This window comes from Staphylococcus simulans, from assembly GCF_002994445.1.
GTDB lineage: Bacteria > Bacillota > Bacilli > Staphylococcales > Staphylococcaceae > Staphylococcus > Staphylococcus simulans_B.
Map to the genome: position 1 here is coordinate 57,672 of NZ_MRZJ01000003.1, position 115,343 is coordinate 173,014.

Annotated in this window: 107 protein-coding genes, 2 pseudogenes and 1 riboswitch (2 of these 110 cut by a window edge); of the genes and pseudogenes, 79 read left to right on the forward strand and 30 right to left on the reverse strand. The window is 37.1% G+C overall.

Translation table 11 applies throughout. The features are described from left to right. Nucleotides 1-551, forward strand: partial view of a cation:proton antiporter gene (locus C7N65_RS05330; protein ID WP_105993441.1) — the final stretch only. Its footprint begins 1,498 nt before the window's first position; only the last 551 of its 2,049 coding nucleotides appear in the window; its start codon lies beyond the left edge, outside the window; the stop codon is at nt 549-551. Nucleotides 552-812: 261 nt separating this feature from the next. Here the strand turns inward: C7N65_RS05330 and mntC are convergent, their stop codons facing one another. Genes mntC through C7N65_RS05345 form a run of 3 tightly spaced genes read right to left on the reverse strand, consistent with a single transcriptional unit; the run spans nt 813 to nt 3,314 of the window. Next, nucleotides 813-1,742, reverse strand: coding sequence for a manganese ABC transporter substrate-binding lipoprotein MntC (gene mntC, locus C7N65_RS05335; RefSeq protein WP_105993442.1), 930 nt, complete (start codon nt 1,740-1,742; stop codon nt 813-815). Further along, on the reverse strand, nt 1,739-2,575 hold the full coding sequence (locus C7N65_RS05340; RefSeq protein WP_105993443.1) for a metal ABC transporter permease: 837 nt from the start codon (nt 2,573-2,575) through the stop codon (nt 1,739-1,741). The genes mntC and C7N65_RS05340 overlap by 4 nt, the downstream gene beginning before the upstream one ends. A gap of 22 nt (nt 2,576-2,597) precedes the next feature. After that, nucleotides 2,598-3,314 (reverse strand): metal ABC transporter ATP-binding protein, encoded by a 717-nt coding sequence (locus C7N65_RS05345; protein ID WP_105993444.1) that lies wholly within the window; start codon nt 3,312-3,314, stop codon nt 2,598-2,600. 125 nt (nt 3,315-3,439) lie between these two features. Between C7N65_RS05345 and C7N65_RS05350 the strand changes: the two genes are divergently transcribed. Continuing rightward, nucleotides 3,440-4,093 (forward strand): metal-dependent transcriptional regulator, encoded by a 654-nt coding sequence (locus C7N65_RS05350; protein WP_105993445.1) that lies wholly within the window; start codon nt 3,440-3,442, stop codon nt 4,091-4,093. Nucleotides 4,094-4,218: 125 nt separating this feature from the next. Then, nucleotides 4,219-4,929, forward strand: a complete 711-nt coding sequence (locus C7N65_RS05355; protein ID WP_105993446.1) for a phosphatase PAP2 family protein — start codon at nt 4,219-4,221, stop codon at nt 4,927-4,929. An 81-nt stretch (nt 4,930-5,010) separates the two neighbouring features. Here C7N65_RS05355 and C7N65_RS05360 read toward each other — a convergent pair whose 3' ends face one another. From C7N65_RS05360 to C7N65_RS05370, 3 genes are all read right to left on the reverse strand, one after another. Continuing rightward, nucleotides 5,011-5,505, reverse strand: coding sequence for a GNAT family N-acetyltransferase (locus C7N65_RS05360; RefSeq protein ID WP_105993447.1), 495 nt, complete (start codon nt 5,503-5,505; stop codon nt 5,011-5,013). Nucleotides 5,506-5,515: 10 nt separating this feature from the next. Next, nucleotides 5,516-6,265 (reverse strand): M50 family metallopeptidase, encoded by a 750-nt coding sequence (locus C7N65_RS05365; RefSeq protein ID WP_105993448.1) that lies wholly within the window; start codon nt 6,263-6,265, stop codon nt 5,516-5,518. A gap of 114 nt (nt 6,266-6,379) precedes the next feature. Continuing rightward, complete coding sequence (locus tag C7N65_RS05370) at nt 6,380-6,937, reverse strand: sugar O-acetyltransferase (RefSeq protein WP_105993449.1); 558 nt, start codon at nt 6,935-6,937, stop codon at nt 6,380-6,382. A gap of 135 nt (nt 6,938-7,072) precedes the next feature. Here C7N65_RS05370 and tarA point away from each other — a divergent pair, with 135 nt between their 5' ends. From tarA to C7N65_RS05395, 5 genes are all read left to right on the forward strand, one after another. Then, entirely contained in the window at nt 7,073-7,822 is a 750-nt protein-coding gene (tarA, locus tag C7N65_RS05375; RefSeq protein ID WP_105993450.1) for an N-acetylglucosaminyldiphosphoundecaprenol N-acetyl-beta-D-mannosaminyltransferase TarA, read from the forward strand. 226 nt (nt 7,823-8,048) lie between these two features. Continuing rightward, nucleotides 8,049-8,378, forward strand: coding sequence for a DUF2200 domain-containing protein (locus tag C7N65_RS05380; protein ID WP_105993656.1), 330 nt, complete (start codon nt 8,049-8,051; stop codon nt 8,376-8,378). A 420-nt stretch (nt 8,379-8,798) separates the two neighbouring features. Continuing rightward, on the forward strand, nt 8,799-10,706 hold the full coding sequence (thrS, locus tag C7N65_RS05385; protein ID WP_105993451.1) for a threonine--tRNA ligase: 1,908 nt from the start codon (nt 8,799-8,801) through the stop codon (nt 10,704-10,706). Nucleotides 10,707-10,927: 221 nt separating this feature from the next. Then, complete coding sequence (locus C7N65_RS05390; protein ID WP_105993452.1) at nt 10,928-12,265, forward strand: aspartate aminotransferase family protein; 1,338 nt, start codon at nt 10,928-10,930, stop codon at nt 12,263-12,265. A gap of 13 nt (nt 12,266-12,278) precedes the next feature. Next, nucleotides 12,279-13,370, forward strand: a complete 1,092-nt coding sequence (locus tag C7N65_RS05395) for a hypothetical protein (RefSeq protein ID WP_105993453.1) — start codon at nt 12,279-12,281, stop codon at nt 13,368-13,370. An 856-nt stretch (nt 13,371-14,226) separates the two neighbouring features. Here C7N65_RS05395 and C7N65_RS05400 read toward each other — a convergent pair. Both C7N65_RS05400 and tagH read right to left on the reverse strand, forming a co-directional pair. Then, nucleotides 14,227-14,595: a DUF2294 domain-containing protein gene (locus C7N65_RS05400; RefSeq protein WP_415918790.1), complete on the reverse strand. Its 369-nt coding sequence runs from the start codon at nt 14,593-14,595 to the stop codon at nt 14,227-14,229. Nucleotides 14,596-14,866: 271 nt separating this feature from the next. Next, nucleotides 14,867-15,664, reverse strand: a complete 798-nt coding sequence (gene tagH, locus C7N65_RS05405; protein WP_105993455.1) for a teichoic acids export ABC transporter ATP-binding subunit TagH — start codon at nt 15,662-15,664, stop codon at nt 14,867-14,869. A 291-nt stretch (nt 15,665-15,955) separates the two neighbouring features. Between tagH and C7N65_RS05410 the strand changes: the two genes are divergently transcribed. The 4 genes from C7N65_RS05410 (at nt 15,956) to tagD (ending at nt 19,463) form a co-directional block, all read left to right on the forward strand. Next, nucleotides 15,956-16,759 carry an ABC transporter permease gene (locus C7N65_RS05410; RefSeq protein ID WP_105993456.1) on the forward strand — a complete coding sequence of 268 codons (804 nt, stop codon included), beginning with the start codon at nt 15,956-15,958 and terminating at the stop codon, nt 16,757-16,759. 74 nt (nt 16,760-16,833) lie between these two features. After that, entirely contained in the window at nt 16,834-17,928 is a 1,095-nt protein-coding gene (tarB, locus tag C7N65_RS05415; RefSeq protein WP_105993457.1) for a teichoic acid glycerol-phosphate primase TarB, read from the forward strand. After that, nucleotides 17,925-18,983: a glycosyltransferase family 2 protein gene (locus tag C7N65_RS05420; protein ID WP_105993458.1), complete on the forward strand. Its 1,059-nt coding sequence runs from the start codon at nt 17,925-17,927 to the stop codon at nt 18,981-18,983. Before tarB ends, C7N65_RS05420 begins: the two co-directional genes overlap by 4 nt. Nucleotides 18,984-19,064: 81 nt before the next feature. Then, on the forward strand, nt 19,065-19,463 hold the full coding sequence (gene tagD, locus C7N65_RS05425; RefSeq protein WP_105993459.1) for a glycerol-3-phosphate cytidylyltransferase: 399 nt from the start codon (nt 19,065-19,067) through the stop codon (nt 19,461-19,463). 86 nt (nt 19,464-19,549) lie between these two features. On the opposite strand, the gene pbp4 is transcribed toward tagD, so the two are convergent. Beyond that, on the reverse strand, nt 19,550-20,839 hold the full coding sequence (gene pbp4 / locus C7N65_RS05430) for a penicillin-binding protein PBP4 (RefSeq protein ID WP_105993460.1): 1,290 nt from the start codon (nt 20,837-20,839) through the stop codon (nt 19,550-19,552). Between the two features lie 240 nt (nt 20,840-21,079). On the opposite strand from pbp4, the gene C7N65_RS05435 reads away from it, so the two are divergent. The 9 genes from C7N65_RS05435 (at nt 21,080) to C7N65_RS05475 (ending at nt 31,985) form a co-directional block, all read left to right on the forward strand. After that, a complete protein-coding gene (locus tag C7N65_RS05435; protein WP_105993461.1) occupies nt 21,080-22,810 on the forward strand; it encodes an ABC transporter ATP-binding protein in 1,731 nt (576 codons plus the stop codon). 314 nt (nt 22,811-23,124) lie between these two features. After that, nucleotides 23,125-24,354, forward strand: a complete 1,230-nt coding sequence (locus tag C7N65_RS05440; protein ID WP_105993462.1) for a NupC/NupG family nucleoside CNT transporter — start codon at nt 23,125-23,127, stop codon at nt 24,352-24,354. A gap of 411 nt (nt 24,355-24,765) precedes the next feature. Then, nucleotides 24,766-25,602: a YitT family protein gene (locus C7N65_RS05445; RefSeq protein ID WP_105993463.1), complete on the forward strand. Its 837-nt coding sequence runs from the start codon at nt 24,766-24,768 to the stop codon at nt 25,600-25,602. A 299-nt stretch (nt 25,603-25,901) separates the two neighbouring features. After that, entirely contained in the window at nt 25,902-26,708 is an 807-nt protein-coding gene (locus tag C7N65_RS05450) for an ABC transporter ATP-binding protein (protein WP_105993464.1), read from the forward strand. A gap of 11 nt (nt 26,709-26,719) precedes the next feature. Then, nucleotides 26,720-27,727, forward strand: coding sequence for a FecCD family ABC transporter permease (locus C7N65_RS05455; RefSeq protein ID WP_105993465.1), 1,008 nt, complete (start codon nt 26,720-26,722; stop codon nt 27,725-27,727). Beyond that, the gene (locus C7N65_RS05460; protein ID WP_105993466.1) at nt 27,724-28,740 is read left to right on the forward strand and encodes a FecCD family ABC transporter permease; all 1,017 of its coding nucleotides are present in this window, start codon (nt 27,724-27,726) and stop codon (nt 28,738-28,740) included. The genes C7N65_RS05455 and C7N65_RS05460 overlap by 4 nt, the downstream gene beginning before the upstream one ends. Before the next feature lie 120 nt (nt 28,741-28,860). Next, entirely contained in the window at nt 28,861-29,361 is a 501-nt protein-coding gene (locus C7N65_RS05465) for a hypothetical protein (RefSeq protein ID WP_105993467.1), read from the forward strand. A 309-nt stretch (nt 29,362-29,670) separates the two neighbouring features. Beyond that, the gene (locus C7N65_RS05470) at nt 29,671-30,738 is read left to right on the forward strand and encodes a hypothetical protein (RefSeq protein ID WP_105993468.1); all 1,068 of its coding nucleotides are present in this window, start codon (nt 29,671-29,673) and stop codon (nt 30,736-30,738) included. Between the two features lie 224 nt (nt 30,739-30,962). Next, nucleotides 30,963-31,985: an alpha/beta hydrolase gene (locus C7N65_RS05475; RefSeq protein ID WP_105993469.1), complete on the forward strand. Its 1,023-nt coding sequence runs from the start codon at nt 30,963-30,965 to the stop codon at nt 31,983-31,985. Nucleotides 31,986-32,134: 149 nt separating this feature from the next. Here C7N65_RS05475 and C7N65_RS05480 read toward each other — a convergent pair whose 3' ends face one another. Beyond that, nucleotides 32,135-32,641, reverse strand: a complete 507-nt coding sequence (locus tag C7N65_RS05480; RefSeq protein ID WP_105993470.1) for a GNAT family N-acetyltransferase — start codon at nt 32,639-32,641, stop codon at nt 32,135-32,137. Nucleotides 32,642-32,847: 206 nt separating this feature from the next. On the opposite strand from C7N65_RS05480, the gene C7N65_RS05485 reads away from it, so the two are divergent. From C7N65_RS05485 to C7N65_RS05510, 6 genes are all read left to right on the forward strand, one after another. After that, on the forward strand, nt 32,848-33,528 hold the full coding sequence (locus C7N65_RS05485) for a response regulator transcription factor (protein WP_105993471.1): 681 nt from the start codon (nt 32,848-32,850) through the stop codon (nt 33,526-33,528). After that, complete coding sequence (locus tag C7N65_RS05490; RefSeq protein WP_105993472.1) at nt 33,515-34,558, forward strand: sensor histidine kinase; 1,044 nt, start codon at nt 33,515-33,517, stop codon at nt 34,556-34,558. The genes C7N65_RS05485 and C7N65_RS05490 overlap by 14 nt, the downstream gene beginning before the upstream one ends. A 91-nt stretch (nt 34,559-34,649) precedes the next feature. Continuing rightward, nucleotides 34,650-35,411 (forward strand): ABC transporter ATP-binding protein, encoded by a 762-nt coding sequence (locus tag C7N65_RS05495; RefSeq protein WP_105993473.1) that lies wholly within the window; start codon nt 34,650-34,652, stop codon nt 35,409-35,411. Beyond that, nucleotides 35,401-37,299: an FtsX-like permease family protein gene (locus C7N65_RS05500; RefSeq protein ID WP_105993474.1), complete on the forward strand. Its 1,899-nt coding sequence runs from the start codon at nt 35,401-35,403 to the stop codon at nt 37,297-37,299. The genes C7N65_RS05495 and C7N65_RS05500 overlap by 11 nt, the downstream gene beginning before the upstream one ends. A 397-nt stretch (nt 37,300-37,696) precedes the next feature. Further along, nucleotides 37,697-38,314 (forward strand): DUF47 domain-containing protein, encoded by a 618-nt coding sequence (locus C7N65_RS05505; RefSeq protein ID WP_105993475.1) that lies wholly within the window; start codon nt 37,697-37,699, stop codon nt 38,312-38,314. A 12-nt stretch (nt 38,315-38,326) separates the two neighbouring features. Then, nucleotides 38,327-39,334: an inorganic phosphate transporter gene (locus tag C7N65_RS05510; RefSeq protein WP_105993476.1), complete on the forward strand. Its 1,008-nt coding sequence runs from the start codon at nt 38,327-38,329 to the stop codon at nt 39,332-39,334. 167 nt (nt 39,335-39,501) lie between these two features. Here C7N65_RS05510 and C7N65_RS05515 read toward each other — a convergent pair whose 3' ends face one another. Next, nucleotides 39,502-40,308 carry a LysM peptidoglycan-binding domain-containing protein gene (locus C7N65_RS05515; RefSeq protein ID WP_105993477.1) on the reverse strand — a complete coding sequence of 269 codons (807 nt, stop codon included), beginning with the start codon at nt 40,306-40,308 and terminating at the stop codon, nt 39,502-39,504. A gap of 366 nt (nt 40,309-40,674) precedes the next feature. Between C7N65_RS05515 and C7N65_RS05520 the strand changes: the two genes are divergently transcribed. The 9 genes from C7N65_RS05520 (at nt 40,675) to C7N65_RS05560 (ending at nt 50,120) form a co-directional block, all read left to right on the forward strand. Continuing rightward, nucleotides 40,675-41,304, forward strand: a complete 630-nt coding sequence (locus tag C7N65_RS05520; RefSeq protein ID WP_105993478.1) for a Bax inhibitor-1 family protein — start codon at nt 40,675-40,677, stop codon at nt 41,302-41,304. A 278-nt stretch (nt 41,305-41,582) separates the two neighbouring features. Continuing rightward, nucleotides 41,583-43,757, forward strand: a complete 2,175-nt coding sequence (locus C7N65_RS05525; protein WP_105993479.1) for a helix-turn-helix domain-containing protein — start codon at nt 41,583-41,585, stop codon at nt 43,755-43,757. Between the two features lie 155 nt (nt 43,758-43,912). Beyond that, nucleotides 43,913-44,269: a transcriptional regulator, SarA/Rot family gene (locus C7N65_RS05530; protein WP_105993480.1), complete on the forward strand. Its 357-nt coding sequence runs from the start codon at nt 43,913-43,915 to the stop codon at nt 44,267-44,269. Between the two features lie 205 nt (nt 44,270-44,474). After that, complete coding sequence (locus C7N65_RS05535) at nt 44,475-45,191, forward strand: YebC/PmpR family DNA-binding transcriptional regulator (protein WP_105993481.1); 717 nt, start codon at nt 44,475-44,477, stop codon at nt 45,189-45,191. A 3-nt stretch (nt 45,192-45,194) separates the two neighbouring features. After that, nucleotides 45,195-45,689, forward strand: coding sequence for a cupin domain-containing protein (locus C7N65_RS05540; protein WP_105993657.1), 495 nt, complete (start codon nt 45,195-45,197; stop codon nt 45,687-45,689). Between the two features lie 986 nt (nt 45,690-46,675). After that, on the forward strand, nt 46,676-47,254 hold the full coding sequence (locus C7N65_RS05545; protein WP_162912158.1) for a DUF402 domain-containing protein: 579 nt from the start codon (nt 46,676-46,678) through the stop codon (nt 47,252-47,254). 123 nt (nt 47,255-47,377) lie between these two features. Continuing rightward, nucleotides 47,378-48,247 carry a LysR family transcriptional regulator gene (locus tag C7N65_RS05550; RefSeq protein WP_105993483.1) on the forward strand — a complete coding sequence of 290 codons (870 nt, stop codon included), beginning with the start codon at nt 47,378-47,380 and terminating at the stop codon, nt 48,245-48,247. Between the two features lie 173 nt (nt 48,248-48,420). Then, nucleotides 48,421-49,629, forward strand: a complete 1,209-nt coding sequence (locus C7N65_RS05555) for a sugar efflux transporter (protein WP_105993484.1) — start codon at nt 48,421-48,423, stop codon at nt 49,627-49,629. A gap of 2 nt (nt 49,630-49,631) precedes the next feature. Further along, entirely contained in the window at nt 49,632-50,120 is a 489-nt protein-coding gene (locus C7N65_RS05560; protein ID WP_105993485.1) for a DUF456 domain-containing protein, read from the forward strand. Between the two features lie 68 nt (nt 50,121-50,188). Here C7N65_RS05560 and C7N65_RS05565 read toward each other — a convergent pair whose 3' ends face one another. Beyond that, nucleotides 50,189-50,875 carry a DUF1129 family protein gene (locus C7N65_RS05565; RefSeq protein WP_105993486.1) on the reverse strand — a complete coding sequence of 229 codons (687 nt, stop codon included), beginning with the start codon at nt 50,873-50,875 and terminating at the stop codon, nt 50,189-50,191. A gap of 203 nt (nt 50,876-51,078) precedes the next feature. Between C7N65_RS05565 and C7N65_RS05570 the strand changes: the two genes are divergently transcribed. From C7N65_RS05570 to C7N65_RS05580, 3 genes are all read left to right on the forward strand, one after another. Then, nucleotides 51,079-51,456, forward strand: a complete 378-nt coding sequence (locus C7N65_RS05570) for an SA0632 family lipoprotein (protein ID WP_105993487.1) — start codon at nt 51,079-51,081, stop codon at nt 51,454-51,456. A gap of 71 nt (nt 51,457-51,527) precedes the next feature. Further along, nucleotides 51,528-51,839, forward strand: a complete 312-nt coding sequence (locus tag C7N65_RS05575) for a hypothetical protein (RefSeq protein ID WP_105993488.1) — start codon at nt 51,528-51,530, stop codon at nt 51,837-51,839. Nucleotides 51,840-52,030: 191 nt separating this feature from the next. Next, nucleotides 52,031-52,576 carry a GNAT family N-acetyltransferase gene (locus tag C7N65_RS05580; RefSeq protein WP_105993489.1) on the forward strand — a complete coding sequence of 182 codons (546 nt, stop codon included), beginning with the start codon at nt 52,031-52,033 and terminating at the stop codon, nt 52,574-52,576. A 48-nt stretch (nt 52,577-52,624) separates the two neighbouring features. Here the strand turns inward: C7N65_RS05580 and C7N65_RS05585 are convergent, their stop codons facing one another. The 4 genes from C7N65_RS05585 to C7N65_RS05600 form a co-directional block, all read right to left on the reverse strand. Continuing rightward, entirely contained in the window at nt 52,625-53,191 is a 567-nt protein-coding gene (locus C7N65_RS05585) for a TIGR00730 family Rossman fold protein (RefSeq protein ID WP_199790659.1), read from the reverse strand. A gap of 21 nt (nt 53,192-53,212) precedes the next feature. Then, entirely contained in the window at nt 53,213-53,665 is a 453-nt protein-coding gene (locus C7N65_RS05590) for a YaiI/YqxD family protein (protein ID WP_105993491.1), read from the reverse strand. After that, entirely contained in the window at nt 53,666-54,367 is a 702-nt protein-coding gene (locus tag C7N65_RS05595; protein WP_105993492.1) for a hypothetical protein, read from the reverse strand. Between the two features lie 169 nt (nt 54,368-54,536). Further along, a complete protein-coding gene (locus tag C7N65_RS05600; protein ID WP_105993493.1) occupies nt 54,537-55,436 on the reverse strand; it encodes an undecaprenyl-diphosphate phosphatase in 900 nt (299 codons plus the stop codon). 413 nt (nt 55,437-55,849) lie between these two features. Between C7N65_RS05600 and C7N65_RS05605 the strand changes: the two genes are divergently transcribed. Next, nucleotides 55,850-57,490, forward strand: coding sequence for an ABC transporter ATP-binding protein/permease (locus tag C7N65_RS05605; protein WP_105993494.1), 1,641 nt, complete (start codon nt 55,850-55,852; stop codon nt 57,488-57,490). Next, nucleotides 57,487-59,154 (forward strand): thiol reductant ABC exporter subunit CydC, encoded by a 1,668-nt coding sequence (cydC, locus tag C7N65_RS05610; RefSeq protein ID WP_105993495.1) that lies wholly within the window; start codon nt 57,487-57,489, stop codon nt 59,152-59,154. Before C7N65_RS05605 ends, cydC begins: the two co-directional genes overlap by 4 nt. A 365-nt stretch (nt 59,155-59,519) precedes the next feature. Here the strand turns inward: cydC and C7N65_RS05615 are convergent, their stop codons facing one another. After that, nucleotides 59,520-59,960 (reverse strand): MarR family winged helix-turn-helix transcriptional regulator, encoded by a 441-nt coding sequence (locus tag C7N65_RS05615; protein ID WP_105993496.1) that lies wholly within the window; start codon nt 59,958-59,960, stop codon nt 59,520-59,522. A gap of 250 nt (nt 59,961-60,210) precedes the next feature. Here C7N65_RS05615 and C7N65_RS05620 point away from each other — a divergent pair, with 250 nt between their 5' ends. The 5 genes from C7N65_RS05620 (at nt 60,211) to C7N65_RS05640 (ending at nt 65,526) form a co-directional block, all read left to right on the forward strand. Further along, nucleotides 60,211-61,140, forward strand: a complete 930-nt coding sequence (locus tag C7N65_RS05620; protein ID WP_105993497.1) for a CobW family GTP-binding protein — start codon at nt 60,211-60,213, stop codon at nt 61,138-61,140. A 196-nt stretch (nt 61,141-61,336) separates the two neighbouring features. Further along, on the forward strand, nt 61,337-62,245 hold the full coding sequence (locus tag C7N65_RS05625) for an aldo/keto reductase (RefSeq protein WP_105993498.1): 909 nt from the start codon (nt 61,337-61,339) through the stop codon (nt 62,243-62,245). A 27-nt stretch (nt 62,246-62,272) separates the two neighbouring features. Next, on the forward strand, nt 62,273-62,560 hold the full coding sequence (locus C7N65_RS05630; RefSeq protein ID WP_105993499.1) for a hypothetical protein: 288 nt from the start codon (nt 62,273-62,275) through the stop codon (nt 62,558-62,560). 164 nt (nt 62,561-62,724) lie between these two features. Continuing rightward, nucleotides 62,725-63,663 (forward strand): malate dehydrogenase, encoded by a 939-nt coding sequence (mdh, locus tag C7N65_RS05635; RefSeq protein WP_105993500.1) that lies wholly within the window; start codon nt 62,725-62,727, stop codon nt 63,661-63,663. A gap of 321 nt (nt 63,664-63,984) precedes the next feature. Further along, nucleotides 63,985-65,526: an SLC13 family permease gene (locus tag C7N65_RS05640; RefSeq protein WP_105993501.1), complete on the forward strand. Its 1,542-nt coding sequence runs from the start codon at nt 63,985-63,987 to the stop codon at nt 65,524-65,526. A gap of 89 nt (nt 65,527-65,615) precedes the next feature. Here the strand turns inward: C7N65_RS05640 and C7N65_RS05645 are convergent, their stop codons facing one another. Continuing rightward, the gene (locus tag C7N65_RS05645) at nt 65,616-65,891 is read right to left on the reverse strand and encodes a hypothetical protein (protein WP_105993502.1); all 276 of its coding nucleotides are present in this window, start codon (nt 65,889-65,891) and stop codon (nt 65,616-65,618) included. Next, entirely contained in the window at nt 65,888-66,505 is a 618-nt protein-coding gene (locus C7N65_RS05650; RefSeq protein WP_105993503.1) for a DUF1361 domain-containing protein, read from the reverse strand. The genes C7N65_RS05645 and C7N65_RS05650 overlap by 4 nt, the downstream gene beginning before the upstream one ends. Nucleotides 66,506-66,807: 302 nt before the next feature. Between C7N65_RS05650 and norA the strand changes: the two genes are divergently transcribed. From norA to C7N65_RS05715, 13 genes and pseudogenes are all read left to right on the forward strand, one after another. Then, the gene (gene norA / locus C7N65_RS05655; RefSeq protein WP_105993504.1) at nt 66,808-67,974 is read left to right on the forward strand and encodes a multidrug efflux MFS transporter NorA; all 1,167 of its coding nucleotides are present in this window, start codon (nt 66,808-66,810) and stop codon (nt 67,972-67,974) included. Between the two features lie 140 nt (nt 67,975-68,114). Beyond that, a riboswitch (SAM riboswitch) is annotated at nt 68,115-68,220 on the forward strand. A 97-nt stretch (nt 68,221-68,317) separates the two neighbouring features. Further along, complete coding sequence (locus tag C7N65_RS05660) at nt 68,318-69,136, forward strand: MetQ/NlpA family ABC transporter substrate-binding protein (RefSeq protein ID WP_105993505.1); 819 nt, start codon at nt 68,318-68,320, stop codon at nt 69,134-69,136. Nucleotides 69,137-69,155: 19 nt separating this feature from the next. Continuing rightward, complete coding sequence (locus C7N65_RS05665; RefSeq protein WP_105993506.1) at nt 69,156-70,109, forward strand: lactate/malate family dehydrogenase; 954 nt, start codon at nt 69,156-69,158, stop codon at nt 70,107-70,109. A gap of 349 nt (nt 70,110-70,458) precedes the next feature. Further along, nucleotides 70,459-70,800, forward strand: a complete 342-nt coding sequence (locus tag C7N65_RS05670; protein WP_105993507.1) for a hypothetical protein — start codon at nt 70,459-70,461, stop codon at nt 70,798-70,800. A gap of 110 nt (nt 70,801-70,910) precedes the next feature. After that, nucleotides 70,911-71,396: a Cys-tRNA(Pro) deacylase gene (gene ybaK, locus C7N65_RS05675; protein ID WP_105993508.1), complete on the forward strand. Its 486-nt coding sequence runs from the start codon at nt 70,911-70,913 to the stop codon at nt 71,394-71,396. 113 nt (nt 71,397-71,509) lie between these two features. Then, nucleotides 71,510-72,271 (forward strand): DeoR/GlpR family DNA-binding transcription regulator, encoded by a 762-nt coding sequence (locus tag C7N65_RS05680; protein ID WP_105993509.1) that lies wholly within the window; start codon nt 71,510-71,512, stop codon nt 72,269-72,271. A 1-nt stretch (nt 72,272) separates the two neighbouring features. Beyond that, nucleotides 72,273-73,187 carry a 1-phosphofructokinase gene (pfkB, locus tag C7N65_RS05685; protein WP_105993510.1) on the forward strand — a complete coding sequence of 305 codons (915 nt, stop codon included), beginning with the start codon at nt 72,273-72,275 and terminating at the stop codon, nt 73,185-73,187. A gap of 13 nt (nt 73,188-73,200) precedes the next feature. Further along, complete coding sequence (locus C7N65_RS05690) at nt 73,201-75,144, forward strand: fructose-specific PTS transporter subunit EIIC (protein ID WP_105993511.1); 1,944 nt, start codon at nt 73,201-73,203, stop codon at nt 75,142-75,144. Nucleotides 75,145-75,557: 413 nt separating this feature from the next. Then, on the forward strand, nt 75,558-76,946 hold the full coding sequence (locus C7N65_RS05695) for a hemolysin family protein (protein ID WP_105993512.1): 1,389 nt from the start codon (nt 75,558-75,560) through the stop codon (nt 76,944-76,946). 187 nt (nt 76,947-77,133) lie between these two features. Further along, a pseudogene (locus C7N65_RS05700) lies at nt 77,134-77,556 on the forward strand (DM13 domain-containing protein). Nucleotides 77,557-77,586: 30 nt separating this feature from the next. Next, nucleotides 77,587-78,063 carry a DoxX family membrane protein gene (locus C7N65_RS05705; RefSeq protein ID WP_105993514.1) on the forward strand — a complete coding sequence of 159 codons (477 nt, stop codon included), beginning with the start codon at nt 77,587-77,589 and terminating at the stop codon, nt 78,061-78,063. After that, nucleotides 78,038-78,721 carry a response regulator transcription factor gene (locus tag C7N65_RS05710; RefSeq protein WP_105993515.1) on the forward strand — a complete coding sequence of 228 codons (684 nt, stop codon included), beginning with the start codon at nt 78,038-78,040 and terminating at the stop codon, nt 78,719-78,721. The genes C7N65_RS05705 and C7N65_RS05710 overlap by 26 nt, the downstream gene beginning before the upstream one ends. 2 nt (nt 78,722-78,723) lie before the next feature. Then, nucleotides 78,724-79,758 (forward strand): sensor histidine kinase, encoded by a 1,035-nt coding sequence (locus C7N65_RS05715; RefSeq protein WP_105993516.1) that lies wholly within the window; start codon nt 78,724-78,726, stop codon nt 79,756-79,758. Between the two features lie 71 nt (nt 79,759-79,829). Here the strand turns inward: C7N65_RS05715 and scdA are convergent, their stop codons facing one another. Continuing rightward, entirely contained in the window at nt 79,830-80,525 is a 696-nt protein-coding gene (scdA, locus tag C7N65_RS05720; protein ID WP_105993517.1) for an iron-sulfur cluster repair di-iron protein ScdA, read from the reverse strand. 449 nt (nt 80,526-80,974) lie between these two features. Between scdA and C7N65_RS05725 the strand changes: the two are divergent. Then, nucleotides 80,975-83,271 (forward strand): annotated as a pseudogene (locus C7N65_RS05725) (nitric-oxide reductase large subunit). Nucleotides 83,272-83,370: 99 nt separating this feature from the next. Here the strand turns inward: C7N65_RS05725 and C7N65_RS05730 are convergent. The 6 genes from C7N65_RS05730 to queC form a co-directional block, all read right to left on the reverse strand. Continuing rightward, nucleotides 83,371-84,207: an aldo/keto reductase gene (locus tag C7N65_RS05730; protein ID WP_105993518.1), complete on the reverse strand. Its 837-nt coding sequence runs from the start codon at nt 84,205-84,207 to the stop codon at nt 83,371-83,373. A gap of 173 nt (nt 84,208-84,380) precedes the next feature. Next, nucleotides 84,381-84,641 (reverse strand): GlsB/YeaQ/YmgE family stress response membrane protein, encoded by a 261-nt coding sequence (locus tag C7N65_RS05735; protein ID WP_105993519.1) that lies wholly within the window; start codon nt 84,639-84,641, stop codon nt 84,381-84,383. A gap of 85 nt (nt 84,642-84,726) precedes the next feature. Next, on the reverse strand, nt 84,727-85,329 hold the full coding sequence (locus tag C7N65_RS05740) for a hypothetical protein (RefSeq protein ID WP_105993520.1): 603 nt from the start codon (nt 85,327-85,329) through the stop codon (nt 84,727-84,729). 112 nt (nt 85,330-85,441) lie between these two features. Continuing rightward, entirely contained in the window at nt 85,442-86,155 is a 714-nt protein-coding gene (gene queE / locus C7N65_RS05745) for a 7-carboxy-7-deazaguanine synthase QueE (RefSeq protein WP_105993521.1), read from the reverse strand. After that, nucleotides 86,148-86,573 (reverse strand): 6-carboxytetrahydropterin synthase QueD, encoded by a 426-nt coding sequence (gene queD, locus C7N65_RS05750; protein ID WP_105993522.1) that lies wholly within the window; start codon nt 86,571-86,573, stop codon nt 86,148-86,150. Before queD ends, queE begins: the two co-directional genes overlap by 8 nt. A gap of 1 nt (nt 86,574) precedes the next feature. Then, the gene (gene queC / locus C7N65_RS05755) at nt 86,575-87,246 is read right to left on the reverse strand and encodes a 7-cyano-7-deazaguanine synthase QueC (protein WP_105993523.1); all 672 of its coding nucleotides are present in this window, start codon (nt 87,244-87,246) and stop codon (nt 86,575-86,577) included. A 347-nt stretch (nt 87,247-87,593) separates the two neighbouring features. Here queC and C7N65_RS05760 point away from each other — a divergent pair, with 347 nt between their 5' ends. From C7N65_RS05760 to C7N65_RS05820, 12 genes are all read left to right on the forward strand, one after another. After that, a complete protein-coding gene (locus C7N65_RS05760) occupies nt 87,594-88,187 on the forward strand; it encodes an anthranilate synthase component II (RefSeq protein WP_105993524.1) in 594 nt (197 codons plus the stop codon). Further along, on the forward strand, nt 88,171-89,310 hold the full coding sequence (locus tag C7N65_RS05765) for a chorismate-binding protein (protein WP_199790657.1): 1,140 nt from the start codon (nt 88,171-88,173) through the stop codon (nt 89,308-89,310). Before C7N65_RS05760 ends, C7N65_RS05765 begins: the two co-directional genes overlap by 17 nt. Nucleotides 89,311-89,312: 2 nt before the next feature. Next, nucleotides 89,313-89,921, forward strand: a complete 609-nt coding sequence (locus C7N65_RS05770) for an aminotransferase class IV (RefSeq protein ID WP_105993526.1) — start codon at nt 89,313-89,315, stop codon at nt 89,919-89,921. 280 nt (nt 89,922-90,201) lie between these two features. Then, on the forward strand, nt 90,202-90,912 hold the full coding sequence (gene pxpB / locus C7N65_RS05780) for a 5-oxoprolinase subunit PxpB (protein WP_105993528.1): 711 nt from the start codon (nt 90,202-90,204) through the stop codon (nt 90,910-90,912). Next, on the forward strand, nt 90,896-91,900 hold the full coding sequence (locus C7N65_RS05785; protein ID WP_105993529.1) for a biotin-dependent carboxyltransferase family protein: 1,005 nt from the start codon (nt 90,896-90,898) through the stop codon (nt 91,898-91,900). The genes pxpB and C7N65_RS05785 overlap by 17 nt, the downstream gene beginning before the upstream one ends. 561 nt (nt 91,901-92,461) lie before the next feature. Beyond that, complete coding sequence (gene ltaS / locus C7N65_RS05790; RefSeq protein ID WP_105993530.1) at nt 92,462-94,408, forward strand: polyglycerol-phosphate lipoteichoic acid synthase LtaS; 1,947 nt, start codon at nt 92,462-92,464, stop codon at nt 94,406-94,408. Nucleotides 94,409-94,639: 231 nt separating this feature from the next. Continuing rightward, the gene (locus C7N65_RS05795; RefSeq protein ID WP_105993531.1) at nt 94,640-96,511 is read left to right on the forward strand and encodes an ABC-F family ATP-binding cassette domain-containing protein; all 1,872 of its coding nucleotides are present in this window, start codon (nt 94,640-94,642) and stop codon (nt 96,509-96,511) included. 9 nt (nt 96,512-96,520) lie between these two features. Continuing rightward, on the forward strand, nt 96,521-98,302 hold the full coding sequence (recQ, locus tag C7N65_RS05800; protein ID WP_199790660.1) for a DNA helicase RecQ: 1,782 nt from the start codon (nt 96,521-96,523) through the stop codon (nt 98,300-98,302). 92 nt (nt 98,303-98,394) lie between these two features. Beyond that, nucleotides 98,395-99,351 carry an ABC transporter ATP-binding protein gene (locus C7N65_RS05805; RefSeq protein WP_105993533.1) on the forward strand — a complete coding sequence of 319 codons (957 nt, stop codon included), beginning with the start codon at nt 98,395-98,397 and terminating at the stop codon, nt 99,349-99,351. Then, nucleotides 99,348-100,865, forward strand: coding sequence for an ABC transporter permease/substrate-binding protein (locus C7N65_RS05810; protein ID WP_105993534.1), 1,518 nt, complete (start codon nt 99,348-99,350; stop codon nt 100,863-100,865). Before C7N65_RS05805 ends, C7N65_RS05810 begins: the two co-directional genes overlap by 4 nt. Before the next feature lie 165 nt (nt 100,866-101,030). Next, nucleotides 101,031-102,095: a histidinol-phosphate transaminase gene (gene hisC / locus C7N65_RS05815; protein ID WP_105993535.1), complete on the forward strand. Its 1,065-nt coding sequence runs from the start codon at nt 101,031-101,033 to the stop codon at nt 102,093-102,095. A 137-nt stretch (nt 102,096-102,232) separates the two neighbouring features. Then, nucleotides 102,233-102,769: a 5' nucleotidase, NT5C type gene (locus C7N65_RS05820; protein ID WP_105993536.1), complete on the forward strand. Its 537-nt coding sequence runs from the start codon at nt 102,233-102,235 to the stop codon at nt 102,767-102,769. A 109-nt stretch (nt 102,770-102,878) separates the two neighbouring features. Here C7N65_RS05820 and C7N65_RS05825 read toward each other — a convergent pair whose 3' ends face one another. From C7N65_RS05825 to C7N65_RS05840, 4 genes are all read right to left on the reverse strand, one after another. Next, the gene (locus C7N65_RS05825) at nt 102,879-104,381 is read right to left on the reverse strand and encodes a peptide MFS transporter (RefSeq protein WP_105993537.1); all 1,503 of its coding nucleotides are present in this window, start codon (nt 104,379-104,381) and stop codon (nt 102,879-102,881) included. A 285-nt stretch (nt 104,382-104,666) separates the two neighbouring features. Then, complete coding sequence (locus tag C7N65_RS05830; protein ID WP_105993538.1) at nt 104,667-106,190, reverse strand: peptide MFS transporter; 1,524 nt, start codon at nt 106,188-106,190, stop codon at nt 104,667-104,669. 185 nt (nt 106,191-106,375) lie between these two features. Continuing rightward, complete coding sequence (queF, locus tag C7N65_RS05835; RefSeq protein WP_105993539.1) at nt 106,376-106,879, reverse strand: preQ(1) synthase; 504 nt, start codon at nt 106,877-106,879, stop codon at nt 106,376-106,378. A 2-nt stretch (nt 106,880-106,881) separates the two neighbouring features. Continuing rightward, nucleotides 106,882-107,769, reverse strand: coding sequence for a DMT family transporter (locus C7N65_RS05840; protein WP_105993540.1), 888 nt, complete (start codon nt 107,767-107,769; stop codon nt 106,882-106,884). Between the two features lie 888 nt (nt 107,770-108,657). Here C7N65_RS05840 and nrdI point away from each other — a divergent pair. From nrdI to C7N65_RS05875, 7 genes are all read left to right on the forward strand, one after another. Then, nucleotides 108,658-109,059, forward strand: a complete 402-nt coding sequence (gene nrdI / locus C7N65_RS05845) for a class Ib ribonucleoside-diphosphate reductase assembly flavoprotein NrdI (RefSeq protein WP_105993541.1) — start codon at nt 108,658-108,660, stop codon at nt 109,057-109,059. Then, nucleotides 109,022-111,127 carry a class 1b ribonucleoside-diphosphate reductase subunit alpha gene (gene nrdE, locus C7N65_RS05850; protein ID WP_105993542.1) on the forward strand — a complete coding sequence of 702 codons (2,106 nt, stop codon included), beginning with the start codon at nt 109,022-109,024 and terminating at the stop codon, nt 111,125-111,127. The genes nrdI and nrdE overlap by 38 nt, the downstream gene beginning before the upstream one ends. 114 nt (nt 111,128-111,241) lie before the next feature. Further along, on the forward strand, nt 111,242-112,216 hold the full coding sequence (gene nrdF / locus C7N65_RS05855) for a class 1b ribonucleoside-diphosphate reductase subunit beta (protein ID WP_105993543.1): 975 nt from the start codon (nt 111,242-111,244) through the stop codon (nt 112,214-112,216). Between the two features lie 298 nt (nt 112,217-112,514). Beyond that, a complete protein-coding gene (locus tag C7N65_RS05860) occupies nt 112,515-113,471 on the forward strand; it encodes an ABC transporter permease (protein ID WP_199790661.1) in 957 nt (318 codons plus the stop codon). Next, entirely contained in the window at nt 113,461-114,423 is a 963-nt protein-coding gene (locus C7N65_RS05865; RefSeq protein ID WP_105993545.1) for an iron chelate uptake ABC transporter family permease subunit, read from the forward strand. The genes C7N65_RS05860 and C7N65_RS05865 overlap by 11 nt, the downstream gene beginning before the upstream one ends. Next, nucleotides 114,420-115,178: an ABC transporter ATP-binding protein gene (locus tag C7N65_RS05870; RefSeq protein ID WP_105993546.1), complete on the forward strand. Its 759-nt coding sequence runs from the start codon at nt 114,420-114,422 to the stop codon at nt 115,176-115,178. The genes C7N65_RS05865 and C7N65_RS05870 overlap by 4 nt, the downstream gene beginning before the upstream one ends. Before the next feature lie 84 nt (nt 115,179-115,262). Continuing rightward, on the forward strand, nt 115,263-115,343 hold the beginning of the coding sequence (locus C7N65_RS05875) for a ferrated catecholamine ABC transporter substrate-binding lipoprotein SstD (RefSeq protein WP_105993547.1). It continues 948 nt past the right edge of the window; the window shows 81 of its 1,029 coding nt (coding positions 1-81); it begins with the start codon at nt 115,263-115,265; its stop codon lies off the right edge, out of view.

Below are 115,343 nucleotides of genomic sequence, written 5' to 3' on the forward strand. Positions count from 1 at the left end.
TTGCGATTGATACAGAAACGAAGACTTTAAATGAATTAGTTAAAGAAGGCAAAATTACGCAAAGTGATTTTGATAACTATATGCGTTATGCAGAACGTACACAAGTATATCGTCAAGCTTCTTTAATCCGAAGAATGATTATGCGTATTAAAGTAGCTATCTTAAGACGCCGTGTCCGCGTTCAAACTAACGCTGCATCTTCATTAGATGTACAACAAAACTTAAAAGAAATCTCTAAAATTATGCGTATTGTGCATTATAACGTCGTTAAACGCTTAACCAAAGAAGCCAATGCTGACAACAAATTAGAAATCAGTACCATTTGCGACAGTTACTTAATGCGTACGGATAATTTAACATCATCGAATCTCTTCAATTACAAGAAGTTCAATCCGAACAATATTACAAAAATCAAACTAAATGCGTTGCGTGAACAACGCCATATCCTCAATGAATTAGTAGAAGACGGAGAAGTAAGTGAAAAAACTGCACTAAAAATCCGACAAGCCATCAACTATGATGAAATGGTGTTAGTAGATCGATTGACGTAATTTAAAACAGCAGCAGTGTGCCGTAAACCAACGAGTACACTGCTGCTCTTTTTATGCAAAAAATAAAAAAAGCGACAGCACTTCTGCACTGTCGCTTCGAAAATCGATGTCATCGCAAAGCACCGATTTTCTTAAGGAATTGTGGTCCAGTGGGAGGAAAGACCACAGCTATTTATGTTTAGGATAGATTATTTATGGACCATCAGAAATGGTATGGACATACTAGGAGGTCTTTTCTGATGGTTGAAAGGATAAATTAGTTTACTTCATACTTTTATGGACAGTTTCAATATTAGATTCCATCATTTTGTAATAAGAATCGCCTTTACTGCCTTTTTTTCCAATAGAGTCTGTATAGACTTCTCCTGAAATAGGAATGCCTGTTTCTTCGCTCAAGCTTTTCATGCTTTTATGATCGACGCTTGTTTCGACTAATAGATTTTTCAATTTGTGATCTTTAACGAATTGAATAGCTTGTTTCATTTGTTCAGGTGTACCTTGTTTTTCAGTGTTGATTTCCCAAATATAGCCGGGAGTAATGCCGTATTGTTTTGAGAAATATTTAAATGCGCCTTCGCTTGTAATCATCGCACGCTGTTCTTTAGGAATGTCATTAAATTTATTGTTGCTTTCTTTATTTAATTGTTTAAGTTTCGAGATATAGGCATCACCTCGTTTGTCGTAATCTGCTTTGTGTGCTTTATCGTGCTGACTTACAGCTTGTTGAATATTTTCGACGTATTTGATGCCGTTGTTAAGACTTAACCAAGCATGCGGATCTTGTTTAGATGCATCACCTTTTGCACCGTTCAGATAAATCGGTTGAACGCCTTTAGAAACGCGTACGACACTGTCATCTTTTGTTGTTTTGCCAGCTTGTTCTAAAGCTTTGTTGAACCAGCCGTTGCCTGTTTCAAGATTAAGTCCGTTGTAGAGGATAATATCGGCATCTGTTAAGGCTTTGATATCTTTAGGTTTGACCTCATATTCATGGGGGTCTTGGCCGATAGGAACAATGCTATGTATCTCTGCATGGTCCCCAACTACATTGTCTGCCATGTCATATAGTATTGAATTGGTTGTGACGATTTTTAATTTATGATCAGAATCTGCTGATTTTGAATCTTTGCCTGTGCCGCAAGCTGCTAAGAGTAAGAGCATTATTGCTAACAAGGGTACTAATTTTTTCATGATGTAACTCCTTTTTTGATTTTGAGAGCGCATTTAGAATAGATAAATGTACCGATATAAATCGCAAATGCACACAAAACAATAGTTGCACCGCTTGGAATGTTATAAATATAGCTGAAATACATTCCGACGATTGCACTGATGACACTGAAAAGGCTGGCGACAATCATCATAGACCATAATTTCTTGGTAACGAGAAAGGCGCTGGATGCCGGTGTAATCAAGAGTGCAACGACTAAAATGATTCCTACTGTTTGAATACTTGCGACTGTCACAAGTGACAAGAGCAACATGACAAAATAGTGGATGAAAGTTGTGTTTAAACCGCTCATTCTACTAAACGTCGGATCAAAAGTAGAAATCATCAATGGGCGGTAGAAAATGATGATAAGCAAGAGGACAATAACGCTGACAATAATGGTTGACCAGTATGCTGTTTTGGTAATCGCTAGCAAATTACCGAAAAGAATATGGTACAAGTTCGTTGTACTATTGATCAGACTGATAATAATGACCCCGACCGCTAAAAATGCTGTAAAGCTGATACCAATCGCTGCATCTTGTTTTGTCTTGCTTCTATCAGAGATAAATCCGATAAAAAGACTGGCTAACATTCCTGTGACTAAAGCTCCGACAAACATTGGAATGTTGAAAAGGAATGAAAGTGCAACGCCAGGCAATACAGCATGGCTCATCGCATCACCCATGAGCGACAATCCTCTTAATACAATCAGACTGCCGACTGTTCCGCACACAATGCCGACACATATGGAGATGATTAAAGCACGGTTTAAGAATTGATATTGTGTGAGTTGTTGTATAAATTCGAACATTGATCTAGCTCTCTTTCTGTTTCTATAGTGTCTTAGGTGCCTGATTCATGAATGTCTCATTTAAACGTTCTGTGGTCATTGCATCTTTACTTGGTCCGAAGTAGCGCAATGTTTGGTTTAATAAAATAATGCGGTCAAAGTAGGTTGTCGCCTTTGATAAGTCATGATGTACGATTAAGATTAATTTGCCTTTTGCTTTTAATGCTTCAATCTTCTCCATAATCAATTGTTCGCTAGTGAAGTCGATGCCGACAAAAGGTTCATCTAATAAGTATAGGCTGCTTGTTGTCATTAAAGCACGAGCGACTAAGACACGCTGCAATTGACCGCCGCTGAGTTGGGAAATCTGACGTTTTCTTAAATGCGTCAGCTGCATGTCTTCTAAAAGTGCTGTTAAACGTTGTTTGATGGTTGAAGAAGGGCGTTTAAACCATCCGATATCCTTATAGGCACCAGATAAGACAACACCTTCAACATCGATAGGAAAATCTAAATCTAAGTAAGCTTTTTGCGGTATGTATGTAATATTCTTCAGTTGTGTCTCGATGGGTCGGTTATCCAGCAAACGCTGACCTTGTGATTTGAATTCTCCGATTAACGCTTTAATAAGTGATGATTTACCTGCACCGTTCGGACCGATAATGCCGATAATCTCACCATGAGTCGGAATAGATAAGCTGATGTTGTGAAGTACATGCTTATTTCCTAAGTGTAAATCTAAATTTTTAATTTCTAACAATACCACACCTCCTAAAATAATTTTTAGGCTAACCTAATTTATTTCATAATAAGTCATGAATTTTCGCTTGTCAAGTCTTTTCGTGATACAATAAAGTGAATCTGGATGGAAGGAACGGTGACAAGATGTTAACGGAAGAAAAGGAAGATTACCTAAAAGCGATTTTGAATAATGGCGGCGCAACTTCATTCGTTACAAACAAACAACTCTCTCGGTATTTAAATATTAAACCCCCATCCGTGAGTGAGATGGTCAATCGTTTGGAAAAAGCGGGCTATGTGACTACGAAACCTTATAAAGGTGTTAAATTATCTGAAGAAGGTTTTAATCATACATTAGAGATTATTAAACGCCATCGCTTATTGGAACTTTTCTTAATCGAAATATTGAAGTACAACTGGGAAGAAGTGCATCAAGAAGCAGAGGTATTAGAACATCGTGTATCGGATTTATTTGTAGAACGTTTAGATGCACTGTTGAATTATCCGACAACCTGTCCGCATGGCGGTGTGATTCCGCGCGACGGCAATTTCGAGGAGATTTATAATCTTTCATTGAAGGAATTTGAAGCTGGAGATCGTGTAACTATCAGACGTGTCCGAGACCGTACTAAATTATTGATTTATCTCTCAAGCAAATCTATTTCTATCGGTGATGAAGTCACAGTAGCATCACGTGATGACACTAACCAAGTCATTGCGATTCAAAAAGGTGAAGATCCGTTGATTATCTTAAGTTATGAAAATGCTGATCACATTTTTGGTGAGAAAATAGATTAAATGACTACAGAGGCGTAATCTTAGATTGCGTCTTTTTTATGCGCAAATTGAATCAGACTTAAAGCGGATTTAAATGGTTGTATGATGCGTTATAATCTATGAAAAGAGAAATGGAGCAATAGATTATGGATATAAAAAGAAAGCGCTCATTAGAAACATGGGCAATGATTATAAGTTTCATTGTGTTGGTGTTTACGATGCTTGGTGTATGTCTGCATATTGGATTTGCACATAAAATAGATTTAGCCGCATTTAATTGGTTTGATCGTATGTTTGAGGAGCCTGCAATGAATTATAACGGCGGTTGGTTTAATGATATCATGACAATAGTAGCCTCTTACGGGGATGTTTTAACTTTTGTTTTGCTGTCAATTGCAGGTGCGATTATATTAATTGTAAAACGGTATTATTTACTGAGCTTATGGATACTTGCGACAGTAGGATTCGGTGGGATTTTAGGGGTTATCTTAAAAGCGGTTTTTCATCGCAGTCGTCCCTACGATCACTTATTAGTAGATACCGGCTTTTCATTCCCTAGCGGCCACTCTCTATCAAGCACTTTGATTGCGATGATTTTATTAAGTGTGGTGATGCCTAAATTCAGTAATAAAGCGCTGCGTTATACAGCCTATGTGATGATAGCAGTGTTATGGGGCAGTATCTTATTTTCAAGATTATATTTCCATGCACATTTTTTAACCGATGTCCTTGGAGGTACAGCATTGGGTATATTATGGGTGTTAGGAATGAAACGCATAGGTCATCTCATCACACCTTTCTTACAAAAGCTGCCTATACTAAAGAAAAGCAAAATTTATACGCTTTGTACAAAATAAATATGTGAAGTACAAGCTCAAAGATACAAAAAAGCAACTGCCGGATGATTATCAGTCTGGCAGTTGCTTTATGTTGCACAGTTATTTAATTTGTTTGCCCCAAATATTCAAATCTAAGCGCTTGTTATCAATGTGTGCAATTTGCGGTAATTCTCCCCATAGTGCATAACCCAGTTTTTTAAATAAATGGTTGCACGGTTGATTTTGCGCAAAGACATATCCGGTTAAGAAGCGGATACCTAATGCTTTTGCTTCTTGTTCTAAACGTTCCATCACTTTGGTGCCGACCCCTTTGCCGCGCAAGTCTTCATCTAAATAGATGCTGAGCTCTGCTGTTTCATCATAAGCAGGGCGGCCGTAAAAGTGATTCAGACTCGCATAACCGATAGGGCGGTCTTCTTCATCGATGACAGTGAATAACGGACGTGCGGCATCATGTTGATCAAAAATCTTAGCCATTTCCTCTTCAGTCACTTGATTGATATCAGCTGTAATATTTCTTTCTGCTATTGCTTGGTTGTATACCTTGGTAAATAAGGGTAATTCGATTTCTGTTGCTGGACGTAGCTTTACCATTTTCATCACCTTAATTTTGGAATATTAAAATGTTTACAATAGAATACACGATATAGATGTTAAAGGCAATCCATAACAAACTGAACACAAATACAGGGATGCCTGTTAACCTGCGCAATGCCAAACCGTCCCAATCTATGTGACGGGCGAACGTTAATATTGCAATAGTCCAAGTCGATTGCAGTACTTCTCCGAATAGGACACCTAATATAAAGTGATACACAATCGACAATACAATGACGATAAATTCTGGCTGTCCATTTTGAATTAAACCATAAATCATGAGTGCTAACAATAATGTTAATAAAATCGGAATCCCTTTACGTGAAGTGATGATGACGAAATATATGAATAAAGCTGTATAACTTAAGACAAAGAGCGATGGGTAATGATAGTAGCCTGCAAATAATCCGACAGCCAGCATAATCGGTGGCATCATATAACCGCCGAGTGTGGTAATAATCATTGTACTTTTGTGTCTGGCTCTGGTTATTGCGAACCCTTGTCGCGATGTTTCGATTCTTTCTCTTCTTGAGGTTACAATCACTAAATCTTCTGTGTGTCCGCCGCTGATTTTATTAAATAAGATATGTCCGAATTCATGTGTCAAAACAGGAATATAATTTAAAATAATATCCAACATCGCAAAACTTGAGCTGTGACGTTTTTGATGGGTAACGATATAAGCTATCGCTATTAACACAACCCAATATAAATGGAGTGTCATGGATGTACTGAGAATATCTTTGATAAGCTGCATAATCTAACCTCTTAAATGTAATAGAAAAAAGTTGAGATAGCGTGACCTCAACTTTAAATTCATGTCTATTGTATTAAAAATCTCATAAGATTGTCTTGCGTCTTCGGACCTATTTTAGTCTAACGGTACATCTTTGATATAACGTGCAGGATTGCCGGCATAAACTTTATTTGCAGGTACATCTTTAGTCACAACACTGCCGGCACCGATAATCGCATTGTCGCCGATAGTAATACCTGACAAGATAATGGCACCTGCGCCGATCCAAACGTGATTGCCGATTGTAATAGGATAACCTAATTCTAAGCCTGTTGCACGTTCTCTTGGATTCAGGGGGTGTGTAGCAGTGATTAATTGGACGTTCGGACCTAGCAAGACATGGTCTCTGATTTTGATTTTAGCAACATCTAACATTATCGGGTTGCAGTTAGCATAAAAGTGATCTCCGATTTCAATGTTATAACCGTAATCAAAATGAATATCTGGTTCAATGAAAGGATTTTCTCCGCATTTGCCTATACTTTGTTTGAATTGCTGCATACGTTCTTTAATAGAGAACGCATTATTGATTGCTTTGTTCGCATGACGTGCTTTATGCCGTTCTTTTACAAGTTCAGGGTCTCTTGAATCATACAGTTCGCCATTTAACATTTTTTGTTTTTCAGTCATCATTTGTATCTTACCTCATAAATTCTATAGTGCATTAAGAATAGCACTTTTTGTTGTGAATGCAATCAATTCATCTGAAGTGTATAATGATAGAAATAAAGAAATTCAACCAGAGGCGTAAGATAGGAGTTTGAAGCGATGAGAAATCATATACATAAACATAATAAAGTAGATATTTTATCCGTGCCATTTGATGATGTGACAATGCAGGAAATGAGAGAAGCGGTACATGATTTTATAGAAAATGATACGACAGATAATATGTTTGTAGTGACTGCGAATCCGGAAATCGTTGATTATGCATTAGAAGATCATAACTACCATGCACTCATCAGCGAAGCAGATTATATCATTCCAGACGGAACAGGTATTATTCAAGCCGGCCGTATTTTAGGTACACCATTAAAAGAACGTGTGCCTGGAATTGAATTTATGGCTGCTTGTTTAGAGATTGCAGAACGTTATCATCAACGTGTCTTCTTGTTAGGTGCAGCTGAAAATGTAGTACATGCGGCGGTGCGTGAATTGCAGAATAAATATCCGAATATTACTTTTGATGCACATCACGGCTATATCGATTTAGATGATGAAGCGGTGATACGCCAAGTCAGCCGTTTTAATCCAGATTATGTCTTTGTAGGAATGGGTTACCCTAAACAAGAACAATGGATTAAACAACATCGCCATCGTTTGCAGCACACATTGCTTATGGGTGTGGGCGGTTCGATCGAAATTTACAGCGGTACTAAAAAACGTGCACCGTATCTCTTCCGCAAAACCAATCTTGAATGGTTCTATCGTTTGATAACGGATTGGAAACGTATGGCTAGAATGCGACGTTTGCCTAGTTTTGTGACCAAAGTCTTTCGCAAACGATTGAAAAAGTAAATAGAAACTGTGCATGTTTAAGTTGTTCATTTTAGACATTGCAGTGACAGGGAGTGTGACCTATCATCACACTCCCTGTTTTAATATGTAAGATGCGTCTTGCTTATCAAGACAAAGTGCAGACTTGCTTTGTTAAATATTTGCACATAACATTAAACAAACCGCTATAATGTAAACAACAATAATAGAAGGAGTGACATGCGTGGCTAGAAGAACAATCAATGAGATGAAAGTTTCAAGTGTATATCCGCACTATGTAACTAAAGTAGAGAAAAAAGGGCGTACAAAGGCCGAGTTGGATGAAGTGATCACTTGGTTAACCGGTTATGATCAAACGGGTATCGAAAAAGTTTTGGAAAACGGGACTACGTTTGAGATTTTCTTTGAACAAGCACCGCAGTTGAATCCGAATCGTAAAATGATAACAGGTGTGATTTGCGGCGTACGTGTGGAAGAAATCGAAGAACCTTTAATGCAGGAAGTCCGCTATTTGGATAAATTAGTGGATGAATTGGCAAGAGGCAAAAAGATGGAGAATATATTGAGGAAGCCTTGATGTGAAGCGGTTTCAATTTTTACAGAATCATGAACATGTTCGTATGTCGATTGTCAAATCGAAATTGTTACGATATAATGAACATAATTTAAAAAACAATTTCTATGAGAAAGATACAAGATACAAAATTTAAGTCAGAGAGAGAAAGTCATAGGCTGGAAACTTTCTTATTACTTAAACTGTGTCTTACTACTTTCGAGATGTATATGAAAATATACCGATTTATGACATGTTACGTCATACCAATGAGGAAACAAGCAAACAAACACGTATGCTGTTATACGGCAGGTTGTATCCAGCTTGTTTCGAATGTGGGTGGTACCACGAGCATAAACTGCACTCGTCCCTTTTATCTAGGGGATAAGTGCAGTTTTTTTATTTCAAAAATATGGATTATAAGAATTTAAGGAGGCAATTATTATGTCAGAACAAGTCATCGTTACTTTACCAGATCAACGCAAATTGGAGGTGGAACAAGGCACAACACTTTACCAAGCAGCTCAGCAAATCGGTAGTTCATTTGCGAAAAAAGCCGCAGTTGCGAATGTAGATGGTACATTATATGGTTTAAATGAATACATCAACGAAGATTGCCAAGTTGAATTCTTCACATACGAAGATGAACAAGGCTTAGAAGCCATTCGTTACACATTAGGTTATTTAGCAGGAGAAGTTTTAGCAAAACAAGGCGCAAAAGTAGCTGGTTTCGGTGCGAATAAAGAACAATTCTTTGTGGATTTCAAACCAGAAACTAATTTAAAAGCAGCTGACTTAGAAGATGTCGCAAAAGCAGTGAAAAAAGCAATCAGTGCCAATCATCCGATTGAAATCCGTGAATTATCTAAACTCGAAGCATTAGATCAATTCAGTGATAATGCATTTATGCAGCACCATATTGAACAAGCACAAGAGCCTGTTAAAGTGGCAGTACACGGCGATTATAAAGCAGTGATTGATCAACCATTAGTCAGCAACTTATCAAAAGTGAAACACTTCAGCTTGCAATCTATCTCAGCAACTAACTGGTTGCGCGATGTTAATAATGAATCGTTGCAACGTGCGGCAGGTTTTGCATTCGCAGATGCTAAAGCTTTAGAAGAACACTTAGCATTCATTGATAAATATGAACAAATCAACCACCGTCGTTTAGGTAAAGAATTAGATATCTTCTCATTCTCTGAATATGCACCAGGTATGCCATTCTATGCACATAACGGACAAGTGATTCGTTTAGAGTTGCAAAATATGTTGAGACAATTGCAGTTTGAATCAGATTACGAAGAAGTTTATACTCCATTCATTATGGATGAAACTTTATGGAAAAACAGCGGACACTGGGATCACTATCAAGACAATATGTACTTCACTGAAGTAGACGAACAAACATATGCCTTAAAACCAATGAACTGCCCAGGCCATATGTTGATTTATAAAAATCATCTTCATTCTTATCGCGATTTACCGATTCGTATGGCAGAATTCGGCCAAGTACATCGTCATGAATTAAGCGGTTCTTTAAATGGTTTATTCCGTGTAAGAACATTTAACCAAGATGATGCACATATCTTTGTACGCCGTGATCAAATCGAATCAGAAATTTTAGAAGTACTTGGATTAATCCATAAAGTATACAGCGTGTTCGGCTTTGATTACAGTATTGAATTATCAACACGTCCAGATGATTATATGGGTGAAATCGAATTATGGGATTTCGCAGAACAATCACTTGAAAATGTATTAAACCAACATAACTTTGAATATACAGTCAATGAAAAAGACGGTGCTTTCTATGGCCCTAAAATCGATATTCACATCAAAGACGCATTAGGCAGAAGCCACCAATGCGGTACTGTACAACTTGATTTCCAAATGCCGGAAAAATTCGATTTAACATTTGTAAATCAAGATGGTGAAAAAGAACGTCCAGTTGTTATCCACCGTGCTATTTACGGTTCAAGCGATCGCTTTATCGGTATTTTACTTGAACACTTCGGCGGCAACTTACCATTATGGTTAGCTCCTGTTCAATTAGAAGTGATTCCGGTTAATGCAGACTTGCATTTAGATGCTGTGAAAGATTTAAAACGTCAATTAAAAGCAGAAGGTTTCAGAGTAGACTTAGATCTTTCAGATGAAAAAATGGGATACAAAATCCGTCAAGCACATTTGAAAAAAGTACCTTATACACTTGTAGTCGGTGACAATGAAGTTGAAAATGGTACTGTCGCAGTAAGAAAACGCGGCGATTCTGAAGAAACTAGCATCGATGTCAAAGCTTTCATCGAACAATTGAAAGCTGAAAGAGATGTATTAAATTCAGTGGAATAAATAAAATGTTTTATAAATAAAATGGTAACCGTTATTTGAGCGGTTACTTTTTTATTTATCATGATATTTTACTAGAAAAGAGATAAAATAAAAAAATAACTCACGGTATTATCTGAATATTTTAAATAATCTGTTTACAGTCGGCGTTTTTAGTAGTATATTACATATATTCAATTCTCTGAATCTAAATAAAATTGTGCAAAATGAAGGAGATGTTTATGATGGCAAATGCTCAAGAAATATTCGAACGGGACGATAAGTATTTTGCCCATGCAGGGAGAATTCCTTATTATCCGCTTATTATCGATCACGCACACGGGGCTACTTTAACAGATATCAGCGGTAAGGAATATATTGACTTGTTATCAAGTGCAAGTTCTCAAAATGTTGGTCATACACCTGAAAAAGTGGTGAAAGCAATTCAAGAACAGACCAATAAAATGATTCATTATACACCAGCGTATATGTATCATGAACCGCTAGCGAATTTAGCAGAGAAAATATGCGGACTGTCGCCAGGAAATTATAGAAAAAGAGTTATCTTCGGTTTAACGGGATCTGATGCTTGTGACGGTATTATTAAATTTGCACGAGCTTATACAGGACGACCTCACATTATTAGCTTCACAAATGCTTATCATGGCTCAACTTTTGGATCTATTTCATTATCAGCAATCAGCTTAAACATGCGCAGGAAAATCGGACCATTATTACCAGATGTGCACCATATTCCATATCCAGATAGCTATAGAGGAATGTATGGTTCGACAAAACCTAATACTGTAGAAGAATATCTTGCGCCATTAAATGAGATGTTTGAGAAGTATTTACCGCCTGAAGAGGTAGCATGTATTGTTGTTGAAACACTTCAAGGCGACGGTGGTTTGCTTGAACCGGTAGAGGGCTATTTTGAAGCACTCGAAAAGTTATGCAAGAAACACGGCATTCTAATTGCTGTAGATGATATCCAACAAGGTATGGGGCGTACAGGCAAATGGAGTTCAATCGAGCACTTTAATTTTGAACCTGATTTAGTGGCATATGGAAAATCTTTAGCAGGAGGTATGCCGATGTCAGCAATTGTTGGTCGGGAAGAAATCTTAGAAAGTTTATCTTCTCCAGCTCATCTATTTACTATGGGAGCGAATCCGGTCAGCTGTGCCGCTGCATTAGCAACACTTGAAATGTTAGAAGAAGAAAACTTAGTTGAAAAATCAGCAACTAAAGGAAAATACGCCAAAGTCTATATGAAAAAATGGGAAGAAAAATATGATTTTGTCGGTAATGTAAGAGGTCTAGGACTCTCGATAGGCATTGATATTGTTAAAGATAAAAAGACAAAAGAAAGAGACAATCAAGCAGCATTAAAAATTTGCAACCGCTGCTATGAAAGAGGTTTAGTCATTATTGCTGTCGCTGGGAATGTATTGAGATTCCAACCACCGCTTGTCATAACAGATGAACAGTTAGATTATGCTTTAAAGGTACTTACAGAGACAATGCAGGAATTAGAAGATGGAAAACTAGATGATTACCAAGTTGAAGGACAAGGTTGGTAATAGGGGTGAATATATGGGACAAACTATCGATTGGAAAAATGTTATTAAATTAAGCGGCGCCTACATGGCTTACTTAATTGGATCAGGTTTTGCAACAGGACAAGAAGTTATGCAGTTTTTTGCTTCTTATGGAAAAGCGGGTATTGCAGGAATCGTTTTAAGTGCGATTTTATTCTGCTCGTTAGGTGTAACTTTAATGACGAGAGGCTTCGAGCTGCAATTGAAACAACCGGGAGATATTTTTAAACTGTATTGCGGAAAAATTATAGGTCGGTTGATTGAATATTTTACGTTATTATTCTTGTTTAGTATCGTTGTAATCATGATTTCTGGTACTGGTGCAATCGCACACGAACACTTTGGCATTCCAACATATATCGGTCTGATAGGAATGGGTGTCATAACAATGCTTACGGTTATTTTCGGATTGAAGAAACTGGTAGATATTATTGGGGCGGTCGGACCCGTTATTGTAGTTCTAACAATTGCTATTTGTTTAGTAGTTTTCTTCAAAAATATTAATGGATTACCTTCTTTAGATACTTTACCGCAAGCAGCAAAAGATTTACAGCCAGCAGGACACTGGTGGCAAGCGAGTATATTATTTTTCTGTTACAACATTTTAGCAGGAACTATCTTTTTCACTCAATTAGGTCAACAAGCTGGTAGTCGAAAAGAAGCTGCGGCTGCAGGTATATGCGGCGGTGCTGGATTAATGCTGGCAGTATTAGCTATGGTAGTCGCTATGTTTGCACATTATCCAAATGTATTAAAACTTGAAGTACCGGTATTGTATTTAGGTGACACAATCAGTCCGATAGTTGCAATGATATTTTCAATTTGTATTTTGTTAGGTATTTATTCAACAACAGCACCAATGTATTGGTTAGTAAAAAATGAATTTATGAGATTTATACCAGCAAAATTCGGCTTGATTGTGACAGTAGTATTAGGTGTTGTCTTCATGCTTGGCGGAACATTGCCATTTGGTAAATTAGTAGCAATGATTTATCCATTTGTTGGATACATTGGATTGGCAATGGTAATTGTCATTTTTGCTAGAACTATATGGTCGAAAGTAAAGCCGCAAAGTAATAATATTTAAACTATAAAAATAACGCATTGCAGTTGAAAAAGGGCAGCTGCAATGCGTTTGTTTTGTTAAGGGTTATTTTTATAGATTTCAGTGTTTCAATTAAGAAGTTGAGGGAGCTTAATTGAACACGTTTTAACATTTTTTTGTTAAGGGTTATCAGAATGCAGGGCTATTCACATTCTGAAATGTCGTGTGATTTAAGTGGTCGTTTGATTAACGGCCAGGTTTACATATACAATCTTATGCTTTGAATCGATGGTTGTATTTCAGAGCGACTTTAGAACTCTGTTTGATTTAAGTTAGGGTTGTGGTCAAGTATGAAATAGTACGGTATAGCTTTAATAGGGTTGAGGGATCTGCTGGTCGTACCTTATTTCATAACTTGATAGCGTTTAAGTGTTTTAACGCGAATTGTTGAAACCATCAATAAATGATAGCATCTGGCTATTTAGCATGAACGCTGACTTATCGTTAGGGTTGTAAATAGTTGTTAGGGTAATGTGTGTCCGTTCGCCACGGCTCGCTAAGGGCTGCTTTTTTCAATCACTGTTACTATAGGGGATTCGCAAAGCAATGGTTAAAGCAGACACACTTTTAAATTTCGTACGCATCAGCAAGGGCTGTCAGCTTAATGCGCTGTTCAAGGGTTCATACAGTGCCTTACTATAGTGGTGAGCGTAAAGCGTTGTATATTATTTTAGAAATGAATGGTTGTTTATCAGATAAGTTCAACGTCATTGTATATGGAAAATAAAAAACTCGATCCTGTTTACATGCATCACCTCCTTGAAATGTCGTTTCGAGTTTCAAAGCGGGTTAGTAAACAGCACCGAGTACCTTACACCAATCCTGGAAATATTTGGTTTTATTCTATATTACGGTCAAATACAAATATTGAAATGACCTCGTCATCTTCTAAATTTACGTCTGTAAATAGTTTTACAAATTTAGCGCCTACTAAATCTTCCATTTGTGTTGGAGGATGCTGCTTATAAAGCTGTTTGATTTCTTCTGTACGTCCGAATTTAAGCATTCTTTCAAATTCTTTGCTTTCGGTATTACGCAAATAGAAATTTTCAACTTTGCTTAGGCTGCCTGTCATATGAGCGATTGCCCAATTATCTTTGAAAAACACTTTGATTTGTTCTGGTCCTTTGCCTATGTGTGATTTACGATAAGCACGGACAAGATTCGCAAAGGCTTGTGTTTTGTTTTGGTTAGCTATATCAATCACCTGCTTACTAGAGAAATGATATGACATATTGAGTTCAGGCTGTATTGCATCGATACACCTTCACTAAAATTTAATGAAGTATGCAGCAACGCTGAATGTTATGCTCTGATCAAAATGCCAAGTTACAAGTGAGTAAGACATTATTTAAAGAGCAGCTTTAATGTGCCTGTTATTTTTACACTTGTATTTAATAATAATACTTTTTGCGCTTGATTTAAAGGGGTTTGTTTCAAAATTTGCTGATTCATTCTGAGTTGTCTTGCAGATTCCTTTACTTCATCACAAATCGTGTTTCGTCTAATTGTTTGCGGAATGCTTTTTGGTCTGCTTTTGATTTCTTTTTAAAGTCCTTTAAGAATTGTTCGTATTTCGGCAGAACCTCTTTCACATCTCCGAAATCTTTGAGACGGCCGCCTTCAATCCAAGCAATTTTAGTACAGAATTGACGGACTTGGCCGATATTGTGGCTCACGAAGAAGATAGTTTTTCCAGCTTCTTTGAACTCGTGGATTTTGTCTAATGATTTCTGCGTGAATGTTTGGTCGCCTACAGATAACGCTTCGTCAATTACTAAGATATCGGGATCGATAGTTACGTTGATAGAGAAGCCGAGTTTTGCGCGCATACCGCTTGAGTACTTTTTAACGGGTTGATAAATAAACTCGCCAAGTTCGCTGAATTCTACAATTTTAGGTGTTAATGCTTTGATTTGTTTGCGGTTGAACCCCATACAAAGCATTTTGAATTCGATATTTTCCAAGCCAGTCAATTGCGCGTTGAGTCCTGCGTTAATCGCAATAACACTCACTTCGCCGTTCTTTGTGATTTTGCCTTCTGTATTTGAAAGCGACCCTCCGATAATGTTGCTGAGGGTAGATTTTCCGGAACCGTTGATGCCGACTAAGCCGATGACATCTCCTTTATAAGCTGTCATCGAAACATCTTTCAAAGCGTAAAATGTTTTATTTTTATGATTAGGAATGAGCGCATCTTTGATTCGTTCTTTATTATTACGATAGATACGATATTCTTTTGTAATATTATCCATCTTTACAGATACATCTTTCATTGTATAACCTCTTCCTTAACCTCTATTTACTCTATTATAGTACAAATTGCGATGTCGAGAGGACAAAACGCATGTGTTTTCTTCAACGCTATAAATTTTACCATTTCTTGAAGAATAGGTCATTATTTTAGTGAGTGCAGTCATTTCTCCGTAAATAATAATGAAAATTATTCCAATCTATATTATAATTACGTATAATGTTGAGATGGATATATTTCAAGCATAGAGAAATTGTTACATAAGTGTATGTAATGAAAAAATGCGCAAAACGTTTGAAAGCGTGGTTTGAACATGGGAGCATTAATAACTGTTCTGAAAGAACATATTAAAGGATTTTACTTAATCCATAGGTTAGCACAATTCCAATTAAAAATTGCTAACCATAATAACTATTTAGGAACAGCGTGGGAAATTATCAACCCGCTGATCCAAATCTTGGTTTACTGGTTCGTGTTCGGTTTTGGAATTCGTACGAACGCACCAGTTGACGGTATACCATTCATCTACTGGATGCTTGTAGGTATCAGTATGTGGTTCTTTATCAACCAAGGTATTTTAGATGGGACACGTTCGATTGTATCGAAATTCAATCAAGTTGCTAAAATGAACTTCCCATTATCTATTATTCCGACTTATACCGTTACTTCAAAATTATACGGACATTTAGCATTACTTGGGATTATTATCATTTTCTGTATCGGTTCAGGAATTTACCCGACGATACACATTATTCAATTATTCTTATACGTCCCATTTGCTTATATCTTCACAAGTGCTGTAGCGTTGTTGACTTCAACACTAGGTGTATTGATTCGAGATACTCAAATGATGATGCAAGCGTTAATGCGTGTATTATTCTATGCGTCTCCGATTTTATGGGTCGCAAAACCTGGTACGATTGTCCAAAAGATTTTGATGCTGAATCCGATGTATTTCATCGCAGAATCTTACCGTGCAGCAGTGCTGTATCATAACTGGTACTTTATTGAACACTGGGAACTCGCGGTGTATAACATATTTATCGTATTATTCTTATACTTTGTAGGTTCTATTCTGCACATGCGCTACAGAGATCAATTTGCAGACTTTATGTAAGAAGATGAGCGATTCAACTCCAAGCATGTTTAGCGTGTTTGGAGTTTTTTTAAAAGAAAACAGAGGTGAAATCCATGAGACAAGTCATTAAAAAGGTTTATTTGATGACCATCAAAGTGTTGAACACGCTGCTGTACAAAAAGAAAATCAAAGCGAATCATATTGTTTTATTTATGAGTTTTAAAGAAGATGTCTTGCCTTTAATAGAAAGATTCAATAAAGAAGGGTATGACTTAACAGTTATCGGCAATGTGATGGATAAAAAAAGTATCTCAGACTTTGAACGTGTTAAGTTTTTAGCCAACGGCAATAAAAATGTCGTTGCACAACTCAATGCACTCGCAACAGCTAAAGTAATTTTTATTGATAATTATTACTTGCTGATGGGTGGGTATCGTAAGAAAGCGGGGCAGACGGTTATTCAAACATGGCATGCAGCAGGCGCTTTAAAGTACTTCGGATTAAAAGACCATTCCGTTGACTTGGCAAATAGACAAATGGTGAATCAATATATGCGTGTCTATAATGCGACTGATCGTTATTTAGTCGGCGGAGCACCGATGGAAATTTGTTTTACTAATGCCTTCAGCGCTAAACCGCACCAAATGCTTCGTTTTGGTTTGCCTAGAATGCAGCGTTACTTTACAGTGAATATAGAACAGCAAAAAGAAGAACTGAAACAACGTTATGGTATCAAAGGCAAACTTGCAGTATATGTACCGACATACAGAGAAAATCATCAAGCAAACAGAACGATAGATAAGAAACGTTTTGAAGAGGCACTGCCAGGTTTTACAGTTATTAATAAATTGCATCCTTCAGCAGTCAAGTTAGGTGAAGTGTGTACGATAGCGACACAGCATTTATTCTTGATGGCAGATGTAGTCATCACAGACTACAGCTCTCTGGCAATTGAAGCTGGACTGATTAATAAACCGGTGCTCTTTTACGTTTATGATCAAGCAGAATACGAGAGCGAACGCGGCTTGAATCATTTCTATTGGCAAATACCTGAAGAATATAAAGCCTATAATGAAAATGAGTTGCTGAGCAAGTTGCAAGAAGGGCGCGAACACTATCCGCCGCTCTTTAAAGATTGGCATAGTTACAATAGTAAAGAAACACTGAATCAAATTTCAAATTATATAAAAGAATTGGTGAAACGATGAAAATATCTATTATTATTCCTGTTTATAATTCAGAAGATGTCATTAAAAAAGCAGTGAGCTCTATCGATACGAAGTATGATCATGAAATTATTTGTATCAATGACGGCTCAACAGACAATACTTTAGAAGCACTTGAAACACTGCAAAAAGAAAATAAACATGTCAAAATCATCAGTCAAACGAATAAAGGCGCAGCCGCAAGCCGTAATGTCGGTTTAGGACATATTACCGGAGATGTCTTTATGTTTTTAGATGCAGATGATGAATTCTTGCCGAGTCGGATTGATGTGATGGCACGCCGTTATGAACAAAATGAAGATGTTGAAATTGTCATCGGTCAAACAGGACGCGACTATCACGGCGAGTGGCGTACGTTCCCGACACACGAGGAAATCAAAAAAGATGAAATCGTTAATTTGTCGCAATGTCCAGCCATGCTGCAATCTATCGGACCGAGAGATAAAATGTTCAGTGCGCGATTTAAGAACTTGCGCTTTGATGAAGATATTGTCTTTTGCGAAGAACATACTTTTATGGCGCATGCCTTTAATCAAGCGCATGACATTCAATTACTGCCAGATATTATCGCAGGTTATAATGTCCGAGAGAATTCGATTACAGCACGCAGTGTCGAGCGCTTCTTTGACTATATGCATGATGCTTATATTGTTCGTCAGCGTGTTATGGACTATTTAAGAATGCCGAATGTGCAACAATATTATAGTTATCGTATGGATGAACTGATTGTCAGCTATATGCTGCAGGCTTATGTGACTGAAAAGCCTAAAATGACACAAGCTTTATTAGACACAGTCATTCAATACATTGAAGGGATGCAGGGCACACATTATGACGGTGATGCACTCTTTAGAATCGTTAAAGTTGTAGAAGGCGGATGCAGCGGATGGACGTTGCATTTCTATAAACAGTGGCGTGAAGCTTTAAATAAAGTGGGCATAGGACGTCCGAATTATTTAGCATTTAAAGCACAGCTTGTACCTAAAAAGACAGCATTCAGAGGTCGTGCAGCATTAAAAAGTGCACTAAAACGTTGATGTATTAAGTTTGTAAGTGAAATAATGTTGAAAGTGTGTTATTTTTTACAGTAGCTTAACATTGTAAAGGAGGGTTTAAATTTGAAGAGAGTTATCACTTACGGTACATATGATTTACTGCATTATGGTCATATTGAACTATTAAGAAGAGCGAGAGAAATGGGAGACTACTTGATTGTAGCACTCTCTACAGACGAATTTAACCGCATTAAAAACAAAAAATCATATTACAATTACGAACAAAGAAAAATGATGCTGGAATCCATTCGTTATGTTGACTTAGTCATCCCTGAAGATGACTGGGGTCAAAAAGAACGTGACGTAGAACGTTACGATGTGGATACATTTGTAATGGGTCATGACTGGGAAGGCGAATTCGATTTCCTAAAAGATAAGTGCGAAGTCATTTATTTAAAACGTACAGAAGGCATTTCTACAACTCAAATCAAAAAAGAGTTATATGGCAAAGATGCTAAATAATATAACAACAGAGGCGTTACTACCGAATGAGTTTCGGAGGTAACGCCTCTGTTTTATGTTGTACTGTTGTTTTAAGATACCGTATCTTATTTTTTGCGGCGGAACAGTTCCATAATCATGTAAATAACAATAGCAAGTGCTGCGACAACGAATGCGCTGCCGATAATTGTAAGCACCGGATGTTCGCTCCAAGATGATTTCGCAAATGTTGTTGCTTTATGTGTCAACGGACGATTGACATCTACTGCAGGCGGACCGTAATCTTTTGAGATAAATGTACGATCATAATCGATATGCAGCTTGCTGTCTTCAATGACATATTTATAATCATCTTTTGTAAAGTCTTGAGGAAGGATATCGTATAAATCTTTTTCTACAAAGTAAGTTTTACCATTGATTTTGTGTTCGCCTTTAGACATGACTTTTACATATTTATATTGTTCGAATGATTGATTCATTAAGCTGTTGCCGATTTTGTTGCGTTCTTTGTCTCCGCCGAGATTTTTGAAATCACCGGCACCCATAATCGCTTGATCGATACGGAAACCGTCACTTTTAGTAGTTAAGGTATGGTTGTAATCCGCTACATCGCTTGACCCGGTTTTCAAACCATCTGTACCTGGAAGACTTAATTCAGAACCTTCTAAAGACCAGTTGAACGTATAATATGTCACACCGTGTTGTGTCGGTGCGATGGCTTTAGTGAAATCTAATACCTTCGGTGTATCTTGAACGACTCTTTGAGAAAGGATCGCAAAGTCTCTTGCTGTTGCTGTACTGCGTGTTTCATCTTTGTAGCGTTCTGGCGCAAAACTTTCCAATAATCTGTTTTCAGCACCTGTCGGATTTACAAAGTGTGTATGGTTCATGCCGATATCTTTAGCAGTTTCATTCATTTTATCAGTGAAATCTGAAGTAGAATCAGAAACTTGATTCGCAAGAATCAACGCAGCTGCGTTGCTGGAAGCTGAAACTGTAATTTGAAGCAGCTCTCTGATCGTATACGTTTCGCCAGGATATAACTTCGTGTTGCTGAGCTCTGGAAGTGTCGACATTCTATAGTTATCCTCTGAAATTTTGACGGTATCATCTAATGATAATTTACCGTCTTTTACAGCTTTTAATGTGAGGTACATAGTCATAAGTTTAGACATTGAAGCGGGATACCATTTCTTATCCATGTTATAGTCGTATAAGACTTGACCTGTTTGGCTGATGTTGACTGCACCTTCAGGTTCAAATCCTTCAGAAATATTTTGTCCGCGTTCATTTGCAATTTGAACGGGGGATTTGGTTTGTGTGTCTGCATTTGAAAATGGTGTTATAATTGTACTTACGAAGAATATTAACATTGTCAGTATTACTATCTTTTTCATTATGTATTTTTCAGTCCTTCAACAAAAATAATTTCACAAGTAAAACTATTTTATCATAAAAGTAGTTTGAAACAAGTGAGTAAAATGCATGGGCGCAAGGATTACAAATGGTGTCAGTCTGAGGGATGTCTGACCGAAGTGTGCTCGGAGGTCTAAAAACAGGACGAATGAAGAAACGTACATAAAGTGTAAATGTTTTGTGAAGATAATTTAAAAATATAATTGAGGTAAGCGTGAAAAATGAAACATTCTACTAAAACATCTAATCCACTCTTATTTTTACTTAAGAAACTGACATGGCCAATCGGCTTAATTGCGATTGCAGTATCCATTTCCTCATTAGGCAGTATCAGTGGTTTAATCGTACCTTTATTCACAGGAAAAATGGTTGATAAATTTACTGGCAGTCAATTCAACATGCAGTTTATTTTGATATTCATTATTGTTTTTGCGCTCAATGCAGTACTGAGCGGGATTGGTCTTTATTTGCTGAGTAAAATCGGTGAAAAGATTATTTATGCGATTCGAACAGTCGTGTGGGAACATATTATACGTCTTAGAATGCGCTTCTTTGATGTGAACGAAAGCGGACAGCTGATGAGTCGGCTGACTGATGATACAAAAGTGATTAATGAGTTTGTATCGCAAAAACTGCCGAATGTACTGCCGTCTATTATTACGCTGATCGGTTCGTTGATTATGCTGTTTATTATGGATTGGCAAATGACATTGCTGACGTTTATTACGATACCGCTCTTTGTGGTCATTATGATCCCACTAGGTAAAGTGATGCAGAAAATTTCTACGAAAACACAAGCTGAAATTGCGAATTTCAGCGGCTTGCTCGGTCGTGTATTGACTGAGATGCGCTTAGTCAAAGTTGCGAACACAGAACAAGTGGAGCTGGATAAAGCACATGTGAATCTAAAGGAAATTTATAAACTAGGTTTAAAACAAGCGAAGATTGCGGCGGTTATTCAGCCTATTTCAGGTTTGATTATGTTATTAACTATCGGAATTATTTTAGGGTTCGGCGGTATTCGTATTTCTTCAGGCGCAATTACAGCCGGAACATTGGTCGCAATGATTTTCTATGTGATTCAAATGTCTATGCCGCTGGTGAACCTTTCGACATTAATGACAGATTATAAGAAAGCTGTCGGTGCCAGCAGCCGTATTTATGAAATTATGCAAGAACCATTGGAAGAAGTGTATTTGCCGACGGGTCAAACTTTAGAAAACGGCAATATCGACTTCGAACATGTTCATTTTGCGTACGATACGAAAGAAGTTTTGCATGATTTGGAATTTGAAATTCCAAAAGGGAAAGTGACTGCCTTTGTAGGACCTTCTGGTTCTGGTAAAAGTACTATCTTCAATTTGATTGAACGTATGTATGATGTGACACAAGGAGATATCCGTTATAACGGTGTCTCGATTTACAATTTGCCTTTATCCGATTGGCGAAACAAAATCGGTTATGTCATGCAGTCGAATGCGATGATGAGCGGTACAATTCGAGATAATATCTTATATGGTATTAACCGTGAAGTCACAGATGCAGAACTAATGAAATATACGCAACTAGCAAATTGTCATGACTTTATCATGGATTTTGATGAAGGCTACGATACTTTAGTCGGTGAACGCGGATTGAAATTATCCGGCGGACAGCGCCAAAGAATTGATATTGCACGCAGTTTTGTAAAGAATCCGGATATTCTGCTTTTAGATGAAGCGACGGCTAATTTAGACAGTGAAAGCGAGAAAAAGATACAAGAATCATTAGAGACATTAATGGAAGACCGTACAACAGTTGTCATTGCACATCGTCTCTCTACTATCATGAAAGCAGATCAGATTATTTTCTTAGACGGCGGGCGTGTCACAGGTATCGGCAAGCATAAAGAATTGATGGCTTCTCATCAAAAATACAAAGAGTTTGTGATGACACAAAAATTAACAGATTAAATGCATAGTATGATTAAAAGGTTGGAATTTAAAAGCGTTCCAACCTTATTTTTATTGCGATTTTAAATTGTTGAATAAAAGTGACAAATCGAAAATCATTGAAAATTTTTGTTTCGTTTCTTGAAAAATCTAATTCAAAGGCATGAGACAACATGATATACTAAAAAAGCACTTTAATTTTTTACAATTTGTAAATACGAACAATCTCTGGTATTAGAAGGATATTGTATAGAACATAGGGAATAAAACAGTAAATTATGATTCTAACAGTACTGACTCGTACGTAATAAAGTTATAGAAATGGTGGGTGTAAAATGTATTTACTGATCAATATTGTTGGTTTGATTGTATTTTTAGGTATTGCGGTGCTTTTCTCTAGAAACAGAAAAGCGATTCAGTGGAAGTCCGTAGGTATCCTAGTAGTAGTTAACTTGATTTTAGCTTGGTTCTTCGTGTTCTTCCCGTGGGGCAACTTAGCAGTTTCTAAAATGGCAGATGGTATTTCGTGGATTATTGAATCTGCAAATGCCGGAACAGGATTTGCGTTCCATAGTTTTGTAGATACAAAACAAATGGATATGGCGATTGCGGCATTGTTTCCTATCTTATTAGTCGTGCCGTTATTCGACATTCTAATGTACTTTAATATTTTACCTAAAGTTATCGGCGGTATCGGCTGGGTTTTAGCAAAAATCACTCGTCAGCCTAAATTCGAATCATTCTTTGGTATCGAAATGATGTTCTTAGGCAACACTGAAGCTTTAGCAGTTTCAAGTGAACAACTAAAACGTATGAATGAAATGCGTGTTTTAACAATTGCGATGATGTCAATGAGTTCTGTTTCTGGTGCGATTGTAGGGGCTTATGTCACTATGATTCCTGGTGAATTAGTACTTACAGCAATTCCATTGAATATTATTAACGCAATTATCGTTACTTCAATCTTAAACCCTGTCAGCGTTGAAGAACGTGAAGATATTATTTATCACATTCAACAAGAAGGCGTTGAACGTCAACCGTTCTTCTCATTCTTAGGAGACTCTGTTATTAATGCGGGTAAATTAGTATTAATTATTATCGCTTTCGTTATCAGTTTCGTAGCATTAGCTGATTTGATTGATCGTCTCATCCACATTATTTCAGGTACTGTTATTGGCTGGTTTAATGTTAAATTCAGCTTTGGTTTAGACCAGATTTTAGGTGTCATTATGGTGCCGTTCTCATTATTGCTTGGTTTACCTTGGAGTGAGGCATGGCCTGTAGCACAACAAATGGCAAAGAAAATTGTCACAAACGAATTCGTTGTAATGGGACAAATCTCAGATGCGGTTAAAACATATGATCCGCACAGAAGAGCAGTTATTTCAACATTCTTAGTATCATTTGCGAACTTCTCAACAATCGGTATGATTATCGGTACATTAAAAGGAATTGTCGACAAGAAGACGTCGGACTTTGTATCTAAATATGTACCTATGATGTTATTATCAGGTATTTTAGTATCATTATTAACAGCAGCATTCGTAGGATTGTTTGCTTGGTAAGCAATGAACAAAAAAGCATGATATTCGGAGGCTTCATCCGAGTATCGTGCTTTTTCATTTCTAAAACACAGAAAACAGGTTAATGTATGTGGGGAGACACAAACATTACCTGTTTTCAACGGGAAATGAATTTGATACACGAAGTCAGTAAGGACTAGGTACTGATCGTGCATTCGAGCGAAAATTTTGCTTGTTTATTGTAAACAACACAAAGGAGATAACTTCCTTAATCTCTTGATTAAGGAAGTTGAAATTTATTATAGCAAAGCTTGCGCACAAAGTAAACAAAATTTTCAGAATAATTAATTTAATATTTCATCCGTCGTGATTCTGCGGTCCAACATTGTAGGTATAAAGGGGACTGTGCTAGTATTTAAATTGTCTATACAATTTTATAAGGGGGCGGTTGGTATGAATAAAAAGACATGGCGTGATATAGCACTGGTTGTATTCGGAAGCTTTATGTTTTCTTTTGGTGTTAACACGTTCATCATTTCCGCACAATTAGGTGAAGGCGGCGTAACAGGACTTTCTATCGTATTGTACTACGCATTCCATCTTTCACCTGCCGTTACAAACTTTGTGTTGAATGCGATTTTAATTGTAATCGGTTATAAGTTCTTAAGTAAACGCAATATGTATTTAACTATTCTTGCGACTGTCTTGATTTCAGTTTTCCTAAGTTTAACGGAATCATGGCATGTTGAAACAGGGAATATGATTGTAAATGCAATTTTCGGGGGTTCTTCTGTAGGACTAGGCATCGGGGTGATTGTTCTAGCAGGAGGTACAACAGCAGGTACAACCATTTTGGCACGATTAGCTAATAAATATTTAGATGTCAGTACATCTTATGCATTGTTATTCTTTGATTTGATTGTAGTTGCGATTTCAATTACTGTTATTCCGATGAGCAAAATTTTAGTGACAATTATTTCATTATATATCGGAACAAAAGTAATGGAATTTGTAATTGAAGGTTTAAATACGAAGAAAGCGATGACGATTATTTCGAGCCGACCAGATGAAGTGGCTAAAGTCATTGATGAAAAGGTCGGACGCGGGGTTACGATTATGGATGGCCGCGGCTATTTCTCTAAAGAAGAGAAAGAGATTTTATATGTCGTTATCAGTAAGACACAAGTCTCTAAAGCGAAACGACTTATCAGAAAAATTGATGAGCAAGCCTTCTTAGTCATTCACGATGTGCGTGATGTATACGGCAACGGCTTTTTAGTAGAGGAATAACTGTAAAGGAATCGAGGCATTTGCCTCGATTTTTTGCGTTCTGTGCAATAATATTTGTTAGGAAATGAGCAGAAAAGATGTTATAATGTATCCTATGATAATGATTATCAATTACAGTTTGGTAATTGAGATAAAGTGATAAACACAACTATAAGGTATTTGAGATATACACAATTATTTTGTAAAAAGATGTATAGATTATGCGAAATTGAAGATAGCGGCAAACCTTGAAAAGAGTCGGTTATTACGGTAACTGTATTCAAGGAATCAATGTCGTATCCAACGGAGGATGAAGTATATTGACTAATCGTTTAAATGGTCAGCAAGTGACAATTGGATATGGGGATCATGTAATTGTCAATGATTTAGATGTAGAGATTCCTGATGGTAAAGTAACGTCAATTATTGGGCCTAACGGTTGCGGTAAATCGACATTGTTGAAAGCATTATCTAGATTATTAGCGGTCAAAGGCGGACAAATTACGCTTGACGGCAAAAATATTCATACACAATCAACAAAAGAAATCGCAAAGAAAATTGCGATTCTGCCTCAATCACCTGATGTCGCAGATGGTTTAACTACAGGTGAATTGGTATCTTATGGTCGCTTCCCGTACCAAAAAGGTTTCGGACGTTTAAGTGCAGAAGACAAAGCAGAAATTGATTGGGCACTTAGAGTTACAGGTACTTACGACTTTAAACACAGACCGATTAATGACCTAAGCGGTGGGCAAAGACAACGTGTCTGGATTGCGATGGCATTAGCTCAAAAAACAGATATTATTTTCTTAGATGAGCCTACTACTTATTTAGATATCAGCCACCAATTAGAAATTTTAGAGCTGGTTCAAGAATTGAACCGTGAACAAGGCTGTACTATTGTTATGGTCTTGCATGATATCAACCAAGCGATACGTTTCTCAGATCATTTAATTGCGATGAAAGCAGGAGAAATTGTATCCAGCGGTGAAACACAAGAAGTGTTGACGAAAGATATTCTAGAGAGATGTTTCAATATTGATGCGGAACTCAGTACTGATCCGAGAACAGGCAAACCTATGCTTGTGACGTATGATTTATTGTGCAAACATTACTCGAAAGTGTGAGGCAGTCATAAATGGGTGAGAGAGAGAAAAAGCAAAGATACACCAAATTCACAGCAACACTATGTATATCGCTGATATTACTTTTAGTCATGCTGGTGTTGTCCATTTTATATGGAGATGCGCACATTCATTTAGCAACAATTTATGATGCGATTTTCCATTATAATGCCTCAAATGAACAGCATAATATTATCAGTGAAATCAGAATACCGAGAGACTTAGGCGCTATTTTAGTCGGCATGGCTTTAGCTGTTGCCGGTGCAGTCGTACAAGGTGTGACGAAAAATGGTTTAGCTGACCCGAGTTTAATCGGTTTAAACGCAGGTGCCAGCTTCATGCTGGCTTTAACCTATGCGTTCATGCCGCAAGCTGCATTCGGTATATTGATGCTTGCTGGTTTTATCGGGGCAATCATGGGCGGTACGATTGTATTAATGATGGGCCGCTCTCGTACAGATGGTTTCAATCCGATTCGTATTATATTAGCGGGTGCTGCAGTCAGTGCTTTCCTTACGGCATTAAGCCAAGGTATCGCACTGGCTTTTAAATTAAACCAAGATATTAACTTTTGGAGTATGGGCGGTGTTTCCGGTACCACATGGTCGCAGCTGAAGTGGAGTGCGCCTGTCATCTTGATTACGATTGTATTGATTGTTTTATTAAGCAGACAATTAACTATCTTAAATCTTGGTGAAAGTCTTGCGAAAGGCTTAGGACAAAATGTCGGCTTTATCCGAGCATTCAGTCTGGTTTTAACGATGCTGCTGGCTGGTATTGCTGTTGCGATGGTAGGTCAAATTGCCTTTGTCGGTTTGATTGTCCCACATATTGTACGCTTTTTGATCGGTACAGATTATGCGAAAGTTATACCTGTCACAGCAATTTTGGGTGCACTGTTAGTACTGTTGGCTGATACTGTAGCACGTATGCTTGGCGATGCACCTGTCGGTGCTATTGTGTCATTTATCGGTGTGCCTTACTTTATCTATTTGATTAGAAAAGGAGGGCGCACGATATGATAGAGAAAAGTTTAAGAATCAAACAAATCATCGCATTGACGATTTTGATTATACTGCTTTTGTGTGCATGTGCTTGGAGTATGACTTCAGGCGAATATCAAATGTCTATCGGTACATTTTTTAAAACACTGTTCGGCTTTGGTGAATACACAGACAGTTTAATTTTATTAGAGTTCAGAATGCCGCGAATGCTGATTACTATTCTTGCAGGTGCTGCCTTAAGTTTAAGCGGTGCAATGATGCAGAGTGTGACGAATAACCCGCTTGCAGAGCCGGGGATTCTTGGTATTAATGCGGGCAGCGGTTTCTTTATCGCATTGTTTATTGTTATCGGACAAGTCAATGCGGACAGTTTTATTTACGTATTGCCTATTTTAAGTATGATCGGCGGTATTTTAACAGCGCTGGTTATTTTTTATTTCAGCTATTCTAAAGAGCGCGGTATGACACCTGCGAGTATGGTGCTCGTCGGTGTAGGCTTATCGGCAGCTTTATCTGGCGGTTCCCTGACTTTAATGTCAAAATTTGATAAAGACCAAGCTGAATTTATGGCGACATGGCTTGCCGGAAATATTTGGGGTGACGAATGGACATTTGTCATCGCATTGCTTCCGTGGCTGATAGTTATTGTACCGTTCTTATTTATGAAAGCTAATACGCTGAACATCTTAAATACAAATGAACAATTAGCACAAGGTTTAGGTGTGAATGTCAGACGTGATCGTATGGTTATTTTACTGCTGGCCGTAGCGTTGTCATCGGCTGCGGTCGCAGTCAGCGGCGCCATCAGCTTTATCGGTTTAATGGGTCCGCACATAGCGAAGACGATTGTAGGACCGAGACACCAATTATTTATGCCGCTGGCGGTTGTAATCGGTGCGTTCTTACTGGTCTTTTCAGATACTGTAGGTCAAGTGGTTTTACAACCTTCTGGTATTCCTGCAGGTATAGTCGTTGCTTTAATCGGCGCACCGTATTTCTTATATCTGATGTATCGTACTAAGTCCTTCTAATTGATTGTATTTGAAATTATATGTATAAGGTTGAAAGATATTGATGTGAAATCAACAAAATATATGATAGAATTATGTTAATTGTAGATAAAATCTGTTCAACTATAGGAGGACATTGGCATGAAAGATTTAATAAAGCGACATGTCTTAAACGGTGAATTTGAATCAGTAAAACGATTAATGTCCGAATCAGATTTTATGGAATTTGAAGAACATTACATTTCAAGTGCGCATGAAGTAGAAAGTATCATGTTTTACACGTGTATCTTAGATATGATCAAAGATGGAGAAACTGCCGAAATGCACGATTTAGCATTCTTGCTGCTGGTTTATCCATTAAGCGAATTAGAAGGTGCGCTTGACTCTGCTTATTATCATGCTGAAGCTTCCATAAAACTCACTGAGGGCAAAGAAGTGAAGAGTTTACTACAAATGTTGTTACTCCATGCAATTCCTGAACCTGTTATTTCTGATAAAAAAGCTTTCGATATTTCTAAACAGATTTTGAAGCTGGATCCGAACAATAACGTAGCCCGTAATATTCTTAAACAGACAGCGAAACGAATGGATAACGTTGTGGTCAGCATTGACGAACTTAATCAAAATCGTGATGCAAAATAATAATCAACCCATAACAGAGAGTGCCGTAAAAGGTGCTCTCTTTAATTTTTCTGCAAGGAAAAATGATACTTAAGTATTTCTAATGACATCGTTCACAAATTTTAATGAGTAATTCTATTGAGTTGAGGGTAATTTATTGTTGTGTTTGTTCAATTACACAGAACGCCTATTGCGCTTTGTGGTTATTTATTGTTACTATAAACTTTTCATGGAAAAAGTAATGGCCTTTTCAGACAGAAACGCTATGGATAGTAAGTAAAACGTTGGCAAGCATTGGTTTAATTACACGAGGAGGTATTTAACGTTATTATGACGTTTAATAAAGAAACTGTAAAAATTGGCTTTGCCTATGTCGGTGTAGTCGTCGGCGCAGGTTTTTCAACAGGTCAAGAAGTTATGCAATTCTTCACCGAGTTCGGCTTATGGGCGTATATCGGTGTATTACTTTCAGGAATTATCTTAGGATTCATCGGAAGACAAGTAGCGAAAATCGGAACGGCTTTCGATGCTGAAAACCACGAATCGACTTTGTCATATTTATTTGGGAAAGGCTTAGGACGGGTCATCGACTATATTTTAGTCTTCTTTTTATTCGGAATTTCTGTCACAATGATCGCAGGGGCAGGTTCTGCATTCCATGAAAGTTACGGCATACCTACATGGTTAGGTGCCTTAATTATGGTTATCGCAATTTACATTACATTATTGATGGACTTCAACAAAATTGTTCGCGCATTAGGTGTAGTTACACCATTCTTAATCATTTTAGTGATTATTATTGCAGGAACATATTTAATTAAAGGTGAAGTCCCAATCAGCGAAATCAACGCAACAATGCCAAAAGCAAATCCACTATTAGGTATCTTCTGGGGTACTGTATACGGCGGTTTAGCTTTTGCGGTTGGATTTAGTACTATCGTTGCAATCGGCGGTGATGCAAGTAAAAGAAAAGTATCTGGTGCCGGCGCATTATTCGGCGGTATCGTTTATACGATTCTATTAGCTCTAATCACATTTGCATTGCAAACGGAATATCCAACGATTAAAGAAGCGGCTATTCCTACATTGAAATTAGCACATGGTATTCACCCAGCTGTGACAATTGTGTTATCAGTTGTAATGTTAGCCGTAATGTACAATACAATTTTGGGTCTGCTGTATTCATTCGCAGCAAGATTTACAACACCATACAGTAAGAAATACCATATTTTAGTCGTGATTATGATGTTAGTAGGTTACGGATTAAGTTTCGTAGGCTTCTCAAGTCTGATTAACTTCTTATACCCTATGATGGGTGTTATCGGACTCTTAATCGTAGTCGGCGTATTAATTAAGTATTTCAAACGTAAGAAAGAAAATGAACAACATATCGCATAAAAGCCCAATTTGTTAATTTACTTGATATAGCAAAACAATAATAAAGGTCAACTTATTGTAAAAACAATAAGGATGAAAATAGTAGAACATGGCGCAGCAGATGATGCTGCGCTTTTTTAATGAGTATTGCTTCGTCTTTGAGATACATTGTGATTTCAAGTACAATAAAAGCGAAATAAAATTATCTCGCCCAAAGAACGACAGAGAGAGGACATGATAATGAAATGAGCAGTCGCAAAAAGCGTTGGCTGATAGGAGGGGCCGTTGTCGGTGTCTTAGTATGTATTGCCATAGCTATCGGAGTGAAATTATATATGGATGAGCATCATAGACAAAATATGAAACAGAAAGTCGCAATCAATAATAACAATGTTAAAGTCTTTAATAATATTACATACGGCAAGACTTACCCGAAAAGCCAATTAGACATTATTACACCCGCAGAACTAGATAAAGATGTGAAGCTGCCTGTAATATTTTGGATGCATGGGGGCGGTTTTATTGCAGGAGATAAGCAATATAAAAATCCGCTGCTTTCAAGGATTGCTGAACAAGGTTATATTGTCGTGAATGTGAATTATGCTTTAGCGCCGCAATATAAATATCCGACACCTTTAATCCAAATGGATCAAGCTGTAAAGTTTATTAAAGAAAACCCGCATGAATTGCCGATTGATTTCAATCAAGTAGTCTTTGGCGGAGATTCTGCCGGGGCACAGTTATCCAGTCAATATACAGCGATTCAAACGGATGAAAAATTAAGAAAAGAAATGGACTTTAAACAACGCTTCAAACCTGAAAACATTAGGGCCGCTATCTTTTTCGGCGGGTTCTATAATATGAATACAGTAAAGAAAACAGAATTCCCGCGTATTCAATTGTTTATGAGGAGTTATACAGGTACAGAAAACTGGGAAACTGAGTTTAGAGATTTATCGGAAATGTCGACAATTGAGCATGTTACTAAAAATTATCCGCCGACATTCTTATCTGTAGGAGATGCCGATCCGTTTGCAAGTCAAAACGAAGAATTTGCACAAGTGTTAGATGAAAAAGGTACTTCTGTAGATACTTTATTCTATGATGGTTCCCATCAACTCCGACATCAGTACCAATTCCATTTGAATCTGCCGGAATCTAAAGAGAACCTGACACAAGTACAACGCTTCTTAAGCCGCAACATAAGCTCTACAACTATGAAAGAGCAAGATGAACAGACGGATTCTGTTCAACTCAATCCTTATTAATAAAATTGAATAAAAATAGATGAAAAGAGGTATCAGATACATGTGCTTTATCTGATATCTCTTTATGCTATAGAATAATAAATAGTGAGATGAATGAAAAAAGGCAAAACAAAAACCTAATATGCAAAGATACATATTAGGAAAAAGTATTAGTGTAATAATTTAGCCATTACATATTCACTGTAGAATTTATTATCTATCTTTAATTTATCGCGCATTTCGCCTTCAATTTGATAACCGGCAGATTTAAATAAATCCACGGCTGTTTCATTTTCAGGAACAACTAATGCTTCTAAACGGCGAATACTGTGGTTATATGCCCATGCATCCACCGCGTTTAATAACGATTGCCCAACACCTTTACTGCGGTATTGTTCGCGTATACCGATACGTACGCGTGTTTCATGACGTGTGCGCTCGTATTTGCGGGAAGTTACAATCGCAAATCCAATCAGCATACCGTCGATTTCAGCGAGGTAAATGGTATTTGATGGAGAAGTGATGAAATGTTCAAGCTGCTTGAGTGCACTTGAAAGCGAAGGGACATATTCACCAGGACTATACAGCATGTAATTAGACTCATCATAGATATCTTTCAACAATACAATATAATCATCCGCATCATTTATACTTATTTCTCTAATCGTATGTTCCATAGACACCCTCCATTTTATAAGGTAGTATTACACTGAGTATATACTAATTCGTACCGGACTGCATTGATTTAGTTCAATGCTTATCTAAAATGTATAAAACAATACATTTTAGAGTAGTACGTATTCAATAGTGTAAAAGAAAAACAGTGAAATGTAAATGAAATGTTTTTGCAATAATTTTGAAATAAATACAGGCTGGTGAAAGCATGAAAATTTTATTGGTAGAAGATGATAAATCTTTATTTGAACAATTAAAGAAAGAATTGGAACACTGGGACTTGCATGTATATGGTATAGAAGACTTTAACCATGTTTTAGAAGAATATACAGAAATCCAACCAGAGATTATCATTATGGATGTTGAATTGCCGAAATATGATGGTTTCTATTGGTGCCGTGCCATTCGTAATCAATCGAATGTTCCGATACTTTTCCTATCCGCTAGAGATAATCCGATGGATCAAGTGATGAGTATGGAATTAGGAGCAGATGATTTTATGCAGAAGCCGTTCTATACCAATGTGCTGATTGCAAAGTTAAAGGCGATTTACCGCCGCGTTTATCAATTTAATATAGAAGAAAAACGTATGATGACATGGGGAGATGTACAAGTGGACCTGGCAAAAGGAGTCTTAGAACGAGACGGTGAAAGTGCACACTTGTCGAAAACGGAGATGCTGATACTGGAAATTTTATTACAGCACCGCAATCAAATTGTCAGCCGTGATGCGATTATCACTGCATTGTGGGATGATGAAGCCTTTGTCAGCGATAATACTTTAACGGTCAATATCAATCGTTTAAGAAAGAAACTGGCAGAATTCGGTTTAACGCATGCGATTGAAACAAGAGTCGGCAAAGGATATATGGCACATGACTTCGATTAAAAGAATTTATCATTATTTAGTGTCGCGGTTGAATTGGCTGGCGCTTATTTTAGGCTTTCAAGTCTTTTTGGTTGTATTAGCTTATTTGGATCCTGATTTATCACTTGGTTCGGTAGGCTATGTGATTTTATGCAATCTGATATTTACACTGGTGTTCTTAATTTTTGCTTACTTTTATGAAACAGCATTTAATAAGAAGCTGTCAGAAATGCGAGAGATTGAAGAGTTAAAACATAAAGAAGCAGCAAATACACCGATGGAAGGTGAAGTACTGGATTATTTGTATACGATGATTCAGCGTCAAAAGCACATTGTATCGGAACAAGCTATTCAATTGAATGCACACGAACAAAGCTTAACGGAGTTTGTGCATGAAATTAAAACACCGCTGACTGCTCTGCAGTTATTAATTGACCAAGAAACAGATGAAACACGTCGCAATGAAATGCTGTATGAATGGTCTCGTATGAATCAAATGCTGGATAACCAGCTGTACTTAACAAGACTGAATTCGAAGCAGCAAGACCTCTATTTTGATAAAGTCTCTCTGAAACGAATAGTGATAGGAGAAATTCAGCTCACGCGCAATATCTGCAGGCAGCGCGGTATCGGCTTTGATATGGATTTTGAAGCGGATTTCCAAGTGTTTACAGATATGAAGTGGTGCAAAATGATGCTGCGGCAAGTGATTTCAAATGCGGTGAAATACAGTCATCCCAGTACCGAAATCGCAATCAACGCTTATAAAGCACAAGAACAAGTGTGCTTAAGCATCAAAGATACTGGACGCGGGATTGCTACGAATGATTTGCCTCGGATTTTTGAACGCGGTTTTACTTCTACGCAATATCGTCATGAAACGACTTCTTCAGGTATCGGTTTATATTTAGTGGATCAAATTAAAGATGCGCTTCAGATTCAAGTAGAGGTAGATTCAACGGTCAATAAAGGGACTACAGTGACTTTTGTTTTCCCAAAACAAAATGAAATATTGTCACGTATGTCTGAAGTGACAAAGTTGTCACTTTAACCCTTTGTTTTGTAACATCAATCCAACGACCTAAAAGCAGAAGTTGCGTACACTGAAAGTACAATAAGTTAAGAAAAGGAGCGCTATCAAAATGGCAATTCTAACAGTATCCAATTTAACGAAAGTATTTGGAAACAAACAAGTGGCGCAAGAGGTGCTTAAGGGTTTGTCGTTTAAAGTTGAAAAAGGTGAATTTATTTCAATTATGGGACCTTCAGGTTCTGGTAAAACGACATTATTGAATATGTTAAGTTCAATTGATTATATTACACAAGGATCAGTTGAGTTGAATGGACATCAACTTCAGAAGTTGAGCAATAAAGCTTTATCTGAAGTACGCAAGAAAGAAATCGGATTTATTTTCCAAGATTACAATCTGCTTGATACTTTAACGGTTAAAGAAAATATTATGCTGCCGTTATCGATACAAAAGCTGTCTAAAAAAGATGCGGAAGTACGTTTTAATGAGGTTGTCGAAGCATTAGGTATTACAGATATCGCACATAAATATCCTTCAGAGATTTCAGGCGGTCAAAAACAGCGTGTTTCAGCAGCACGTGCATTCATAACAAGACCTGCAATTATCTTTGCGGATGAGCCGACAGGGGCATTAGATTCTAAAAGTGCGCAAGATTTATTGCGCCGTTTAAAATCAATGAATGAACGTTTTAATACAACGATTTTAATGGTGACACATGATCCTGCCGCAGCAAGTTATTCTAACCGTGTTATTATGCTGAAAGATGGACAAATTCATTCTGAATTATATCAAGGCGAACGTACAAAACAGGCGTTCTATAAAGAAATCATTCAAGCACAAAGTGTCTTGGGCGGTGTTCAATATGAGTTTTAAGCATATTGTATTCAAGAACCTAAGACAAAATATCAGACATTACGGCTTATACTTATTCTCATTAATTATGAGTATTGCCTTATATTTCAGCTTTGTGACTTTAAAGTATACAGATACCATCAACAACAAAGAAGCAACCGTGTTTATTCAAAAAGGTGCGAGCATCGGAAGTACCTTTCTCTTCATTATCATTATAGTATTCTTGCTCTATGTGAATCAGCTGTTTATAAAACAGCGTGATAAGGAGCTTGGGCTATACCAATTAATCGGTTTGACCAAAGGTAATATTATCCGCATGTCGATGTTGGAACAAATTGCGATATTCCTTATTACAGGTGCCGTAGGTATGATTGCAGGTTTAATCGGTTCAAGACTACTGCTTTTGATATGTATGAAGCTGATGGGTGTGGATATCAGTATCCATCTGCACTTTAGTATGCAAGCATTCACTGCTACATCACTGATGTTGTTATTAGCTTACATCTTGATAATTTTGCAGAATACTATTTTTATTCAACGCCGTTCGATTTTAAAATTAATGCAGACACGTCAAACTACAGATGCTAAAACGAATAAAATTAAAGTACTAGAATTTATCAGCGGTGTTTTAGGACTAGGTATGATTGTTTCAGGATATCTTATGGCACTCAATACGAAGTTATTAGTCAGTCTTATAACACCATATCTTATCCTATTATTAACTATCGTTGGTGCATACTTATTCTTTAGAAGTACAGTGTCGCTGTTATTCAAAACACTTAAGAAAAGAAAGAAAGGCAATGTGACTATTAACGATGTCATCTTTACAGCGTCGATTATGCATCGCATGAAGAAAAATGCGTTATCGCTGACGATTATTGCAGTGATTTCAGCGATAACGGTAACTATTCTGTGCTTTGCGGCCGTTACCGTCAAATTAGAACAAGAACAAGTGAATTTGCGTGCACCTTATGATATTACAATGCAAAGCAAAAAGGATGCTGATCGCTATCAAGAGGCATTAAAATCACATGACATTCCTTTCAATTTGAATTATAAAGAGCTTACTATGTTCAAAGGTGAAAGCAGCAACTTGTATGAAAGCCGTATCGGCAGTATGATGGGCATGCGTGTTACGAGTGATAAATATGTCAAAGATGCAAGCCTGTCTGATCATTCGTCTAAATTAGCACATCCGTTTGGTACGGGCCAATTTTTAAAGCCGATTACAGACAAATCTTATGTTGAATTTAAAGATAAGCAGCAAAACAAATTGCTGCGATTGAATGTACAGCGTTCAGATACAGATATTCGCTTTAGTTTAGTGACATTGCGCGGCGGTCCATTATTAATTATAAATGATGCAGATTATCAGCTGTTAAAAGAGAAAGGGCAATTTGAAAAGGATAGTGTTGCTCAACAATATGGTTTCACAATAACAGATGATTCCAAAATGGACGAAGCAACAAAATTACTGCATAAAACATTGCCGCATTATGAAACGAGAGAAGAAGCGGCTAAAGACTTCAGAAACTTCAGCGGTATTTTCTTATTCGTCACATCATTTTTAGGCATTGCCTTTTTAATGGCTGCAGGTTGTATCATCTATATTAAACAAATGGATGAAACGACAGACGAAATCGATCATTTCAGAGTACTGCGCAAACTTGGGTTTACACAATATGATATGCGCAAAGGCTTGAAACTGAAAGTATTGTTTAATTTCGGCTTGCCGCTGGTTGTTGGATTGTTGCATGCGTATTTTGCGTCATGGTCCTTCTTAAAATTAATGGGGTCAACTGATCACTCTCCAGTCTTTGCAGTGATGGCAATTTACACAATGATTTATGCTGGTTTTGCGGTGATTGCATACGTGCATATGAAACGTACAATAAAACAATCGATTTAACACTATGAATGTAAATGTACTCTGAAAACTAAAATTATTTGGTTTTCGGAGTATTTTTTGTACTGAAAATGTGTGAAAATAAGAAAGTTAGGTAAAAACTTTAGTGGGATGCTTAACAATCAAGGTGAAATTTTATATAGGATACTGATTTTATTACAGTAATCGTACATTACAATTATGTTCAATTGTTAAGATTTTGTAAATATAATTGTAGTGGTGTAAATTTTATGCTATTTTCTTTTTAGGAAGGTAAATTTTATTTGAAGCTAGTGTGAAGATGACATACATATTAGTTTCGAAAGTATCAAACGATTACTTTTTACAGCTATATACTTTTGAGTTTCAAATTTACGAAATGTGATTGAAAAGCAATCGCTGAAAATGGAGGATTTTCAAAATGTTTAATAAGAAAAAGGATAAGTTCATGGTTAAATTGGAGGAAATGGTGTTCAATTTAGATCGCGCAGCCATTGAGTTTGGGAAAATGGACTTTAACACACATCTAGATTTGAAAGCTTATTCTGATAATATCAAAACATATGAGTCACACGGTGATGACTTAATGCATCAAGTTATTTCTGACTTGAACCAAACTTTCATTACCCCAATCGAACGTGAAGATATTTTATCTTTATGTAATGCAATTGACGATGTATTAGATGCAATGGAAGAAACATCTGCGATGTTTGAAATGTATTCAATTGAATATTCAGATGAGTACATGGCAGAATTCGTTGATAACATTCAAAAAGCAGTAGCAGAAATGAAACTTGCTATTGGTTTATTAGTTGAGAAAAAACTTTCTCATATGCGTATTCATTCAATTAATATTAAAGAATTCGAAACAAACTGTGATGGAGTGTTAAGACAATCTATTAAGCACATCTTCAACAGCGAAACAGATCCAATCACATTGATTAAAATCAAAGATATCTATGAAAGCTTGGAAAACGTTGCGGATAAATGCCAAGCAGTAGCAAATAATTTCGAAACAATTATCATGAAAAATAGCTAAGGAGTAATTTAAATGGATTATATTATAATTATCACTGTAGCTATCGTTATTTTTTCATTGGTGTTCGACTTTATTAACGGCTTCCACGATACAGCGAATGCGGTAGCTACTGCAGTGTCGACAAGAGCATTAACGCCAAGACGTGCAATCTTTTTAGCAGCGATTATGAACTTTATCGGTGCTTTGACATTTACAGGTGTAGCAGGAACAATTACGAAAGATATCGTCGATCCATTTAAATTGACGAATGGCTTAGTTGTTGTATTAGCAGCGATTTTTGCGGCGATTTTCTGGAACTTGTTAACATGGTACTTCGGTATCCCAAGTTCTTCATCACACGCATTAATCGGATCTATTGCTGGTGCAGCTGTAGCATCGCAAGGTTCATTTACAGTCTTGCATTTCCAAGGTTTCACAAAAATCATTATTGTATTAATCGTGTCACCGTTAATTGCGTTTTGTGTAGGTTTCTTGATTTATTCATTTATCAAAGTAGTTTTCAAAAACGCAAACTTAACGAAAAGCAACCGCAACTTTAGAATATTCCAAATCTTTACTGCGGCATTGCAATCATTCTCACACGGTACAAACGATGCCCAAAAATCAATGGGTATCATTACATTAGCGTTAATTGTTGCTAACTTGCAAAATGGTAATAACGTAGAACCGCAATTATGGGTTAAAGTTGCCTGTGCTGCCGCAATGGGTCTTGGTACTGCAGTAGGTGGTTGGAAAATCATCAAAACTGTCGGCGGCAACATTATGAAGATTCGCCCGGCTAACGGTGCTGCTGCGGATTTATCTTCAGCATTAACAATCTTTGTGGCATCTTCATTGCATTTCCCATTATCTACAACACACGTTGTATCTTCATCTATCCTTGGTGTAGGGGCTTCTAACCGTGCAAAAGGAGTTAAATGGAATACAGCACAACGTATGATTGTGACTTGGGTAATCACATTACCGATTTCTGCAATTGTTGCAGCAATCATTTACTGGATTATGAATATTTTCTTATAGTGCAACGCACACATACTTAATTACAACATAAATCTGTTTAGCTTAAGGCAAACAGTGCGAAATAAAGAACGGACAATCTTCGACTTGTGAAAGATTGTCCGTTTTTAAATACGTGTATATGAAAAAGGCGATGGGGTTTCCATCGCCTTTCATGTATGTGTTAAAGATTAATGAATGTAATTGTAGCTTGAAGCCATTGAAGCTGGAATTGTACGGTAATCTACCACACCTGGAGGTGTATTGAAGTTCATTTCTGAAATTAAGATACTTCCATCACCGTTCACTTGTTCTACATAAGCTACGTGTCCAATCGGACCTTCATAGTTTTGCATGATTGAACCAGCTTGAGGTGTGTTGTTGACTGTATAACCATCCGCTTGTGCATTGGCTGCCCAATGATCTGCGTTCCACCAATAAGTACTGATTGGTTGACCTGTTTCAGCACGACGATTGAATACATGCCAAGTACATTGACCCCAGTCATATAAGTTAGCATGATTGAATGTCGGTGATTGATTTGTTGTTGGTGCTGCTGTTGGTGTACCGCCGCCGCCAGTTCCGCCGGAACTTGGAATAGTCAGTTGCTGACCAGGATGGATAAGGTAACCATTTAAGTTGTTAGCTGACATAATTGCTTCAGCAGAAGTACCGTATTGACTTGCAATAATACCTAATGATTCACCTGCTTGTACATTATGTACGCCACCTTGGCCTGTTGAAACATTAACGCTAGCGCCGCTGTTTGAACCTTGGCTGCTGCCGTTGACTGTAATGACTTGTCCAGGGAATACCATATTGTTCGATAAGTTATTGTCTTGCTTGATACTATCAATTGAAACACCGTATTGATCTGAGATAGACCAAAGTGATTCACCAGCTTGAACTGTGTGTTGTGTCGAAGCATCAGCATCTTGATGCGTAAGTGCTAAGGCAGCGCCTGTCGCAACTGAGAATGTAACTGCTAACTTTTTCAAAAGAGATTCCTCCTCTATCATTGGTTCTTTATTGACTTATGCATTTGATTTCCTATGTAACTTTGATATTAATCAACATTTCTATACTTCCACATCTTATCAGAAATATTCTCGGATTTGTGTATTGTTACGTTCTTGTAATATTTTTTAATAAAAGTTGAAAAGAATTATAAATATCAAAAGTCGTAATACAATCAGGGTTGAACAGTGAAATACATAAGTTTGTGAAAGGGGTAACGTAATGTTTGTAATAAAATTATGAACATCTATCGAAACATAGGAAATCGTTTATGTTTAAATTGGAATTTTGATATACTTATATGACAGAATATTTATTAAGTCGTACCAATGAGGGAGTTGAACAATATGGTTCATTCTGCACACACTGTTTCAAAATCAAGTGCTTATGCAAAAGTATGGCTTTATTTTATGTACTTTTGGATTGTTTTCGGAATCGGTACTTATTTTGGCCAGTTTTTACCTGATACTTGGAGAAGACCGCTTTCGATAGGTTTAACTGTGTTGATATTGATTTCGCTCTTTATTAATCGTTCGCGTAAATTCGGTTTTATTATTTCAAATATATATGCAGTGATGATCGGTTTGCTGGCTTATGCAGCATTTGCAACGTACATGCATAATTTAGGCCCAGCACTGTTTTATAAGAACGTCGCGCTTGCAGTAGGTGCTTTCGCAGCATTTGGCATTGTAGGGTATTTCTTTGTTCAAAATGCTTCGAGTCTCGGCAAGTATTTATTTGTTGTCTTAGTGGCACTGCTTGTCGCTACATTAATCGGATTCTTTATTCACAATCCGATCTTCTATACGATTATTAATGTTGTCGCAGTGGGCCTCTTCTTATTGTATACCTTATATGATTTTAACCGGCTGAAACGAGGACAGTTTACGCCGAGTGAAATGGGCTTTAACTTATTCGTTAATTTATTAAACATTATTATTAATATTCTAAGTTTAGCCAATCGGTTTAGAGAATAACAACGCAGAGGACTGGAACAGTATTGTTATATGTTCCGGTCCTTAAATATATCTGATTGATTTTTTAACAAATTATTATAGTTAATGAGATACAGTTATGCGTTACGTAATTTGAAACAACATAAAAATAGTATTAAAAATTAACATTTGTGTCTAATTCCATTATGTGCTAAATTTGTATAGTATAGTCCTGGAGAAATTACATGGAAGGAAATAAAATAAAGAGAATATGTATCATTGTGATTATGAACAAGTTTATTTTATTAAAGGTTATTTGAATGAGAAGTAGTATTATTGATCTGTATACAGCCCAAAATTTACCTGTCAATCGTTGTTATGATGGACTTTTATTACTTTGGCCTATAAATAGCACAGCAGAAATCCAACACTCAACCCATACTGATACAGTGGAAGACTGTATTTGTATTATTAATCATAACGAAGTCTTTCAGATTAAGAACAATGATAAAATGATGATACTTTACATTGCGAGTGATTGGTTTTTAGAAAAAGGGTTTGCCTTTTTTAATTATGCCTTCAATGCGCAATTGATTCAGTCAAATAAACATGTTGAAAAAGCAATGCTTATTTTATTGAAGAAGTACTTAGAAGGTACGCTTTCTGAAGACAACATCAATCAATATGTGGGCGAAATTTGCGATATATTAATTAATGAAGCCAGTGTTGAATTACAACATGTGTCGCATCATTTATCTGCTTCTTTGAATAATCGCGACAAAAAAATTGTCGAATATATTCATACGCATATTGATGAAAAAATCACTCTAGAGACAGTTGCTAAAGAGATTTATACCTCACCTACATCGCTCTCATCACACTTCCATAAAATCTTTAACATGGGATTCAGAAATTACATTGAAACACTGCGTATCGGTCTTTCTATGGAATTACTTGTCTCAACAAAAATGAAAATAAGTGAAATTTCGCAAAAAGTAGGTTTCAGCAGTTTCAGTGTATTTTCAAGGAAGTTTAAGCAGCATTTAGAAACAACACCTAATGATTACAGGCATAAGTCTAAAGTAAGCAAAAACATGTGTTACATAGTGAAAGACCATGAATCTGAGTTAAGTAATCAAGGAAAGCAGTTCTATATAGAGAAAGTCGATGAATTACTCTCGAATTGGAAAGAAGATAAGCAAAACATTATTTATATCGACGATTCGGATGCTTTCTATAAACCGACACATCCATTTGTGATGACGATTCAAATTCATACGCTTGAAGAATTGAAACAAGCCATGGTTAAAAAGAGAAATAAGCAGATTATGGAATTTGACAAGGAAGTTATGTTCTTAATCAATATCAGTATTCCAAAGATTCATCAAGCATTCAGTGATGAGGAACTTACAGCACTATTAGATACGATGCATAACAATCAAATTCGTGTAGCATTCACCATTAATTCTAAAGATGACATTGATTATATGAAACGAGCGCTGCTGCAATCAGATGTCTTTACAGGGCACCCAGCCTATGAAGCATTAAAATCTGAAGGGTCGAACATTTCATTTACGTTTAGTTTGCACAATGAATCATTAAAGGACATTTATATTCAGAAAATGCGTCTTAAAGAAATAGGATTCAATGTTAAATTCAACTTGGAAATCAGCAAACTCTTCAATGATCTGGAGAAGTTTAAATCATTAGAACTGCCTATGAAGCGTGTTAACTTTGACTATTACATTATTGATAATGAAAAGTTGAAGTATCCTTATTTAGAAAAGTCTTATCAAAATATACCGATGAAACAAATTGCAAATTTAGCACCGCTTAAAGCTGTCATGGATCAAGTTCATTTGGAAGAACGCAAATATATTCTTGTTAATATACCGAATCGAGAGCTGTTTAATGAGAATATGAGCCTTTTAGACAGTACACCATTGATGATGTATATGTATATGCAGTTTTATGAAGTATTTTCAGGCATCGGTGTAGATTTATATAAGCAAACACATAACAATGCGGCATATCTATTTGATAGAAACGGTTTTAAATCAACACTGTATTTCTTATATCAGCAATTGTCTACTTTTGAAACGTATTATTTCTATGAAAATGAGGCGTGTTTAGTGAGTAAGGACGATGAACGTCTCAGTATCATTGTCTATGACTGGAGAATCATTGAAAATGAAGTCCATGAAACAGAACAAAGCAGCCATCGTTTTGATTTAGGTTTCAAAGATACTGCTTTAAGAAAGAACTATCTTGTTACGCGTGAAATTACGGATTATCAGTATGGTAATATTAATCAGATTATTTCACCGTCTCTGCTTAATACGTATCAATGGTCAGAACATCTGAAAGAAAAAAATGAAAGCGTCAATGTTCCGAATTTTGATGTTTTCGAGCATGATTTTAACCAGGACTTTCTTAGCGTTGAAGTTAACTATAATTCACTGCAGGTGATTTCTCTGTATAAAATGAAAGATTGAGCAGAACATTTTGAAAGGCATGTATATTTTGCGCAATTTAATTTGCCGTACTTGGAAAAACTGCAAAGACAAAGTGGGGAAACACTAAAGACTTTTATATTTTAAATATTCATAATGAATGTATTATATCGATATAAGTTCTGGAGGCGTGTACTTTGAAAAAAAGTAAGTTAGAAAAATTGCTCAAAGAATACAAAAAGTATATGGATTTAACGAGTTACATCGAAAAAACATACAAAATCAACATGAACGATTTTGTTATACTTAACTGTATTCATGAGAATTGCACCGAAGAAAAGATGTTAATGCAACCTTTTTTAAAGATTGCTACAGATTCATTTGAAATCAGCCGTACGAAAGTTTTGGCTTCTATCCGTAAGCTTGTAAACCAAGATCGCGTCAGCAAAGTCAGATCTGATTCTGATGAGCGTAAAGTTTACATCTTCATGGATGACAAAGACATAGATAAACTTAATGCAATGCTTGATGACATTGATAAGTTTTTAGGTTGATTTTACATCACATCATCGCACACTAGAGAAAGATATAATATTGTGGATTTGGCAGCCTGTTGTTTAACAGTGCTGTCTTTTTTTATCCGATTTTAAAAGTAATTCTGCACAAATTGGGAATTAGGTTTGCAAAAACTATATATTAAAGGAAAAATCATGTATAATAGTTGATGTTAAAAATTGAGAGCGAAAGCGAGATGGAAGTATGGGACGTAAATGGAATAACATCAAAGAGAAAAAAGCCCAAAAAGACAAAAATACGAGTCGAATTTATGCGAAATTCGGTAAAGAAATATATGTAGCCGCAAAATCTGGTGAACCTGATCCGGATTCTAACCAAACACTGCGTTTAGTGTTAGAACGTGCAAAAACATATAATGTACCGAGAAACATCATTGACCGTGCAATCGATAAAGCAAAGGGCTCAGATGATGAAAACTATGACGAACTGCGTTATGAAGGATTCGGTCCTAGCGGCTCAATGTTAATCGTCGATGCTTTAACAAACAATGTGAACCGTACTGCATCAGACGTACGTGCAGCTTTCGGTAAAAACGGCGGAAACATGGGTGTTTCCGGTTCAGTATCTTATATGTTCACACATACAGGTACATTCGCATTTGAAGGCAAATCAGCAGATGACATCTTGGAACTGTTAATGGAAAAGGACTTAGATGTGCGTGATGTCGTAGAAGACGGCGACTTAACAATCGTTTATGCTGAACCTGACCAATTTGCACAAGTACAAGATGCGTTGAAAGAAAGCGGTATTGAAGAATTCCAAGTAGCTGAATTTGAAATGCTGCCGCAAAATGATATTCAATTATCAGATGAAGATAAAGCAACGTTCGAAGGCTTAATTGATGCGTTAGAAGATTTAGAAGATGTTCAAAACGTTTATCACAATGTGGATTTGGACTAAATGATGCAGCGAACAGTGGCAGATTGGGTGAGGGAATTAGATTTAATTCCTCATCCGGAAGGTGGCTATTATAAAGAGATAATTCAAGCCGAACGACATATAGCGCAAACAACGCGCCCAGCTTATACGAGCATTTATTTTTTACTGACTGATGATAATATTTCGCATTTTCATCGTATCGATACAGATGAAATCTGGTATTATCATTACGGTCAAACATTGACTGTTCATATGATTCATAAGAATGGAGAATATGAAGCGGTACACATCGGCCCTAATATTGCACAAGGAGAAGTCCTTCAATATGTTGTACCAGCCGGAACAATCTTTGCATCTTCAATCAAAGAGGAATCTGGTTATGCATTAGTCGGCTGTATGTGCCAGCCCGGTTTCATGTTTGAGCATTTTGAAATGTTTGATCAAGCAACTTTAAAAGCAGACTATCCGCATTTAAGCCAAGTAATTGAATCTTATGCGGTAGCATCATTAAATGAATAGTTTACTTAAAAGCAGAGCCCTGCAGATGTTAAGGGTTCTGCTTTTTTAGTGCGCTCGGCGTGATTAGCAACTTGATGGTGAAAGTCCATTACAGGCTTGGCAGTAGGAACTGTTAGCGAATGACAAGGGGTCCCATCGCGAGGTGAAATCTGAAGGCAGTCGGACGGAATGACTCATATTGACGAATAGAAACTATATAGAATGGCTTCAAAAAGCAGATGAGCTGGCTATACAAAGTAAAGTTTAATACTCTACGGACTTCAAGGTGGTAAATGAAATCATACATGCGTCGAATGTACCGAAGTGCTTAACAATATTCAATTCAAAGTAAATAATGACAATCAAGATTTACGTCAATTGCAGAAAATAAATTTTGGAAGTTAGCAATCTTTGGAGGACATTCGGCAGTACCGAAAAGATTTACAGATGTGCAAAGTAAATCTTTGGTGAAATGAAACAACTGTATGGTGATGATCTATCGCTGGTGGAGCTTGTTGTATGTAGGAATAATATGAAGAAAAAGCAGCTGAGAAAGTTAAAAGCAAAGCATGAAACAAAAATGAGGGTAGAAGGTTATTTTAATATTCTCAAATCATAAATAAAACAAAGCAGGATGATTATATGAGCAGTCATTTTGCTAAGTATGATGTATTAGAGCCCTTTGTACAATGTGAAAGTCAAGAAAGATGTCAGTGTCTATCATTTAATGAGTGAGAAAGACGATGCCCTTCATTGATAAAATTATTGGGCGAGGAAACTTGAGCGCAGACGACAGCATCTTATTAGGGAAAAAGTGAAATAAGTTTGCACTAAGACTTTAAATGGGCAGTCTTGTGTTTTTGTATTGAGAGTAAAGCAAATGGAAGGCACTATCGCTTATTAATGTGTAAAAGGTGTGTTTCTTATTGCATTAATGTAAAGAATATCAAACATTGAGTGACATGTATGTGACAGTTTTATATAATAATGTCAAGGAGTTGGTGACTGTGAAAGTAAAATACATCGATAAACGTCACTGGCGTCGTCTGATTGAAAGAGATTATACTGAAGTTAAGGTGAATAATAATAAATTCAAAGGAATCATTGGTCTAATCACAATGAAGAAAGTAAAGGAACCTTTAAAGGTTTCAGTCGTGGGACAGACGATTGTTGTCGCAGATAACAACTATCAGTGGCTTCAGATCGTTCCCGATAAGAAACGCTACAGTATAACAGTGATGCTAGATGAAAAAGGCAACCCGCTTGAATATTATTTTGATATCAACATCAAGAATATTACACAAAAGGGCAAAGCACGTACAGTGGACTTATGTCTAGACGTCATTGTGCTGCCTAACGGAGAATATGAGCTGGTTGATGAAGATGACTTATTACGTGCATTAGAGACAAAGCAGATTTCGAAGAAGCAATATCATGAAGCATACATTATCGCGCATCAATTGATGATGAAAATCGATCATGACTTTGCGAGTATGCAAGAAAATATTATGTATTGCTATAATAAGATTAAACATAAATATTTAAACGATAAACATACGACGCATCATCACCGCGACAAATCATGAGCTGGTTATCACGCTGCATGTCATGTACAAAAGATGTTTGTATGAAAGGTGCCATGCTGTCAGATTGACTGCCGCATGGTTTTATTTATTAGAAATGGATTGAAGTATCTAGGAGGATAAAGTGTGAAGATTGAGGATTACCGATTGTTAATCACGTTAGACGAAACGCGTACATTGCGTAAAGCAGCAGAGATTTTATATATTTCTCAACCTGCTGTAACACAGCGATTAAAAGCGATAGAGAATGCATTTGGAGTGGATATCTTTATACGTACCAAAAAGCAGCTGATTACTACGACTGAGGGCGCAATGGTCATAGAACATGCCAGAGATATGCTGAAACGCGAGCGTTTGTTCTTTGATAAGATGCAAGCCCATATGGGAGAAGTCAACGGCACAATCTCTATAGGGTGCTCTTCTTTGATAGGTCAAACATTGCTGCCTGAAGTGCTGAGTCATTATAACGATAAGTATCCGAATGTAGAAATTCAAGTACGCGTGGGTTCCAGTGATCACATAAAAGCACATCATCGAGACTATCACATTATGATTATCCGCGGCAGTAAAATTTTAAATTTGAATAACCAATACTTATTCAATGACAAACATTTCTTTATTTACCCCAAAGGCAAGAGAGACCAAGCACCCGAATTACCATTTATCGAGTTCCAAGCAGACCCGATTTATATTAATCAAATCAAAGAATGGTATGGCCGCAACTTAGGCAAAGATTATCATGCGATGATATCTGTAGACCAAGTTGCTACATGCAAAGAAATGCTTGTTGGCGGTGTCGGTGTGACGGTGCTGCCGGAAATTATGATTAAAGATTTAGATCCGAAGCGTTTTGATTTTGAACAAGTTGATATTGAAACACATCCATTAGTGCGTTCAACTTATTTGAGTTATGACTCCAGCATGCTGCAATTGCCGCAAGTAGAATCTTTCGTTGATTTAGTAGTCAATGATATTGCAGAAAAACCAGAAGGATAACGCTGAGGATTGAATGCAAACTATCTCAAAGACATCCGTATCGTGCTGGATGTCTTTTTAATGTGGAAAAGCAATAATATGAGAAATCCATAAAAATTATGTCTATCTATTCCAAATAAGCTTTAAATTGATTAAACTAGTAGTTACTATTAATTGTTGAGTGAGGTTAGAATATGTTTGCAGAGTTACTGCATATTAAAAACTATAAATTATTTGTCATTAACATGATGCTCATCGGTATGGGGATTGCGATCACCATTCCTTATTTAGTACTCTTTGCTACGAATGAGTTAGGCATGACGACATCACAATTCGGTTTATTGTTGGCATTAGCCGCAATCAGTCAATTCAGTGTCAATGCGATTGTTGCACGCTTCTCTGATAGGGGCGGTGTGAATCGTAAATTAATTATTATCTGTGCGCTGTTTATGGGCGCAATGAGTTTTGGTATTTACTTCTATGTGCATAGTATTTGGTTGTATATTGCACTTTATGCCATCTTCCAAGGGTTATTCGCACCTGCAATGCCGCAGCTTTATGCGTCAGCACGTGAGTCGATTAATGCTTCATCTTCACGAGGGCGCGCTAAATTTGCGAATACTGTTCTGCGTTCGATGTTCTCATTTGGTTTCTTATTCGGTCCGTTAATCGGTGCTGTATTAAACGGTACGATGGGCTATGCTGGTTTATTCGGCGGAACAATTGTTGTAATCTTATTAACATTAATTCTTCAAGTCTTCTTCTTCAAAGAAGTGCCGGTCAAGCGTTCTATCGGAGACGGCCCGCATGTTGAAAAGAGAGCACCAAGTATGTTCAAAAATATGAAACTGCTGATTCCGTTTATTGCCTTTATCCTGCTGCATATTGGTCAGTGGATGTATACTTTAAATATGCCGCTGTTTGTAACGAAATATCTGCATGAGAGTGAAGACTATGTAGGGATACTCGCAAGCTTATGTGCAGGCTTAGAAGTACCGTTTATGATTATCTTAGGGGTTTTATCTGCCAAATTAGAAACACGTACGCTGTTGATTTTCGGCGCATGTTTTGGAACACTGTTTTTCTTTAGTATCGGTGTCTTCGATAATGTTTATATGATGATGGCAGGACAAGTCTTCTTAGCTATGTTCTTAGCTGTCTTATTAGGTTTAGGTATTACGTATTTCCAAGACATTGTACCTGAATTCCCAGGCTATTCCTCAACGCTTTTTGCGAACGCGATGGTTATCGGTCAATTATGCGGAAATTTACTTGGCGGTGTGATGAGTCAAATTGTAGGATTAGGGAATGTGTTTTATGTATCAGCTGCTTCTTTAGCTTTAGGTATGATATTAATCTTCTTTACTAAAGAGCAGAAATTTATCGAATCAGAAAGAGGTTAAGCATGGTCGCAACGATTTTATGGCTATTTATTATTGCATGTTTTGTGATTGCATTTATTGGACTGGTTAAGCCCATTATTCCATCAATGCCGGTAATGTGGATTGGTTTCTTGATTTACCAAATCGGTTTCCACAACGGAAAATTATCATGGGTCTTCTATATTTCCATGATTATCTTAACGATCTTTATCTTTTTAGCAGACTTGATGATGAGTCAGTATTTCACAAGACGTTTCGGCGGCTCCAAAGCAGGTGAAATTACAGCGCTTATCGGTGTTATTTTAGGCTGCTTTATCTTCCCGCCATTCGGCATTATTTTAGTTCCGCTTATTGCGGTATTTGTTGTAGAAATGATTTTGCAAAAGGATCCGGCAACTGCTATAAAAGCAAGCTTCGGGTCAGTTGTAGGTTTTCTTGCCAGTACTGCAGCACAAGCCATCGTAATGATTATTATGGTCGTCTGGTTCTTCTTAGCGATATTAATCAATTAAGCAGAATCCTAATAAAAGAACAGCTTCAAAAGCAGGTTGGATAACTTTGCTTTTGAAGCTGTTTTTGCTTATAAATACGTATTGCTGTTTTGTTTAATGAAGTGATGATCAATATAGAACGCGATAGGTGTGATGATAAATGAAATAATGATAAAGGTCCAGTTATTGATTTGGATAGATGGACCAAATGCCAAATACGATTGCGGGATATATAAGACGTAAAAGAGTAATGCAATTAATGCGAAAATCACGACATAGGTTAATATCCATACCCAATTCGACTTGTTAAAGGCTTGGATTTGAACGGTTTTGAAAGTCCACCATACGAATAAGAAAATGATGAACAATCCAGCCAGAACTACAATAGGAAACGTAAAGTAATAAATCGGCTTTGCGCCTATAAAGAAACCGATAAAACCTTTAAAGAAGCAGAATATCCCGAGTAAAAACAAGATATGATGCCATACATACTTAAAGATGTTCTTTAAGGTTTCATTTTTTAATTCTTTAATGGTTCTCACCGCATGTGCTTTAGGATTATGGTCAAAGAAATCCATGGCCAGCATGCCTTGGTTCTCTGATTTAAGCAGCTGTCTTAAAATACGGTTTAGTACTCGTTCAGAATCGTGGGGATTGACACGCAGATCAGCACGAATATAAGTCATGTAGCTTTCAAATATTTCTCGGTCGGTATTATTCAAATGCAGCGACTTAACATTATTTTCACGCATCAACCGTTCCGTGGATTTAGGCATATAGCAAACCTCCTCGATTCTTTTTATCAATCAAGAATATTATGACTAAGTTAAGCGTATAAATCAATTACAGACGCATCGAAAGCAAAAATTTTCTGCGGTTTGATTGTAAACTATGAAGCAACGTACGATACATGGTAAAATATAAGTAGAAAATCAGCGCAATGATGAGCTGGATTGAGGATTAAAGGAGTACAAATCAAATGAAGAAGGTAATCATGCTGCTGCTGGCTTCAACCTTAGTGTTAGGTGCTTGCGGGAAGAGTGATGAAAAGGCAGCGCTAGAGAAAGATATCGATAAGCTTGAAAAGGAAAATAAAAAATTAAAAGCAGCAAAAGATAAGCTTGAAAAAGAAGAAAAAGCGACACAAGAACGTGTCGATAAATTACAAGATGAAGTCAAAGATAAAGTTGCGACTGAAAGTGCTAAGCAACGTTCAAAACAAGAGGAAAAAGATAAAGCAGCAAAAGAAGACAAAGCAAAAGATAAAACAGATTCATCTGCACAGTCTGAGACTTCAACCTCTAAGTCTAAGACAAACTCAAAACAACAAGAGAAGGACACAACGAAGCAGCCTTAGGCGTTTGCACAAAAAGCCTAAAGGGTATGAAAGAGGTAACAGAGTAACGAACTAAAGGAGTCGATTAAACCATGCACGAACAACAATTTTTCGAATTAGAAGGCAAACAAATGACTTTAAGAGAAGTCGGCAAAGCAATTGAAAAAATTACGGGGTATGAACATACATCACCTTCTGCACAAGTTAAACGCAGAGTTGCACAAAAACCAAACTTCGAGTCTGATACAGATACTTTTGAAGCTACATATCAGTTGAGCCACTTAGGCGACTTTGTAGACGTTGTATTTACTGCGCCTAAAAGCGAGAAAGAACGTCTGCAAGAAGTTCCGGTCACAGTGCAGCTGATCAGTTACAACACACGCTCTGAATATCCTCAAGCTTAATTTGAGGGCAATATACTGCAACTTTGCAGTTAACAATCAAATAGATAGTGTGAAGGGCACTCGTAAGTGAAGTGCAGTGATAACAACCATGTATAAGAACGAGAGTACAATCTACTTTGCTACAGTGCTTTTTTGTATATCATTTTTTACGCGATCACAAGAGATTGAATGGGTGTACGAGGTGGAATCAAATGAGCGTATATTTGGAAACACAACGTTTAAAGTTAAGAGATTGGGAGGAAAAAGACTTATTGCCGTTTCAAAGAATGAATGCTAATCGGCAAGTGCGTCGCTTCTTCCCGAGCATTCTGAGTTACAGACGATCTGAATTGGATATACAAGCCATGCAGAACAATCTCCAAAGAGAAGGCATCGGGTTATTTGCGGTAGAACTCAAAGAGAGTGGTGAATGGATAGGCTTTGTCGGGTTGAATTATCTGCCTAAGAACAGTAAGTATCCATTTAAAGAATTGCCGTTTTATGAAATTGGCTGGCGTTTAATCCCAGAAGTTTGGGATAACGGTATAGCCACAGAAGGGGCGAAAGCGGTATTGGAGTATGCTGCTGAAAAAGGTATTAATGAAGTCTATAGTTTAGCAGCAGCAGAAAATACAGCATCACGACGCGTAATGGATAAAATCGGTATGCAGCATTTTGATGATTTCGAGCTGCCTACTGTGTCTAAAATCCATCCTTTAAGACAACAAGTCAGATATTATAAGAAGCTGAACGAATAAAGAGAGCAACGCATTTTGAAGCGCTGCTCTCTTTTCATGTGCTGTTTATTAATCATAGGTACGTGTGCCGACAGAATGGTAATGTTCAAGACTGTTGAATAAGCTGTCTAAATCATTGTAAAGCGGTGCTAATGAACGGTATTTATCATCGATAAAACCAGCTTTGATCATTTCATCGATTAAGTGTTGAAGCGGTTCGAAGAAACCATTGATATTAAAGACTGCCATAGGTTTTGTGTGGATACCGATTTGTGCCCAGCTGTATGTTTCAAAGAATTCTTCTAATGAGCCGGCACCGCCGGGTGCTAAAATAAAAGCATCTGCGCGCTTGCTCATTTCAGCTTTGCGTCCATGTAATGAATCTACGAGTACTAAATCTGTTAAACGCTGGCTGGTAATTTCTTTATCATCTAAACTTTTCGGCATGACACCGATTGCACTGCCGCCATTATCTAATACACCATTAGAAATTGCGCCCATAATACCGACAGAACCTGCACCAAAGACAAGTTCATAACCATGCTCTGCCATATACTTGCCTAAAGCATAACCCTGCTGCATATAAATTTCATCTTTGCCTTTGCTTGCTCCGCAATAGACTGCGATACGTTTTATTTTACTCATGCTTTTCATCTCCTAAGAAGAAATCTGTGCTATGACACGTTGGAAGGATTGTTCGAATTTTGCACGTGCTTCATCTGAGAACTTTTTAGGACCTTTATGTCTTTTGCCTTGATGTCTGGTTTGTGCATTCAAATAACGCTGTTCCAGTAGTTGTGCTATATTCTTATCACTATATAGCATACCATTATGATGAAGAACATACTGGATTTTACCGATTAACAGACTTGCTAAACCGTAATCTTGTGTGACAACAATATCATCAGGCTGTGCAAGCTGGACGATTTTGTAATCGACTTGATCAGGTCCGTCATCTACATATGAAACTTTGACATGTTCAGGATAATCTCGCATTGAGAAGTGAGAATAACTGCGTACTAACACAACAAAAATGCCTGTCCCTTCAGTCAATTGGATAATTGAGTCTGTAACAGGACAAGCATCTCCGTCAATAATCACTTGTGTCATTTAGAGATTCGGCTTTTTCTCGTGTTTTTGAATTTCCGCAATACGTTCTTCTTGGTTAGTACGTCTGTCTTCTTCTTCTGCTTTTAAACGTTGTTCAATACGGTCTTCTAAAATACGATTCATGTCATAAGCTTCATCTTTATTTTCTTGTTCAAGTTCTTCGCCTTTATTTTCAAGCTGTTTATCAGATTGTCCGCCTGGTACGAGACCTACTTTTTTCTCATACTTTTGAGCGTCTTTCATTTCTTTTACAAGGCGTTTACGTGTTGCTTCTGCGTCTTTATCTTCTTGTTTTTGACGCTTCTCGATGTTTTTCTCTAATTTCTTCGCCATCTTTTTAGCTTCTTTTTCGTTTTTCTTCTCTAATTTATCGCCTTTTGCTTTGATACGCTCAGGGTCATTGGCTTTTGCTTCTTTTTTAGCTTGGCGTTTTTCTTCCATTTCTTGTTTCTTCTCGCTGACATATTGTTTAAGGTCAGAAGATTTATTAGAAACCGCCGTTGCCGCTTTAGAAGATTTATCCGATACATTGCTCGCAAATTGCGATGATTTGTCAGAGACATTTTGTCTTAAGTTTGCAGTTTTATCATTCACTTTTTTTACATCAGGATGATCCTTGATGCGTTTACGTTCTACAATTAAAGGCACAAGAATGATAGGCAGTACCGTTAACAATGTTCTAATTAATCTTTTCTTCTCCATTTGAGTGGCCTCCATTTATTAGTATATAACTACTTAATACCCTGAGTCAGACAGGGATAAACGAATACATTTGTATCATACACTACTTTTTTTAAGGGTCAAAGCAATTGTGGAGACAGGTGTTTGAAACAAAAAACCAGCACGCAATTTGTGCTGGTTGTCTATTGTATTAAATTCCTTTGCCGATACCGAATCCGAAGTAAAGAATAGCGATAAAGATAACTAAGATGATACGGTAAATCGCAAAAGGTACTAATTTAATACGATTGATTAAGTTTAAGAATAATCGGATTGACAGCAAGCCGAATAGGAATGCAGCTAAGAAACCGATAATATAGAATGGGATATGATTCAAATGAATGTATCCGATATGTTTGATTAATGATAAACCGCTTGCGGCTAACATAATCGGTACAGCCATAATAAATGTAAAGTCAGATGCGGCTTTATAATTCAATTTCATTAATACCCCTGTTGAAATTGTAGAGCCTGAACGGCTGAAGCCCGGCCACATTGCGACCGCTTGCGATAAACCGATAACGAAAGCTTGCAAGTAAGTAATCTGATCAATTGTTTCACGATGTGCATAACGGCGGCTGAATTTTTGTGCGAAAATCATATAGAAAGCACCTAGTAAAAGGCCAATCATAACCGTCGGCACACTGAATAAGTATTTCTCGATAAAGTCGTCAAACAATAAACCTAAAATACCTGCAGGAATCATCCCGACTAATACATGCCATAAAGTTAAACGTTTTTGTTTTGTTTGTGCAGTTCTGCTTAACGTTTCGCCTTCGGCTGTATCTGGTGCTTGTGCTCCATGTCTATATTTTCCAATGTGCAGCATTTCAAAATAACGTTTTCTGAATACCCATGCTGCGGCGAAAACTGATCCGAGTTGAATGACAATTTTAAATGTAAATGCGGATTGAGACCCTAAGAAATCAGGGGATTTCAACCACATGTCATCGACGAGAATCATATGCCCAGTTGAGGAAACAGGTGCGAACTCTGTTAATCCTTCAACGATTCCCAGAATCAACGCTTTGAGTAATTCTAACAATAACATAGCGTACCATCCTTATTTGTGATTAATAGTTTTAATTGTAGTATGTAAATACTTGTTGAAACAACTTTTATGATAGCACATAAAAAATTCTTTGTGCTACTAATTATTGAAGGAATTTGAAAGATAGGACTTAAGATGTAGCATGAGGCTGCGTGCAATTATGACAGAATCTTGAATGATAAATTCAAAATTAAAAAGAATTCTAAGACGAAAAAATTGAAAAAGCCACATAGATGTTTTAAGTTGAAGATAAGACATTTTTTGACACAAATGACTACTTGAGAAAACAATCAGGTCGTTACATCTTAGAAAAGATGAAACCAAACACAGTGGGTGGGACAAGTATGCTTGATACACATACGTGTTCCACCTTTGTTGTATCACTTTCAGATAAATACATAAGGGTGAAAACAATGAAGAATTTAATGCACTATGCTTTGAAATATATACACTATCCCATAGTAATGGGCATAATATGTGCAGCTTTAGCCGTTATTGTGGTAGTACAAAACGTGACCATCGCTAAAGTCTTAGATGCGATGTTGATTAAACAGAATCATCATATTACTGTCAGTGTACTATTAATTATCTTACTAGGTGCTTTATTATTGCGTGCTGTCTTAAATATGACAAATCAATGGATAGGAACGCAGCTTGCTTATAAAGTGAAACGGAATTTGCGTCTGCGTATGGTAAACAGCACAATCCCTCAACCGATTGGTAAGCAAATGAGTGTGATGACAGAAAGTATCGATGGCATTACACCGTTTTATCAAGACTATCTGCCTCAAGTCTTCAGAGCGATTATGATACCGCTAGTGATTATCATTACGATGTGCTTTATTCATCTGAATACAGCATTGATTATGCTGGTTACTGCACCGTTTATTCCGGTCTTTTATATTATTTTCGGACTTAAAACACGTGATGAATCTAAAGAACAAATGACGTACTTAACACAATTCAGCCAACGCTTCTTAAACCTTGCGCAAGGTTTGGTGACTTTGAAACTATTCAATCGTTCGCACCAAGCGACAAACGCTATCTACAATGAAAGTACACGCTTTAGGGATTTAACAATGAAAATATTGCGCAGTGCATTCTTATCAGGACTGATGCTTGAATTTATCAGTTTATTAGGCATAGGAATTGTCGCATTAGAAGCAGGTTTAGGTTTGGTATTGTTTCATAGTGTCACTTTTGAAACAGCGGCTGTCGCAATTATTTTAGCACCTGAATTTTACAACTCGATTAAAGATTTAGGACAGGCGTTTCATACCGGTAAACAAAGTGAAGGTGCTGCAGATGTGGTCTTTGAAACATTAGATAACAGTAATGATAATAAATCTGAACGCACACATATAATCAATCAGCAGCAAGCACCTTTGATGAGATTGGAACATGTGGATTATCGCTACCCTGGTGCTAAAAGCGATGCGGTGATGGATGCGCACTTTGATATTTATCAAGGTGAACATATTGCTTTAGTAGGACCGAGCGGGGCAGGCAAAACCACGCTTTCTGAATTGATACTACAAGCATTGCCGTCGACTTCAGGCAGTATCTCGATACAATCAGAGCAGCTGCGCATGGGTGTATTAAGCCAACAGCCGTATATCTTTAATGCTTCTATTAAAGATAACGTTGCGATGTTTGAAACAGTGTCAGATGAACAAGTACATCAAGTATTGGATGCAGTAGGTTTAACGGATAAAATCAATCAGCTGCCTCAAGGTATCGACACTTTCATAGGAGAAGGCGGAGAGATGTTGTCCGGAGGTCAAATGCGGCGTATTGAATTATCACGCGTCTTATTAGCCCAACCTGATCTTGTTGTATTTGATGAACCTGCAACGGGGTTGGATGTATGGACAGAGCGTGTGATACAAGAAGCGTTAACAGCTTACTTTCATGACCGTACAGTGATTATGATTGCACATAGAGAAAGTACCATTCGTCGAGCAAAACGTCGTATCTATATGGAAAATGGTCGCATTACAACTGATGATAATGACATCTCGACGCAATGGCATAAAGGACGTGATAGACAATGAAACGGCGCAGTATTCAATTCAAATTAGATAAAGATTTAGGATTGGCCATCTTATTCGGCGTTATCGGCAGTTTAGTTGCTATCGGTATGTTCTTCTTAAGCGGTTTAATGATTACGCAAGCAGCACAAAATGTACCGCTCTATGGTTTGATTGTCTTAGTGGTCTGTGTGAAGTTATTCGGAATGGTACGTGCGGTCATGCGCTATTTTGAACGTATTTTATCACACCGCACAACCTTTACTATGTTGAGAGATGTACGTGCGCAATTTTTCAATGGCTTGATTCAAGTCGTACCTGATATTTACCGCAAGTTTAAATCGAGTGATTTGATTGCGCGAATGGTTTCAAGTGTTGAGGCACTGCAGAATATCTATTTAAGAGTGTATTATCCGCCAGTCGTTATCGGATTAACTGCGACACTGACGATGATTACACTGTTCTTCTTTTCTTGGGCACATACTATGTTATTGGCAATCAGTATGCTGATTGCATTAGGTATATTGCCATGGTTATGTGCAAAGCGTGCACAACTGCAGCAACAACGTGCTGCACGAGAAGAAGCAGACTTCTTAAGTCGTTACTTCGATTATAAGGAAGGATATGAAGAACTTGAACGATTTCATAAGCAAACAGCGTATCGTCAATCTGTCACTAACCATTTAGAACGTTACAGCCGAACACAAAGAAAAGAACAACGCTTTCTGACGTTGTATGAATTTGCATTAGACCTTGTGTCCATGATTGCTTTATTCTTTTGTGTCGCATTAGGTGTAACACAAGTGCAGAACGGACAGTTGGATGTCATCTATCTGACAAGTATTGTTTTAATGCTGCTGACGTTGTTTGAACAAGCGGTTTCAATGAGTAACGTCGCATATTATAAAGCAGATACTGATCAAGCATTATTAGATTTAGAAAGTGTGATGAAAGGGGTACCTGCTAAAAAAGATAAAGTGGTTTTAGATAGTACTTCTAATGCATCGTTGACAGTAGAACACATGACATTTAAATACGAACATCAAGTGAATGCAGTGCTGCAAGGCATTGATTTAAACGTTCAACCTGGTGAACGAATCGCGATTGTCGGTCCTTCTGGTTCAGGCAAGAGTACCTTGCTGCAAGTGATGGCAGGTTTATATCAAACTTCATCAGGCAGTGTGCAGTATGCTGATCAAGCGACGTATGACCTGACTGAACAGCAAAAAGCACAAGTCTTTAATGTGCTGCTCCAGCATCAGCAATTATTCGACGGTACAGTGCGCGATAATTTATTATCTGATGCAGGTGATAAAGAAATGCGTAAGGTGTTAAATGATTTAGGACTAGATTATATAGATTTAGATTACGTCATTACTTTAAGCGGAAAAGGATTATCAGGAGGAGAACTGCAGCGGCTTTGTTTAGCAAGACTCTTCCTCAAAGCAGCACCGGTTTGGTTGATTGATGAACCGACACGTGCACTGGATTGGGAGAACAGTCAAAATGCCATGCATCGTTTAATCTCTGAAAGCGAAACATTGATTGTAGCGACACATGATTTAGAATTGCTACAACAATTTGATCGAATTGCGGTCATGGTGGAAGGACGAATCATTGAAATAGGAACTTATCCTGACTTAATGCAGCAGCAAGGGGCACTGTATGAAATGGTGACATTAAATTAGTGCTAGCAAATATTTCAAAATACAATTTTATAATCATTATTATTAGAAATAAGCGCAAAACAGCTAAAAACTTTCATAGCATGTTTTGCGCTTTTAATAGATAGTGGTTCTATTATGTATGTACTTTGAATGGTAAAGTATCTAATCTTCTCTGTTTTTAAGTTGTTTGATATAGTGCAGTGTAATAGCAATTGGACTGATAAAACAATATATTCAAAAATAAGTTTGCTTTTCGTGCTAATGTGTTGGAAGATAGAGTAAAGAAAAAGGCTGAACCCTCTAATTAATAGAAGATTCAGCCTGAATGCTTTATCTTAAAAGTGAAAAAACTGCAAGTTATCACTCTAATTTTAATGGCGTTATAATTATGAGTTTTCTTTTGTTAAAGAATCGATAAGTTTATCAAGTAAACGGTTCAATTCTTTTTCTTCTTTTTTGTTTAATCCTGAGATGTCGCCTAAGTGGTTGCAAGCACCGCCTAGGTCTGCTTCAATGGCTTCGCTTTTTTCTGTTAAGTGAACAAATACTTCACGTTGATCCACTTCAGAGCGTTCTCTCTTGATTAAATCAACTTGTTCCATTCTTTTTAATAATGGAGATACTGTACCAGTATCAAGTGCCAATTCAGTCACGACTTTTTTGACATTGACTGGTGATTCTTCCCATAAAATTGTTAATACTAAAAACTGCGGGTACGTTAATTTGTACTTCTTAAAAACGTTATTTGAGTAGTAGCGATTGACTTGTCTTTGAGCATTGTACAAACTAAAGCATAAACGCCCGCCTAAATTAAGTTTTTCAGTCATAAGTTCTCCTCCAGACATTCTATCCGATATATTTTTCTGTGTTCCGGAAATCGTTCCGTCTCGTTGTAAAAGTTTGAGATGTGACAATTAAGAAAATATCCAAGGTCTTTTGTCGACAACTCACAAGCCATGTTAAAATTAAAGCATGTATTGATTTTAGAAGATATCTTGCATTAAATCAAGTTGAAACATAATATAATATGTCCATTAATGGTTGTACCATTAAGTCCTTTAGAAATGAGTGTTAAAATTGGAACGAAATAATAAATCTAAATTATCTATTTGTATTGTAACAGGTTTTCTAGGAAGCGGTAAAACGTCTTTCCTTAAATATTATACTGAGCAATTATTAAAAAGAGATGAGAAAATTACGGTTATAATGAATGAATTTGGTGACTTTGATGTTGATAGTAAAATCTTAGGGGATGAAATTCAAACAATTTCTCTGCAAAACGGTTGTGTTTGCTGTGATTTACAGCAAGATTTGATTAATCAATTATCAGTATTAATCAATCAAAAACAATCACAATTTGTCATCATCGAAGCAACAGGTATCGCACATCCGCTCCAACTCATTGAAGCGTGTTTTGATCCGTCTCTTGCACAATACGTCCATCCGCCGCTTGTAGTAGGTTTAGTCGACGCGCCGAGATTTTTAAATCGCGAGCACTACACAGCATCTACTCAAGCTTTAATGGAAGAACAAATCGCTGTCAGCCAAGCTTTAATTGTTAATAAGACTGACCTGGTCGGACAAGAAGAGCAGCATAAAATTGAAACTGCATTAAAACAAATCAATCCTAACGATACGATTTACTTCACGTCGTACGGTCATGTGAATATAGATGAGTTAGAAGCACTTGATACTGCAAGACAAGACGTACGTCATCGTCATTTGCATCATCATGGTATAAGTTCCATCGCATATACCTTCACAGCACCGATAGACAGACAGATATTCTATCAATTCATTTTGCGCTTGCCAGATAATATTTACCGTTTGAAAGGTTACGTCAGATTCAGAGATGATCCTGAGACAACTTATCTGTTCCAATTCGCCAATGGGCTGCCCGATTACGAGCCTATTCAAGGTGAAGTACAAAATACAATTGTGCTGATCGGCGAAAATTTGGATAAAGAACGTTTGCGCAATCAGCTGGATGCACTGCAATTCACCTGAAAATTGACGTACAGATAAAGGTGCCACTATAATGGATACAACGTTTAATAGTACAAGGATTTTGAGGGGAATACAATAGTAAAATTTTTACATCTAACTATAACCCCCACTACTTAATAGTGAACCTCATTATCAAATTAAGCAAGGGTTAGTATACGGTTGTAATGAAATTGAAAAATCAGGAGGAGAGACATCAATGGAACGTGTTCAAATTAACCGTAATGTGGAATATTCCAAAATTATTCAAGGCTTTTGGCGATTAAATGAATGGCAAATGACACCGCAAGAACTTAACAGCCACTTGCATCAACTCGTGGAGATGGGTGTAACAACGATGGATCATGCGGACATCTATGGAGATTATACGTGTGAAAAGTTATTCGGCGAAGCACTGAAGTTATCTCCAGAGCTGCGTAATCAAATCGAGCTGGTTTCAAAATGCGGAATTGTTTTGCCGACAGACCGTTATGAACAATTCGATGGGCATCGTTACGATTTAAGCCGCCAACATATTGTTGCATCTGTCAACCGTTCGCTTGAAGCGCTTCAGACAGATTACTTGGACACATTGCTGATTCATAGACCTTCACCGCTGATGAATCCGGATGAGGTCAGAGATGCCCTTGATATTTTAGTAAAAGAAGGTAAAATCAAATCATTCGGGGTTTCAAATTTCAATAACGACCAATATGATTTATTAAATAGAGGGATTAAATCACATAAGCTGCATATAGCGGTTAACCAACTTGAAGTTTCTCCTTATCATGCGGCACCGATTTATGACGGTACCATTGATCACATGTATCGTGATGACGTTAAAATCACAGCGTGGAGTCCGCTTGCCGGCGGTAAATTGCTGGATGTTGAGGATGAAAAGTCAAAACGTGTCATGGCGATTATCGGGCCTTTAGCACAAAAATATCAGGCAGCACCAGCTTCTATTGCGACAGCATGGCTGATGAAACATCCGGCAACCATTATGCCGATTATGGGCACAAGCCGAATCGATCGTATCAATGATGCAGTTAAAGGTTTAGATATTAGTTTAACCGATCAAGAATGGTTTGATATTTATACGGCAGTTTTAGGTCATGATATCCCTTAACTGATTAACTTTAAAGGAGTAAGAAGAATGAAACGAGACGAACAATCACGTTCACGTATTCAGTTTGAACGTAATTTTATTGTATTTCCTTATATTATATTTGCGATTATTATCTTTTTCTTTACGACAATCATCTCTATGCCGACAGTGGTGTTGACGTTATTTGGTATATTCTTTATTTATAACGCTGTTTTGCTTTTCACTGCGTTTATCAAGCACTATATGCGTACCATGATTTTATTGTTGATTTTAACAATTTTGGTCGGTGTTATGTTTACAATTTCAGCTACTGCACATTTTGCTGGTAGATATTAAATGTTAAGTCCCAGGTAAAGTTGGCCTGGGCTTTTTTGTGTTTGGATTCGTATGGCGCAATCGATTCAAATTAAAAATTAAGCGTTTTCTTTATTATTATATTCGGCTTTGCTATGATAAAAGTGAACCAAAAATGCAATCATTCATATCAAGGGGGAAATAGAATGGGTAAGAGAAAAATTGCAATTATCGGTGCAGGACATACAGGTGCAACATTAGCTTTTATAGTGGCTGAAAGAGCTTTGGCAGATGTAGTATTGCTGGATCAGCCGCATAATGAAAAACCTGCTAAAGGCAAAGCATTAGATATTTCAGAAAGCGGTCCGATTTTAAACTTTAACAGTAAAATCAAAGGTACTTCTGATTATCAAGATATTACTGGTGCAGATATTGTTGTTATTACAGCAGGGGCTGCCCGTAAACCTGGCATGAGCCGTGACGATTTGATTCAAATTAACGAAGGGGTTATGGCGCAAGTAACAGACGGCATTAAAACTTATGCACCAGATAGTACGATTATTGTACTCACAAATCCAGTGGATGCGATGACGTATGCTGTGTATAAATTGTCAGGCTTCCCTAAAAATCGTGTATTAGGACAATCAGGTGTATTAGATACAGCACGTTACCGTACATTTGTCTCTGAAGCATTAAATGTTGCACAAACGGATGTTACAGGATTAGTATTAGGCGGACATGGCGACACAATGGTGCCGTTATTAAGCACGACGACAGTCGGCGGTGTTCCGTTAACTGAATTGCTGGAACAAGAGAAAATTGATGCGATTATTGATCGTACAAGAAAAGGCGGCGCTGAAATCGTGGGCTTATTGGGTAACGGCTCAGCATATTATGCACCGGCTGCCGCGATTTATGAAATGGCCGCTGCCATCTTAAAAGACGAAAAACGATTATTGCCTTCTATTACGTATTTAGAAGGGGAATACGGCTTTAATGATATTTGTCTGGGTGTGCCGACTATTTTAGGCGAGAATGGTGTAGAACAAGTCGTTGAAACGACATTGAATGATGATGAAAAAGCACAACTTCAAGCTTCTGCCGATGCAGTAGAAGAAGTTAAAAAGGCATTGAAAAATAAATAATAATTTTAATTGAAAAGAAGAGTACTGGTACTGATTTAAATCTAATAGGAGGCTGATTTTATAAGTGAGCCTCCTTTTACATTTTGTGAATTTATTGTGAAAATTTCTACAAATTTTCAGATACGACCATTTTGTAAGCGCATTCTTGTTATAATAAAATTGAAATAGATTAAATATTAAGAAAAGCATCGGAAGTCAAAGCGTGATGTAATCAATTATGGGTCCTATATCATAGCATACTGCTTTCTTACTATTTAATAGTATTTTAAGTGTTGCTCTGCGACAGATGAGCAGGGTCAACTTTAAAGGGAGGAAAATGTTATGTCAGGAGCAAAAGCACAAGATAAAACGGCTAATAAGAAGAACAAGAAAGTTAAACCGCTGTGGATCATCATTAGTTTTGTAGTGTTAATCGCTATTATGCTGATTCCGACAGGCGGCAGTATCCCTGTGATGGCTAAAGCTTCACTCGCAATCTTAGCATTTGCGGTAATTATGTGGGTAACTGAAGCAGTCTCATATCCTGTATCATCAACGATGATTGTAGCTTTGATGATATTAATGCTTGGATTCAGTCCGGTGCAGGATTTAGCAGAAAAATTAGGAAATCCGAAAGCAAATGGTGCTGCATTGCACGGAGCTGATTTATTTGGAACAGGGAATGCGTTGAAACTTGCATTCAGCGGGTTCTCTACTTCAGCAGTAGCCCTAGTTGCGGCAGCGTTATTCTTAGCAGCAGCGATGCAAGTTACTAACTTGCATAAGCGTTTAGCATTGCTGGTTTTATCGATTGTAGGAAATAAAACCAAACGTATTGTCATTGGTGCTATTTTAGTATCGATTATTCTCGCTTTCTTCGTTCCTTCAGCAACTGCACGTGCGGGTGCAGTCGTACCGATTTTACTTGGTATGATTGCGGCGTTTAAAGCATCGAAGGAAAGTAAGCTGGCTGGATTATTGATTATCACAGCCGTACAAGCTGTTTCGATCTGGAATATCGGTATTAAAACAGCAGCTGCCCAAAACATTGTTGCGGTAAACTTTATCAACCAAAGTTTCGGTCACGATATTTCATGGGGACAATGGTTCTTATATGCGGCACCTTGGTCTATCTTAATGTCGATTGCATTGTACTTCATTATGTTGAAAGTAATGCCGCCGGAACAAGATGAAGTCAAAGGCGGTAAGGAATTGATTCGTCAAGAATTGGATAAACTAGGTCCAGTGTCACCTAGAGAATGGCGATTAATCGTTATTTCAGTATTATTGCTGCTCTTTTGGTCAACAGAGAAAATCATTCATCCGATTGACTCAGCATCTATTACATTAGTAGCAATGGCTGTGATGCTGACACCTAAAATCGGTGTAATGACATGGAAAGAGGCAGAAGGCCGTATTCCATGGGGTACAATTATCGTCTTTGGTATTGGTATCTCACTTGGTAATGTGCTGTTGAATACAGGCGGTGCGCAATGGTTAAGTGATAAAACATTCGGTTTAATGGGCTTGCAGCATTTGCCGTTGATTGCAACAATCGCATTAATTACGTTATTTAACATCTTGATTCATTTAGGCTTTGCGAGTGCGACAAGTCTATCATCCGCTTTGATTCCAGTCTTTATCTCACTGACAGCAACTTTGAATTTAGGAGATCAAAACATCGGCTTTGTGCTGATTCAACAATTCGTAATTAGCTTTGGTTTCTTATTACCTGTAAGTGCGCCGCAAAATATGCTGGCATATGGTTCTGGTACATTTACAGTAAAAGATTTCTTAAAATCTGGTATCCCATTGACAGTTATCGGATACATTTTAATTTTGGTATTCAGTATGACTTACTGGAAATGGTTAGGCTTAATTTGATAAGTAGGTAAATTTTATAATAAATAAGCAAAGGCGCATGCTGTAGGTTCACTGTAATTAAGTGACACCGTACAGCATGCGCTTTTGCTTTATATCATAAAGAAACATACATAAAGTGCAATATATTCTGCAAATGTAATGAGATACATATATTTGAGTCGTAATTTCGTACGCAAGTCTACTTCCCAATTCGGATATTTCTGTTCAAAATAAATGATTTGAAGCAAGAATAAACCAAGACCTAACGGCAAACACATTAATCCAATACTGACAGTGAGCGAGAAGCCGATTTCATGTATAAAGTGTCCGATTATCAGCTGAAAAATAATGATAATAGCTATAAAGAGCAGTAAGTGCATCATCATTTGGCCATTCGCACTCCTTTCACTAAAATCAATACAAATCCTTGCAAGAGTGTCATGATAACCACAAAGAAGATACCCTTAATATCGAAAAAGTGTATCACATCTCTTAGAATCGAGAACGGCTGATTGATCAAATATACACTGTGAAATCTTAAAAATCGACCCATCGCAATACCGACACTATTCGCAACCATCAATGTAATGACAAGGATGTAGTTGAATAGAGATTTGTCAGTAAGGTGGAAGAGTTCGATATTGATTAAAATATAACAATACAGCGCAAATAAAACGCCGCCGACTAAATAAGTGAAGTAGAGCCATTCTGTTGCGATCACACCATTCATAATACTAAAACCGAATTGATTTAAATGGATTAAATCCGTCACCATATAAAAGGTGTTAGGGAAGATTAAAATAAAAATCGCTGAGAAAATAATAAATAACGGCCATTCAAACCGGCGCTTAGGTATAAAGAGTTTTATTAACCATACCAATTCAAAAGGGATATATGCTAAAAATAAGTTCAATGCCATGAATTGGTAGAAATTGTCCAATGGCAGTGTCATCAGCATCAGTATAACGAAAAATATGCGTGCAATATATCGTGATTGCATCTTAAAAGCCCTCTCTCTTCATTCATCCATCATAGGGATGTATTGTCTTGCTTCTAAAACAGACAGCAAACGTGCTTTTCTGTCAGACTTAAGTGAATATAATACATCTTTTTGACGGAGATATCAATTAAAAGCGTAGGTGAGGCATACCTTCAAATGAAGCATAAATTTTAAATAATCAGGGAATAATGCTACTAAATTAAGATAAAATTATTTGATTGAGCTATAGAATAACTTTGGTGTATAATAGGTAGTCATTACAAAAATCGACGTAATTAAAATACGCAATAAAGGAGGCTATCATGAGTAAGCAATTAATCACACTCTACTTTAATATATTTCTTGTTTTCTTAGGAATTGGATTAGTTGTACCTGTATTACCTGTCTATTTAAAGGATTTAGGTTTAAATGGAAGTGATTTAGGTATTCTTGTTGCGGCCTTTGCATTAGCGCAAATGGTGATTTCTCCATTCGGAGGCAACCTTGCTGATAAATTAGGCAAGAAGCTTATTATCTGTATCGGATTGATATTATTCTCTGTTTCTGAATTTATCTTTGCGATGAGCAGTAATTATACATTATTAATTATTTCAAGAATTATCGGAGGCTTTAGTGCTGGTATGGTCATGCCGGGTGTAACAGGCATGATTGCGGATATTTCGCCGCCGCAAGATAAAGCTAAGAACTTCGGCTATATGTCTGCCATTATCAACTCAGGGTTTATTTTAGGACCAGGGTTCGGCGGTTTTATGGCTGAATTCTCCCATCGTTTACCGTTCTATTTTGCAGGAAGTTTAGGTATTATAGCTTTTGTTTGTTCGGTATTCTTTATTCATGGCGCAAAACGCGAAACAACAGATGGTTTCCACCAATTTGTAGAGCCGCAAGAATTAGCTAAAGTTAATATCAAAGCTTTTATTACACCGATTATTATTACGTTCGTACTCGCATTCGGCTTAGCAGCTTTTGAAACACTGTATCCTTTATATACTGCAGATAAAGCACACTATGCTCCAAAAGATATTTCTATTGCGATAATGGGCGGCGGTTTAGCAGGTGCTATCTTCCAAATCTTCTTATTTGATAAGTTTATGAAGTATTTCAAAGAATTGACCTTTATTCAAATTTCGCTCTTTTATTCAGCAGTAGTCTTATTCTTATTAGTAGTTGCACACCACTATTGGTCCATCATGATTATCAGCTTTATTGTATTTATCGGTTTTGACATGATCCGACCTGCGATTACCAACTACTTTTCAAATATTGCAGGTAATCGCCAAGGACTTGCCGGCGGATTAAACTCGACATTTACTAGTATGGGCAACTTTGCAGGACCGCTTGTCGCGGGTTCATTATATGACATGAACTTTGAATTCCCGCTGTACATGTCTATTACTGTTATGCTGCTTGGAATTGTGATTATTATGATAGAGAAGACGATTAGAAAGAATAAAGGAATGAAAGTGTAATTTTAAAGGAAAAGATATATGTGCCAGCAGTTTATTGTTGGCACTTTTATTATTACAGTGTTTTTTTCAGAAAAATATGAAAATAAGATTGACGAATTATATAACTGGTGGTAACCTTAATACAATTCAATTTAATAAGACTCTTATCAAGAGCGGCGGAGGGATGTGCCCTATGAAGCCCAGCAACCATCGTATATACGAAGTGGTGCTAATTCACAAAAAAGCAATTGCTTATGAAGATGAGAGAAAGAACGAAAAGCTTTCTCTTAATATAAGGGGGAGCTTTTTCTATTGAAAAGAGTCTTGTTATTTGTAAATTACATAGGGACGGTGTCAGAGAAAGATGAAAAAGATAAGCAGTTTTATCGGGTTATGTATTTTGTTAGTCGTATTAGCAGCTTGCGGTCAAGGTAAAGGCGGAGAAAACAAAAAAATTACAGTTGCGGCCTCACCTGCACCCCATGGTGAAGTATTAGAACATGCCAAGAAAGAAATGAAGAAGAAGGGTTACGACTTAGAAGTTAAAGTCGTTAACGATTATAAAATACCGAATAAATTATTAGACAAAGGTGATGTGGATGCGAACTTATTCCAACATGTTCCTTATCTAAACACTGAAAAGAAAACACATGGTTATAAAATCGAAGAAGTCGGCAAAGTTTTCACAACACCTATGGGTGTATATAGTAAAAAATACAAAAACATTAAAGATATTCCGAAAGGATCAACAATCTATATGTCGAATAGTATATCAGACGAAGGACGTGTCTTATCATTCTTTGTGAATGAAGGGTTAATTAAAATCAAAGACGGCGTCAAAATCGAAGATGCAAGATTAGAAGACATTGTTGAAAACAAGAAAGATTTGAAATTCAATAATCAGCAAGGCGCAGAATTCTTGCCGAAAACATATAAAAGCGCTGAAGGTGCAGCTGTTGTCATGAACTCTAACTATGCGATTGATAATGGTTTAAAACCTTCTAAAGATGCTATTGCTTTGGAAAACGAATCTTCACCATTTGCGAATATCCTTGCGGTAAAAGAAGGACATAAAAATGATGAAAAATTCCAAACATTGCTTAAAGTATTACAATCAAAAGATATGAAAGCATTCATTAAAAAAGAATACGGTAAAGACGTAATACCGTATGAAGCTAAGTAAGACAAGGGAGAGAATTATAATGACAAAATTAGGGATTATCGGTGTAGGCAGAGTAGGCAGCCAAGTGTTGACTGATGCGCAATATTTAGGATGCTTTTCACAAATCGTTGTAGTGGATTCAGATACTTCGCAAGCTGAAGGAGAAGTCTTAGACCACTTGCATATCCAAGGTTTGAAACGTTCGTATCATGTGGATATTCAAACAGGAGGGTACGAGGATTTAAAAGATGCGGATATCGTAATTATTTCAGCCAGCGCACCTTCTACACCAGATATGAAGGATCGTACCTTATTGACGAAAGCGAACAGTACCATCGTTCATGAAGTTTTCAGCAAGCTTTCTGCTGTAACGACTGAACCTATTGTTATCTTAATTTCTAATCCTGTAGATGCAATGACTTATTTGGGCCATCAGGCAGGTTATCCAGCTGATAAAGTTATTGGAACAGGAACAATTTTAGAGTCTTCTCGTTTTCGTACTTTAATTGCAGATCACTACGATGTCGACCCTAAAGACGTAGAGGCTTTTGTCTTAGGCGAGCATGGCTCTCACTGTGTACCTGTTTGGAGCCGTGTACGCATTCATGGTATTGAATTGCCTGAGTTTGAACAATTAACAGGTGCAGAACCAATCAATCAAGCAGCTGTGTCGCATAGTATTGATGAAGTAGCGTTTGATGTCTTTATCAAGAAAGGCTGGACGAATGCGGCCATTTCAAGAGCAGCTGTACAATTAGCACACGCTGTTGTATTGAATGAACATACGATTGAACCGGTGAGCGGTCTAGTCAATCATGAGTATGGCTTATCTGATGGCGCATTAAGTCTGTTAACATTGATTGATCGACAAGGTATAAAACAACGTTTGCCGATAGCACTTTCTGATACAGAGGTACAACAATTAGAAGCCGCACATCAATTTATTCAACAAGCCATTGAACAAGGCGAACAAGCTATTAAAGAAAATCAATAATAAGTCAGCAGGCCAGTTGCAAGGTGTTTAACACCAGCAGTTGACCTGCTTTTTCTGTGAATAGTCTTATTTGTAGTGTATTTGTAACATGATTTCAATTTTATGGACAAAATTTGAAGGGAAAGATGAGAAAGAAAGCAATCAGATAGACGTTAAACCTTGTTAAATAGGATGTTCACAACCAAAAAGAGGCTTGTGTCACTTTGTGATGTCACCGTTATTTTCGTGTCGGTTCTGTTACATATATTACGTATATTACATTTGGTTTAAATAGCTTACTACTTACCGTTTATGTAAAGTTTTTGTGTTAATATTGTAATCACGAATCAAGGGTGAAGAGGTTATAAGAATGAGAGCGTTAATTTTATGGGTATATGCTGGCATTCTGGCTTGTTGCTTGATTTTTCTGTTAGTATTAGTGACGAATGAAAGCGAACTTGCTAAGTTCCAAAACGGTGTCTCTGCTTTCATGCAAAGCGAGCATGTTTCGTCAAATAACAATGCATCAGAAACTCCTCCACCTACATACAGTGCAGTGGCTGGGGGGCCATCAACACAACATACAGAAGCAGCACATAATACAAAAGCAGAATCCAATTCAGTATTTGTGATTTCACTAACATCTATCGCAAATGATGTAAGTCAGCAATGGCTGCAGCATTTTACAAAACAAGACGTATCGGGCAACTGAACTCAGAAATGAGCAGAAACAGTGTCGGGTCGTCTTGTTTTTTTGGGTTTGAAGCGGTATTGATGTTGTCTGTTTGCTTTGCGTGCTATATTAAATATGAGGTGAACGCAATGAAACAGAAGAAGACAAATGCGATGCGCATTTTAGATCGCGAAGGCATCGATTATGAAATGCGTACATTTAAAATGGGCAAGGAACACATTGAAGGACAAGAGGTCGCAAAGCTGATTGGGGCAGATCCTGAACAAGTGTTTAAAACCTTGCTGTTTATCAACAACAATCATGACCCGTATGTATTTGTAATACCGGTAGATAGCCACTTGGATATGAAACATGCGGCGCAAGCTGTGGGAGAGAAGAAGCTGCATTTACTACCATTAGATGAACTGACTAAAGTGACAGGATATATCCGCGGCGGCTGTTCTCCAATCGGCATGAAGCATGTGTATCCGACTGTCATTGATCAATCTGCTGAGCAACAGGAGAAAATCTTTGTCAGCGGCGGACTGCGCGGTGTACAAATGGGTGTGAATGTTTCAGAACTTATTCAAGCGACCGAAGCAAAAGTTGCGGATGTAGCAACACACGAAGGATGAGCAAAAGCTCATCTTTTTTTATGAATTTATGATTGATTTTGAATGAAAATGAATGTTTTTGGTTGAAATTTGAAAGCGGACACATTATAATAAAGTAGAAACGAGGTGGCGATATGATAACGCAAAAAAGATTTGACCTGATTATACAGTTGTTAAAGGAAAAAGAATTTTTGACGCTGCAAGAGTTAATCCAAATGACAGGATGCAGTGCTTCTACAATCCGTCGGGATTTATCGAAATTGCAGAAAATGGGCAAGCTGCAACGTGTCCATGGCGGCGCAACACTTAAAAATACGGCTTTAAGCGAGCCTGAAATGTCTGAGAAGAAAGAACGCAACATCCAAGAAAAAAGAGAAATAGGCAAACTGGCAGCTGAACAAATTGAAGATCGCGACTGTATTTATATTGATGCGGGTACGACGACCTTTGAAATGATTGATTATATAGAAGCTAAAGAAATTGTGGCGGTTACTAATGGCTTAACCCATGTAGAAGCATTATTGAAACGCGGGATTAAGACACTTATTATCGGCGGAGATGTTAAAGCCAACACACTTGCTTCAGTAGGGCCGCGTGCCATCGAAACATTGAAACATTATCACTTCGACAAAGTCTTTATCGGCATGAACGGTATTGACACTGAAGGCAGATTAACAACGCCAGATGAGCAAGAAGCTTATGTAAAAGAAAATGCGATGAAAGTCGGTCAGCATATCTTTATATTAATAGATAGTTCTAAATTCGGTCATACTTATTTTGCGGGCGTAAGTGTCAATGCTAAAGTACCTTGCGACATATTGACATCAGCCAAAGCGTTAACACGCGGAGATATCAAAACTTATCGCAGCAGTTATTCCATCTTAGGAGGACAATAAATTGATTTATACAGTAACTTTCAATCCATCCATTGATTACATTATGAAAGTAGATAATTTTCAAACAGGCGGACTTAATCGCGCACCAGAAACTTATAAATTTGCCGGAGGCAAAGGGATTAATGTCTCACGTGTATTGCATACATTAAACACACCTTCTACGGCATTAGGATTTGTAGGCGGCTTTCCAGGACAATTTATCAAGGATGCATTAGAGAAGGCAGGCATTGCGAGCGGCTTCGTTGAAGTAGAAGAGGACACACGCATTAATGTGAAGTTGAAATCTGATGCAGAAACTGAAATTAATGCTGGGGGCCCTTCAATCTCAAATACAGCATTCGAAGCTTTATTAACACAGATTAAAACAACTACTTCAAAAGACACAGTTGTTATAGCGGGCAGTGTTCCAAAAAGCATTCCGGATGATGCATATGAACAAATTGCCAAAATCACACAAAGTACCGGAGCTAAATTGGTCGTAGATGCGGAAAAAGATTTAGTAGAAACGATTCTGCCGTATCAACCGTTCTTTATTAAACCAAATAAAGATGAACTTGAAGTGATGTTTGATACAACCATTGCGACAGATGCTGATGTAGTAAAATACGGCCTTGAAATTATTGAAAAAGGTGCACAAGCTGTAATTGTTTCACTTGGCGGCGAAGGTGCGATTTATATTGATAAAGCCAAACAAATTAAAGCTTCAGTACCAAAAGGCAAAGCAATCAACACTGTAGGTGCCGGCGATAGTACTGTTGCAGGTATGCTGGCAGGTTTAGCACAAGGGTTATCGACAGATGAAGCATTTCGAAACGCAGTTGCTTCAGGAACAGCCACTGCATTCAGTCAGGACTTAGCAGATAAAGCAACGATAGATAAGGTACGTGCTCAAATTGAGCTAACGGACTTGAAATAGGAGTGAAATAAATATGAGAATCACTGAATTATTAACGCGTGATACGATCGCGATGGACGTAGAAGCAACGACAAAAGAAGGCGTTATTGATACTTTAGTTGCACAATTAGACCATGCTGGCATATTAAGTGATGTTGATGCATTCAAAGATGCCATTATGGCACGTGAAGGTCAAAGTACGACAGGTATCGGCGAAGGTATTGCGATTCCGCATGCGAAAGTAGATGCGGTAAAACAACCTGCAATTGCTTTCGGGAAATCAAAAGCAGGTGTAGATTATCAAAGTTTAGACGGACAACCTGCACATTTATTCTTTATGATTGCTGCGCCTGAAGGCGGCGCACAAACACACTTAGATGCATTAGCTAAATTATCAGGTGTCTTAATGGATGATAAAGTGCGTGAAGCATTACTGCATGCATCAACACCAGACGAAGTCTTAGCCATTATTGACCGTGCTGATGATGAAGCACCAGATGAAGAAGAGGAAGCTGCTGCAGTTGAAACGAAAGACGACACTGCATCAGATGAACCTTATGTTATTGGTGTGACTGCATGTCCTACAGGTATTGCACATACGTATATGGCAAAAGATGCTTTGTTGAAACAAGCGAAAAAAATGGGCGTCAAAATGAAAGTAGAGACGAATGGTTCAAGCGGTATTAAGAACCGTTTAACATCTGAAGATATCGAAAAAGCACAAGGTGTTATTGTCGCAGCGGATGTTCACGTTGAAACAGATCGCTTTGACGGCAAAAATGTAGTAGAAGTACCTGTAGCAGACGGTATTAAACGTCCTGAAGCTTTAATTGATCTTGCATTAGCGACAGACCGTACTCCATTTAAAGCAAGAGGCGGCCAAGGCAAAGGACAAGCCGGAGGCAAACAAGAGAAGCAAAGCGTGGGCAAAACAATTTATAAACACTTGATGAACGGTGTTTCTAACATGTTGCCGCTCGTTATTGCCGGCGGTATTTTAATGGCGATTGTATTCTTATTCGGCGCTAACTCATTTGATCCTAAATCATCTGAGTACAATGCATTTGCTGAACAGTTGTGGAACATAGGTAAGAATAGTGCATTCTACCTCATCATTCCGATTTTATCAGCATTCATTGCACGCAGTATTGCTGAGAAACCAGGTATGGCTGCTGGTTTAGTCGGCGGTATGTTAGCGATGAGCGGCGACTCTGGATTTATCGGCGGTATTCTTGCAGGTTTCTTAGCAGGTTATTTAACTGAAGGTATTAAATTAGCAACACGTCGTATGCCTCAATCATTAGAAGGCTTGAAACCTACATTGATTTATCCGATTTTCTCTGTAACAATCACTGGATTATTAATGATTTATGTTCTGAATCCGCCAGCAGCATGGGTAAACCATTTATTATTAAATGGTCTGAACAGTTTATCAGGAACTAATATTATGTTATTAGGTTTAGTTATCGGTGCAATGATGGCCATTGATATGGGCGGTCCATTCAACAAGGCAGCGTATGTGTTCGCAACAGCAGCACTTACTGAAGGCAACGCAGCACCGATTACAGCAGCGATGGTCGGCGGTATGGTACCTCCGATTGCATTAGCTTTAGCAATGTTGATCTTTAAACGCAAGTTTACTAAGACACAACGCGGTTCTATCGTACCAAACTTCGTAATGGGTGCATCATTTATTACTGAAGGTGCGATTCCATTTGCAGCGGCAGATCCGTTGCGTGTGATTCCATCTATGATGATTGGTTCAGGTATCGGCGGTGCGATTGCACTTGGTTTAGGTTCATCTATTCAAGCACCGCACGGAGGCATCTTTGTCATCTTTGGTACAGACTTCTCTCATTCATTACAAACCATTTTAGCGATTATTATCGGTGCTTTAGTTTCAGCATGTATCTACGGTTTCCTTAAACGCAAACCGACAGCCGATGAAATTGCTGCTTCAGAAGCAATGGATGAATAATCAGTTGAATTTTTTATGAATTTGGCGCATGATAAGAAAGGCATGCGAACATTAACTGCATGCCTTTGGAATCATATTTACTGTGGTAGGTAAATGTATATTCAGATAAACAGTTAAGAAAGAGGTAAAACCTGTTCCCAGGATATACTCTGATCTTAACTGTTTATTTTTTGTTTAATCACTTAATTTCAAGGATAAAAAAACTCATAATATCCTTTCAAAAAACTTACTATATCAATCATGATTATGATATGATATTCTTGTTAGATTTTACGCTAGTTGGGAGGTGTCGCTGTGAGCATGGGAAGGATGAACTAAGATTTTGTATAGTCGACTGTAACTACGAACTTAACATCATTGCTGTGCATAGCGGCATATAACATGGAGGTGAATCCCTAGTATTAGGGAATTAATTGGATAGTACGACCATAATTAACTTGTTTATTTTTATATTTTTAATCGCACTTACTACAGTCTTTGTAGGATCGGAATTTGCGCTTGTAAAAGTCAGAGCTACAAAAATTGAAGAATTAGTTGCTGAAGGTAATCGCAGCGCAGTTGTAGTTAAGAAAATGATTACCAACTTGGACTATTACTTATCTGCGTGTCAGTTAGGTATCACTGTTACATCTTTAGGATTAGGTTGGTTAGGTGAACCTGTCTTTTCTAAGTTGCTACATCCTGTCTTTGAATTGATACCGCTGCCTGACGCATTAAATACTACGATTGCAATTGTTGTATCATTCTTAGTTGTGACATATCTGCACGTAGTACTTGGCGAGTTAGCGCCAAAATCATTTGCGATTCAGCATACTGAAAAAGTCGCGTTGTTTTATGCACGCCCGTTATATTATTTCGGTTTATTCATGAAACCGCTCATTTGGTTGATGAACGGTTCAGCACGTATGATTATTCGTGTGTTCGGTATTGATCCGGATGAGAATAATGATGCGATGTCAGAAGAAGAAATCAAAATGATTATCAACAACAGTTATAACAGCGGGGAAATCAACCAGACTGAACTTGCTTATATGCAAAACATCTTTTCATTCGATGAAAGACAAGCGAAAGATGTTATGGTGCCAAGAACACAAATGGTAACATTGAACGAACCTTTTACTGTGGATGAGTTATTAGATACGATTAGAGAATACCAATTCACCCGTTACCCAATTACAGAAGATGGCGATAAAGACCATATCAAAGGCTTTATTAACGTAAAAGAATTCTTAACAGAATATGCTTCAGGCAAACCGATTAAAATTGCCAATTATATTCATGAATTGCCGTTGATTTCAGAAACAACACGTATCAGCGATGCGTTAATCAGAATGCAGCGTGAACGTGTACACATCAGTTTAGTCATTGATGAATACGGCGGTACAGCAGGTATCCTTACAATGGAAGATATCTTAGAAGAAATTGTAGGGGAAATCCGTGATGAATTCGATGAAAATGAAGTCAATGATATTATTAAATTGAATGAAGACACATACCAAATCAATGGTCGTGTGTTATTAGATGATTTAACTGATCAATTAGGTATTGGATTTGATGATTCAGATGATATCGATACAATCGGCGGTTGGCTGCAAGCACACAATACGAACTTGCAAAAGAATGATTTCGTCGACACTTATTTTGATCGCTGGATTATCTCAGATATCGAAAATCACCAAATCATTACTGTTATCTTGAAAGTAGAATATAATGCAGAACGTCATGAATTCGAAGAAGACGACGAAGATAACGATGATAATAACAAAAGAAACAAAAGAGATAAAAAAGATAACGATGAATAACAGTAACAACGCAACCCTTTTAAGCTGCACATTAATGTGTAACTTTAAAGGGTTTTTTTATGCCTTATTTATTTTTAGTTATGAATAAAAGTTATAAATGAGTTAATAAATAGTTAATGGCATGGGTTAAAACTCAAATTATAATAAGTGTAATCATTATAAAACACAAATGAAATGAGGGCTTATTATGAAAAAGAAACATTTATTTGCGACAACACTTTTAGCGGCAGGTATCACTTTAGCAGGATGCAATGCACAAGATGAACCTAAGTAAGAAAAAACAATAGAAACTTCTCATCAGCATGACCATCAGAATCATAAAGTATTAACAGGTACTTTTAAATCAGGAGAAGAAGAGGTAAGCGGCGATGTTAAAATCGAAAACAATCAAATCAAACTCACGAATTTTAAATCCGCAAAAGGACCTGATTTATTCGTGTACTTGACGAAAGATGGCGATATTAAAGGCGGTAAGCAGTTAGATGCTGTGGATTACAATAAAGCAACACAAACCTTCGATACTAAGGGTGCAGATTTAGATCAATATAACGAAGTCACAATCTACTGCAAAAAAGCACATGTTATTTTCGGTTCAGCACAGGTTCGCTGATTAATCTGAAGCAGAAAAGAGTTGAGAATTATGAAAGAGAAGTTACGTTTGATTTGGCAGAGTATCATCTTCGTGCTGCGTATCGGTTCAGGCGGCTTTATATTAGCACAAGGATGGGAGAAATTAACCGGAGGTTTTAAAATTGAACCATTGATTCCGGTAGTGATTCAAAATGAGGATTCGCCAGTATGGTTCAAGCTTTTCTTTGAACATATCGTAATGCCTGCAGCACCAGTATTTAACCTTATCGTTCCTTTAGGGGAAATTGCGATAGGTTTAGGGTTATTGTTAGGTATATTGTCACATATTGCAAGTTTCTTCGGCGCTTTTGTTATGCTAAATTATATTTTATCGGATATGATTTTTACTTATCCGCTTCAATTAGCAATTTTTATCATTTTGCTGATGAATAAAAATATAGTAAATCAAACAGCGTTGAAATCTATCATCGCGTATATAAAAGAAAAAGGTGATATAAAACGTGAACACAATCTTAATCGTAGATGATGAACAAGATATTGTAGATATCTGCCAGACTTATTTCGAATATGAAGGCTATAAAGTAGTAACGGCCGAAAACGGCGAAGAAGCATTGAATCAATTGGATGCCTCCATTGATTTGATTGTCTTAGATATTATGATGCCGAATGTCGATGGTTATGAAGTCATCAAACAAATGAAACAAAGAAAGCTGGATATCCCGTTTATTTATATGTCCGCAAAAACCAAAGAACATGATACGATTTATGCATTAACTTTAGGGGCGGATGATTATATTAAGAAGCCTTTCAGTCCAAGAGAATTAGTATTACGTGCCAATAACTTATTGAATCGAGTCAAACGCTGCCAAGTGCAAGAAAATATTTTAGTGTTTGATACATTGGAACTAAATGATCAGCGTAAAAGTGCAGTAATTGAGGACACAGTTGTTAATTTGAGAGTGAAGGAATTTGAACTCTTATGGTATTTGGCAACGCATGAAAACCAAGCTATTTCAAAGTCACAGCTGTTAGAAGAAGTTTGGGGTTATGATTACTACGAAGATGCGAGTACTGTAAATGTACATATTCATCGTATCAGGGATAAATTTGATCAGCTCAAGTTCGATGCTTATACGATTACAACTGTTTGGGGCTTAGGCTATAAATTCGAAAGGAAGGTCTAGCCATGTTTTCAATCAGAACACAAGTAATAATGGGTGTACTGACCAGTGTCTTATTGGCTTCTACGATTTTAGGCATTGCTTATAAACTGATGTTGTTTAATGGGCATACGACATTATTACTGACAATCAGTGCCATCGTCTCCAGCTGTCTGACTTTGTTTATTTGCAGTTTCTTTTTAACTCCGCTTGTCCAAAAGATTAAGCATTTCAATATGCGTACAAAACAATTTGCGGACGGCAATTATGATATAGAACCGACACGTTTTAAATCACCGCGTGAAATAAAAGAGTTAAGTCATTCATTTAATAAAATGGCACATGAAATTACGAATCAAATGGCGCAAATCAAGTCCGAACAACAAGAGAAGTATGAGTTAATTCAAAATTTGGCACATGACTTAAAAACACCTTTATCCTGTATTATTTCTTATTCAGAGGCTTTAAAAGATGGCGTGATTCATCAACAAGATGATTGCCAAAAAGCGTATGAAAGTCTCATGCAACAATCCAACCGTTTGTCTAATATGTTCGATGAATTGACTAATGTGGCTACGGTGGATGCGCCGAATACGCATTTAATTAAAATGATACAAATTGATCAGTTACTGCTGACTATCTTGAATGGTTACGAACAGCGTATGAAGCTAGATGCAAGAGAATTAGAAATAAAACTTTGCGATCAATTGCTGCCGTTCAGACAATATCAGCAACCGCTTGAACGCATCATCACTAATTTAATCGATAATGCATTGAACTTTTCACCGTCAGGCAGTCCTATCTATATTGGTCTGTCAGAAAGCGCACATCAAATCAAGATTGAAATCAAAGATGAAGGTATCGGTATTGCTAAAACAGATATACCGCGTATTTTCGAAAGAACATTCAGAGTAGAAGATTCCCGCAACTATCATACAGGCGGTTCTGGGCTAGGACTTTATATTACACAAGCATTGGTCCATCAAATCGGTGGAACCATTACCGTAGAAAGTGTACCTAATATCGGCACTACAATGACTGTGCAATTTCCTAAACTCTAATAAGTTTTTAAAGTGAATCATACAAAAATAAGGTTGGATAGGGAAAAAGTTCCTATCCAACCTTATTTGAATTAGTGAGATTGCAATTTTTCGCGGCATTTTTCAAATAAAACATGGTTTTCTAAATGCACATGTTGTAATGTCGCTTTTTCTAAAGCAGCTAAACGCGTATATACTAAACGCCATGTACCGCAAGCTTCAACAGGAGGTTGGAAATCATTAGTGATTTCATCCATTCTGTGGAGCAGATTGCCAGTACTATCATGATCTGCAGTTAAATCTTCGATAATTGCTTCTACATTGTCTACAGCTTCGCCATTCGCAAAAGCAATCAATTGAGGAAAGTCTTGCTCGTCTTCTTTTTGTGTATGTTCTAACATATTATTCTTGAATGTTGTATACAGGTCTTTCAATTCTAAGAGATAGTCATGTTGAGGGCCGTGTACTTTTGCTAATTTTGTTACGTAAGGCGTTAAGTTTTTGAATTCCTCTTTCATAGGTGCATGGTATGCATCTTGAATGTATTGAATTAATGAAGGGATACTAAGATATTTAGGGTTTAAACCTTGTCCGCCTGCATCTTGTTTGCTCGCTGCTTCTAATTCGGCTAATAAATCTTCTAATACGACGCGCTTTTTATCTTTTGCAGCTGCTTCAATCGTAACTTGCCCGCCGCAGCAAAAATCTATACCAGAATGTTTAAATACATCCGCAGTTTTAGGATAGTCCGTCACAACATTTGCTACAATATCATTTTTAGTAATCATCAACATTCTCCTTCTTCGACTCATCTTTATTATAAGAAGAAAAGTGATAAATAAAAAACAAAAAGTGTTCTAAATCAGAAGAATTATTATAATCTTCACAAAAACTTCAAGAGCACTTATTGCAAATCAACTTTAAACACTGTAAGCGTAAGAACTTAATAATTTATTTGTGACAAGTTTCTGAATGATTGAAAACGATTTCTTAACTCACTGGATTGATGTAAAACATATAAAAGTAGGAAGCTTACACCGCTTATTAAATCATTTGTAGAACACAAAGTTTGTTTAAAATCAAAAAAATAAAATATAACTAAAACCGAAGAAAGTAATATTTTATTCATAAATACATTTATGACAAAATCAAGAACTAATTGAGAATGATATTTACTATCAATTATAGTAAGCGTATTCTGAAATTGAGAGTCGAAGTTACTGAGGAGAAAATCAGAATGAAAAATCCATACAGTAGATTGTCGAAGGTTTTAGTAACAATTTTAGTTATCGTATTCGGTATTTTGCTAGCTGGTGGTTGGTTGATATTTAAAAATGAAGCGCCTCGTCCGACAAAAGTGGTGAATGAAAGTGGACAGACGGTCATTTCTAAATCCGAACTAATCAGTGGTCAAGCTATTTATGAAAAATATGGTTTGACGGATTATGGTTCATATTTAGGAAACGGATCTTATTTAGGACCTGATTATACTGCAGAAACATTGCATCATTATTTAAAAGGCATGCATCGTTATTATGCTGAAAAGCTTTATGACAAACCTTTTAAACAATTAAGCCAAATGCAGAAAGCGGGGATTGAAGACAAAGTTAAAAAAGAAATACGAGTGAATCGCTATTCAAAAGCTAAAGATGAACTTGTATTAACAGATGCACAAGTTGCAGGATTGAATTATGTCAGAGATTATTACAATAAAGTGTTTGTGAATAATCCTAAACAAGCAGGTTTACCGCAAAATATGATTGATCAAATCAAGACGAATGATTATATGGTCAAAGGAAATAAAATTGAGCATTTGAGCGATTTCTTCTTCTGGGGAGCTTGGTTATCTTCAACAGACCGTCCAGATAGAGATTTCTCATATACAAACAACTGGCCATTTGATGAACAAGCTGGTAATACAATGCCGAGTGAAGCATTAATATGGTCAGCAATTTCTGTTGCGATATTAGTTGCGGGTGTTGCAATTATCATTTATTTCCAAAGACGCTATCAATTCGATATGGAATCGACATATGACAGTGAATACCGTTTGCCTGAAATTAAAATTCAAAATACGATTTCATCAAGCCAAGCAAAAACAGCAAAATACTTTGTGATTGTAATGGTATTATTCTTAATTCAAATCTTATTAGGCGAATTAATGGCCCATTATTATGTAGAAAATGAATTCTTTGGTATTCCGCTTCAAAAATTATTTCCATTCAACATTGCGAAGACTTGGCACTTACAGCTGGTGATTTTCTGGGTCGCAACAACATGGCTTGCGACAGGTATTTATATTGTACCGAGGGTGCTGGGTAAAGAGCCTAAACATCAAGGTAAATTAGTCGATATCTTATTCGTCGCATTATTAATTGTTGCTGGCGGAAGTATGATAGGTGAATGGGGCAATATTCTAGGCTGGATCAACGATAAATGGTGGCTGTTTGGTCACTTTGGCTGGGAATATATAGAACTTGGTAAATTCTGGCAAATCCTATTTATCGTAGGTATGGTGCTGTGGATGTTTATATTAGCTAGAGGCTTTATCCCAGCGATTAAAGACGGAAGTGAACAGCATCGTAAACGTTTAATCTTACTATTGTTTATTGGCGCAATCGCAATTCCGATGTTCTATTTAGCATCACTTTTTATTATGCCAAACTCACATGTCACTTTTGCTGATTACTGGCGTTGGTGGATAGTTCACTTATGGGTGGAAGGTATTTTTGAAGCATTTGCGGTGATATTAATTGGTTTCTTGATGGTAGATATGAAATTAACCACAATACAATCTACAATCCGTGCATTGTACTTCCAAATCATTTTATTGCTTGGTACAGGTATTGTAGGAATGGGACATCATTATTACTGGCAAGGTGACCATTCAATTTGGTTAGCGTTAGGTTCAAGTTTCTCTGCTTTAGAAGTTGTACCGTTATGTTTATTAATTTGGGAAGCTTACACACATTATCGTGTTTATAAATTCAGCAAAATTGAATTCCCATACAAAGGTACATTTATCTTCTTGGCTTCTACAGGCTTATGGAATGCAATTGGTGCAGGTACATTAGGATTCTTGATTAACGCCCCGGCTATTAACTACTTTGAACATGGGACACAATGGACATCTGCACACGCACATGGTTCAATGGCTGGTGTGTATGGGATGTTTTCAATTGCGATTATGTTATATGTATTAAGAAGTATTACTAAAACTGAATTTTGGACGAAGAAAGTTGAAAAATGGATTTCTATTTCATGTTGGTTATTAAATATCGGCTTGGCAGGAATGGTCTTTGTGACATTACTTCCAGTAGGCTATATTCAATTAGCAGATGCAAAAAAAATGGTTACTGGCATGCAAGACTGACAGAGTTTTATCATAATGACTCAGTATTTTGGTTGTTATGGGGCAGATTGCCTTGGGATTTAATCTTCACAGCTGGTGTCATTATTTTGCTTGTGATTACTATTCGTTCGGTCATGCATCTTAAAAAGGTTAAAAATAATGAGTATCGAAACAAAAATTGATAGACAATAATTGGTCTTCATATAAGTGAAAAAAATAAGGACAGTACAGAGGATTTGAACTCTGCACTGTCCTTTCGTTAGCTATGAACTTAAATAAAGTTATTTTAATGTACCGATACGTACTTCATCAGGGTGTTTGCCTTGTCTTAAATCTTTATTTAAGGCATCGATTTTCTTCACGTCTTTTTTGCGCAATTCGAAAGAAAGGGATTCGAAGTTTTCCGCAATACGTGAAGGTGTTTGTGATTTAGGAATCACGATTCTATTGTGCATCAAATGCCAGTTTAAAATGATTTGTGCAGGTGTTTTCTCATACTTTTTGGCTAGTTTAGCGATAACCGGATCTTCAAATAAACCGCGGCCGCGCATTAAAGGCATCCAAGCTGTGACTTTAATGTCGTGTTTATCGCAGAAATCTTGCAAGTCTTGCTGATTTAAGTAAGGATGGAATTCAACCTGATTAACTGCAGGTACGATTTCAGTGTTTTCCATCAGTTTTTCTAAATGATGTTGTTGGAAGTTGCACACACCGATAGCTTTGACACGGCCTTCTTTGTACAATTCTTCCATCACTTTATAGGTTTCGATAAATAAACCATCTTCTTCGCATGGCCAGTGAATTAAGAACATATCTAAGTAATCTGTGCCAAGGTTTTTTAGCGATTTTTCAAAGTATTCTTTTGTGCTGTCATAACCTTGATAGTCATTCCATAGTTTTGTTGTGATGAATAACTTTTCTCTAGGTACTTTGCCGCTTTTAAGTGCTGCACCTAATTCTTTTTCATTATGATAGAAATAAGCTGTATCAAAGGCACGATAACCAGCTTTTTCAGCTGCTTTTACAGCAGGCTTCATATGTTCTTCATCAATTTTGTAAACGCCTAAACCAAGTCGGGGAATCTTAATTTTGTTGTTTAACTTTGTGTTTTTCTTCAAGGGTAGTTCGCTCTCCTTCTACTTTGTCTTCACTGTTATTGTATCAAACAATAGTTTGGCAATACTATTAAAGAGAATCTAAAGTAGAATTAAATTGAATGACATGTAATATAATCCAATGAAAAAAGCAGTATCACTCAACGAATTGAGTGGTACTGCTTCAGCGTTAATGCTTATTTTCTTTTGTTCTTGTGAATTGCACCAAAGATGAATGATACAATCAAGATTAAAAGAATTGTACCGATTAATGCTGGGAAGATTGCTAGGCCGCCTAATGATGGACCCCAATCACCAAAGATTGCTGAACCTAACCAAGCACCTACGATACCTGCGATAATGTTTCCTAAAATTCCTCCAGGAATATCTTTTCCTAAAATAGCGCCGGCTAACCAACCGATTAGGCCCCCGACGATTAACATTACTATTAATCCCATAATAATAGCCTCCTCATAAAATACTACCAATACTTTCTATTGTGTTTGTTAGTATTTACCACTATTACTGAAGAGATAATCATATTTAATCAAATTTCATACAAAAAGGTTTCGTCCATAATACAAATAATAATAAAATAGAATACACGATTAAGAAAATATACCAGAATGGTGTTAAAAGTGTAATCACTAAGAATGAAAGAATAATGAGTACTGTTCCGATTGTCAGAGACTTTGCGATATTATTCCAAAAATGCTTTGAATTTTGTTGTTGATCAGTATTATGAAAAACAGCTAAGAAAATCAAGGATGCGCCGAATAAAAAGAAGACAGGTGATAGATATGGAATCGACATATAATATGACTTCTCGCTGGTATTAAAGATGATAAGCATCGAAAGACTCATGATTGTAAAGACTACAAAGGCTATGAATTTTTGCGTTTCAAAAATAATCGGCTTTAATTTCCAATCTGTAAGTAAAGCAAGAAGTGTCCAAATTGAAATAAAAGCGACGATAGAATATGTAATGAAATCGTACTTTCCAATGATAATTATATTAATAATACTATTCAATGTAACCGCGATTAAAATAGAACTTAAGCGCACTTGGTGAATAGCATTGAAAAACATATCAATAAAGATTGAAGCTAAAATCATCACTATGTTAATAACTATGTATATGAGCATAAGGTGTGTCTCCTGACTTCTATTATTCACTGGAATATTATATCAATTTCGGTAAATTTAAGCATTTGAAAACACTTTCGAATAAAAAAGCTCGGGCAAGATAGCCCGAGACTTAAACACCTTTCATATTGCTCCAAAGTAAAGTATGCAATTGCGGTAAAACATAGACTTGATTCATGTCACTGCTTTTCATCACTGTTTCAACGAGGTCTTCATAACGTTTAAGCAAACGCTGTGTATGATTTTCTACTTCATCATCTAAATAAGGATTGCCCACTTGTAGATAGAATGGAATATCCGGATAGCGATGATGCATAGCTTTCGCAAAATCATAGTCCTTATCATCAAAGACAACAACTTTTAAATTGAGTGATTCTTTGACACATTGTTCAATGACTTCATCTAAAATCTGCAAGTTCGGCTGCATACCTGAACTTGGCGGTTTCGGACTGATTGTTAAATCGTCGATTTGGCGCATCCATGGTTGGAAGCGGCTGCCTTGTGTTTCGAGTGCGCTTTCTATGCCTTTAGTTTCAAACAGATCTATCAAGTCCTGAATACCTTTGATTAAAGCAGGATTGCCGCCTGAGATAGTGACATGGTTGAAACAATCGCCGCCGATTTCATATAAACGTTCATAAATTTCTTCTGCGGTCATCATTTGAATCTCATCTTTCATACTGCCGTCCCATGTAAAACTAGAATCACACCAGCTGCATCGGTAATCACAGCCTGCTGTGCGCACAAACATAGTTTTACGTCCGATGACACGGCCTTCGCCTTGTATAGTAGGGCCGAAGATTTCTAATACAGGAATTTTAGCCATTGCGAAACGCCTTTGGTCGATAGACGACGTAGCTTGATGGTGTTTCTCTTAAATAGACTTGTGCGCATTTTGGTTGATTAGGCTGTTTTTCTAAAATTTGTTCTGTGATGTCGCAAATCGTTTGTGCTACGACTTCTGTAGATGGCATTTTGTCTTTGAATTGCGGTAAATCATTTAATAAATAATGATCGAATTGTTCATGAATCTCTTTCTTTAGGGCCGCAAAGTTGATTAAGAAACCGCTGTGATCAAGTTCATCTCCGACGATTGTCAGATTTACAAAGTATGTGTGACCATGCGTACGTACACATTTTCCTGCATCGTCGCAAGGAATATAATGTGCAGCTGCAAAATGGAAATCTTTATTAAGTTCGAATGCGTAAGGATGGGCGACAGTTGGATAAATTTGTTGTAACAAATTAATTCACTCCTTTTTCTGCTAAATAAGCATCTAAACCGCGTTTGCGTAATTTACAAGCAGGGCATTCACCGCAGCCGTCTGCGATAATCCCGTTATAACAAGTTAATGTTTCGTTTCTGACATAATCTAAAACGCCAAGTTGATCGCTTAAGGCCCAAGTTTCTTTTTTATCTAACCACATTAAAGGTGTATGGATGACAAAGTTTTTATCCATAGATAGGTTTAATGTGACATTCATTGATTTGACAAAGTCGTCTCGGCAATCCGGATAGCCGGAGAAGTCTGTTTCGCAAACACCTGTAATAATATGGCGTGCTTTGATTTGATAAGCCAATGCACCTGCAAATGATAAGAATAATAGGTTGCGTGCCGGCACAAATGTATTTGGAACACCATCATCTGTATCTTCGATTTTCAGTTCATGTTGTGTAAGTGCATTAGGTGTCAGTTGAGATAATAAAGACATGTCTAAAACATGGTGTTTAAGGCCTTGTTCTTGTGCAATTTTCTTCGCTACTTCGATTTCAGTATCGTGTCTTTGACCATATTGAAATGTGACAAGTTCGACTTCATCAAATTTTTCTTTCGCGTAAAATAAACAAGTTGTACTGTCTTGTCCGCCGCTGAAGACGACTAATGCCTTTTTATCGTCAAGGGTATGGGGTGCCATAAGTCATTCTCTCCTTTAATTTATGGCCTAGCCAAATCAATAAAAAACTCGGACGCTAAAGGGAGCAAGCAAATTGTGAGACAATATTGCTTTAACTCTTTTAGGTCCGAGTTGACGTAGACAATTGATTAATCTATTGACTATCTCTATAAAAGATAGACGATTGGAAGTAAAAGTCTAGTTTTTTATAGAGGGTATCAGCTAGGAACCTCTGTGTTATTTATGTCGATAGATAGAATAATATATTTCTGCACTAAAATCAAGATGTGGTTATTGCTATTACAAAATCTGCTGACATCTTGTAAAATGGATAGTAAAAGAACGTTGAGTAAGGGGACAAGTTAAAAATGATCATAATGATAGATAACAAAGATTCATTTACATACAATTTGGTAGATTATTTGGCGACTGAAAGCAAAGAAGAGATTCAAGTCATTGATGTTGATGCAGTGGATATCGCATCCATGTGTGCCATGAAGCCTACAGCCATTGTTATATCCCCAGGACCTGGGCGCCCAAGCGACTATCCGATTTTGAATCAAGTAGTGGAAACCTTCAGTACAACGACACCGATTTTAGGTGTTTGTTTAGGTTTTCAGCTTTTGATTGAACATTACGGCGGTGCGATTATTCATAATGACCGTCCGGTGCATGGACATACGACAAAGATAACGCACAATGACAAAGGAATATTTCATGGATTGCCGAAACAATTTCATGTTATGCGCTATCATTCATTATGCGCAGATGCTGCGCGTATACCTGAATGTCTGGAGGTTACTGCACAAAATGATGCAGGTATTATTATGGCAGTAGCACATCGAAACTATCCAGTATATGGTGTGCAGTACCATCCGGAATCTATTTTAAGCGAATATGGACATGAACAGATTCGACTATTTCTACAACAGGCAGGTGAGTCTCTTGTTAGCTCAATTTAACTTTCGTTATTACACTAATGAAACAGAGTACAAGCAATATCAATACGCGTTTGATCAGTTGAAAGAGAAGCGGATTGCTTATCGATTAGAAGAGGTTAAGGATGTCATCGACTTTGCGGAACAAGCACAACAAGCAGGCAACTTTGTAGGTGTTTATCTGCCGTATGAAGCAGCACCTGCCTTCAATGCACAAATGGAAGTCCATACACCAGAGCAATCACCGTATGTTTATGCGGCTGCTTATGTATTCGAAGCACCTGTTGATAGAGAACAGACAGTAAAAGCAGAACAGTCAGAACACCTGCAATTTCAATTTTATCTGCCTGAATCGACGATGATTGCACATATTCAACACGTTCAAGCTATGATTGTGGAAGGGAATACGTACCAAGTCAATTACACGACACGTATGTTTGATGATATCCGTATGCCTATAGCGGTTATGTATCGTTATCTAACAAGAAGCAGCCACGGTAATTATACGGTGCTCATTGATACAGATGAATTAGAAGTGGCTTCAATTTCACCGGAGTTGTTCTTTCAACGCGGCAGCTTTAAGTCGATGCAAGATGTTGTCTTAAGCAAACCGATGAAAGGTACGATGCCAAGAGGCAAGGATGAAACAGAAGATCAATATTATTATCAGCAACTGAAACAATCGGAAAAGGATCAAGCTGAGAATGTCATGATTGTCGATTTGTTGCGTAATGATATTGCACGTATCGCTGATCCGGGCAGTGTCAAAGTATATCAGCCGTTTCATATTGAAAAGTACCAAACAGTCTTTCAAATGACGAGTATGGTCACTGGTCAATTGCCAAGCAACACTTCCTTGCATCGTATATTTACAGCACTTTTCCCATGTGGTTCCATTACAGGAGCACCGAAACTGAATACCATGCGTTATATCAAAGCACTAGAAAGTACACCTAGACATGTGTATTGCGGTACTATCGGTTTAATGCTTCCTAAAGGGCCTTCGATCTTCAATGTGCCGATTCGTACAGTGCAGTATATCGGAGGAAAGGCTGTCTATGGTGTCGGTGCCGGTATTACGATTGATTCGGATCCAAAAGCAGAAGTAGCAGAATTCAAAGCGAAAACTAAAATATTGGAGCAGTGATTATGTATTTATTTGAGACGATGCGTTTAGAAGCAGGCAAAATACCAAGATATACTTATCATCAAGCACGTTTATTCAATTCAGCTGGACAATTAGATTATCCATTAACTAAAGAGACGTTCGAACGTTTTATTCAATCCATTCAACAAGCACATCCGACAGGAACACACCGGTTGAAAGTGATGTTAGAACCTTCAGGCACACTGACATATCAATGTGTCGCATTGCCGAATAAATCGCACTTTACAGCGAAAGCACAGCAGATAAACACGGACTATCCGAAGTGGCAATATATTAATAAAACTTCGCATAGAGAGCATGTAGAACATGATCATGAAACAGATGTAGTGTTGTATTATGATAATAAAGGCAAAGTGTTGGAATTTGATATCGGCAATGTATTGATTAAAGAAAATGGACAGTATTATACACCGTCATTTGAAAATGATTTCTTGCGCGGGTGTATGCGCGCGCAATTATTAGATGAAGAAAAGGTAAAAGAAAAAGATTATGACATCTCTGAACTTAAGCGTAAGCTGAAAGCAGGGGAAGCGGAAATTTTTCTTGTAAATAGTTTGCGAGAGGTTGCCGAGATTGAGATAAATCTTTAGAATTAAGAATGATTAGAACATTATAAGTTTCAGAAGGGTATAAATTAAGGTGGCAGCATGATTTGGATAATCATAATATTGATAGTTGCTGTAACGATGATTGCTAAGCGCATGATGAATCATTACATTCAACAGCACCAGCTGATAAAAGCCAAAGTTGTTGTAGGTGTAATGTTATTGATACAAATTGTACTCGTATATTACTTTATGAACATGTTGATAACGTATATTTTGAGGTTGTTAAATATATTCTATAATCAATGAAGACCAGAGGTGCATTATGAAAATATATAGTCAAGGTGACCAAGCCATCGTGGTTTCTGTGGAAAAAGAAGTCACACAACATACAACAGAAGATTTGTTAGCATTGCGTAAATACTTATTAGATCAAAATTATCCGTTTATTACTGAAATTGTGCCGACAGAATCGGATATGATGATTGTTTATAATGCGCGAGATATGATTAAGCATCACCATATCGCGTCTCCGTTTCAATACATGACGGATTTGCTGCACTCTATTAAAATTGAAGTCAAACATGGTGATGCAGTGAATATGCCGACAGAATTACCAGTGTATTACGGCGGAGAATACGGACCGGATTTAGCTGAACTCGCAGCGTATTTCAAAATGACTGAAGAAGAATTTATTCAATTGCATGCGCATAAAACGTATTTCGTTTCAATGATGGGCTATTCACCTGGTTTTCCATATTTAACAGGATTGAATGAACGTATTTATGTCAATCATACGGGCAGCGAACAAAAATTTATTCCTGCAGGCTCAGTTATTTTAGAAGGTAAGAAATGCGGTGTAGTGACAACAGATACATATGGCGACTGGCTTGTGATCGGTTATACACCTGTGCGTTTATTCAACCCTGAGAAAGAAGACTTTACTTTATTGAAATTAGGAGATACGGTGCGTTTTAAACCGGCAGATCCTGAAAATGCAGCAGTAGGAGGCAATGAGCATGTCAATCATAATTGAAAATCCAGGGCTGTTTTCTAGTTTCCAAGATTTTGGACGCCAAGGTTATGAACATGATGGCGTGATTCCCGGCGGTGCCCTTGATTTCCTAGCACATGAAATCGCAAACCGTCTGGTCGCAAATGATAAAAATGAAGCGACATTAGAAATGACGACAAAAATGGCACGTATCCGTTTTACAGAGCCCACATTAATTGCACTTTCCGGCGGCAACTTTAAAGCATGGACACAAAACATGCGTATTTTGCCGAATAAATTATATTTAGTTGAAAAAGGCGATGTCTTACAGTTTTCCGAATCTAACCGTACTTCACGCGTTTACTTAGCAATCGGCGGCGGTGTGGAATTAGAAGAGTGGCTCGGCTCAACTTCTACTGACTTCTTATCTAAAATCGGAGGCTATCAAGGACGTGCATTGCAGACAGGTGATGCAATCAATATGAAACGCAACTACACAAAACGTCATTTGAAGTTATTCGATAACTTGAAAGTCACACACAAGACAGACTGGGGTATTGACGGTTATGCGTTATCATTCAACTACATGTCTGATATGTTCCATGTTGTCTTAAATAAAGGTGCAGAGGACTTTGACGAAGAAACACTTAACCGATTTACTTACGGAGAATACAAAGTAACCAGCAAAGCGAACCGTGCCGGTATGATTTTAGAAGGAGATCCGGTGAAAGCATTCTATGAAGATATGCCGCCGCACCAATCAGTTAAGCGCGGTACGATTCAAGTGAAACGTGACGGTTCACCGATTATCTTATTAAATGATCATTATACACTAGGCAGTTATCCGCAGCTTGGAACGATTGCAAGCTATCATTTAACAAAACTTGCACAAAAGCCGCAAGGTGCACGTTTGAAATTCCAATATATTGATGTGTACACAGCTGAAAGCAACTTAATGAAATACAGCAGCTGGCTGCAACAGTTGTTCCATGGTATTGAGTACCGTATGTTGCAAGAAATGCAGAAATAATAATAGAAATATCTAACTGAAAAAATCCGAGAGAAGTGACATGCTTTTCTCGGATTTTTTGCTGCCTGAAAATAATACCTGCTACTAGGGCTGGGGACTGATTTAAAATTGAAACAGCTGCTGTATAATTTTACGTTATCAACACTTATACATTACGAAATTGATAAGCCTTAACACGCACTATGAACAGTTTTCAAATTACCTTATTAATAAATTAACATAGAAAAAATAAAGTGTAATAAGTCATTTTTGCGTAAGATATTACTTGAAATGTAGTGTGAAATGTTCTATATTTAATTACTGTACTACGTGATTTTTGTTACAAGTATGTTACAAAAAGTAGTGTTTGTAAATTTTTAGTGAATATGAAATTGAAAAAATGAAACGAAAAAAGATGTAACGATTGAAAATATAGACTGATAAAGCAGTTTTAACTGCTTTGCTTTTTATTGATTGGCCATTGAGCAGGAAGCCTTTCTAAGAGATACGATATAAAACGGGGAATGGTGCTGTTTGATGATTGATTGAATACTAAAATAACAAATAACGGGGGAGACACACATGAGTCTGCAGAAAAAGAAAATAAGCATATTTGTCTTCTTCTTGCTTACCGTACTAACCGTAAGTTTGAAGACGTATTTTGCTTATTATGTTGATTTTTCTTTAGGAGTTAAGGGATTAGTCCAAAATTTGATTTTGTTAATGAATCCATACAGCTTACTCGCATTAATTCTTAGCGTATTCTTGTTCTTTAAAGGTAAGAAAGCGTTCTGGTTTATGCTTATCGGCGGATTCTTATTAACTTTCTTGCTTTACGCGAACGTTGTTTATTTTAGATTCTTCTCAGACTTTTTAACATTCAGTACTTTAAATCAAGCAGGCAACGTTGAATCTATGGGCGGTGCAGTATCTGCGTCGTTCAAATGGTATGACTTCGTATACTTCATTGATACGATTGTTTACCTGTTTATCTTAATCTTTAAATCAAGCTGGTTAAATACACGTACTTTCAGCAAGAAGTTCGTACCAGTTGTAATGGCAGTTTCAGTTGCTTTATTCTTCTTGAACTTAGCATTTGCGGAAACTGACCGTCCTGAATTATTAACTCGTACATTCGACCATAAGTATCTAGTTAAATATCTTGGACCTTACAACTTCACAGTTTATGATGGTGTGAAATCTATTCAAAACCATCAAGAAAAAGCAATGGCATCTGAAGATGATTTAACAAAAGTACTTAACTATACAAAACAAAGACAATCAGAAGTAAAACCTAATCCAGAATACTTTGGTGCAGGTAAAAAGAAAAATGTTATTAAAATCCATTTAGAAAGTTTCCAAACTTTCTTGATCAACAAAAAAGTCAATGGTAAAGAAGTAACGCCATTCCTTAACAAATTGTCATCTGGACAAGAAGGTTACAGATATTATCCAAACTTCTTCCACCAAACTGGACAAGGTAAAACATCTGATGCGGAATTTACAATGGATAACAGCTTATACGGTTTACCGCAAGGTTCAGCTTATTCATTGAAAGGTTCTAACACGTATCAATCATTACCTGCCATTCTTGATCAAAAACGCGGTTATACAAGCAATGTAATGCATGGTGACTACAAAACTTTCTGGAACCGTGACCAAGTCTATAAACATTTCGGTATCGACAAATTCTACGATGCAACATACTATGACATGAGTCCGGAAAACATCGAAAACTTAGGGTTGAAAGATAAACCGTTCTTCAAAGAATCAGCGGAATATCAATCTAAGATGAAGAAACCATTCTACTCACACTTGATTACATTGACAAACCATTATCCATTCACTTTATCTCCGGATGAAGCGGGAATTGAAAAACCAAACACTGGTGATTCAACTGTAGATGGTTATGTTCAAACTGCGAACTATATGGATAGTGCATTAGAAGAATATATCAACGAATTGAAGAAAAAAGGTCTTTATGATGACTCAGTGATCATCATTTATGGTGACCACTACGGTATTTCTGAAAACCATAATAAAGCAATGGAAAAACTTTTAGGCGAAGAAATTACACCAGCGAAATTCATGGATTTGAACCGTACTGGTTTATGGATGAAAGTTCCTGGTAAAGAAGGCGGCGTAGACAATACATACGGCGGACAAATCGACGTAATGCCTACATTGCTTAACTTAGAAGGTATCAATACAGATAACTTCTTAATGCTGGGTACAGATTTATTATCTAAAAACCATAAAGAAGTAGTACCATTCAGAAACGGTGATTTCATCACTCCTGAATACAAATATGTAAATGGTAAAGCATACGATAATAAAACGAACCAACCATTGCCTAAAGAACCTGCAGACTTGCAGAAAAATAAACAACAAGTTGAAAAAGACTTGGAAATGAGCGACAGCGTTCTTAATGGTGATTTATTCAGATTCTATAAAAACCCAGATTTCAAAAAAATTGATCCATCTAAATATCAATATAAAGCAGGACCAAAAGGTTCTGAGAAAAAATAATCAATGATAAACAGATTATTGAATTGAACGGGCAAATCCGAAAAGGGTTTGCCCGTTTTTATTTTTGCATTCGAAAATCTTTACAAAACCTTAATATTTAACTCGCTTACAAGAACCTGTAAGAGTATCTTTTGAGCCTCAAAAGATGTATAATATATAGAACTGAAAATTGAGATATGTAGAGGACTACCTCAATTGATATGAACGGATTGAACAAAGCGGAGGCATGACATGGAAGCATATAAAATTGAACATTTACATAAATCATACGCAGATAAGATTGTTTTTGATGACTTGCACTTATCTGTCTCAGAGCATGAACGAATTGGACTTGTAGGTATTAATGGGACAGGGAAGAGTACTTTATTAAAAGTGATTGCAGGACTAGATGATGACTTTGAAGCAGAAGTCAATTGTCCGAATGCTTATCGCATACGCTATTCTTCGCAAAAACAAGACTTGAATCAAGACCATACAGTGCTTGAAGAAGTATTAAGTGCAGATACAGATGCTGTAAAGCTCATTAAAAATTATGAAACAGCGGTACAGCGCTACAGCGAAACGCAAAGTGATAAAGACTTCCAACAAATGATGAACGCACAAGAAGCAATGGATCAAGCTGAAGCATGGGATTACAGTGCTGAAGTGAAAACGATTCTATCTAAGCTCGGCATTCATGATACATCTAAACCAGTAAGTGCGTTATCTGGCGGTCAGCAAAAGCGTGTGGTTTTAGCAAAAACTTTAATTGAACAACCGGACTTATTGCTATTAGACGAACCGACCAACCATTTAGATTTTGATTCGATTAAATGGTTGATTAATTACGTAAAGCAATATCCGCACACTGTCTTGTTTGTGACGCATGATCGTTATTTCTTAAATGAAGTATCGACACGCATTGTGGAATTGGACAGAGGCAAATTAACTACCTATCCCGGCAATTATGAAGACTATATTGCGATGCGTGCTGAAAATGAACAAATCGAACAGCAGCAAAATCAAAAAGCACGTCAATTGTATAAACAAGAACTTGCATGGATGCGTGCGGGTGCTAAAGCCAGAACGACTAAGCAGCAAGCACGTATTAATCGTTTCGGCGACTTAGAAGCACAAGTGAAGAATCAAACAACAAGAGAAAGCGGACAGCTGAATTTGGCACATTCAAGACTAGGCAAGCAAGTCTTTGAATTAGATGATGTATCGAAACGTATCGGAGGTAAGACATTATTTGAGCATGTGACGCAAATTATTCAAAACGGCCAGCAAATCGGTATTGTGGGACCGAATGGTGCAGGTAAAACGACGTTATTGAATATATTAGCTGGAGAAGATACAGACTTTGACGGTGATTTGAAAATCGGATTAACTGTAAAAACAGCTTATTTCAAACAAACTGATGAGCGATTAGACAGAGATATACGTGTCATTGATTTCTTGCGTGAAGAAAGCGAAGTCGCAAAAGAAAAAGACGGCACAACTGTTTCAGTCACACAATTGTTAGAACGTTTCTTATTCCCAAGTGCAACACACGGTAAGAAAGTTTATAAATTATCCGGCGGAGAACAAAAACGTTTGTATTTGCTGAGATTGTTGGTGCATCAACCGAATGTGTTATTGCTTGATGAGCCGACCAATGACTTGGATACTGAAACATTAACAATCCTTGAAGACTATATTGCGACGTTCGGAGGTACAGTCATCACTGTCAGCCACGATCGCTACTTCTTAAATAAAGTGGCACAAGAATATTGGTATGTACATGATGGGAAAATCGAACGTGTTATCGGAAGCTTTGAGGATTATGAAAATTATAAACAAGCACAAGAAAAACAAAAAGAAACTGTGAAAACACAGTCGAAAGCACCGAAAGAAAGACAAAGAAAAGGGTTGTCTTATAAAGAAAAACGTGAATACGAAACTGTTATGGAACGTATTGAACAAGCAGAAACGCGTCTAGAGGAAATTGAACAAGAGATGATAGACGCAAGCGACGACTACGGCAAAATTCAAGAATTAAACACAGAGAAAGAAGCGTTAGAAACACAGTACGAAGCTGACATCACACGATGGAGCGAGCTTGAAGAATTAAAAGAACAATAAGGGGTCAAGATTATGGAAACGACATTATCGCATTATTTTGGATATAAAGATTTCCGTCCAGGGCAGAAGGAAATCATATCTAAAATTTTAGACAAACAAAATGTCCTGGGGGTTTTACCTACAGGCGGCGGTAAATCATTATGTTATCAAGTACCGGGACTCATTATGGGTGGCGTTACGGTAGTCATCAGTCCATTGATTTCATTGATGAAAGACCAAGTGGATCAGTTGAAAGCAATGGGTATTCGCGCTGCTTATCTGAACAGCAGCTTGTCTCAAAAGGAGCAGCGTGCGATTGAAGCAGAATTAAAACGTGGCGACATTCAGTTCTTGTATGTCGCACCAGAGCGTTTTGACAATGGTCAATTTATGAAGCTGATGTTCGGATTAGATATTCATTTAATCGCTTTTGATGAAGCACACTGTATTTCTAAATGGGGGCACGATTTCAGACCGAGTTATCAGCAAGTCATTGATAAAGTTATGAGTCTGCCTCAAGACTTTGCGATTGCGGCATTGACAGCTACAGCAACAGTTGAAGTTCAAAAAGACATTATGGAACGTTTGCATATTGCTTTTAGCAATCGTGTAAAAACAAGCGTTAAACGTCCGAACCTTGTCTTTAAAGTGAATTCAACGTATCAAAGACAGAAGTTCGTCTTAGAGTATGTGAAAGAACATGACCATCAAGCAGGCATTATTTATTGTTCGACTCGCAAACAAGTCGAAGAGCTGCAGCAAGTGTTTGAAGATCAAAAAATCAACAGTACGATTTATCACGCAGGTTTAACGAATAAAGAGCGTGAAGAAGCACAAAACGACTTTGTCTTCGACCGTACGAAAGTAGTCATTGCGACCAACGCATTCGGTATGGGTATCGATAAATCGAATGTCAGATATGTCATCCATTACAATATGCCGGGTGATTTAGAATCTTATTATCAAGAAGCTGGGCGTGCCGGACGTGACGGCTTAACAAGTGAATGTATTCTATTGTACAGCGATCGTGATATCAGCTTGCATCAATTCTTTATTTCATCTTCTAAAGGGGATGATGATTATAAAGAGAAAATGGGTGAAAAGCTGAATAAAATGATTCAATATACCAAGACAAAGAAATGTCTGGAAGCTACTTTAGTCCATTACTTTGAACCAAATGAAAAGCTTGAAGAATGCGGACGCTGCAGCAACTGCAGAAATGAAAATAAAACATACGATATGACGAATGAAGCGAAGAAAATCATCAGTTGTATTGTACGCATGAAGCAGCAAGAAACGTACGGCGTAATCATTCAAGTGCTCAGGGGAGAAACGTCAGACTATGTGAAGTACAACCAGTATGACAAACTTTCAACGTTCGGTATTATGAAAGAATATACTACATCAGAATGCAGTCATTTGATAGATGAATTACGCTTTAAAGGCTTCTTAAATGAAAATGATGAAGTTTTAACTTGTGATAAAAAGGTTAAGAAAGTATTAAATGAGGGGTTAAAAATTTATACTGTACCATTTAAGAAGAAATCACGAGAAAAAGTAAATATTAATACGATTGAAGGCGTTGATCGCGCTTTATACGATGCACTTGTTCAAGTACGTCAACAATTAAGCGAGAAGCTGAATGTGGCACCTATCAGTATTTTTACAGACTTTACTTTGGAAGAGTTTGCGAAACGCAAACCAGAATCTAAACAAGAAATGATTGCGATAGATGGTGTCGGCAGTTATAAATTAAAACATTACTGTCCTCAATTTATTGAAACCATTCATAACTATAAAGCACAGGTATAGAGGAAATATAATAATAACAGCAAGTATCACAATGATTAATGTGTAAGCTTGCTGTTATTTTTTAAAACGAATAGAATGCAGGTGAATAAAGCATGATAGAATTTAAGAACGTTTCAAAGCAGTACGGCAATAAAACAGTAGTCGATAATGTCAGCTTTAATGTTGAAGAAGGAGAATTCTTCGTGTTAATCGGACCATCAGGAAGTGGTAAGACAACAACTTTGAAAATGATTAACCGGTTGATTCCGCTCACAAAAGGATACATTTATTTTAAAGATAAGCCGATCAGCGACTTCCCAGTTTACGAAATGCGATGGGATATCGGCTATGTGCTCCAGCAAATTGCGCTGTTTCCGCATATGACGGTGAAAGAAAATATTGCACAAGTGCCTCAAATGAAAGGCTGGGACAAGACTAAAATCGACCAGCGCATTGATGAATTATTAGAAATGGTTAATTTAGATCCTGATACATATCGCGATCGCAAACCTGATGAGTTATCAGGCGGCCAACGTCAACGTGTCGGTGTTGTACGTGCACTGGCTGCAGATCCTCCAATGATATTAATGGATGAACCTTTCAGTGCATTAGACCCGATCAGCCGCACAAAACTGCAAGAAGATTTGATTGAACTGCAATCAAAAATCAAGAAAACGATTGTATTTGTGACACATGATATTAACGAAGCTATGAAATTAGCAGATCGTATCTGCTTATTAAATGAGGGACGTGTAGAGCAAATCGATACACCGGATGGTTTCTTAGATCATCCTAAAAATGAGTTTGTCCGACACTTCATCAGTCAATATGATCAAGTCAACGCACCAAGACTGACACTTGAAACGATTTTACGTGCAACAAAACTGAAAGCGATTGATACTGCACAGGAATTGCCTGTCGTTTCTGCAGATGCTCCGCTCAATAAAGTGTATGAAGATTTAGCACATGCGGATGGTGTTGCGGTTGAGCAGCAAGGGCAGCTGCATTTATTAACACGAGAAGATGTCTTTAAGTTCTTAGCACAAAATAAGAGAGGTGACGTATCATGAATACATTCTTCCAAACACTCTCTGAACGAAAAGGCGAATTGCTGAGTACTATTTTAGAACATATTCAGATTTCATTTATCGCTTTGCTGATTGCTTGTTTGATCGGGGTACCTTTAGGTATCTTGCTGACAAAGACTAAGCACTTCTCGGAAGTCATTATTAATATTGCTGCGGTGATGCAGACGATACCGTCACTGGCATTATTAGGTCTAATGATTCCGTTATTCGGAATTGGTACAGTTCCTGCTATTATTGCATTAGTTGTTTATGCATTACTTCCAATCCTGCGTAATACATACACTGGAATCAAGGAAGTAGATCCATCATTAGTAGAAGCCGCAAAAGGGATTGGGATGAAACCTGGGCGCCGCTTAACAAAAGTAGAGCTGCCTATTGCTATGCCGATTATTATGGCAGGTATACGTACTGCAATGGTATTAATTATCGGTACTGCAACACTTGCTGCGTTAATCGGAGCAGGTGGTTTAGGTGATTTAATCTTATTAGGTATCGACCGCAATAACAGCTCACTGATTTTATTAGGCGCTATTCCAGCTGCTGTTTTAGCGATTATCTTTGATTTAGCATTGCGTTATATGCAGAGGCTGTCATATAAGAAATTGTTAATTACTTTAGGTGCCATTTTAATTGTTATCGTCTTAGTATTAGTAGTGCCGTTGTTAGGTGCGAAAGGCGACAAAGTAACGATTGCCGGCAAATTAGGTTCAGAACCTTCTATCATCACGAATATGTATAAGATTTTAATTGAAGATGAAACTGATAATACAGTTGAAGTCAAAGACGGTATGGGTAAAACATCGTTCTTATACAATGCATTGAAATCAGATGATATTAACGGTTATCTAGAATTTACAGGTACAGTGTTAGGCGAATTAACGAAAGAACCGTTGAAATCTAAAGAAGAAGCCAAAGTTTACCAGCAAGCGAAACAAAGCTTAGAGAAAAAAGAAGGCATCACGATGTTGAAACCGATGAAATACAATAATACGTATGCATTGGCAGTCAAACGCGACTTTGCGAAAAAACATGGTCTGAAAACGATAGGTGATTTAGAAAAAGTAAAAAATCAAATCAAACCAGGCTTTACATTAGAATTTAATGACCGTCCTGACGGCTTTAAGGCGGTTTCTAAGGCGTATGGTCTGAAGTTTGATAATATCCGTACAATGGAACCTAAATTGCGCTATCAAGCAGTTAAGAAAGGCGACATCAACTTAATCGATGCTTATTCAACAGATGCGGAATTAAGACAATACGATATGGTGGTATTAGAAGATGATAAACATGTCTTCCCGCCTTATCAAGGTGCACCAATCTTTAAAGAATCCTACCTTAAAGATCATCCTGAAATTAAAAAGCCGCTGAATAAATTAGCAGGCAAAATTTCAGATGAAGAAATGCAGGAAATGAACTATAAAGTAACGGTGAAAAACGAAGATCCGTATCAAGTCGCTAAAGAATATTTAGAAAAAGAGCATTTGATTGAAAAATAATAGTTATATTTTAAGTCTGAGCCTTTGTGCTCGGACTTTTTCTATTTTAAACCGTACAATTTCATGAACGTATGAACAACTATTGCCAAGTTGTCTCTATAAGGTATATAATTATCAGTAAATTTCAAATTTTTAAACAAACCAGTTAAAAGGGGACAGATATTTATGAAAGAACAAATCAATCAACTCTCAGCATATCAGCCAGGTCTCTCGCCAAGAGCTTTAAAAGAAGAATTCGGGTTAGATATCGAATTACATAAACTTGCATCTAATGAAAACTTATACGGACCTTCTCCAAAAGCAAAAGAAGCAATTCGTTCACATGTCGATGAAGTGTTGTATTACCCGGAAACAGGTGCACCGACATTACGTAAAGATATCGCCAAAGCTTTAGGTATCAATGAAAATCGTATTTTATTCGGTGCCGGCTTAGATGAAGTCATTCTCATGATTTCACGTGCTGTGTTAACACCTGGAGATAAAATTGTTACAAGCCAAGGCACATTCGGACAATACTATCATAATGCGATTGTAGAAGCGGCAGAGGTTGTCCAAGTACCGCTTAAAGACAATGGACAATTTGATTTAGATGGTATTTTAGCAGAAGTCGATGAAGATACAGCGTTAGTATGGATCTGCAACCCGAATAACCCGACAGGCAATTACGTGACACATGCGGAATTAGAAGCATTCCTTGAACAAGTACCAAGCAACGTACCTGTTTTAGTCGATGAAGCATACTTTGAATTTGTGACAGCAAAAGACTTCCCTGATACATTGAAATTACAAGAAAGCTTCCCCAATGCATTCTTAATGCGTACTTTCTCTAAAGCTTACGGCTTAGCTGGACTTAGAATTGGTTATATCATCGCAACAGAAGAAGCGATTAAAACGTATAATATTATCCGTCCTCCGTTTAACGTTGGCCGTTTATCAGAATATGCGGCAGTTGCGGCTTTTGAGGACCAAGCGTACTTAAAAGAAATCCAGCAAAAAAATGCTGCTGAACGTAAGAAATTCTATGAAATTCCAGAAAGCAAGCATTTCTTTGAGAGTCAAACCAACTTTGTATTCATTAATACCAACCGACCTAAAGATTTATATGAAGCATTCTTGAGCGTAGGCTGTATTACACGTCCATTCCCGAACGGCGTACGTGTAACTATCGGCTTCCCAGAACAAAATGATGCCATGATCGAAGTCTTGAAAAATTTTGACTTTGAAAAATAAGCTGAATATGGACAAGCAGAGCGATGAACAGTCGCTGCTTGTTTTGTATTTACACAATCAGTAACCTTGCTTCACAACTAAATAAAATAAATATGCTATACTCGAAGAGAAGATAAGGAAAGGAAGTTGCTATAAGTATGAAGAGAGAATCAATAGCGATTGATATGGATGAAGTATTAGCGGATACAATCAAAGCTTTGATTGAGGAAGTGAATAAACGTACAGATTTAGGAATCAAAGAGGCATTATTAGATGGAAATAAATTACGCCACTTTATGCCGGAACACGAAGGTGTGCTTGATGAAGTTTTGAAACAACCAGGTTTCTTCAAAAACTTAGAAGTGATTAAAGATTCACAAGAAGTGGTTAAGAAACTAGCAGAGCATTATGATATCTACATTGCGACAGCAGCAATGGATGTACCGACTTCGTTCCATGATAAATATGAATGGTTAAGAGTACATTTCCCATTTTTAGATCCGCAGCAATTCGTCTTTTGCGGCAGAAAGAATATTGTTAAAGCGGATTATTTAATCGATGACAATCCAAGACAGCTGGCACGTTTTACAGGGAAACCAGTGATGTATACGGCTCAGCATAATATTCATAATGAAGACTTCGATCGTGTGAATAACTGGAAAGAAGTCGAAGCTTATTTCTTGGGAAATAAATAAGGTAAGGCTGAGATTTGTAACTAGTATAAAAGAATACGATTCAATAAGAAAAGAGGGGCAAGAACTTGTTAAGTTCTTGCCCCTCTGTTTTAGGTAATAAAATGTTATTTTAGCGTATACCCCGCATACCTTTAACAATCTTAGGCACAAATGCTAATGTAACCAACCCGATAATTACTGCTAAACTTCCTAGGAATAAGAAGTAATTTTGATAGCCTAACGGCTCGATTAATTTAACGAGCGTTCCGTTGATGGCTTGTGCTGTCGCATTTGCTAATAACCATAAACTCATCATTTGCGAGTTGAAGGCTTTAGGTGCCAATTTAACTGCGGCACTGTTGCCGGTAGGTGATAAACATAATTCACCGATAACGCAAAGGATGTAAGATAAAATAACCCAGTTCACGGATACACTGTTGCCGCCTGAAGTCATCATAACGACTGCTACCAGTATGTAAGAAACACCTGCTAACCATGCACCCCAAACGAATTTAGTCGCCAAGCTTGGTTGACGATAACCCAATTTCTTCCAAACATATGAAAGCACAGGTGCTAACAATACGATGAAGAGCGGGTTAATAGATTGGAAATATGTTTTACCGAAATCTGTTTTCCAACCGAATAAGTTCAATTTCATATCGGTACCGCTTAAAGCGTATAAGTTCAAGACGTTTGAACCTTGTTCTTGGATAGACCAGAAGATAACACCGATAATGAAGAGCGGAATGAATGAAATTACGCGTGAGCGTTCATCATCTGTAACTTCCTTACTTCTAATCATGATTGTAAAGTATGCAATCGGCAATGCGATTCCTAAAATTAATACAGTTGTGCTGACTAAGTTGAATGATAATGTACCTGTTAAGCCGGTAATGACTAATACAAGTGCAATCACTAACACAGCAATACCTGCGATTTTCGCATATTTTTTCTTTTCGCTGCTGTTCAATGGATTGGTTGGTTTAGAACCAACATCTCCTAAATTGCGTTTGTTGAAGAGTAAATAAATCACAAGCGCAAGAGACATACCGATTGCGGCGATTAAGAAGCCTTGATGGAACATATGTCCTTTAGAGAAAGCATTCAATACAAGCGGTGCAGCAAGGGCACCCATATTTACTGACATGTAGAAAATAACAAACCCTGAATCGATACGTTTATCATTTTCAGGATATAATCGACCTACGATGTTAGAGATATTCGGTTTCATAAGTCCTGAACCTACAATGATAAAGAACATTGAAATGAATAATCCTGTTTGAGCCAACGGCAGACTTAAAAAGACATGACCGATAATAATTAAAATGGCACCGTACATCGTTGCGCCGCGTGTCCCTGTAATTCTGTCAGCGACCCATCCGCCAAGTACACTTGTCATGAAGATCAGTGAACCATACACTGACATGACAGATTGTGCTGTTGTTTTGTCCATACCTAATCCGCCATCGCTTACGGCGAAGAACATATAGAAGATTAAGAGTGCACGCATTCCGTAATAACTGAATCTCTCCCAAAACTCTACAAAGAATAGAACTCCTAATCCTTTTGGATGTCCGAAGAAACCTTTCTGTGGAATTTCTTGAACATGTTGATTATGCAAATTATTCTGCAAACTAACCCCGACCTTTCTTTCCTATAACGGGTTGATTATATTAGATTTTACTATTTACAAAAGGGAGTTTCAATAATTTTCTAAAAATAAAAATATTATCAAAATTCAGAAAAATATACGATTTAAAGCTGTGTTCATCAAGCATAATTTAATCACACGCATAATACGGGGGCACAGAACAATTCAGAGAACATAAGGATAACCGCTTCCCACTATGTCTAAAAAGTGAACGACACAAAGAAAAAAGCCTGAAACCTAAATAAGATTTCAGACTTGATATAAGGATTAGTGAATCCCTTTCATTGCACGACGTACAAATGGAGAAATTGCGATAAGCAATACGCCGATAACTAAAGTTAATAATCCGGAATACAAGAAGTATTGACCTGAGTCCATCTTCGCATATACGACAACAAGCTGTGCGTTTAAACCTTGCGCTGTTGCGTTGCTCAGCATCCATAAACTCATCATTTGTGCTGTGAAAGCATAAGGTGCAAGTTTTGTTGTTGTTGCTAAGCCGACCGGTGAAATACACAACTCTCCGATTGTGATAAGCAAGAAGCTGAGTACTAACCAGATTGGGTGAATCAATTCACCTTGGCCTAAACCGCCGGCTAATGGTACGACCATGATTAAATATGAGATACCGCCGATAATTGCACCTAAAGCAAATTTAATTACTGTAGGCGGATTGTGTTTGCCCAATTTCACCCATAAAGTTGCAAATAAAGGTGCAAGTGCAACGATAAAGATCGGGTTTAATGATTGGAACCAGGCTGCAGGAATATCAAAATTCAATGCGCCGCCTGTTAATTTAGCTAAACTTAGTTCTGTCTTCTTATCCGCAAAGTTGGCTAAGATTGTTGAACCTTGTTCTTGAATCATCCAGAATGCTACAGAAGTAATGTACAAAGGTACATAACTGCCGACACGAGACTTTTCTTCTGGTGTTACTTTTTTGCTTACAAGCATGTAAACAACGATGTAAATCGGTAATGCAATCCCGATGAATGTAACGAGTAAACTGAAGTTTTCGATTGATAATGCGTTAAATGATTTTAAGATGATCAAGTAAATCGCAAATGCAGCGATGATTGCACCTGCAATAATAGAGAATTTCTTCGTATCTGCTTTTGTCAGCGGATTATGTACAGATAATCCTGCTAAGTTTAAGTACTTTTTGCGTTTTGTCCAATAAACGACTAAACCGAAGAACATCCCGATAGCCGCTGTCGCAAACCCTGCGTGGAAACCAACGCGTGTTTGCAAGAAACCTGTTAATAATGGTGAAATTAATGCACCTAAGTTGATACCCATGTAGAAAATAGTAAATGCAGCGTCGACACGGTTGTCGTTTTTGTTATAAAGCTCTCCGACTGTTGTAGAAATGTTTGGTTTTAATAAACCTGTCCCGATAATCAGCAGCAGCAACGCAATCATAACGGCGGTTAAACTGCCCGGCAAACTTAAAATAATATGACCGAACATAATGAGTATTCCGCCGAAGAATACTGCGTGCTGTGTTCCGGTAATTCGGTCAGCAATCCAGCCTCCGATAACCCCAGACATATAGATTAATGTCCCATATAATGCCACAATCTGCATGGCTACAGATTCATCTAATCCGAATCCGCCTTTAGCTACAGAGTAGTACAGATAGTACACTAAAATGGCTTTCATACCATAGTAACTGAATCTCTCCCAAAACTCAGTAAAGAACAAAGTGCTTAGTCCTTTAGGATGCCCAAAGAAACCTGTTCGTGGTGTACTTTCTATGACTTCTTCGCGTGTGTATTGTTTCTTATTCATAATCTTTCCCCTCGGTGTGACTTAAAAATAAGTTTAATCTATTCAAAGTTCAGATACAAGAAAATTCTGAAAAATAAATCGTAAATTTACTAAATTATTTGAACAAAAAAGAACGAATCCGCTTCCATAAAAATAAAAAACAACCTGAAATTAATCAGGTTGCTGCTATTAAATCACATATGAAATTATCTGTTATCAATTTTCTCAGGGTACAAGTCATGATTCATCATACGATACTCAGCCATTTCCTCATATTTAGTATCAGGACGGCCATAATTCGTATAAGGATCGATAGAAATACCGCCGCGCGGCGTAAATTTGCCCCATACTTCAATATAATGCGGATCCATCAAATCGATTAAGTCATTCATAATGATATTCATACAATCCTCATGAAAGTCTCCATGATTTCTGAAACTGAATAAATAAAGTTTGAGTGACTTAGACTCTACCATTTTGATATTCGGAATATATGAAATATAAATTGTCGCAAAATCCGGCTGACCTGTAATAGGGCATAGCGAAGTAAATTCAGGACAATTGAATTTAACGAAATAGTCGCGGCCTTGATGCTTATTATCGAATGTTTCTAAGACATCAGGTCGGTAGTCGAAATCATATTGGTTATTTTGATTGCCGAGCAGTGTAATGTCTTGCAAATCTTCTTTTTTACGTCCTTGTTGTGACACGGTTATTTTCCTCCTTTATGTTGCGGTTTCGGATGATTTTTACTTTGTCTGCGTGCTTTTTCAAACATATAGTAGCTTGCACTGATAATGATTACATAGCCTAGTGTAGCATATAAGTCCGGCGATTCTCCGAAAATCACGATGCCCATCAATGCTGTGAAGATGATTGAAGCATACGTAAAGATTGAAATGTCTTTTGCTGGTGCAAAACTGTAGGCTAGAGTGATACCGATTTGTCCGACAGCTGCTGATAAACCTGCCCCGACCAAGTAGATAATTTGAAGGCCTGACATGGGTTGATAAGTAAATAGGACAAATGGAATTAAAGCTACAATTGAGAAGAATGAAAAGTAAAAGACAATAGTATATGGTGCTTCTCTTGTGCTTAATGCGCGTACACATGTATAAGCTGAAGCAGCGAAGATACCAGAGAACAATCCGGCAATAGCTGGAATCATTTCAGATGAGAATTGCGGCTGTACGACAAACAACATGCCGACAATCGCAACCAGCATTGCGGTAATTTGATATTTGCGGACTTTCTCATGCAAGAAAATCAAACTGAGCAGAATCGTCCAAAACGGATTCAACTTCATCAATGTATCTGCGTCGCTTAAAAGCATATGGTCAATCGCGTAGATGTTGAGCAGCACACCGATTAAACCGAGTGTAGAACGTGAAATCAATAGGGGCTGACTGCTTAATTTGCCAAACATAGGTTGTTTATATTTATATAAGAAATACAACGGAATCAGCATGGCAACCAAGTTTCTAGCTAAAGACTTTTGGAAGACAGGCAAGTCGCCTGCAAGTCTGAAAAACAGCGACATGAAACTAAAGCCGATCGCTGAAACGAGTATGGCAATAATACCTTTTAATTTAGAATCCATACTTTCTCCTCTACTTTCCTCAAAACTTAACGTATATCATCTTAGCATATATCAAAATAAGTGCCTATATGCACTTGCAAAAGACATCAAGAATCGTTATAATTTAATCGAACATATGTTCTTATTGTAGATTGAGTTATGCATAACCGACTGAATATATGAATTAGTTGATTTTTATTAAAGTATTGCGTTAAGCCTTTCATGGTGGGATTGAGAGAAATCTTATGATGACAAGGAGTACACAAATTTTCTAAAAATCAAGGGCAAAATTACAATTATTTATTTTGAAAGGATTTTTAAGAAAAAATAAGAAGTCTAAGCATAGCGGTGACGCTACTTCTATCAATTTTGACAAATTTAAATAAATTTTGGAGGGGTTATTCTCTTTGAAATTATAATGTGTGTTCGGTATAATGAATCACATAATATAGTATTGAAGAACGAAACCCAACACTATATATTGTGGTTGAACCCAAAATAATGAAAAAAATATTTCACTTCTTTTTGGCAATTTCACACATAACTTGAAAGAACAGAATACAGGTTAGGGGTTTAATCTGATATTCCTGCTCATTTAAGAAAAGGCATACACCCCTGTGATTGCAAGAGGATATGCAGTATACAGGTATAACAAGCAAAAGCTTTTTTTTCATCAATAAAGAGAAAGCCCATTAGTGTGAATAAAATCATCTCAACACAACATGTAGTGTTAAGGATCAATGCATTAACATATCGAAATCAAATTAAAACATGCAGCAGTCACAACATCTCCTTTAAGATACAGCAATACCAGCAAGGCAGCCTGGCATGTTTTTTAATTATGAGAAAGAAAGTGCATGACGCTATGTGACGAGTGAGCGCGTTCTTTATAAGAAAGCGGGTGATTCAATGAAGGTAGTATATTTTTCATTTACTGGTAACGTCAGACGATTTATAGGAAGAACTGAATTTGAGAATACTTTAGAAATTACAAATGACAACTGTGCAGAAGTGCGCGTTGATGAACCTTATATATTGGTCACTAGTACAATTGGTTTTGGAGAAGTGCCAGATGTAGTTAAAACATTTTTGAAAAATAACGGAAATATGATCAGAGGTGTTGTTGGAAGCGGTAATCGCAACTGGGGCCAAAACTTTGCGAAAGCCAGCGAAACCATTTCACGAGAATATTTCGTTCCGCTATTAATGAAGTTTGAAGTACAAGGTACAAAGAAAGATGTAGAAGAGTTTAATGATAAGGTGGGGCAATTATATGAAGACTATGAACGAAAAGCAGTACAATCATATTGAATTAAATAACGAGGTTACAAAGCGTAAAGAAGATGGTTTCTTCAACTTAGAAAAAGACCAAGAAGCTTTAGCGGTTTATTTAGAAGAAATCAAAGATCATACGATTTATTTCGATACAGAAATCGAACGTTTGCACTATCTTGTAGATAATGACTTTTATGTAGATGTATTCAAACAATACAGCGAAGCAGATTTAGAAGAAATTACTGAATATGCACGCAGTATTCCATTCGAATTTGCAAGCTACATGTCAGCAAGCAAATTCTTCAAAGACTATGCTTTGAAAACAAATGATAAAAAGCAATATCTTGAAGACTATTCGCAGCACGTTACAATTGTTGCACTTTACTTAGCGGATGGCGACAAAGCACAAGCCAAACAATTTATCTCATCAATGATTGAACAACGCTACCAACCTGCAACACCTACATTCTTAAACGCAGGACGTGCACGCCGCGGCGAATTAGTTTCATGTTTCTTATTAGAAGTAGATGACAGCTTGAACTCTATCAACTTTATTGATTCAACAGCGAAACAATTAAGTAAAATCGGCGGCGGTGTAGCGATTAACTTATCTAAACTTCGTGCACGCGGCGAAGCAATCAAAGGTATCAAAGGTGTTGCAAAAGGCGTATTGCCAGTTGCGAAATCACTCGAAGGCGGCTTCAGCTATGCAGACCAATTAGGTCAAAGACCAGGTGCAGGTGCGGTTTACCTTAATATCTTCCACTATGATGTTGAAGAATTCTTAGATACAAAAAAAGTAAACGCAGACGAAGACATCCGTTTATCAACAATTTCAACAGGTTTAATTGTACCTGCTAAATTCTTCGAACTTGCTAAAGAAGGCAAAGACTTCTATATGTTTGCGCCGCACACTGTATTTAACGAATACGGCGTAACATTAGATGATATCGATTTAGATAAATATTATGATGAAATGGTTGAGAACCCTAACATCTTAAAACGCAAAAAAGATGCGCGCGAAATGTTGAATACAATTGCGCAAACACAATTGCAATCAGGTTATCCTTATTTAATGTTTAAAGATAACGCAAACAAAGTACATGCCAATTCAAATATCGGCCAAATCAAAATGAGTAACTTATGTACTGAAATCTTCCAATTACAAGAAACTTCAATCATCAACGATTACGGTGTTGAAGATGAAATCAAACGTGATATTTCTTGTAACTTAGGTTCACTTAATATTGTGAACGTAATGGAATCAGGCAAATTCAGAGACTCTGTACACACAGGTATGGATGCATTGACAGTTGTCAGCGATGAAGCGGATATTCAAAACGCGCCAGGTGTACGTAAAGCAAACAGTGAATTGCATTCAGTAGGTTTAGGCGTAATGAACTTGCATGGTTATCTTGCGAAAAATCAAATCGGCTATGAATCAGAAGAAGCAAAAGACTTTGCGAACGTATTCTTCATGATGATGAACTATTACTCAATCGAACGTTCTATGCAAACAGCTAAAGAACGCGGCGAAGCTTATCAAGACTTTGATAAATCAGATTATGCGAGCGGTAAGTACTTTGATAAATATACAAAAGAAGATATCGTTCCTGAATATGAAAAAGTAAAAGCATTGTTTGAAGGTTTGGAAATTCCAACTGCAGAAGATTGGAAAGCATTAGCAGAAGACGTTAAACAATATGGTCTATACCATGCTTACCGTCTAGCGATCGCACCGACACAAAGTATTTCATACGTTCAAAATGCGACAAGTTCAGTTATGCCGATTGTAGATCAAATCGAACGTCGTACGTACGGCAACTCTGAAACATTCTATCCAATGCCGTTCTTATCACCGCAAACAATGTGGTACTACAAATCAGCATTCAACACAGATCAAATGCGTTTGATTGATTTAGTAGCAACGATCCAACAACACGTTGACCAAGGTATCTCAACAATCCTTTACGTCAACTCAGAAATTTCTACACGTGAATTAGCACGTTTATATGTCTATGCACATCATAAAGGTCTAAAATCACTTTATTATACACGTAACAAATTATTAAGCGTAGAAGAATGTACAAGCTGCGCTATCTAATAGAGAAAAAGTGAGGCAACCTGAATAGGTTGTCTCTACATAAGTTATACTGCGAAAATTAAACGGAAATTAAACGAGCTAAATTAAAAATCAAGAATGGGGAAATGCACTTTGATGATCGCTGTCAATTGGAACACGCAAGAAGACATGACGAATATGTTTTGGCGACAAAACATCTCCCAAATGTGGGTAGAAACGGAATTTAAAGTATCTAAAGATATTGCAAGTTGGAAAACATTAACACCAGAAGAACAAGATACTTTCAAAAAGGCATTGGCAGGCTTAACAGGATTAGATACACACCAAGCTGACGATGGTATGCCTTTAGTCATGATGCACACTAAAGATTTACGTAAAAAAGCAGTTTACTCATTTATGGGAATGATGGAGCAAATCCACGCGAAAAGTTATTCTCATATCTTTACAACACTTTTACCATCTAGCGAAACAAACTATTTATTAGATAAATGGGTGTTGGAAGAACCGCACTTGAAATTCAAATCTGATAAAATCGTAGGCAACTATCATAAACTATGGACAAAAGATGCATCTGTTTATGATCAATATATGGCACGTGTGTCCAGTGTATTCTTAGAAACATTCTTATTCTACTCTGGATTCTATTATCCGCTTTTCCTTGCAGGTCAAGGACGCATGACAACATCTGGTGAAATTATCCGTAAAATTCTATTAGATGAATCGATTCACGGGGTATTCACAGGATTAGATGCACAACATATGCGTAATGAACTCTCAGAAAACGAAAAGCAGCGTGCGGACCAAGAAATGTATAAATTATTAGATGAATTATACAAAAACGAAGTGTCTTATACACATTCGCTTTATGATCAAATCGGTTTAACAGATGACGTATTAAACTATGTACGTTACAACGGAAACAAAGCGTTATCTAACTTAGGTTTCGAACCTTACTTTGAAGAACGCGAGTTCAACCCGATTATTGAAAATGCCTTAGATACTTCTACGAAGAACCATGACTTCTTCTCAGTTAAAGGTGACGGCTATACATTAGCATTGAATGTAGAAGCGTTGCGTGACGAAGATTTCATTTTCGATGATGAAGACTAATTGAATGACAAACACTGAATCTGACTGTTTTCACAGTTTGGATTCAGTGTTTTTTTGTTTGCCTAAAATTAGAAATATTCAACTAAGACAAGTGTTATTGGAAATAAACAGAGATATTATACAACTTTTAATAGTATTTAGTCTAAGTTTGAATAATAATTTTTATGAAAATGTAGAAAAAGTATTGATTAAAATCAATAAACTGATACGATAGATTTAAGTGAAAACGATTATCATTTACAATTAGATTAGAGAAAGATAAAAGGAAGGATTGGGTTTTAGAATGGTTCAACAACTTATGCGTTTTCCGGTTTTAGTCGTGCTCTTTTTAATTTTAACCGTCCTTTCATTGTTTATTGGTGTGAGTCAGGTTTCAATTACTCAAATTTTTCATTTAACACAAGAGCAGCAAAATATCCTCGTTTCAAGTCGTATTCCTAGAACAGTCAGCATTGTGATTTCCGGCAGTTCATTAGCACTTGCAGGATTGATTATGCAACAGATGATGCAGAATAAATTTGTCAGTCCAACTACCGCAGGAACAATGGAATGGGCTAAGTTAGGTATTTTAATTGCGCTGATTTTCTTTCCTCAAGCGCACATATTAGTTAAATTGTTATTCGCCATGGTACTTAGTATCGGCGGCACTTTCTTCTTTATGAAATTAATACAGATTATCCGCTTTAAAGATGTAATTTTTGTCCCGCTGCTCGGCATTATGATCGGCGGCATTATCTCAAGTTTAACGACCTTTATTGCCTTGCGCACCAATGCGCTTCAAAGTATCGGCAACTGGTTGAACGGAAACTTTGCGATTATTACAAGCGGCCGTTATGAAGTACTGTATCTCAGTATTCCATTGCTTATTGTTACATATATTTTCGCTAACTATTTCACAATAGCCGGCATGGGCAAAGATTTCAGCCATAACTTAGGTGTGAATTATGAAAGAATTATGATGTTCGGCTTAACAATTACCGCAACGATGACAGCTTTAGTCGTCGTAACAGTTGGAACATTACCGTTTTTAGGTTTGATTGTTCCGAATATTGTTTCCATTTACAGAGGAGACCATTTAAAAAATGCATTACCGCACACTGCTGTATTAGGCGCAATATTCGTTTTGATTTCAGATATTATCGGACGTTTGATTGTCTACCCTTATGAAATCAATATCGGATTAACGATTGGTGTCTTTGGTACATGTATTTTCTTAATCATGTTATTTAAAGGGAGCCGCAACTATGAGTCTTAAACAAACGAAGCTTAAATTATTCATTTTATTTTCGGTAGTTGTGATTACAGGCGCTTTATACCTTGTTTTAGGTATCGATTTTGATATCTTTGCGTATCAGATTCAAAGTCGTATCAGAAAGCTGATTTTAATGGTCTTAGTCGGTGCCGCAATCGGTACATCGGTGATTATCTTCCAAGCGATTACCGTCAACCGGTTATTGACACCTTCGATGATGGGATTAGATGCGGTCTATATGTTTGTGAAAGTCGTCTTAGTCTTTATATTCGGCATTCAATCGATGGCAGTCACAAACTTGTATTTAAACTTTGCATTAACACTTGTCGCAATGATTATATTCGCACTGATTTTATTCCAAGGAGTCTTTAAATACGGCAACTTCTCTGTTTACTTTATTTTGTTGATAGGGGTAATTTTAGGTACCTTCTTCAGAAGTATTACAGGGTTTATCGAATTGGTACTTAATCCAGAAGATTTCTTGGCCGTTCAAAGTTCAATGTTCGCAAACTTTAACGCTTCAAATGAAAAGTTAGTGTTGATCGGCGGCATTGTGCTGATTATTTTAATTGCGATTACGATCAAGATATTGCCTTATTTAGATGTATTGTTGCTTGGGAAAGCACAAGCAATGAACTTAGGTGTGAATTATACACGTGTAACGAGGCTTTTAATGATTATGGTCGCTTTGCTGACGGCTATTGCGACAGCACTGGTAGGACCCATTACATTCTTAGGTCTGTTAACTGTGAATATTGCACATGAAATTATGAAAACGTTTGAACATAAATATCTCTTGCCGGCGACTATCTTTTTAAGCTGGATCAGTTTATTTACAGCTGAATGGGTTGTAGAACATCTCTTTGAAGCTACAACAGAGGTCAGTATATTAATCAACTTGATCGGCGGCAGTTATTTTGTTTACTTACTCATTAAAAGGAGGAACGTGCGATGATACAAGTCCAAGATTTGAACAAGTCTATTCATGATAAACCGATTCTCAGCGATATTAATGTGGAAATTCGTAAAGGCCGTCTGACATCATTAATCGGTCCGAACGGGGCAGGAAAGAGTACTTTATTGTCAGCAATCAGCCGATTAATAGACGTGGACACTGGTAACATTCAGCTTGAAAATGAACAACTAGAAACCTTTACAAGCAATGAAATCGCAAGAAAGTTATCGGTACTGAAACAAACCAATCACACGGAATTGAATATTACTGTCGAACAGCTTGTCGCATTCGGCCGTTTCCCATATTCTAAAGGGCGTTTAACGCCTGAAGATAAAGAAAAAATCAATCAAGCCTTAGATTTATTGCAGCTGCAAGAAATCAAAGGACGCAACCTTAAAACACTTTCTGGCGGACAACGTCAGCGTGCTTACATTGCGATGACAATTGCACAAGATACAGAATGTATTTTACTCGATGAACCGCTGAACAACTTAGATATGAAATACTCAGTAGACATTATGAAGACACTGAGAACATTGACTAGAGATTACGGAAAAACGATTGTGATTGTCTTGCATGATATCAACTTCGCTTCGAGTTATTCCGATGATGTGGTCGCAATGAAAGACGGCCGTATTGTCAAAGCAGATGTCAGAGATGAAGTGATTCAACCAAGCACTTTAAGATATTTATACGATATGGATGTTCAAATTGAATGCATCCGAGGTCAAAGAATCTGTCTTTACTACGATTAATATTAATGCATTGAAAGGGGTGATGCCGATTTTTTACGGCATTATGAGACGGGGGTCTAAAATATTCCAAAAGGAGAAAAACAGATGAAGAAATTAGGCTTATTTATTTTAGTTAGTGTTATGTTTTTATTAGCTGCTTGCGGTAACGGCAGTGATCAAAAAGAA

Bases quoted from the DNA above. Each gene is read 5' to 3' on its own strand.
- C7N65_RS05860 (WP_199790661.1), top strand. From the start codon at position 112,515: ATGCGTTTTCCGGTTTTAGTCGTGCTCTTTTTAATTTTAACCGTCCTT.
- C7N65_RS05495 (WP_105993473.1), top strand. From the start codon at position 34,650: ATGGCAATTCTAACAGTATCCAATTTAACGAAAGTATTTGGAAACAAA.
- C7N65_RS05390 (WP_105993452.1), top strand. From the start codon at position 10,928: ATGGCAAATGCTCAAGAAATATTCGAACGGGACGATAAGTATTTTGCC.
- C7N65_RS05870 (WP_105993546.1), top strand. From the start codon at position 114,420: ATGATACAAGTCCAAGATTTGAACAAGTCTATTCATGATAAACCGATT.
- C7N65_RS05365 (WP_105993448.1), bottom strand. From the start codon at position 6,265: ATGCAGCTTATCAAAGATATTCTCAGTACATCCATGACACTCCATTTA.
- ybaK (WP_105993508.1), top strand. From the start codon at position 70,911: ATGAAACAGAAGAAGACAAATGCGATGCGCATTTTAGATCGCGAAGGC.
- C7N65_RS05420 (WP_105993458.1), top strand. From the start codon at position 17,925: ATGAAAATATCTATTATTATTCCTGTTTATAATTCAGAAGATGTCATT.
- C7N65_RS05645 (WP_105993502.1), bottom strand. From the start codon at position 65,891: ATGATGATGCACTTACTGCTCTTTATAGCTATTATCATTATTTTTCAG.
- C7N65_RS05380 (WP_105993656.1), top strand. From the start codon at position 8,049: ATGAAAGTTTCAAGTGTATATCCGCACTATGTAACTAAAGTAGAGAAA.
- C7N65_RS05615 (WP_105993496.1), bottom strand. From the start codon at position 59,960: ATGACTGAAAAACTTAATTTAGGCGGGCGTTTATGCTTTAGTTTGTAC.
- C7N65_RS05465 (WP_105993467.1), top strand. From the start codon at position 28,861: ATGAAAGATTTAATAAAGCGACATGTCTTAAACGGTGAATTTGAATCA.
- C7N65_RS05680 (WP_105993509.1), top strand. From the start codon at position 71,510: ATGATAACGCAAAAAAGATTTGACCTGATTATACAGTTGTTAAAGGAA.
- C7N65_RS05535 (WP_105993481.1), top strand. From the start codon at position 44,475: ATGGGACGTAAATGGAATAACATCAAAGAGAAAAAAGCCCAAAAAGAC.
- C7N65_RS05360 (WP_105993447.1), bottom strand. From the start codon at position 5,505: ATGGTAAAGCTACGTCCAGCAACAGAAATCGAATTACCCTTATTTACC.
- C7N65_RS05650 (WP_105993503.1), bottom strand. From the start codon at position 66,505: ATGCAATCACGATATATTGCACGCATATTTTTCGTTATACTGATGCTG.
- C7N65_RS05580 (WP_105993489.1), top strand. From the start codon at position 52,031: ATGAGCGTATATTTGGAAACACAACGTTTAAAGTTAAGAGATTGGGAG.
- C7N65_RS05770 (WP_105993526.1), top strand. From the start codon at position 89,313: ATGTATTTATTTGAGACGATGCGTTTAGAAGCAGGCAAAATACCAAGA.
- C7N65_RS05590 (WP_105993491.1), bottom strand. From the start codon at position 53,665: ATGACACAAGTGATTATTGACGGAGATGCTTGTCCTGTTACAGACTCA.
- C7N65_RS05785 (WP_105993529.1), top strand. From the start codon at position 90,896: ATGTCAATCATAATTGAAAATCCAGGGCTGTTTTCTAGTTTCCAAGAT.
- C7N65_RS05760 (WP_105993524.1), top strand. From the start codon at position 87,594: ATGATCATAATGATAGATAACAAAGATTCATTTACATACAATTTGGTA.
- hisC (WP_105993535.1), top strand. From the start codon at position 101,031: ATGAAAGAACAAATCAATCAACTCTCAGCATATCAGCCAGGTCTCTCG.
- mntC (WP_105993442.1), bottom strand. From the start codon at position 1,742: ATGAAAAAATTAGTACCCTTGTTAGCAATAATGCTCTTACTCTTAGCA.
- C7N65_RS05350 (WP_105993445.1), top strand. From the start codon at position 3,440: ATGTTAACGGAAGAAAAGGAAGATTACCTAAAAGCGATTTTGAATAAT.
- C7N65_RS05865 (WP_105993545.1), top strand. From the start codon at position 113,461: ATGAGTCTTAAACAAACGAAGCTTAAATTATTCATTTTATTTTCGGTA.
- tarB (WP_105993457.1), top strand. From the start codon at position 16,834: ATGAGACAAGTCATTAAAAAGGTTTATTTGATGACCATCAAAGTGTTG.
- C7N65_RS05840 (WP_105993540.1), bottom strand. From the start codon at position 107,769: ATGGATTCTAAATTAAAAGGTATTATTGCCATACTCGTTTCAGCGATC.
- cydC (WP_105993495.1), top strand. From the start codon at position 57,487: ATGAAACGGCGCAGTATTCAATTCAAATTAGATAAAGATTTAGGATTG.
- C7N65_RS05740 (WP_105993520.1), bottom strand. From the start codon at position 85,329: ATGCTCATATACATAGTTATTAACATAGTGATGATTTTAGCTTCAATC.
- C7N65_RS05595 (WP_105993492.1), bottom strand. From the start codon at position 54,367: ATGGAGAAGAAAAGATTAATTAGAACATTGTTAACGGTACTGCCTATC.
- C7N65_RS05660 (WP_105993505.1), top strand. From the start codon at position 68,318: ATGAAAAAGATAAGCAGTTTTATCGGGTTATGTATTTTGTTAGTCGTA.
- mdh (WP_105993500.1), top strand. From the start codon at position 62,725: ATGGGTAAGAGAAAAATTGCAATTATCGGTGCAGGACATACAGGTGCA.
- queC (WP_105993523.1), bottom strand. From the start codon at position 87,246: ATGGCACCCCATACCCTTGACGATAAAAAGGCATTAGTCGTCTTCAGC.
- tarA (WP_105993450.1), top strand. From the start codon at position 7,073: ATGAGAAATCATATACATAAACATAATAAAGTAGATATTTTATCCGTG.
- C7N65_RS05805 (WP_105993533.1), top strand. From the start codon at position 98,395: ATGATAGAATTTAAGAACGTTTCAAAGCAGTACGGCAATAAAACAGTA.
- C7N65_RS05575 (WP_105993488.1), top strand. From the start codon at position 51,528: ATGCACGAACAACAATTTTTCGAATTAGAAGGCAAACAAATGACTTTA.
- C7N65_RS05795 (WP_105993531.1), top strand. From the start codon at position 94,640: ATGGAAGCATATAAAATTGAACATTTACATAAATCATACGCAGATAAG.
- C7N65_RS05490 (WP_105993472.1), top strand. From the start codon at position 33,515: ATGACTTCGATTAAAAGAATTTATCATTATTTAGTGTCGCGGTTGAAT.
- C7N65_RS05440 (WP_105993462.1), top strand. From the start codon at position 23,125: ATGTATTTACTGATCAATATTGTTGGTTTGATTGTATTTTTAGGTATT.
- C7N65_RS05505 (WP_105993475.1), top strand. From the start codon at position 37,697: ATGTTTAATAAGAAAAAGGATAAGTTCATGGTTAAATTGGAGGAAATG.
- tagH (WP_105993455.1), bottom strand. From the start codon at position 15,664: ATGAAAGATGTATCTGTAAAGATGGATAATATTACAAAAGAATATCGT.
- norA (WP_105993504.1), top strand. From the start codon at position 66,808: ATGAGTAAGCAATTAATCACACTCTACTTTAATATATTTCTTGTTTTC.
- thrS (WP_105993451.1), top strand. From the start codon at position 8,799: ATGTCAGAACAAGTCATCGTTACTTTACCAGATCAACGCAAATTGGAG.
- C7N65_RS05480 (WP_105993470.1), bottom strand. From the start codon at position 32,641: ATGGAACATACGATTAGAGAAATAAGTATAAATGATGCGGATGATTAT.
- C7N65_RS05665 (WP_105993506.1), top strand. From the start codon at position 69,156: ATGACAAAATTAGGGATTATCGGTGTAGGCAGAGTAGGCAGCCAAGTG.
- C7N65_RS05605 (WP_105993494.1), top strand. From the start codon at position 55,850: ATGAAGAATTTAATGCACTATGCTTTGAAATATATACACTATCCCATA.
- C7N65_RS05445 (WP_105993463.1), top strand. From the start codon at position 24,766: ATGAATAAAAAGACATGGCGTGATATAGCACTGGTTGTATTCGGAAGC.
- C7N65_RS05830 (WP_105993538.1), bottom strand. From the start codon at position 106,190: ATGAATAAGAAACAATACACACGCGAAGAAGTCATAGAAAGTACACCA.
- C7N65_RS05500 (WP_105993474.1), top strand. From the start codon at position 35,401: ATGAGTTTTAAGCATATTGTATTCAAGAACCTAAGACAAAATATCAGA.
- C7N65_RS05690 (WP_105993511.1), top strand. From the start codon at position 73,201: ATGAGAATCACTGAATTATTAACGCGTGATACGATCGCGATGGACGTA.
- C7N65_RS05355 (WP_105993446.1), top strand. From the start codon at position 4,219: ATGGATATAAAAAGAAAGCGCTCATTAGAAACATGGGCAATGATTATA.
- C7N65_RS05340 (WP_105993443.1), bottom strand. From the start codon at position 2,575: ATGTTCGAATTTATACAACAACTCACACAATATCAATTCTTAAACCGT.
- C7N65_RS05560 (WP_105993485.1), top strand. From the start codon at position 49,632: ATGGTCGCAACGATTTTATGGCTATTTATTATTGCATGTTTTGTGATT.
- nrdI (WP_105993541.1), top strand. From the start codon at position 108,658: ATGAAGGTAGTATATTTTTCATTTACTGGTAACGTCAGACGATTTATA.
- nrdF (WP_105993543.1), top strand. From the start codon at position 111,242: ATGATCGCTGTCAATTGGAACACGCAAGAAGACATGACGAATATGTTT.
- queE (WP_105993521.1), bottom strand. From the start codon at position 86,155: ATGGCTAAAATTCCTGTATTAGAAATCTTCGGCCCTACTATACAAGGC.
- C7N65_RS05520 (WP_105993478.1), top strand. From the start codon at position 40,675: ATGGTTCATTCTGCACACACTGTTTCAAAATCAAGTGCTTATGCAAAA.
- C7N65_RS05715 (WP_105993516.1), top strand. From the start codon at position 78,724: ATGTTTTCAATCAGAACACAAGTAATAATGGGTGTACTGACCAGTGTC.
- C7N65_RS05410 (WP_105993456.1), top strand. From the start codon at position 15,956: ATGGGAGCATTAATAACTGTTCTGAAAGAACATATTAAAGGATTTTAC.
- C7N65_RS05630 (WP_105993499.1), top strand. From the start codon at position 62,273: ATGAAACGAGACGAACAATCACGTTCACGTATTCAGTTTGAACGTAAT.
- C7N65_RS05600 (WP_105993493.1), bottom strand. From the start codon at position 55,436: ATGTTATTGTTAGAATTACTCAAAGCGTTGATTCTGGGAATCGTTGAA.
- C7N65_RS05460 (WP_105993466.1), top strand. From the start codon at position 27,724: ATGATAGAGAAAAGTTTAAGAATCAAACAAATCATCGCATTGACGATT.
- C7N65_RS05565 (WP_105993486.1), bottom strand. From the start codon at position 50,875: ATGCCTAAATCCACGGAACGGTTGATGCGTGAAAATAATGTTAAGTCG.
- C7N65_RS05820 (WP_105993536.1), top strand. From the start codon at position 102,233: ATGAAGAGAGAATCAATAGCGATTGATATGGATGAAGTATTAGCGGAT.
- C7N65_RS05510 (WP_105993476.1), top strand. From the start codon at position 38,327: ATGGATTATATTATAATTATCACTGTAGCTATCGTTATTTTTTCATTG.
- C7N65_RS05705 (WP_105993514.1), top strand. From the start codon at position 77,587: ATGAAAGAGAAGTTACGTTTGATTTGGCAGAGTATCATCTTCGTGCTG.
- ltaS (WP_105993530.1), top strand. From the start codon at position 92,462: ATGAGTCTGCAGAAAAAGAAAATAAGCATATTTGTCTTCTTCTTGCTT.
- C7N65_RS05570 (WP_105993487.1), top strand. From the start codon at position 51,079: ATGAAGAAGGTAATCATGCTGCTGCTGGCTTCAACCTTAGTGTTAGGT.
- C7N65_RS05810 (WP_105993534.1), top strand. From the start codon at position 99,348: ATGAATACATTCTTCCAAACACTCTCTGAACGAAAAGGCGAATTGCTG.
- C7N65_RS05370 (WP_105993449.1), bottom strand. From the start codon at position 6,937: ATGATGACTGAAAAACAAAAAATGTTAAATGGCGAACTGTATGATTCA.
- C7N65_RS05485 (WP_105993471.1), top strand. From the start codon at position 32,848: ATGAAAATTTTATTGGTAGAAGATGATAAATCTTTATTTGAACAATTA.
- C7N65_RS05475 (WP_105993469.1), top strand. From the start codon at position 30,963: ATGAGCAGTCGCAAAAAGCGTTGGCTGATAGGAGGGGCCGTTGTCGGT.
- nrdE (WP_105993542.1), top strand. From the start codon at position 109,022: ATGAAGACTATGAACGAAAAGCAGTACAATCATATTGAATTAAATAAC.
- pbp4 (WP_105993460.1), bottom strand. From the start codon at position 20,839: ATGAAAAAGATAGTAATACTGACAATGTTAATATTCTTCGTAAGTACA.
- C7N65_RS05555 (WP_105993484.1), top strand. From the start codon at position 48,421: ATGTTTGCAGAGTTACTGCATATTAAAAACTATAAATTATTTGTCATT.
- C7N65_RS05435 (WP_105993461.1), top strand. From the start codon at position 21,080: ATGAAACATTCTACTAAAACATCTAATCCACTCTTATTTTTACTTAAG.
- C7N65_RS05470 (WP_105993468.1), top strand. From the start codon at position 29,671: ATGACGTTTAATAAAGAAACTGTAAAAATTGGCTTTGCCTATGTCGGT.
- scdA (WP_105993517.1), bottom strand. From the start codon at position 80,525: ATGATTACTAAAAATGATATTGTAGCAAATGTTGTGACGGACTATCCT.
- C7N65_RS05395 (WP_105993453.1), top strand. From the start codon at position 12,279: ATGGGACAAACTATCGATTGGAAAAATGTTATTAAATTAAGCGGCGCC.
- pxpB (WP_105993528.1), top strand. From the start codon at position 90,202: ATGAAAATATATAGTCAAGGTGACCAAGCCATCGTGGTTTCTGTGGAA.
- C7N65_RS05525 (WP_105993479.1), top strand. From the start codon at position 41,583: ATGAGAAGTAGTATTATTGATCTGTATACAGCCCAAAATTTACCTGTC.
- C7N65_RS05735 (WP_105993519.1), bottom strand. From the start codon at position 84,641: ATGGGATTAATAGTAATGTTAATCGTCGGGGGCCTAATCGGTTGGTTA.
- C7N65_RS05455 (WP_105993465.1), top strand. From the start codon at position 26,720: ATGGGTGAGAGAGAGAAAAAGCAAAGATACACCAAATTCACAGCAACA.
- C7N65_RS05670 (WP_105993507.1), top strand. From the start codon at position 70,459: ATGAGAGCGTTAATTTTATGGGTATATGCTGGCATTCTGGCTTGTTGC.
- C7N65_RS05625 (WP_105993498.1), top strand. From the start codon at position 61,337: ATGGAACGTGTTCAAATTAACCGTAATGTGGAATATTCCAAAATTATT.
- C7N65_RS05640 (WP_105993501.1), top strand. From the start codon at position 63,985: ATGTCAGGAGCAAAAGCACAAGATAAAACGGCTAATAAGAAGAACAAG.
- C7N65_RS05540 (WP_105993657.1), top strand. From the start codon at position 45,195: ATGCAGCGAACAGTGGCAGATTGGGTGAGGGAATTAGATTTAATTCCT.